This is a genomic window from uncultured Draconibacterium sp. (assembly GCF_913060805.1).
Taxonomy (GTDB): Bacteria; Bacteroidota; Bacteroidia; order Bacteroidales; family Prolixibacteraceae; genus Draconibacterium.
The window spans coordinates 1-88,085 of the sequence record NZ_CAJXTC010000023.1 but is presented as its reverse complement, the minus strand read 5'-3'; the positions used below and the strand labels follow the sequence as shown (position 1 = coordinate 88,085).

The following is an 88,085-nucleotide window of genomic DNA, read 5'->3' as shown; positions in this document are numbered from 1 at the left end:
ATTCCCGATGCCAGTTCAAGGTCGAGTAGTTCGCGCGGAAATTCATTTCCTGCCTCAATGTAAGCGTCAAGCTCGTAGAGCAGACAGCATTTTAGTTTTCCGCAGGCACCGGCCATTTTTTGCGCCGATGGCGACAGGCCTTGCTTTAGCGCCGCTTCCGACGAAATACTTGAAAAATCGGTTCGCCAGCTCGAGCAACACAATTCTCGACCGCATGAGCCAATTCCTCCAATCAAACCGGCTTCCTGGCGGGCACCAATTTGTTTCATTTCCACTTTAATACGGAATTCGCGGGCATATACTTTAATCAGCTCCCTGAAATCAACACGGCCTTCGGCTAAGTAGTAAAAAATTGCTTTTTTGTTGTCGCCTCTGAACTCAACATCGCCAATTTTCATGTCCAGCCCAAGTTCCTGTGCTGCCTGGCGTGCACGTATCATGGTGGCTTTTTCGCGGCTGCGTGCCTCGTTCAGTTTCTGAATATCGGCATCGGAAGCTTTGCGGTAAACCACATTCAGGTCATAACGCGACGGGTTTTTTATCCGCAGCTTAAATTGTTTTTCGGCCAGGTAACCGGTTAGGGTTACTTCGCCAACATCGTGCCCCGGCGAGGAGGCAACAACTATACGGTCTCCACGTTTTAGCGGAAGATTTTCAACATTTTTATAGTATTCTTTGCGGGTTGACTTAAACTTAACTTCAACAATATCTGATTTATCGGTGGTGTCTGGCAAATCACTCAGCCAGTCGTATCCTTGTGTTATGCTACTTGTTGAATTATTGAACGAACATCCATTACAACTCATATAATCCTCTCTGCTTTCTGTCTGATGCGTGGCTTGCGCATTTATTGCACTGAGCTTCACGTGCATCTTGTAAATAATTCAATGCAAAGATTAGAAAAAGAATTGAATTTTCTAATCTGGAACAAGTCTAAATTAAAATATTATATTTTATTTAGGCCGGAAATGAGCTTTTTTGTTCCTTTATTGAAAATTAAATAAGGCAGAAAACTTTCATGAATCTCTTAAAGCGGCTTTTAGTTGTAGTATTTGTGGCCCTCGCATTTAATGGGCTGGCTTTTCAACTTTCAGAAAGGGCAACGGTTAGCATAATTACCTGCAGCCCTGGAAATGAGGCATATTCGGTTTATGGTCATTCGGCCATTCGCGTAAAAGATCCAATGTTGAATTATGACGTGGTTTTTAACTACGGAATTTTTGATTTTAGCAGCCCCAATTTTCTGTATCGTTTTTGTGCCGGGCAAACCGATTACTTGCTTGGCGCTTATCGTTTTGAAAGTTTTTTGAATGAATACCGGCACGATAAACGCAGCGTTTTTGAGCAGGAATTAAATCTTACAGCGCAGGAAAAACAAGCGGTTATTGATTTTCTAGTGTGGAATGCACAGCCCGAAAACAGGGTGTACCGCTATAATTTTTTCTTTGATAACTGTGCCACGCGGGTGCGCGATGTAATTGCCGACAACGTAAATGGCGGCATTACTTACACCGACAGTGCCAGTCATAAAACCTTGCGAACGCTGATAAAAGATTGTCACCACAAAATAAGATGGTTGAATTTTGGTATCGATTTTTTGGTGGCAGCTGAGTCCGATCGTGAGGCAACGCTTGAAGAAGAAATGTTTTTGCCCGATTATGTGATGCAGCATTTTGCAACGGCAAAAAGAAATGATAACGGGCAGAATATTGCGCAACCGGTTCAGGTACTTTACCAGGCGCCGGAACAAACTCAAATTCTGACATGGCTTTGGGGGCCGCTCATGGTTTTTTCATTGTTGTTGCTGGTGGTAGCCTATTTCACATGGAAACAGTTTAAGAACGAAAAAATGAAGCCCGCGCTTGATATTGTGCTTTACGGGATAAACGGACTTGGTGGTTTGTTGCTCACCTGGTTTACCATTTATTCCGAACATCCGGCAATGAGCCCGAATTATAACCTGATGTGGCTGGTTCCGCTGAGTCTGCCATTTGCAATTCTATGGCTACGAAAAAAATGGCGTTCGGCGATTCGTTATTATCACCCTATTTTTGCGGTTTGGATGATCTTGTTTTTTATTTCGGCACCTTTTCTGCCGCAAAAATTTCATCCGGTGTTTTTCATCATGGCAGCCACATTTTTTATTCGGGCAGTGGCGCATTCGTTATTAATTTTGAAGTCTTTAAAAGCGGCTCGCAGTTAATTTATTTATTGGAATTATCTTTTGCACCGTTCTTTAGAGCGGTGTAAAAAAGAGGATATTTCAGCAGTGATTTTTTAGATTTTTTGTAAACTTCATTCTACAAAAAATCTAAAAAATCAGATTGGTCTGGATGCTTTGGTATCACCGCCTTAAAAGACGGTGCAAAAAATAGTTTTCGGAACTTGAATCAAAGTCATCAGCGATATTTAATTGTAATCCAATTTCTTTTATCGCAGTTACTTTTGCCTTTTTCCTTTCAACTTTTGCCTTGGTGCAACCCGATATTGTTGAAAAGTTTGGATGAACAAATTTGTCATGGATTTCTTCCATGCATTGAAACAATTATCTTTGCTCAACGATGGCAAAAAAGGAAAAGAAATATGTAGAAACTCCGCTGATGAAGCAATATTATACCATCAAGGATAAACATCCTGATGCGGTGTTGCTTTTTCGTGTGGGCGATTTTTATGAAACATTTGGAGAAGATGCCATAAAGGCGGCGGAAATTCTGGGAATTACATTAACGCGCCGGGCAAATGGTTCCGCCAGTTATGTGGAGTTGGCAGGTTTTCCGCATCATGCGCTGGATACTTATTTACCCAAGTTGGTGCGGGCCGGACAGCGGGTTGCGATTTGCGAGCAGCTGGAAGATCCGAAAATGACCAAGAAAATCGTGAAACGTGGGATTACCGAGTTGGTAACTCCGGGGGTTTCCATCAACGATAATATTCTTGAGAACCGCGAAAACAACTTCCTCGCATCGGTCCATTTCGATAAAAAACGGGCAGGTATTGCCTTTCTCGATATCTCAACCGGTGAGTTTTTAGCTGCCGAAGGTAGTTTTGAATACATCGACAAATTATTGAATTCGTTTCAACCCAAAGAAGTGTTGTTTCAACGCGGAAGAGGGAAGGAGTTTAACGATCTGTTCGGGACAAAATTTTACACCTTTAATCTGGAAGACTGGGTGTACACCGACGATGCTGCAAACGACCGCCTGACCCGGCATTTTGAAACCAGTTCGTTAAAAGGTTTTGGTGTGCATAACATGCAGTTGGGTATTATTGCTGCCGGAGCGATTTTGCATTATCTCGATATTACGCAACACCAGAAGTTAAGTCATATCTCGGGATTAAGCCGGATTGAGGAAGAACACTATGTTTGGCTCGACCGGTTTACCATTCGTAACCTCGAGTTGTTTGCACCGCTTCACGAAAGTGGTAAAGCACTCATCAACGTGATCGATAAAACCATCACACCAATGGGATCGCGCTTGCTGAAACGTTGGATGGCGCTGCCTTTAAAAGATATCGATCCGATAAACGAGCGGCTGGAAGTTGTCGAGCTTTTTCTGAAAGATCCGGAAACCAAAGAAAACCTGGAAGAACACCTCCGTCAGATGGGCGATTTGGAACGACTGATTTCAAAAGTTGCAGTCGGTCGCATCAATCCACGCGAAGTAGTGCAGGTAAAAAATGCATTGGCGGCAATTGTGCCTATAAAGGCTGCCTGCGCCAGTGTTGACAATCCGGCTTTAAATCGTTTTGCCGAGCAGTTAAATCCTTGTGATCTGATTCGGGAGCGTATCGAAAAGCAAATTGTTGCCGATCCGCCAACAGCAGTGAATAAAGGAAAAGTAATTGCCGAAGGTGTTTCTGAGGAACTGGATGACCTGCGAAAAATCGCTTACTCAGGAAAAGATTACCTGGCGCAAATTCAGAAACGTGAAAGTGAAAAACATGGAATTCCATCGCTGAAGATCAGTTTCAACAATGTTTTTGGTTACTACATTGAAGTGAGGAATACGCACAAAGATAAGGTGCCGGCTGATTGGATTCGCAAACAAACGCTGGTAAGTGCCGAGCGATATATTACCGAGGAATTAAAAGAATACGAGCAGAAAATTCTTGGTGCTGAGGAGAAAATCCAGGTGCTCGAAGGCCGGCTTTTTGGTGAATTGATTTTTGCACTGTCAGAATACATTTCAGCTATTCAGTTGAACTCCCATATTCTGGCACAAATCGATTGTCTCTTGTCGTACGCCACATGCGCAACATCCTATAAATATTTTCGGCCGGAGGTGAACGATGCTACTTCAATCGAGATCAAAGAGGGGCGGCATCCTGTAATAGAGCATCAGTTGCCAATTGGCGATTCGTACATCGCAAACGACGTAAAACTTGATCAGGAAGATCAACAGATCATAATTATTACGGGGCCGAACATGGCCGGTAAATCGGCACTGCTGCGTCAAACAGCGTTAATTGTGCTGATGGCGCAAATGGGATCGTTTGTTCCTGCCGAAGTCGCAAAAATCGGTTTTGTAGATAAAATATTTACCCGTGTTGGAGCTTCGGATAATATTTCGCTGGGCGAATCAACTTTTATGGTGGAGATGAACGAAGCGGCGAGCATTCTGAATAATGTTTCCGATCGCAGCCTGATTCTTTTCGACGAGCTGGGGCGCGGAACATCAACTTACGACGGAATTTCCATCGCCTGGTCGATTGTGGAGCATCTGCACGAACATGCTTTCACCAAAGCAAAAACACTGTTTGCCACCCACTATCACGAGCTGAACGAAATGGAGGGAGCTTTCCCGCGCGTGAAAAACTTTAACGTTTCCATAAAAGAGGTGGGCAACAAAGTTATTTTCTTACGAAAACTGGTTCGTGGAGGAAGTAATCACAGTTTTGGTATCCATGTGGCGGGCATGGCAGGCATGCCAAAATCGGTAATTCAACGTGCCGAGCAGATATTATCGAAGTTGGAAGGCGGAAAAGAGAAGGAAAGTTTAAGTAAACCTTTAGAAGAGATTGGCGAAAATCGCGAAGGCATGCAGTTGAGCTTTTTTCAACTGGATGATCCTGTGCTAAAGCAAATTAGGGATGAGATTGCCGGGCTCGACGTGAATAATCTGACGCCAATTGAAGCCCTGAACAAGCTAAATGAAATAAAGAAATTGACAGGAATTTCTTAATGGACTTCAATAATTTTTGCCAGATAAAAAAATAGCAATATATTTGCATCGCTTTTGAAAAAGCAAGTTCATTAAAATATGCGAGAATAGCTCAGTTGGTAGAGCACGACCTTGCCAAGGTCGGGGTCGCGGGTTCGAGTCCCGTTTCTCGCTCATTCACGATAATCCAAAGGATGCCCGGGTGGTGGAATTGGTAGACACGTTGGACTTAAAATCCAATGATCATTATGATCGTGCGGGTTCAAGTCCCGCCTCGGGTACCATTTTTTGCGAGAATAGCTCAGTTGGTAGAGCACGACCTTGCCAAGGTCGGGGTCGCGGGTTCGAGTCCCGTTTCTCGCTCAAAACTAAGACTGCATATTAATTTATGTGGTCTTTTTTTATGCCTTAAATTTAGCAGAATAGCTCGGTTGGTAGAGCACGATCCGTCAACTGACGGATCGGGGGCGCGGGCCCTGACGATTCCCGAGGAATGTCAGGATGCTGACCAAAAGCGTCAGCATTCGAGTCCCGCCTGTCCTGACATAATCGTCAGGATTTCTCGCTCTTAAAAGGCTTCACATTTTTGTGAGGCCTTTTTTTGCCTAATATTTTCTTTTGGTTGGCTGCCGGGCTTATCGCTTTACCGGTTTTGTCAAGCTTGGTTTTTGTAATTGCTACGCGGGCTCCCATTGTCGCCTTCGTCCAATAACAAAAACTGGTCGCTTGTCTGCAACAGGGTGTCGCTGCAATCCCTGCCAAAGGGGCCTGTGGTTATAAGTTTTTGCACCATGCTTTAGCTTGGTGGCACTTTAATAAGGAAAAGGAATGGCTTTAGCCTTTAAAGGCTAAAGCCACGGAGCAAAATACTGTATTTCGAATTTTAAGGACTAAAGTCCGGAGTTGGGAATTATGCTTAACCCCGGCAGTAATGCCGGGGTTTGTGAACTGTAACAGACACCGGACTTTAGTCCTTAACTAATAACTTCCCTTTCTTTGTCACTTCCGAATTTGCAATACTTTTTCTTTCCCAACATTATTGCTATTTTCACATGCAACCAATTAAACTAAATCATGCAAAAACAAATTCATCTATCGGTTTGGGTACTGTTTTTAAGTGCCGTATTATTTTCATGTCAACCCGCGCAGCAAAAAGCAGAACCACAGGCTGACGCATCACAATTCATAACTATCAGTGGACCGGACCTGATCGCACCCAATGGTGAGAAATTCTTTATCCAGGGAATCAACCTGGGTAACTGGCTAAATCCGGAAGGTTATATGTTCAAATTCCAAAAAACCAGTTCCGCACGGCTTATCGACAATATGTTTCGCGAAGCGGTGGGGCCTGATTTTACCAACGAATTTTGGAAAGAATTCAAGGATAATTACATCACCCGCGAAGATATTCGTTATTTAAAAAGCACAGGCGTGAATTCTATTCGCCTGCCGTTTCATTATAAACTGTTTACCGATGAGGATTACATGGGGCTTTATTCCAACCAGGATGGTTTCGCGCGCATCGATAGTTTGGTGGAGTGGTGCCGCGAATCGGACTTGTACATTATTTTGGATATGCACGATGCCCCCGGTGGACAAACCGGAGCCAATATCGACGATAGCTACGGTTACCCGTGGTTGATGGTTAGCCAAGAAAGTCAGGAGTTGTTTGTGGAGATCTGGCGAAAAATTGCCGACCGTTATAAAAACGAACCAATAATTTTAGGCTACGATTTGCTGAACGAACCAATTGCCACCTATTTCCCGGAAGATGAAGAAATGTTGAACAAACAACTGGAACCACTTTATATGAAAGCAGTAAAAGCCATTCGCGAAGTGGATAACAACCACATTGTTTTGTTGGGGGGAGCGCAGTGGAACGGCAATTTCAAAGTGTTTACCGATTCCAAGTTCAACGACAAAATGATGTACACTTGTCACCGCTACTGGTGCGATACCATGCAAGCAAATATTCAGGATTTTGTTGACTTCCGCGACTCCGTGAATTTGCCAATCTACATGGGAGAAACCGGCGAGAATACGGATGAGTGGATCGCTGCCTGGACGCGCCTGATGATAAAAAACAATATCGGTTACCACTACTGGCCGTATAAAAAAATGGGAAGTCCGCGTTGTATGGTTACCATTCCAACACCTGAAAACTGGGATATAATTGTAGACTTTGCTGAAGGACCGCGTGATACGTACGAGGCAGTGCAGGCAAATCGTCCCGATCAGGAGCTGGTTAAAAAAGTGATGATGGAATACATTGCTAACCTGAAACTGGCAAAATGCGAGATAAATGAAGGGTATATTCGGGCGATGGCAATGGAGCCGTAATTAGCTTGCTTTTCCATTAAAAAATACTTTGTAAAAAAATCAAAAAGTCCGGTTTTTGTTTGAACTTCCCAAATTGAATGACGATATTGTTCGCCCGTTATTGCTGTGCGCAAAAGGAATCGTAAGTCAAAATTTCAAAACCATTAATCATGAATTTCAAATTTAAACTGTTGATAGTGCTTTGTGGGTTTTTCTCACTTGCAAAAGTTCAGGCTCAGGACACCAAAAAGCCCAATATTATTCATATTCTTGCCGATGATGTGGGCTTCGACGATCTGAGTTGTTTTGGCTCGAAGGACATCAATACGCCTAACCTGGATAAGTTGGCAGCAGAAGGCATGAAGTTCACGAGTTTTTATGCGCCACACGGTACATGTACGCCATCTCGGGCAGCCACTTTAACCGGTCGATATGCGCCAAGGGTAAATAACGGTACGGGCTTGTACGTGCTGTTTCCGCATTCGAAACATGGTTTGGAAGACGAGCTGGAGGTTTCAATCACCGAATTGCTAAAAGAACAAGGCTACACTACCGGATTATACGGTAAATGGCACTTAGGACACTTGCCACAGTATTTGCCATGTGTTCATGGTTTCGACGAGTTTCTGGGAATTCCTTATCCCAACGATCATGGCCCGGAGCGTATCGGGAATTCGGGCTGGCGACCAAATGGTATCAGCGATCCGGAGATTCCGTTAATCGAGCAGGCGCAAATTATAAAACGATGCGACAACAATGACTTGGCCGAGCTTCCGGCATTGTTTACCCGCGAAGCCTGCAAGTTTATATACCGCGCAACACAGGAGGACAAACCGTTCTATCTGCAATATGCAAACATCGAAACGCACACGCCCTGGTTTGTTCCAAAAGGTTTCGAAGGGCAAAGCAAAGCCGCGGCATATGGCGACGCTGTTGAATACCTCGACCGTTCGGTGGGCATCATTCTAAATACCTTAAAGCGACTGAAAATTGAAGACAATACAATCATCGTATTTTCTTCGGATAATGGCCCGTTGGTGCACCGCGACGAGGAGTTGGAAAACTGCTACGGAAAGTTTGGTTTTACCGATCCCGACCGCGAGCACATTTTGCGCGAAGGCAAATACCAGGAACGTTACGAAGGTGGAATCCGGGTATCGTGTATTATGAAATGGCCGGATGTAATTCCTGCAGAGACTGAATGTGATGTACCAGTAACGGGCATGGATCTGTTTACCACATTTGCCAATATTGCTGGTGCCGAAATTCCTACCGACAGGGTAATCGATGGGAAAAATATTTTGCCTCTTATGAAAAATGAAGCAGGAGCTGTTGCACCTCATAAAGCGGTGTATGGTTTTACTGCAACAGGAAGACTAATGAGTGTGAGGTATAAAAACTGGAAACTGATATTGCCCGGAGAACACTGGACCGGAAATTTGGATACAGCACATTTATACGATGTGGAAAACGATCCGGGTGAGAAGGAAAATGTTGCTGATAAAAATCCCGACGTGGTGGACACCATTTTAGCTATGGCCGAACAGGCAGAGGATGCTATAAAAAATAATAAGCCAATACAGGATTAGAAAACTCCCGTTAAAATGGGAAATGACAAAATAAAAAAGCGCGCCAATGGCACGCTTTTCTTTTTATATTTTATGCATGGTTTAATTAAACACATAGCGCACATTAAATCCAAAACCACCCCAGTGGAGGTCGGTATTGTCAATAATCTCCAGCGCCGGGCGGTAATCAAGTCCTAAAACCAGCGGAATTTCCACAAACCGGTATTCAAGGCCAATTTCAAAAGCTGCTCCCAGATTAAAATCTGTTTCTGATTTATGGTCTCCGGCAACAACATAGTCGTGATCGATAATGGCCAGGTATGGTCCAACACCCATATACCAGTTAAAAGCTTCGTCGGCCAGCGGACGGTAAAGGAAATCCCACAATAGGTCGGCAGCTACACCGTCGCCAAACGAAAGGTCGGCATGCAAACGGTTAAATTCTCCTGTCGAGAAAATTCCATCAACTGCAACGCTTCCGGCCGAAACATCGCCAAAACGTATACCAAGTTCCTGTGCGTTTCCAATAAAAATACCTGTAACAGCTAAAATTGCTGTCAATACAATTCTTTGTAGTGTCTTTTTCATTTTGTAAAAATTGTTTTCTGAATTAATAATTATTTCGCTAAAATCTTAATCAAATCTCCACGTCTCAACACATCGCTCAACTCGCGGTTGTTCAGCAAAGCCATTTCTTCAAATCTGTCTTGCGGAACTTTGTAGTAGTCAAAAGCATCTTTCAACGAAACCGATGCACTGTTAATTGAAATGACCTTAATGCGGTCGGGTTGAATATTAAGTTTTGAAGCGTCGGTAAGTCGCGCAAAGTTCTTCATGGTCGACTCAAACGCAGGTTTATACCCATTAAAATTCGCATCTAAACAAAGACCGTGAAAAGTATAAACCATCGCATCTTTTTCGATAAAATACGACAGGATTTTTAGCCCCTGTTCTTGCCCCGCATTGTTTTGCGAAACCTGTTCCGAAAGGGTAACCACCGCATTCAGTCCGTTCACTTTTACATTGTTTTTATCGATGAGTTTAAGTTGTAAATCGGATATTGTTTTTTGCGCAACTGCATCGGCACCTTTTTCCTGCGTCAGCTCAAAAATAATTGCAGCATCCTTGTTCTCAGGAACAATTTGCACCTGAAGCGGCGAATTTATCAGTGTCCAGCTTTTGGGTATCGGGAACTGAAATGCCAGATCGGGATGATAAAACATGCTGTTCTCTTCAAAACCGTGACGTGGGTTTTCACCATACACAATTCCGTCGATCATCTTCAGATATTCGTCGGACTTTACAGCGTAATTTTGTTGGGGCAGTTGAGCTTGCCATTCGGCCGTTTTTTGATTTACGGCAACAGTTCTGTCACCCGGATCGGGGTGTGTCGACATCCAAATCGGAACGCCGGCAGTGCTCCCTTCGCCACCTCCCTGCATTTTATCAAGCACAGTGAAAAAGTCGGCCATTTTGTGGGCATCGTAACCAATTTTGGTCGAATATTCAACACCCAAACGGTCGGCTTCACGTTCGTTGGCGCGGCTAAAACTTAAAAACAACAGTTCCATAGCTGCGGTAGCTTCGCCGGCAAACTGCGCCACTTCGGGCACGGCAATCATTCCGGCGGCCAGTGCAAACTGGCTGAGTTGCTGTCGTGTTTGTTGTTGAGCCGAATGTCGTGCCGTAACGTGACCTATTTCGTGGCCCAATACACCCAGCAGTTCTGCTTCGTTATTAAACTGCGCCAGTATTCCGCGGGTAAAATATACATATCCGCCCGGCACGGCAAAAGCATTTACCACCGGCGAATCCAATACCCTGAAATGAAATTGTAAGTCTGGGCGATGCGAGATTTTCCCTATTTCGGTACCTTTTTCCGTTATAAAATTCAGCAGTTCTTCATCATCATACAATCCAAATGTTGAAATAACCGTTGGGTCGTATTGTGCTCCCATGGCAATTTCCTGTTCTTCCGTCATAAACATCAGCTCCTTTTTCCCGGTAACGGGATTTATGGCGCACGACGGTATCAGTAGCACTAACGAAACGGTTAAAAGAATTACTGAAAATGTTTTGATTGTTTTCATTTTTCTCGAATTTTTGAAGGATGGTTAAGAATTCACATTTATTCGTGTCAAATTGTTATTTATGGCTTGCCTGTATGGGCTTAATTGTTAAATTCGCTCTTACACAAAGATAATATTTACTTCATTTTTTAAAATCACCCGTATGTTAATACGTAAAACTGTACTTATTTATTTTAGCCTTTTGGCGTTTCTGTTTTCGGCTAATGCGCAGAACGAAGCAATGTCGAAAATCGATATTCCTGATTTAACCGAATACCTCACATTTATTGCTTCCGACGAATTGCAGGGCAGAGAACTGGGCACCGAAGTTGACGGACTTGAAATTACGGCAAATTACCTGGCCGATTATGCAAAAGAAATTGGGCTGAAACCCGCAGTGGAAAACTATTTTCAGCCGGTGCCAATTTTGCACACTGCACTTAGTACAGATGATTTTATTGAAGTAAACAATAAAAAGGGCAAATCGGTTTACCGCACCGAAGAACTCGTGAAGCTCAATCAGACTCCCGGCGTTTTTAGTCTTGATGAAGAGCCGGTTGTATTCATCGGTTTTGGCGAAAATTTGGAGTCGCTCGATATAAAAGACAAGCTGGTTGTTGTTGCGCAGGGAAATGCGGAATCGTTTTCGGGCGAAGAGGCATTTGAGTGGCAAAACCGCGTAGAGCGCGCCAAAATGAATGCCATCATGGAAAAGCAGCCAAAGGCTATGCTGATGATTACGAATCCGAAAGACACCGAAAATAAAACCTTTAAACAATTGCAAGGTTGGATGAGCCGTCCGGGGTACAGCGTAAAAACTGACGATGTTTCTGCGCAGCCTGCCGTTTTGCTGGCCACTCCAAAAGTTGCAGATGCTTTGCTGGGTAAAAATGGTCAATACAAAAAGTACCTTGAAGAAGTAGCCGCTGGATCAGAAGCAGTATCTGAAGTTTCAGAAACATTAAGCCTGAAATCGGGATCGGAGCCAGAATTGCTGGAGGGAAAAAATGTAATTGCTTATGTTGAAGGATCGGACCCGGTTTTGAAGAACGAATACATTGTTTTCATGGCGCATTACGATCATCTTGGTGTTGGAAAAGATGGCGATGTGTACAACGGTGCCGACGACAACGGATCGGGAACTGTGGCCATTATGGAAGTGGCAGAAGCTTTTGCATCTCTGGAGCAAAAACCGAAACGTAGTATCGTTTTTCTGTGGGTAACCTGCGAAGAGAAAGGACATTTCGGATCGAGCTATTATTGCGATCACCCTATTTTCCCGTTGGATAAAACAGTTGCTTCTATTAACCTCGATATGGTTGGGCGCGTTTACGATGGCCCGCGCGACGATGTATGGAAAGACTCCCCCAAAAAAGTGAAAGACTTTGATGGGCTCTACACGCTGTCGAACGATGTGTGGCCCGAGTTGGCCGAGATAAATGCGGCGCACTGTGCCGAGTTGGGATTAGTGCCCGACACCAGTTTGCCAAAAGAGCGTTTTTTACGTGCCAGCGATCATTACCATTTCCACAAATACGGTGTGCCAATTTTAAATTACGCCACCGGTTATCATGCCGATTACCACAAAGTTGGCGATGAGGTGGAACGAATAAACTTTGAAAAAATAAAGCGTGTTGCCGATCTTTGCTTTTTAGTAGGTTTTGATTTGGCCAATAAAGAAGACGTAGAATTTTAATCGAATTATATTAAACCTAAAAACATGAACACCAAACTACTTTTTACGCTGTTTTGTGTGGCAGTTTCAATTGTGGCTGTTGCGCAAAAAAAGGAATTGCAAACCATTACCGAGAATGATCTGAAAGCGCATCTGGAATTTATTGCCAGCGACAATATGCGAGGGCGCGATTTTTTTACCGAAACGCCGGGCGTTGATCTTGCTGCCGATTACCTGAAATCTCAATGTGCAAAAATGGGCCTGACTCCCGGAGTTGAAGGCTATTTTCAGAATATTGAGATGGAAGCTGTAACGCCAGATTTGGATCAGACTGTGCTAAGTTTAAAAGACGCCAACGGAAATATAAGCTACCAGACAAAGGATATTTTTTCGTTGGGAGGACCTGCAAAAAATGACACTATTAGGGGCGATGTGGTGTTTGCCGGTTATGGCTGGTACAACGAGGATACCAAATACAACGACACAAAAGACCTGGATTTAAAAGGTAAAATTGTGCTGGTTATGACCCGCACGCTTGAGCAGGCAAAAGAAGGAGCTGAGCCCGACATGGATACCGAAATGAAAAAAATGTCGCGGGCAATGATGGGAGGCGCCAAAGCTTTGGTTTTGGTAAACGATCCGATGAATCCAAATACTGAATACATTGAAAGCATACGCAAATATGCAACCGGCGGAAACCTGAAGTTAAAAGGAGCTAAAGAAGGGATGATTATTCCGATCCGACTGATTTTTGGAACCGATGAGTTAGCCGATAAAATGTTGGAAGGATCGGGGAAAACCTTAGCCGGATTGCAACAGGAAATTAACAAAAGCGAAAGCCCGAAATCTTTTGCCATTAACAACCTGACAACGGAGGTAGACCTCGTGAAATCGACCGACAACATAGTGGGAAAAAATGTAATTGCAATGGTTGAAGGCAGCGATCCGGAATTGAAGAAAGAGTGCATTATTTTTACCGCGCACTACGATCATTTGGGAACCGATGGTGAAGGTGGTATATACAACGGTGCCGATGATAACGGAACAGGAACAGTTGCTTTGCTGGAAATTGCTGAGGCTTTCCAAAGCATGAAAAAGAAACCTAAACGCACTATCGTTTTTGCGTGGGTAACCGGCGAAGAAAAAGGGCTGCTTGGCTCGGATTATTACTCACAGCATCCGGTAATTTCAATGGAAAATACTTTGGCTGATATTAACCTCGATATGATCGGTCGTTCGGCAGAAAAGGAACTGGATTCAGTGGATGTGAATTCAAAAAGTTTAGCAGGACCTAACGGAATGTACATCATTTCAGGCCGACAAAGTACCGAGCTGCTGGACATTAGCGACGAAGTTTGCGAAGATCTTGGTCTTGTGCCGAGCGATGAACTTACAAAAGCCTTTTTAACCCGCAGCGATTATTACCACTTTTATAAAAATGGCGTGCCAATTCTTGGTTTGTCAACCGGTTTGCACGACGATTATCACGAAATTACCGATGAGCTGGACAAGATCGATTTTCATAAAATGAAAAGGGTTACACAGTATGCATTTTCAGTAGCTTACAAGTTGGCCAATCAAAAGAAACGTTTGGTGGTAGATAAGCCGGTCATATAGTTTTGGGAATTCATTTTCCGAGAAACAGCTCTTTCAATCAATTTTGAAAGAGCTGTTTTTTTTTGCCCCAATCCGGACCTGCAAAGTCATGACTTTTGACTGATAAATTTGTGTTAATTATTTACTCCTCATAATCGTGTTTGAAATGAGCAAAAGTTAAAAACATACTTTTGTGCTCTAAAAATATAGATATCTATATATAACAATACGAAAAATGTCAAAATATTTAATCATTGGAGGAGTTGCCGGTGGTGCAACAGTGGCGGCCAGGCTGCGTCGATTAGACGAGCAGGCGGAGATAATAATGTTTGAACGTGGAGCACATATTTCATATGCAAACTGCGGATTGCCCTATTATATCGGAGATGTTATTAAAGATCGGGAGAAATTGCTTTTACAAACACCCGAGAGTTTTAAAGCCCGCTTAAACGTTGAAGTGCGGGTTTTTAACGAAGTTGTGAAAATTGATCGCGAAAAGCAGGCGGTTGTTGTTCGCAATGTGAAAACCGGCGAGGAGTATACCGAATCGTACGATAAGTTGGTATTATCGCCGGGAGCGGAACCGATTAAACCACCGATTTCGGGAATTAAAGATCCATCGATTTTTACGCTACGAAATGTTGCCGATACAGATAAAGTAAAAGCGTACTGCAACGATCATCAACCAAAAAGAGCGGTAGTAGTTGGTGCCGGTTTTATCGGGCTTGAAATGGCCGAAAACCTGCACCATTTAGGAATGAAAGTGTCGATTGTGGAAATGGCCAAACAGGTGATGGCACCGCTTGATTACGAAATGGCGGCAGTCGTTCACCAGCACCTGAAAACAAAACAGGTGGAGTTCTTTTTGAAAGACGGAGTAACTTCATTTAAACGCGAAGATGGCGTGTTGAATGTTACCTTACAATCGGGACGCCAGATTGAAACAGATCTCGTTATCCTGTCGATTGGTGTAAAACCGGAAAATAAACTGGCTCGCGAAGCCGGATTGAATCTGGCTCCAAATGGCGGAATTATTGCCAACGAATATTTGCTGAGCAACGACGAAAATATCTACGTATTGGGAGATGCTATGGCTTTTCCACATCCGATTACCGGAAAACTAAGCAATATCTATTTGGCTGGTCCGGCTAACAAACAAGGCCGTATTGTAGCCGACAATATTGTTAGCGGAAATACACGTAAATACAAAGGAGCCATCGCAACCGCTATCGCTAAAGTGTTCGATATTACTGTGGCATCAACTGGTATTCCTGAAAAAACGCTGAAGAATGAAATGATGCCTTACACGGCAAATATTATTCACGGTGCCTCGCATGCTGGTTATTATCCCGATGCTTTGCCATACACGCTGAAAATTCTTTTCCATCCTGAAAATGGTAAATTGTATGGTGCGCAAATGATCGGTTACGAAGGAGTTGACAAACGTATCGACCTAATCGCAACCGTGCTGAAACAAGGTGGTAGCATTTACGATCTTCAGGATATTGAGCACGCATATGCACCTCCGTTTTCATCGGCAAAAGATCCGGTGAACCAGGCTGGTTTTGCGGCAGAAAATATCGTAAGCGGCAAACTGAAAATCGTAAGCTGGGATGAGATTCATAACTTTCATTCGGAAAACATTGTGTTGCTCGATGTTCGTACAGCTGCAGAAAACGAATTGGGTCACATTGAAGGTTCGGTGAATATTCCGGTTGACGATATACGCGAAAGATTGAACGAACTTCCAAAAGACAAAAAGATAATCGTTTATTGTGGTGTTGGACTTCGTGGTTACATTGCCTGCCGGATTCTTTCACAATCGGGTTTCAGTGAAGTTTATAACCTGAGTGGTGGTTACAAAACTTACGAGCACTCCATCTGTAAACAAAGTAACGAAGATATTTTCGAGGCCAACTATATTACCAAAAACGATCACATTTATCGCGGAAAAGCGAATAACGGACAGGCAGTAATTGAAGGAGCGCCGGTAAAAACCATTCAGGTTGATGCTTGTGGTTTGCAATGCCCGGGGCCAATTTTAAAGCTGAAACAGCAAATTGAAAACATCGAACCCGGCGAGCGTTTGGAGCAAATTGCTACCGACATGGGTTTTATGAAAGATGTGAAATCGTGGTGTAACATGACCGGCAACAAGTTGGTTTCTGTTTCTGCTGATAAGGGCAAAGTAAAAGCGTTGATCGAAAAAGGCAAAAAGCAAGAGGAAAGCAGTGCGAAGACGAGCGTGGCACCGGCAAAAAATAAAACCATGGTGGTTTTTAGCGACGATATGGATCGTGCTCTCGCATCGCTGGTAATTGCCAATGGAGCTGCAGCCATGGGAAGCAAAGTAACCTTGTTCTTCACTTTCTGGGGATTGAATGTGATCAAAAAATCGGACAAGCCGCATGTTGATAAAGACGTGATGAGTAAGATGTTTGGTTCGATGATGGCTAAAGATGCCGGAGATTTGAAACTCTCGAAAATGAATATGATGGGAGTGGGCGCGAAAATGATGAAAAAGCGAATGCTGGCTAAAAAAGTAGATTCGCTGGAAGACATGCTTCAGACAGCCATGGAAAATGGTGTGCAAATGATTGCCTGCCAAATGTCGATGGATGTGATGGGCGTTGACAAAGAAGAACTGATGGAAGGCGTTGAAATTGGCGGTGTGGCTACTTATTTGGAAGAAGCTGACCAGTCGAATTTGAATTTATTCATATAAAAGATTAGAACGCAGATAACGCAGGTTTAGAAGATTTGCGCTGATAATATAATTGAGGGTTTCACTAATAGTGAAACCCTCAATTTTTTGGATATAAAAAAGCTGCCCAAACCGAGCAGCTTTCATTGTAATATTTTTATTTGAACTATTGTCTGGCAGCTTTCAAACCTTCAGTTGTAGTGTAATATTTTACGATCATATTTGGTACTTCCCATTCCGGAAGTTTGCCGTCAATAAGGTATTGCAGGTATTTCTCAGTTACCTGACCGAAATGTGCTTCGTGACCAACTTTATATTTCTCTGGAATATTCATTACCCACTTTTTATCGCCAATCTTTTTCACGGAGATGCCTGGATAAGTTTCTGCCAAACCTGTTACTGCGTTGTTCAGACTTCCGGCAAATTCCATGGGATCAACATCAGTTGCTTCAATGTACAATTGTGGTTTGTAACCTTCCTCTTCGCCCTGAATAATTTCCAGATTACATTTTGTCCCGCGCATAATCGAGTAATGAGTGTCACCGCCTCCTTCAGGAGCTTCGAAATTCCAGATTACCGATGCTTTGGCGTGAATGCCTTTCAGTGTGTAATTGATCTCTCCGTTGCAGTACACTTTCAGAATATCTCCGTCAACATCTTTTTTCAGGAATTCGGGATATTCATCAAGCGAAGTCGATTTTTTAAACATTTCCGGTGTAATATCCGTAGTCCAGTGTTTTGCCGAAACAATTTCAACATCTTCTTTCGAAAGAACGACCTCGGGGAAAGCTTCCCACTGGATCAAATCAACAAGGTGCGTGTTTACATCCACAATTCCTTCGCCCTGTTGTTTGGTGTCGAAATACCACGCCGGACGTTTTAGCGGATTTCCCGAAACATATTTAAAAAAGTGGTGTACACTTTCTTTGGTGATGGCCGGATTTTCCGCAGTTCCTTTTTGCAAGGTTCCAAAAACCTCAGGCAGTTGCGACAATTCACGCTGCAACATGGTAGTAATTTCATGACGCTCGGTCATGATATCATACAGCAAAACGCCGTTTTCTTCAGCTACCTGAAAAGCTTTTTCCAGTTTCGGAAACTCCTCGGGCGAAATTACCATTGGTTTGTCGGCCAGCACATTGATTCCCGCCTCAACCGTTTTTAAGATATAATCGGTTTTTTTTCCGTTGTTTCCGGCAGTTACCATTACGTTGCCGGGTTTTTCTCTCAGCATTTTTTCAAGGTAATCGTTACCTTTATAAACCTTTTCTACCCACGATGTTGGATTTTCTGCGCGCGTATTGTATCCTTCAATTCGTTTCAGATGATCCACTACGTCTACACCGTCAGGCGCATAAACATTTACAAGCGGATCAACCTGGTCGTACATCGATTTTTGCACCAAAGCTGCATGAAAATGTCCCGGGTCGAGGGTCATAATTTTTACTTCTCCTTTTGCTCCGGTAAACATATTCTTTTCTTTCTCAGAGTCAGTTGATTTTTGACTGCCACCCGTGCACGCTGAAAACAGAATTGCAAGTGCCACGGCCGCAGTTGATAGATGTTTCATGAAATAATTTTATTAGTATTTAGATTTCCGTTGGCGTACACGCAAAATTATACTTTTAATTCTGTTTGAAAAGGGAATAGGAAAAAAGATGTTTGCCAAATACTACGGTTCAACATAGTATTTTATGCTGCAATCGTAATCGGTGTAATGGATGTATTTGTTGTTTTCCATCCATAAAACCACCGTTTTCGAATCCTTTGGTTGATAACGAGGAATGAAAGGCCGCACATTATCGAGGGTTGAATTTTGTGTAACCGGCTCAATTTCCCATGAATTTCCACCATCGTTTGTGGTACGTTTTTCAATTTCGAAAACACCATTTATTTCTCGCGACAAGTATATTTCGTTGGGTTTATTCGGATTGAAAGTCATGTTGCCCATGTAGTGCGGTTCGCGCTCCGTTTCGCCTTCGGGTGTTTGCGGAAACCATTTTCCGGCTTTGCAAATTTCGTGGTCTTCCCATGTTTTTGTGTCGGCATTGTACCAGGCGTAGAAATAACGATGATCGGTTTCTTGTGGGTGACGGGTATACAAAATATAAGGAGTTCCGTCTTTTTCAACAACATCACAAATCCATGCCCGACCGTGTTCTTCATCAGCTTTGTAAACCACCGTTGCGTCCTTAACCTGAAATGGCAGCCCGTCGAGATCGCATATTTTTGTGCCGTCAGCTTTCCAGAATGCACCATTTTCGTAGTAGCAATAGTAAACCGAGTTGGTTGGTTCAACACGCGGATGCCCGTCGGTAAATATCATGTGGATTTTTGATTTTCCATCGGAATAATATTTTACGTAAGGCCGGTTGTTGGGCGTAAACGGATCGTCGCTCATTATCACGTACTGTTCGTTCCATGTTTCGCCGTTGTCTTCCGAAATAATCATGTTGGGTTTAAAACCTATCCAGCGCCCAAAAACAAACAGTTTATTATCCTCTTCGCTTAATACAAATGGATTGGCATAAGTAAAAGTTTCCCTCGGAAATTTTTTCAGCAGCTCTTCTGTTGTTGGTTTGAAAACTACGTTCTCGCCAAAACTTTCAATATCAGTGCCGTTTGTTGTTGTGTTACTCAAAACGCCTTTACCTGTCGAGTGCCAGGCGTACATGGTAAATAGATTTCCATTTGGAAGTATCGTAAACGCAGGATTATCGTGATCGTCGAATTCAAACTGCGGATAAATGTTATTGAATTTTGCTTCATCGGTTTCCGGATTTAAGGAGGCCACTTCTATCGATCCATCTTTTTTCACCCAGCCGGTAACAATTTGCCCGTCGGCGGTGTAAATGGCGCGCGGATCAGAAAACCAGCACCATGCACCGTCTTCATTTAAGGTTTTCACGACAGGTGTTTTGTCGGCCGTTTTTTGCTGGGAAGAGGTGCAGCCAAATAGAATAACGATAAATAGAATAGGTAGCAGATAATTCAGTTTCATGATAAATATTTTGGGAGTCAAAGTTACGAAATCGAACTTTTTAGCTTCGATTCAGGATTATCAAATTTTCTATTTTTTCTGTTAAAGATTTGATGTTTCTGGTATTTTTCGCGAAGTAGAAGTATTTTTAACGGTAACAATCGGACAAACAACAATTATGATGAAACGAGCGACCATCTTGTTCTTTATTCTCACATTTTATTTAGCTTCTTTTTCGCAGCAGGTTGAATTCCTTCCAAACGACTGGCGAAATCCGGCCGTTTTTGAAAAGGGACAAAATGCGCCGCATGCTTTTCATATTCCGTACGCATCAGCTGATGATGCCATTCAGGATATGCCGCGGAAATGCGAGAACTACCAATTGCTAAACGGGCAATGGAAGTTTAAGTGGGTGGAAACGCCGAAACAGGTACCTGTAGATTTTTGGCAGCCCGATTTTGACGCGACAGCTTGGGATGAAATAAAAGTTCCTTCGAACTGGCAAATGGAAGGATACGGGCATCCAAAATTCCGGAATGTGGCCATATCGTTTGAGAATGATCCGCCGAATATTCCTGATTATTACAACCCGACCGGATGCTACAAAACAAAATTTACTGTCCCCGAAAGCTGGGAAAACAAAGAGGTGATGTTGCGCTTCGAAGGCATAAAATCGGCCTCCTACATATGGGTGAACGGACAGCAGGTTGGTTACAATCAGGGCGGATTTGAGCCGGCTGAATTTAATCTCACGCCTTTTATCGAAAAGGGCGAAAACGACCTGTCGGTTCAGGTAATTCGTTTTTCCGATGGTTCGTATCTCGAGAATCAGGATATGTGGCGCTTGTCGGGCATCTTTCGCGATGTAAAATTATATGCCCAGCCTAAAACATTTATCCACGACCATTATGTGGTGACCGATTTTGATGAAAACTATGAGGATGCAACCTTGACGGTAGAAACCCATATTCAGAATCAATTGCCGGAAGCAGAATCGGGTGAGATCACCGTTGATGTTTATGATCTTGAAGGCCGTTCAATTTTAAAAGACGGATCGCTTAAGCAGAATTTTGAGGTTGATTCAATGGGAAATGTAAAGGTACAATTGTCAACTTTAGTGGTTGATCCGCCGCAGTGGTCGGCCGAGTTTCCCAATCTTTTTATTCTTTTGGTGCAACTAAAAAATGCCAACGGAAAAGTTACTGAAGCTTTCACTCAGAAAATCGGTTTCCGCGAGGTGGAATACAATGATTATATTTTAACGGTGAACGGCGTTCCGGTAAAACTGAATGGCGTGAACAGCCACATGCACCACCCGGAAAACGGACAGGCGGTACCTCTTGAAACTTTGAAACAGGATTTGCTGCTGATGAAACAGTACAACATTAATTGTGTGCGTACCAGTCATTATCCGCCAACGCCCGAGTATATTGAGATGGCCGATGAACTGGGGATTTACATTTTTGATGAAGTGGGTGATGAGGCGCACAACAATATTTGGTTGTCGGAAAAGCCGGAGTGGACAGAGATGTACCGCGACCGTTCGCGCAAACTGGTGTATCGCGACCGAAATCATCCGGCGGTGATTGTTTGGAGTGCCGGAAACGAATCGGGCAGCGGAAAAAATATCAACGAAGTGATAAAAACCGGTAAGGCGATCGATCCAAGTCGCCCCGCTTGGATGTACGGTGGGAACACCTTTTATATTCCTTTCGAGGATTTGGTGGGGCCGCGTTATTGGGTGCCGGTGGATTATAAAAATCTGGCACAGGGAAAAGTGTTGCCTCCTAACGATATGCGTGCTTCGTTTATGGATGAGTATCTGGCTGCAACCGGAAATGGCCTTGGCGGAATGGACGAATACTGGGAATACATTTGGAAATATCCGCGTTTGACGGGCGGTGCTATTTGGGACTGGATTAGTCCGGGAATAAAAACACCACGCTGGATTTTGCCTGATCTTTCACCACAAAAAAATGACGGGCAAATAATGGGACGGCCCATGTTTCAGCAAGGTGTTTATGGATGGGGACTGGAATTCTCCGGGCACGATGATTGGGTGGAGTTTTACCGCGATCCGAGTCTAGACATTACCGGAAATCAGCTGACACTTGATTTTTGGGTAAAACCATCAGATATTCCGCAGCCCAATGTTTTTATCGCCAAAGGATCATGCGGTTATGGCATTCAAATGGCGGATTCGGAAACGCTGGAATTTTATGTATTTGGAAAAGAACGTATTTCGGCCAATGCAAAAGTGGACAAAAATTTTTATGAAAACTGGCATCGCATTTCCGGAATTTACAATGGTAGCCAACTGCAACTTTATATCGATAATAAACGGGTAGCCACTACTTCATTCTCCGGAAATATTAGTACTACACCTTTTCCGCTTTGTATCGGTCGCGAAGCAGAAAATCAGGATCAAGGCGAGCATTCCGGACGCCTGTCAAAAATGGTGATCGATGATGTGCGGGTGTTTAACAGGGCTGTAAATGTCAATAATATTGAGAAGGAAAAAGACGGGATGGTATTGCATCTGAATTTTGAAGAGGACAAAAAGGACGGTGATTTTTATGCTGTTGGTTTGGGCGGAAGAACTTACGGAATTATCTGGCCTGACAGAACCGTTCAGCCGGAAATCAATCAAATAAAACGATCGGGGCAGCCAATAAAAATTGAAGCTGTAGATGTTGAAAATGGTGTGCTGAAAGTAACCAACCGTCATCATTTTAAGAATTTAAATGAGCTGGAAGGATTTTGGCAAATAACGGTGGATGGAGAAACCAGTCAGCGTGGTTTTTTCAATTGTGATATTCCTGCAGGCGAAACCGGGGAAGTTACCATTGATTACCGCAGGCCTCGAATTGAGTCGACAACAGAGTGCCTGCTTGAAGTTTCTTTCCTGTTAAAAGAAGACCTGAACTGGGCGCCAAAAGGTCACGAAATTGCGTGGGAGCAGTTTGACGTGCCAACCGATTTTTATTTTGTTGATGAGGAGGCGAACGACCCAAAAGTGACTGCCACCGAGGATGAAAATTATATCCGGATTAGGGGCAACGATTTTAATTATACGATCGATAAAAAAACAGGAAGTTTTGTATCGTTAAAATACAAGGGAATTGAGTATTTGGAAGGTGGCCCTGAATTTATGGTTTGGCGCGCACCAACGGCCAACGATATCGATCCGTGGGGAAGTAACATGGTTGGTTGGGATCGACTTACCACGGGGTTCGGCCGAAGTATTGATAACCAGTTGCGCACCCTTGGAATGCGCGATTTGAAGTCAGAATTAGACGACTATGAGTTGCTGCAGGTAAAAAATAACGAGGTGATCTTGAAGATGGATGTATTTGCGAACTCCAGTCTCGATCCGGCAAGGCGAAAAGACCAGTGGTTTTATTATTCGGCATTCGAGCAAAAACAAACCTGGACATTTTCCGCTGACGGAAGCATTCAGTTGGAGCAGGAAGTTATTCCGCACGGACCAATGCCTGATATGCTACAAAAAGTGGGGCTGCAGTTTCAGTTGCCAAAAAGTTTTAGCAACGTTCAGTGGTATGGTCGCGGACCGTTTGAAAACTACCCAGACCGTAAAACCGGGGCAAAAGTGGGACTGTATCATTCAACCGCCGATTCAATGTACGTGCCATACATTATTCCACAGGAATACGGTAACTGCAGCGATGTGCGCTGGCTAAAAGTGCATAACAACGACGAGCATGGTTTATTAATTGAAGGGAATGAGCTGCTGAATTTCAGCCTGCATAAATACACCACTGATAATTTATCGCGTGCTATGTACACTTATCAGCTGGAGGAGGCGCCAAATACCATTCTGAATGTGGATTACGAAGTGACAGGTGTCGGTGGTACGGCAATCCGTCAGTTAAGAAAATACCGCGTGCTCCCCGATGTGAAAAAGTATACGATAACGATTAAGCCGTTTTAGTTAGGTATCCGATGCGTTTCCTTCATCATTAAGAAACCGCAGATTGCGTTGCAATCCATTATAACCGGTTCGTTTAACTGCCGAGTTTTTAAAAAGCTCGTTAAACAGCGGGCGCTCCATATTTTCCCAATCCTGTTTTTGCAGTGATAAAAGTTTGGGATGAGGCTTGAAACTGGCTTCGTTGTGTGGTTCCGATTTTAAATTCCATGGGCACACATCCTGGCAGATGTCGCAGCCAAATACCCGGTTTTCAAACTGGCCTTTTAAATTGGCATCCATTTCACCACGCACCTCAATGGTTTGGTACGAGATGCACTTCCGGGCATCAACCACGCGGTCGGCAACAATGGCTTTTGTCGGGCAGGCATCAATACATTTTGTGCATCGCCCGCAATGGTCGCGCACCAGTTTGGGCTCATCATAAGGTAGTTCAATGTCGATGATCAGTTCTCCGATAAAAAAGAAACTGCCGTGTTCCGGGGATATTACGTTGCTGTTTTTTCCTATCCAGCCAAGACCTGCTTTTCGGGCCCAGGTACGCTCTAAAACTGGTGCCGAATCAACAAATGGTCGTCCCGAGCAAGGCGCTATTTCTTCCTGAATAAATTGAAGCAACTCCTTCAATTTGTCTTTCATTACAAAGTGGTAGTCGGTACCGTAAGCATATTTCGAGAGTACTGGCGCCGTTTGATCTACTTGTGTTGTTTCGGGGAAATAATTCAGCAGCACAACAATAATTGTTTTGGCATTTTCAACCAGCAACGACGGATTTAAACGCTTGTCGATATTACGGTTCATGTAGCCCATTTCACCGTGCATATCGTTTGCCAGCCACTCTTTTAGGTGCGGTTCTTCTTCTTCCAGAAATGAAACAGGAAGAATGGCATGATCGAGAAATCCGAGCGATTGTATTTTTTGTTTAAACTGCTGTTGCATTTAGGTTGCAAAATAGCACAATCGGCATAATTTCTAAAATTAATTGCTCGCTGATAACGCTGATTTACGCAGAGGGCAATCTGTAAATGGTCTAAATCTGCGATTTTCTGCGCCATCTGCGAGAAACTTAAAATTGTGGAATATGTTTTCAACTGAAAACCTTTGGATATTATAGCAAAGGTGTCTTAATTTGTCGCCATTCAACATCTCAAAATTATTTTATGCGCATTGCTGTTATCGATTTAGGAACCAACACCTGCAACCTGCTTATTGCCGAAATGCTTAATGCCGATTTTAAAATCCTGCACCAAAGCAAGGAAATGGTGAAACTGGGCGACGGAAAAATCAGGGATAACCAGATAAGTGATAAAGCGACTTTTCGGACGAAAGCTGCATTTGTTTCGCATAAAAAGGTGATGGACACTTTTGGTGTTGATGAAATAAAAGTTTTTGCGACGTCGGCGGTGCGCACTGCCGATAATAAGGCCGAATTTGTAGCGGCAATTGAAAAGATTTGCAATTGTACAATTGAAGTTATTTCGGGAGAGCGCGAAGCTGAACTCATCTTTAAAGGAGTGTTGCTGGCTTTTCAAAAAATTGAATTCCCTTCTGTAATTCTTGATATTGGCGGTGGCAGCAATGAGTTGATATTAACCCAAAAAGACGAAATTCTTTGGAAAGAAAGCCGGCCAACAGGAATGTCGCGGATCATTAATTCGTTTGATCTTTCCGATCCGGTAACGGATGAGCAGGTTCGCGAACTTCAGAAGTTTTTTGCAACAGAACATCACACTGCCATTCAGAATTGTAAAGAAAAGAAAGTTGCAACTTTAATTGGTTGCTCCGGTGCTTTTGATACGATTGCCGATATGATCGATGAGGTAAATCCGGGCGTGAAACAACGGGTGACACAGGTCGTTACGCTGGAAGAGTTTTATGAGGTTTACGAAAAATTGCTGCAATCTACCCGCGACGAACGTTTGCAAATGAAAGGAATGGACTATGTGCGCGTAGATTTGATTGTGCCGGCAGTAATCCTGATTGAAACGCTGATTTCTAAAATTGGAATAAAACAGATCGTTCAAACCGATTTTGCGCTGCGTGAAGGTGTGCTTTACGAAATGCTGGCTACATAATTACAGAGGCAAAAGTTCCGCATTTTTTGCATTTTCCTTCGGTATCAAGTGCTGAAATTTCAGTGTTGTAGTGGTTTCTGGAAATTAGCTCAGCATTGCAGTTGGCACAATAGGTGGCTGACCGTTGCGCATCACTTACATTTCCCAGGTAAACATGTTGTAATTGAGTTTTTGCCAGGTTGTACAACTCAATTAGTGTGTCTATTGGCGTGGCGGGGGCATTTAGTTTGTATTGAGGGTAGTAGCGAGAAAGATGAAGCGGAACTGATTCACCCAATTCGCTTGCAATCCAGTTTACCATACTTTTAAATTCGGAGGTATCATCATTTAATCCGGGAATAACCAACGTTGTAATTTCAAGATGAGCCGGACTTTTTGCAATTTGCTGGAGTGTATCTAAAACCGGTTGCAGTTTCCCTTTGGTGTATTTTTTATAAAAGTCGTTCGAGAAAGCTTTCAAATCGATGTTAAAAGCATCAATAACAGGAAGAAGTTTTTGTAAGGGTTTTTCGTTGATATAACCGTTGGAAACCACTACATTTTTTAATCCTTTTGAATGAGCCAGTTGTGCAGTCTCCAATAAAAACTCGTAAAAAGTAAAAGGTTCGTTGTAGGTGTAGGCGATGCCAATGTTGTTCCAGGTTTTCAGTGCTTCTTTTACAATTTTTTTAGCGCTGATGTTATGGAATCCGATAAATTCAGAGGCTTTGCATTGTGAAATCCTGTGGTTCTGGCAAAAGCTGCAATGCAGGTTACAACCCACTTCGCCGACCGATAAAATGTTTTTGCCGGGATAAAAATGATAGAGTGGTTTCTTTTCAATGGGATCTGAACCAAGCGCAGCTACTTTGTTATAAACTTCGGTGAGCAAAACGCCATTTTGGTTTGACCTTACTTTGCAATTGCCCGTTTGTCCATCGGATAAAATACAGTTCCACGGGCAAAGTTCACACTGAACTTGTCCGTTTGTGGTTTTGCTATAGAATAGAGCTTCTTGCATTTCCTGTTGTCAAACTTTTTTAAAGTTACGAAAGGAATACGAGAGTGGTTTCTTTAGAATTAGCTTTAGGTCAATTTTTTAAATTAGAAGCACGTCATTCCGAACTTGTTTCGGAATCTTTCCTATTTAAAAGATGCTGAAATAAATTCAGCATGACGTATAGAGGAGATATGTTTAACTTAGCCTTATCCAATTTTCGATCCGAGCTTTTTAATGGCCTGTTGCATGTCGTCCATTTGTTTCATCAATACACTCATGTCCGACTCCGGTTCGGGGATGCTGGTGTTCAGGTAACACACAAATTTCCAAACTTCAGTAACCTCGGCAATTGGCAAATCATACGGTTCAAATGCTTTGTTCAGCGAAACCAGGTGCAGCGAGCGGGTGGTTTCAATATTATTATGCGCCACTTTAAAAACAATACCTTCGTCGCGCGTAACAATAATGTAGGCATCGTTGCTTTTTATGTTGAAGAAATCCTGAATGAATTCGCCAATTACGATCGATCCGGCGGGGATGGGCAACATCGAGTCGCCTTCGATGGTAAAAGCTCTGTATTTCTTTTCTTTCGACAAAAACGGCAACTGAAAAACCGGCAGTTTCCCGATGTACTCCGGATCAGCAAAACAATTTACATAGCCGGCTTTGGCTTTTTCGTTTACAAACTCAATATTGTCGTTGTTGTCCGAATCAACCGTTGTGGCAATTACCCGCAATTTCGAGCCGCGTATAAACACATCAAAACCATTTTGCAGATCGGCAAACTGACTCTCTGATAATTGTTGCAAATCCACATTTATCAGCGTGTCTATAGCGATGCCAAAATATTTTGAAAAAGCCTGAAGGTGCGAAACCGTAGGTTGGCTGATCTCATTTTCGAGTGCATTTACAGAAGTTCGTTTTAACTCCAGCGCAACAGCCACCTCGTTTTGTGTGCGTTTTTTTCTTTTTCGTAACAGCTTGATATTCTTGCCAAAATAGTTCATGTGGGAAAATTTATTTCTTCAAAAGTAAAAAATATTCTTGCAGTTTAAAAAGAAATGATTAATTTATTATCGTCAGAAATGATAATATAATTATCAAAAAGAGTATTTGTTTTACATCAACATATTTCCTTAATGTTCCTAAATGTTTAAACCCAAAATGAACTGAGGTTCGTAATCCCTGGCATAATCGCCGGGGATTTTTTTGACTACAAACTGCAATATGAGATGAGTGCCATGAATGACTCCGTACATGAAAAATTGAAAATATTATCCGACGCTGCAAAATACGATGTGTCGTGTGCATCGAGCGGAAGCAACCGGGCAAACACCAGCAAAGGAATTGGCAGTGGTGTGGCGTGCGGCATTTGCCACAGTTTTACCGAAGACGGGCGCTGTGTGAGCCTGTTTAAAATACTGATGACCAACAATTGTATTTACGATTGTGCTTACTGTATAAATCGGCGCACGAACGACCGCCCGCGGGCAACTTTTACGGCACAGGAAATTGTCGACCTGACCATTGGTTTTTACCGCCGAAACTACATTGAAGGATTGTTTTTGAGTTCGGGTGTGATTAAAAATCCTGATTACACTATGGAGCGAATGGTGTTGGTGGCTAAAAAGCTTCGGCAAGAAGAAAACTACAACGGTTATATTCATCTGAAAGCGATTCCCGGAGCAAGCAGTGAGCTGATCCACGAGGCCGGAATTTGGGCCGACCGACTAAGTGTGAACATGGAAATTCCGACGGAACCGAACCTGAAAAAGCTGGCGCCGGAAAAGAACTACCCCGATATTGTTACGCCTATGGGGCAAATCCGCGATTCGATTTTGGTGGCAAAGGAAGAACGAAAAAAGTACCGAAAAGCACCGCGTTTTGCTCCGGCCGGACAAAGTACACAATTGATTGTTGGTGCCACTCCCGAAACCGACCGGCAGATTATTTTGCTGTCGTCGGGTTTGTACAAAAAGCAAAACCTTAAACGCGTTTATTTTTCGGGTTACCTGCCGGTGAACAGTTACGATGCTCGACTGCCCGCGGTGAACCGGCCGCCGCTGGTTCGCGAAAACCGCCTGTATCAAAGCGATTGGTTAATGCGTTTTTATCACTTTAAAGCCGAAGAGATTTTAAGCGATGATCAGCCTTTTCTTGATCTTGATGTCGATCCGAAACTAGGTTTTGCCTTGCGAAATATGCACTTGTTTCCGGTGGATATTAACCGTGCGGATTACGAAATGATACTTCGGATTCCCGGAGTTGGAGTGCAGTCGGCACAAAAGATTATTCTGGCGCGAAAGCACCGCCGGCTAAATTCATTGCACCTTAAAAAACTGGGAATAGTGATGAAACGAGCCAAATATTTTATCACTTGTAACGAACTTCCGGCTCCCGGGATGGGGTGGGAGCCCAAACGCCTAAGACATAAATTGCTATGTGAGATGAATTCGAAGTACAAAAATTCGCTTAATACGCAGTTGTCGTTGTTTGCCGATTATAAGCCGGTGCTGCCAACGTTGCATTAGTCTCAGTTTGCAGTCACAGTATCCAGAATCCAGAATCCAGAATCCAAAGATCCAGAATCCAGTCATGAAAATATATACCTACGATAATACATTTGAGGGTTTTTTAACCTGCGTTTTCGATTGTTACAGCCGGAAAGATTTTCCGGTTGATATTTGTTCGCGTTATGGCGAGCAGCGCTACCTTTTTGTAGAAAGCATTGATGTTCCCACCAATCCGAAAAAGGCCGAACGGGTTTGGAAAGGTATTCAGAAACATTTGTCGGGAAAAAATAAGCAGCTGCTTTTTTACGCTTACCTGTCGGAAGAGCTGGGCATTGAAATGAAAATTTACCGTTTTTTACGGCGAATGTTCAGCGGGCATTTAAATTTGGAAACCGATTACGGCGATCCTGATGTGTTGCACCTTACGCAAGCCTCGCAAAAGGTGAAAAAGGAAGCCATGCGAATGATGCAGTTTGTTCGGTTTCAGCGCACCAAAGACCGGATGTATTTTTGCGGTATCGAACCCAGATACGATGTCATTCCACTGATCATTAATCATTACCAAAAACGATTTACCGATCAGCGCTGGCTGATCTACGATTTGAAGCGCAACTATGGCATTCTGTACGGCAACGAAAAGGTGGAGGAAGTGGTGCTCACAAAAAAGCAGTTTAATGCCTACAACGGACAGGTGAAAGAGGAGTTGCTGCATGAGGGCGAAGATTTTTATCAAAAGTTGTGGCGCTCGTATTTTAAACACATCAATATTGAAGAACGCAAAAATCTAAAACTGCAACGCCAGCATATGCCGAGGCGATTTTGGCGTTATCTACCTGAAAAGCAAGAGGCGAATTGAAAGGAGTGGCATTGTAGATTTATTTTCGGAACCCTTTTCTGATGAAGTGATTAAGAACGCGTTAACATGGTCTGTCGTGATTTTTATTTATATTCGCATGAGTCAGCACTCTGTCAACAAACCGAAAAATTAAATAACCGAAAATGAAAAAAATCAATTCTTTATTCTGTCTGATTGCCTTATTGTTTGTCAGTCAAATTGCAATTTCACAAACCGTTTATCAGTGGCGCGGCATTGATCGCGATGGAAAGTACAACGAATCCGGACTGCTGTCGGAATGGCCTGAAGATGGTCCTCAACTCTTGTGGTCGACCGAAACTATTGGCCCCGGCTACGCCGCTCCGGTAATAACTTCAGATAAATTACTTATCATCGGGGTAGAAGACGGTATCAGCACGTTATTTGCTTACGACCTGGAGGGTAACTTATTATGGAAATCGACAAACGGAAAATCGTTTGTGGGAGATGGATTCTCTGCCCGTTTTCCGGGATCAAGATCAACGCCAACCGTTGTGGGCGATATGGTTTATGCAACCTCGGGACTTGGACGACTGGCCTGTTTTGACCTGAATACCGGGAAAGAACTGTGGGCGGTTGATATGCTGAACGACCTGAATGGTTATATGAATGAGTTTAGTTACGCGGAATCGGTGGTTACCGATGAGAATGCAGTTTATTGTTTCCCCGGAGGAAAAGAAATCAGTGTGGCTAAACTCGATCGATTAACCGGAAAAACCATCTGGACATCGGAAGCAACTGGAGATACCACTCATTTTGTTTCGCCAATTCTTGTAAACCTGCCTTCGCGAAAGGTTTTTGTTTCCACATCGAGGCACCATGTTTTTGGTGTTGATTGCGAAACCGGAGAGTTACTTTGGAAATACGACATTGCTATCCGCCACGACGGAGACCATGCAAACACCCCCGTTTATCAGGCCCCGTATTTGTATGTTATTACCAACGACGATAACGGAAAAGGTGCCATAAAACTGGAACTTGCAGCTGATGGAAGCAGTGTGAAAGAAGTATGGACCAACGAAAATGTGAAGAATGATATGGGCGGTTATATTCTAAACGATAACAAGTTGTTTGTTACCACCGAGAATAAATACCTGAATGTCCTTGATCCGGAAACAGGAAGCGTTTTGGATAAAGTCAGATCATCGTTTGGAGGCACTATTTTCGCCGACAATAAGTTTATTGTGTATGGCACAAATGGTGATGTTCGCCTTTTCAATTACGAAAACGGAAAGCTGGCGCAGGGTGGTTTGTTTAAAGTTACCATGGGAAGCCAGGAACATTTTTCGCATCCGGTGGTTGCCGATGGAGTACTTTATATCCGCCACGGAGAAGCCTTGATGGCATACAAGGTTAAGTGAATGTCACAACGTTCTGGTGAAGGCCAGTGACAAATGATCCAAAAAAAGAAGGATGGCATCGGTTTATGATTCTACTCATACAGATGCCATCCTTTTTTTATCTCGAAGCGAGCAACTCGATACTCGAAGCTTTTATAAATCTTCTTTTTTAGTTGCGGGGAGAAGCAAATTCAAAATAATACCAACTGCTGCAGCCAAACCAATTCCTGCCAGCGAGAAAGTTCCGTATTGAATTACAGCACCACCAATTCCAACGGTAAGTACCAGCGAAACGATTACCTGGTTACGGGTTTCGCCCATGTTGGTTTTCGAGTCAACCAGTGTTTTGATACCAATAGATGCGATCATTCCGAAAAGTAACAACATTATACCACCGAGCACTGCTTGCGGGATGGTTTCCAGGAAGCCACTAATTTTGCCCACAAACGCAAACACCAATGCAGTAATAGCAGAAATGCGCAGGATAAACGGATTAGTAACTTTGGTAAGCGTAATCGCTCCGGTTACTTCCGAATAGGTAGTGTTAGGTACTCCGCCAAAAAAACCGGCCAAAGCAGTGGCAATACCGTCCCCAAGTAAGGTGCGGTGCAATCCCGGTTTCTCAATAAAGTTTTTATTACAAACACCGCCAATGGTGTACATGTCGCCAACGTGCTCGATAATTGGAGCAATTGCCACCGGAACCATGTATAAAATGGCTTGCCAGCTAAATTTTGGAGCGGTAAATTCCGGAATGCTTATCCAGCTCGCTTCCTGTACTATTGAGTAATCAACTTTTCCCCAGATAAGCGCTGCAATATAACCCACTGCAATGGCGATGAAAATCGGGATCAGTTTCAGCATTTTTTTACCAAAAATTACCACTGAAACTGCTGTTGCCAATGTGATTATTGCAAGTGCCCAGTCTGTTTTTGCCATATCAACAGCAGTTGATGCCAGCGATAAACCGATCAGCAAAATAATTGGGCCAACTACTACCGATGGAAACAGGCGTTCAACAAAGGTGATTCCACGTAATTTTACCAGTGCTGAAACAACGCCGTAAACGATACCTACGGCAATAATTCCTGAAAGTGTACCGGGCCAGCCATAAAGTCGGGTGGCTTCGATAATAGGAGCAACAAAAGCAAAGCTACTTCCGAGAAACACCGGAACTTTTCCTTTTGTAATGAGGTGAAAAAGCAGCGTGCCAATTCCGGCGGTAAAAAGTGCAACGGCCGGATCGATGCCAACAAGCAGCGGCACCAAAACGGTAGCACCAAAAGCCACAAATAAGAACTGTACACCCAGAACGGTGTTTTTAAAGGTTAACTGTTCACGTAAAGATTTACCACTCATATTTTTTGTATTCGTTTAAAATTTGCGCAAAAATATACCCGTTTGCGAAAGAAACGGGTAAAATGTATTTTTTTATTGAAGGATTTCGGCAGGAATTTCCTTAATCGGTTTTACCCGAATTGATTTAATAAATAAATCGCCGCCTTCCGACTGGATTTGGATTTTCCCAGAGCTCAGCGGACGGATGCCATCTTCTTCGTCAACTCCCGTGTTTGTATTTACCATGGTAACTTGTCCGTTAACCAGATGAACGGTAGTACGTCCGTAGGAGTACAGTTCAACAGTGTTCCATTCGCCTGTTGGATTTTCGGCATCAACAGCCTTTTTTATGCCCGGGCCGTTAAAGTCTTTTCCAAACTGGGTAAGTTCTCCTCCTTTAGTGAAAACAAAACCATCGTCGGTTTGCGTGGTTTCGGTTTCGCAGCACGTATTGTTCATCAGGTAAGTATCGCCCATGTTTCCGTGCATCAGCTGGCACTCGATGTTAGTCATCCAGGTGCCCAATGCTTCGCCAAAATCTCCAAAACTATGATACAGCAATCCGCTGTTTCGGGTAGTGTAAACCTGGTCGCCCCACTTAAATACCAATTCAAGGTGGTAGTTGGCAAAAGTGTCGACAGTGGCCAACGAACCGTTTACTTCTCCGGTAATGTGAATGAGCTTTTCGCCATCTACATCAACAACTTTAAAAACGTTCTCGGGTTTGGCCTGTTCGTGAATGTGTTCGAAGCCGGTAAGCGGAGTGCCGATGTAGGTTTCCCAGCCATCGAGGTTTTCGCCGTTAAATAAAGGTTGCCATGGCGCTTCGCACGAGGTAAATAAAATGCTGATAAAAGCAAGGGAAATAAAAAATGTGAATTTCTTCATGAGGTAATGGTTTAGATATAATTGACATAAAAAAACTGCCCCATAAATATAGGACAGTTTCTTAAATATTTTTATTTTTTTCTCTTTTAAACCGCTGCGCCAGCTAATTGCTGCGCTCGTTCCAAAATTGCCGTATCATCTAAGAGAACGATTCCTCCATTTGGTCCCGGCTCCATGTGTATACCCACTGCTCTTCCATCTGTGTAATTAGCGCCTCCGAAATAATTCCTGACGGTTTCTTCTCTTAATTCAAATTCTTGCGCTATTTGTGCAATTGAACCGTCAGGCAAGCTGTCTTTAATTTTTCGCAGCTCGTTAAATGTTATCTTTTTTTCCATATCGCTGTGGTATTAATTAATAATTATTGTATTTATAAAGAACGTGCTTTAAAATTATAATTAATAATTTAATAATGAAAGCATCACGAACAGGTATTGTTAAATGTTATAACACATGAGCAAAATTATGTGTATTACAGGGGGTGTGATAAAATGTAAGTAGCTGAAATATAAGGGTTATGGATTTTGTTGATATGTTGTAAAACAGGTCACTAACAGACAGGTGTTAACATTTTTTAAGGGAAGATGTTGGAGCGTTTTTATTTTTTGATAATGCTGTCGTAAATGGCCTGATGCATGGCCGTACGAATGTTTAATTCGTAGAGTTTGCTGTTGTTGCGGGTTGGGTAAACACGGTTCGACATAAAAATGTATAACACCCCTTTTTCAGGGTCGGCCCATGCAAAAGTTCCGGTGTAGCCGCTGTGCCCAAAACTGCTTTTGCTGCTCGACACGGCGGGGTAGGCATCTTCAAGATCATTTTCATCGTTGTCGATCATGGGTTTGTCGAAACCAAGCCCTCGTCGGTTTTTATTTTCAGGATACTGAATACGCGTAAATTCGTTAAGCGTTAAGTCCGAAATATAACGTCGGCCACCAAAATATCCTTTTTGCAAATACATTTGAAATACCTTGGCGAGGTCGTTTGTTGAACCGAATAAACCAGCATTTCCCGATACGCCGCCCATCATTGCTGCTCCTTCGTCGTGCACGTAACCACGAAGTTTCTCCATTCGGAAAAAGTCATCCGTTTCGGTTGGAATAATCTGGTTAAGCGGAAAGTGTTTGTATGCATTGAACGTTATTGTTTGCGCTCCTAAAGGTCGGTAGAAAGTGTTTTTTACATACGATTCGTACGGAGTGCCGGTCAGGTTTTCAATAATATCCGGATAGAGGTAAAAACTCAGTCCTGAGTACAGGTACTTTTTTCTGGGTAGCAGATCCGAAGTGCGGATGGTATCGAACATTATTTTTCTGAAATTGTGATTCATGCACAACCGTTCCGATACGCGAACATCGTATAGTGTCGAGGGGTGATCTTTAAATACTTTTTTATCGAGTGTTCCGTCTTTTTGCACGGTCATGGTCCAGAAAGCAATCCACGAAGCCAAACGCGACTGGTGCGCCAAAATCTCACGAAAGCTCAGGTTTTCTTTGTTGCTGCCAATAAAATCGGGCCAGTACTTGCTAAACTTATCATCAACGTTCATTTTGCCCTCGTCGACCAATCGCATAATTGCCGGCAGCGGCCCGGTAACTTTGGTAACCGATGCCCAGTCGTAAATATTATTCTGGTTTACGGGGTAAATGCTGTCGTAGGTTTGAAAACCGTAACACTTGTGAAAAACCACTTGCCCATCTTTGGCCACCAAAACCTGGCAGCCGGGAAATGCACCTTCCGAAATTCCAAGATTTGCCAGCGAGTCGATTTTCCGGTTCAGAATAACTGAACTCATCCCGGCCTCCTCAGGAATGGTATACGAAAAAGTTTTGTTGGGTTCAACAACCAAATCATCGCCGGCTTTAAATCGTCTGTCGGAAGTAACCGGAAGTTTGCCATTAGCTTTAAATGCACCAAAAATAAGCTGCGCTGCTAATTCCTGAGTCAGTTCATTATCCTGATGAGCCACAATCAAGGCATCGGCATGATGAATATTGGCAAAGTATTTTAGTGAATAAGCGTTTCCGAAAAGCGTAAACACCACATTTTGTTCGTTTACCAAATCCGTAACCGCTTGTTTTTGTATTTCGGAAATACCGTATTCGTTTGATGAGTATTTGTTAATTCCGGTAATTCCGGCAATAACAAAGTTGTAATTACTTAGCTCCTGGCGAAGATTTGCCCATGTTTTTTCAGAGGCATCTTTTGGTAACCAAAAATGATCCATGCCGGTATATTTTGCCAGCGTATTCTGATAATCTGATTTTTGGTCGCCACCAATCATTATCGTTGCAATGTTGCGTTTCTCCAAATCCTGCACCGGAAGAGTACTGTCGTTGTTAACAACAACTGTCATCGATTTTTTAATCAGTTTTCGGTTGGTAACCTGGTATTCGGGAGCGTTAAGATCGGCGGTAATATTTTTTAAATCCACCGGTTGGTAGTTGTTTAAACCAACCCAGCGTTTAAGTGCCAAAACAGTTCTGCACTTTTCGTTGATTTCATCTTCGGTAATTTCGCCGTAGATAATTGCTTCTTTTATAGTTGCAACAGCTTTGCTAACATCGTCAACAAATTCGATCATATCGTTTCCGGCAATCAGGGCTTCCAGTTCGGCTCTTCCTGCAGTGGTTTGCACGCCTTTCATGGTAATGGCATCGGTAACCACAAAACCTTTGTAGCCAATTTCGTCCTTCAGGTAATCGGTAATTACTTTTTTCGAAAGCGAAGAGGTGATTCCGGAATCATCGAGCGACGGAACATTTAAATGCCCCGACATAATTCCAGCAATTCCTTTATCGGATAAATACCTGAACGGGTAGCTTTCAATACTGTCGATGCGGCTTTTTGAATGTGGAATAAGCGGCAATGTTTTGTGCGAGTCGGTTTTGGTGTCGCCATGACCGGGAAAATGTTTTGCCACCGGAATAACATTGTTGTCCTGCATTCCTTTTGCCACCATCCACGACTTTTCAGCCACATTATGCTTTTCTTCTCCATACGAGCGATAACCGATAACCGGATTAAACGGATTGGTGTTAATGTCGGCAACCGGCGCAAAATTCATCTGAATTCCCATGCGTTTTAACTGGCTGGCAAAATCCTGTCCCATTTGGTAGAGAAGGGAAGTGTCTTGCACGGCGCCCAACGATTGCGCATACGGATAAACAATGGTACTGTCGGTACGCATGGCCGGTCCCCATTCGCCGTCGATAGCGACCAAAAGCGGCGTCTCGGAAGCTTCCTGAAATTGATTGATCCAATCGGCATTTTTTGCAGGTGAACCTTGCATTACCAGAATTCCACCGGGTTTCCACTCCTGTATTCTCCGCTTAAAAATGGCTTTGGCGGCTTCGTTCTGTTTCGGGTAAACGGTAATCATCATCAACTGGGCAATTCGCTCATCCAGACTCATTTTTTCGAGTTGCTGGTTTACCCACTCATCGTTTTTGTATTGCTGAAAAGGTGGTTCCTGTGCCGAAGAACAGTTGGCCAGTGACAGTACTAATAGGGTAAAAAGTAGAAATATTATAGGTGTTGGTTTCATCGTTGTAAATTCGCTAAAAATTAATGCTACACGTTAAACGTTCATCGAAATAAAATAGTACAAAAATCGGATCCTAATTATATTTCGTTTTCGTTTCACTTTTTTAACTAAATGATTGCTTTTTAAAAAATTTAAAAACTATCTTCGCTTGCGCAAATGTAATATTTAAAAGCCTATGTTCAGGATTTTTTTAGTGTTAGTTTTATGGATCTCGGCCAGCGGTTGCATGGCACTGCAAGATAATGAAATTATTGTAGGAGCGGAACGTACTTCGCTATATTTGGATGCGCTGAAAGGCAAAAATGTGGGGTTAGTTGTAAACAACACTTCCATTGCAGAAGACGAGCATCTGGTCGATTTTTTACTGAACCAAAACGTTGATGTAAAAAAGATATTTGCACCTGAACACGGCTTTAGAGGCGATGTTTCGGCCGGAGGAGAAGTGGAAGACGGGCTGGACAAAAGCACGGGTTTGCCGGTATTTTCGCTCTACGGAAAAAACAAAAAGCCAACTGAAGAACATTTTTCCGGACTCGATGCCGTAATCTTCGATATTCAGGATGTAGGATGCCGGTTTTACACCTACATTTCAACCATGCATTACGTTATTGAAGCGTGTGCTGAATATGATATTCCGCTAATTGTTTTCGACCGACCAAATCCGAATGGCGATTATGTTGCCGGCCCAATTCGTAAAGAAGGTTTTGAATCGTTTGTAAGTCTCGATCCCATTCCAATCGTTCACGGATGTACAGTTGGCGAACTTGCAAATATGATCAATGAAGAAGGCTGGCACACTGCTGGTAAAAAATGTGATATTACAGTTATTCCTGTAAAAAATTACGATCATAAAATGGCGTATTCTTTGCCGGTGCGTCCGTCGCCAAATTTACCCAACGATCTTTCAGTGCGCTTATATCCATCGTTGTGCTTTTTTGAAGCAACCAGCGTAAGTGTTGGGCGCGGAACCGATTTCCCGTTCCAGGTTTTAGGTGGTTTAAACGAAAATATCGGCACTTTCGAATTTACTCCCCGCAGTATTCCCGGAGTGGCGATAAACCCGCTGAACAAAGACAAAAAATGTTATGGCGTTGATTTACGAACACTGGATGAATCGCCAAAATTTACTTTGAAATACTTCCTCGACTTTTATAACAAATACGAGAATGAAGCTGATTTCCTTACACGCGAGCGCTGGCTGAATCTGCTTGCCGGAACCGACTCGATGCTGAAACAAATCAGAGAAGGGAAAAGCGAGGCTGAAATTATTGAAAGCTGGCAGCCCGAGCTGGAGGAATTCAAACAAATGAGAAAAAAATATCTACTTTACCCCGACTTCGAATAAACTTAAATTATGAGCCCATATCTTGTTCTAGGAATTGTACTTGGTTACTTTTTAGTACTGATTTTTATTTCGTGGTTAACCTCGCGAAAAGCCGACACGCAGGCATTTTTTACTGCTAACCGAAAATCGCCATGGTATTTAGTGGCCTTTGGAATGGTTGGAGCCACCCTCTCGGGAGTTACTTTTATTTCGGTGCCGGGAGAAGTTGGTAATTCTGCCTTTTCGTACCTGCAGTTTGTTCTCGGAAACCTTGTTGGATACTGGCTGGTAGCGGGTATTTTATTGCCTTTGTATTATCGCCTTAACCTGGTTTCCATCTATTCGTTTCTTGACGATCGTTTTGGACCACGATCCTATAAAACCGGCTCGTTTTTCTTTTTGATCTCGAAACTGATCGGGGCGGCATTCCGCTTGTTTTTGGTTGCCGGAGTTTTGCAAATCGCCTTTTTCGATGCGTTTAATATACCGTTTTCGCTAACCGTAATTGTTACCATCGCGCTTATTTGGGTGTACACTTTTAAGGGCGGAATAAAGACCATTGTTTGGACCGATACGCTGCAAACACTCTTTTTGGTAAGTGCGGTTATTTTTACCATCGTAGCCATCTCGCGAAGCCTTGATTTGAATTTGTCGGGGCTGGTGAAAACCATTGCTGATGACAGTAACTCGCAACTTTTCTTTTGGGACTGGCGCTCAGGAAATAACTTCTTCAAGCAGTTTATTTCCGGAATGTTTATCACCGTTGTTATGGTTGGTATGGATCAGGATATGATGCAAAAAAACCTGACCTGTAAAAACAAATGGGAGGCACAGAAAAACATGCTGGTGTTTAGTATGTCGTTTCTTTTTACGGTGGTGTTGTTTCTGAGCCTGGGTGTAATGTTATACATTTTTGCCCGCGAGCATGGAATTAGCTTACCTGAAAATACCGATGATCTTTACCCGATGTTGGCTTTAAAATATTTCGGTTTGCCTGTGGGAATTGCCTTCTTACTGGGGATCACAGCCGCCGCCTATTCAAGTGCCGATTCGGCATTAACCGCATTAACAACATCATTTACTGTCGATTTTCTGAAAATCCATAAATACCCGGAAGAGAAAAAACGCCGTATGAAAATGTTGTCGCATTTAATGTTTTCAGTGCTGTTAATTGCGGTAATTCTAGTTTTCGATGCCATTAATAATCAGAGTATTGTGGTGGCAGTATTTACGGTTGCAGGGTATACTTACGGTCCTATTTTAGGGTTATTCCTTTTTGGCATGTATTCTAAACGAAAAGTGAACGATAAGTGGGTTCCGTATATCGGAATTTTTGCACCCGTTTTGTGCTATTTTATTTCGAGCTATTCCGAGGTGTTATTTAATGGCTATCAGTTTGGATTCGAATTGCTTATCCTCAACGGGGTGATTACAATGCTTGGTTTGTTTCTCATTTCTGAAAAAAGTGCTGTTAATAGCTAAGGATTGTAAAGAAATGTTAAAAATTGTGAATTGATTTTTTATATTTGTAAAATAACGGCGAAAAGTGGACGTTATAAGGATATAAATTAATTCGAATTGGTTAAAAATTTACTTCAAATACTGGCTGCAGCTCTTGTGCTTGTTATGCTCTTCTCTTGTGAGGACGAGGGGTATATGACGTCTACTGATGCACAGTTACAGTTTTCCGCTGATACAGTAACTTTCGATACCATTTTTACTACCATTGGCTCAACAACCCGACGATTTACGGTGAGTAATCCTTACAACGAGGATGTTTTGATTTCACGCATTCGTTTGGCAGGAGGCGATGCCTCTAATTTCAGATTGAATATCAACGGTTACGAGAGTAGTGAATTGTACGAAATTACATTGCCTGCAAAAGACAGTATCTATATTTTTGTTGAGGTTACTATCGATCCGAACGGACAGAATTTGCCTATGGTTGTGCAGGATTCTATTGAGTTTACAACCAACACAAATTTTCAGAGCATAATGTTGGAAGCCTACGGGCAGGATTTTAAGCTGATAAAAAGCGAGCGGATCAAAACTACAACATGGACTGCTGAGAAACCATATCTCGTGTACGATTATGCTTATGTTGACAGTACGTCGACATTGACAATTGAGCCGGGAACAAAAGTGTACTTCCACAAAGGTGCCGGAATGTATGTTCGTGGAAACGTGGTTGCTGATGGTACTTTCGAATCGCCGATCATATTCCGGGCCGACCGTTTGGAACCGTCATACGAAAATATTCCCGATCAGTGGAATGGTATTGTTTTGTATTCCGGAAGTCATAATAACATATTCAATTTTACCACCATAAAAAATGCAAATATTGGTTTGCAGGTTGGTACCATTGAAAACGAAGGTTATGCTTCGGTGGCACTTACCAACTCCAAAATTGAAAATATGGCTTACGCCGGAGTGTTTGCCATGAAATCGAAGATTTATGCTTACAATGCGCTGATCAGCAACTGTGGGTATTATGCTGCCGCTTTACTTGTTGGTGGCGAATACGAGTTTTACCACTCAACCATTGCCAATTATTGGGGCAACTACGGACAGGCTGTGAGAACTACACCGTCGTTGGTTGTTTCGAATGTGCTGGTTGTTGAAAACTCGAATGGCGAACAAATTTCGTACAACGGCGATTTGACCAAGGCAACTTTCGGAAACAGTATTATTTACGGTAATATCGGAAACGAACTGGAATTGGGAGACAACGAAGAGAACACCTTTAATTACCTGTTCGATCACTGTATAATTCAGGCGCCCGATACCTTAAATACGAGCAATACAGATCACTTCATTAATGCGATGGTTGGAATGGAATTTGACCCGCGTTTTGTTGATCCGTACGATGATTATAACTTCGAGTTAGATACTTTATCGGCTGCAAAAGATGTGGGAACAACGAGGTATTCTGAGCAGTTTCCGCTTGATTTGCTGAACAGAAGCCGAACCGGCGAAGATGGCCCCGACCTGGGAGCGTACGAACGCATTGAAAAGTAAAATGAAACACTTTCTTTTTTGTTTATCCCTAATTCTGCTCATTGCAAAAGGCAATGCTCAAAATGCTGATGCCGAATTTTCAATACTCTTTTATAATGTTGAAAACTTGTTTGATGTACGAAACGATTCGTTAACTGCCGATGACGAGTTTACGCCTGCAGGAGAACGCCACTGGACAAGGAAACGTTTCGATAACAAAATCAACAATATCTCGAAAGTAATACTGAGTGCCGGCGGTTGGCAAATGCCTGATTTAATTGCGTTGGCAGAAATCGAGAATCGTTATGTGTTGGAACAACTTACCGACGATACACCACTAAAATCTACGCCATACAAAATAATTCATAAAGAGTCGCCGGATCCCCGTGGAATCGATGTGGCGCTGATTTATAATTCAGAAACCTTTTATCCGCTTGATTACGCATATTACCCGCTGGAAGATAAAAATGGAGGCGTTCGTAAAAGTCGCGAAATACTTTATGTTCTGGGAACGGTAACTGGTGGAGATTCTATTCACGTGTTTGTAAATCACTGGCCGTCGCGGTATTCGGGTTTGCTGGAAACACGCCCTGCAAGGCAGCAGGCTGCGCGTTTGCTTTTGTCGAAATACGAAGAGATCATTCAAGAGAATGAAAAGGCGAAAGTGGTTATCGTAGGTGATTTTAACGATCAGCCAACAGATGAAAGTATATCGCAAGATCTTGGTGCTGCTGATCCTCTAAATAACGAATCTGCCGATTTGTACAACTTATCTTTGCCCTGGATGGATCAGGAGGAGGGGACTTTAAAATACCAGGGACAGTGGTTTGTTTTCGATCAGATAATTGTATCACCAAACTTATTGGCCGCAGGAAGTGGATTGGGTACAAAACCAGAAAATGCAACAATCTGTAAATTGCCCTTTTTATTCGAGCCTGACGAAACGCGCGGAGGCCGAAAACTACATCGCACTTACACGGGCTACCGTTACAATGGTGGTTTTAGCGACCATTTGCCGGTTTTGTTAAAGTTACAGGTTGATTAACCTTTTGCTTTTAATCCCATTTCTTCTGCCTTTTTCATCATAAAAGCAAAAGCTTCCTCGTAATTGTTATGAATTTCGCCATCCAGAATGGCTTCTTTTATGGCATCTTTTAGCAGACCAACTTCACGGCATGGCGACAAGTTAAAAGTCTCCATAATAAGGTCGCCATCAACCGGAGGTTGGAAATTACGAATCGCATCTTTCTCTTCAATCTCTTTCAGTTTTTGCCGAACCACCTTGAAGTTTTTCATGTAACGTTTCACCTTCTCCGGATTCTTCGATGTAATGTCGGCCTCGCAAAGTGTCATTAAATCATCAATATCATCTCCGGCCTCGAAAAGCAAGCGACGCACTGCCGAGTCGGTAACAATATCTTCCGAAAGCACAATTGGGCGCATGTGCAAGCCTACCATCTTCTGAACGTATTTCATCTTTTCATTCAGCGGCAGTTTCATGCGTTTAAAAATCTTGGGAATCATTTTAACTCCAACGAAATTATGCGCGTGAAAAGTCCAGCCCAGGTCTTCTACAAAACGTTTTGTTTTGGGTTTGGCAATGTCGTGCAACAAGGCCGACCAACGTAACCACAAATTATCGGAGTTGGGTACCAGGCGATCGAGCACTTCAATAGTGTGATAAAAATTGTCTTTATGACCGATGCCGTTTACTTTGTCAACTCCTTTCATTCTTTGCAGTTCGGGGAATATTATCGCCAGCAAACCTGTTTCTTCCAGTAGCCTAAAACCTTTCGAGGGTTTCGGTGCCATAATAATTTTATTCAGCTCTTCGATAATTCGCTCGGCAGAAACAATTTTAATGCGGTCCTTATTTCTGGCAATCGCCTTTAAAGTTTTATCCTCAATTTCAAAATCAAGCTGAGTTGCAAAACGAATGGCACGCATAATTCGCAAGGGATCATCAGAGAACGTAACATCCGGATCGAGTGGCGTGCGGATGATCTTGTTATTCAAGTCATCCATCCCGTTAAACGGATCGACAAGCTCGCCAAAACGATCGCCGTTTAAACTGAAAGCCATTGCGTTGATGGTAAAATCGCGACGGTTTTGATCGTCTTCCAGCGTTCCGTCTTCCACAATCGGTTTTCTCGAATTGCGTTGGTACGATTCTTTGCGGGCACCTACAAATTCAATTTCAAGATCCTTGTATTTTAACATGGCGGTGCCAAAGTTTTTAAATACATTAACTCTTGGGCGCGGCTTAAGACTCTTGGCAACTTCTGTTGCGAAATCAATACCACTGCCAATGGTTACAATGTCGATATCTTTTGAGGGGCGGTCGAGGTACAGATCGCGAACATATCCTCCAATCACATAAGTTTCTGTTTCAACGCGGTCGGCAACTGCCTGTATATCTTTGAAAATCTTCTCTTTTAGCTTGCTGTTCATCTGACAAAAATCGTATTTCAAAATGGACTGTTCTGCCACTTTGATAAAAATCGTGACAAAATTACAATTATTTAGTTGAAATTAAGTAGTAACTTGGGAATTCAAAATTTGGTATTATCTTTGATATATAAATATCGAAATAAATAGATATATAAATATTGAAAAAATAAAAATCATGCTGGAACATTTAACGAAAGAAACATTTAAAGAGAAAGTTTTCAATTTTGAAACAAATAAAGAGTGGAAATACGAAGGTGAGAAGCCATGTTTGATCGACTTTTACGCCGATTGGTGTGGACCATGTAAAATGGTAGCCCCGGTGTTGGAAGAGTTGCAATCGGAGTACGGCGACAGTATCGTAATCTACAAAGTAAACACTGAAGAACAACAGGAATTAGCCGGAATGTTTGGTGTGCAAAGCATCCCTTCATTATTGTTTGTACCGCAAGATGGACAACCACAAATGGCAATGGGAGCACTTCCGAAACAAACTTTCGAGAAAGCAATTTCAGACGTGCTGAAAGTTGAAAAACCTCAGGCTAATTAAGAAGATCGAGTACTTTTTCAAGCTGAATACCGCGGGAACCTTTTATTAAAATGTTCCCGTTTTTTATGGGCTCATTTTTAAGGTAAGCACATAATTCGTCAACATGAAGAAAGGATTTTATGCTTTCCTGATTGTTGGCTTTCGAGAATTCTTTACCTACCAGAAAGGTGCTGCTTTTTAATTCATCCGGAATCAGATCAACGATCTTTGTATGTTCGTCTTCCGAATATTCTCCCAGCTCAAGCATATCTCCAAGAATAAGGTATTTATCACCTTTCAGGTTCTCCAGAAAACTTTCGATTGACGCCGCCATACTTGTTGGGTTCGCATTATAGGCGTCCATTATAATCTTTATTTCGCCTTTGTTTATTAGTTGCGAGCGATTGTTGGTTGGCTGATATTCTTTAATAGCTTGCTGGATTTTTAGCGGATCAACATCAAAATGATTTCCGATGCAGGCTGCAGCGAGGATATTTTCAAAATTGAAATCGCCAATCAGGTTGCTGTTCAAGTACAGTACGCCCTTTTTAAAATTGGCTTTTACATGAATAAACGGAGGACTTTGAATGGTTTCGCCGGTGAACGATGCATTCTTTTTTCCGTAAGAAATACGTTTTGGAAGTGCTTCGCCAATTTCTTCAAGTAGCCTATTGTCGGCGTTGTAAAAAATTACTCCATTCTTTTTTCCGATGTAATCGTATAATTCTCCCTTGGTTTTTATTACGCCTTCAAACGATCCAAAACCTTCGAGGTGGGCGCGGCCAATGTTGGTGATTATTCCAAAATCAGGATCGGCAATTTCGCACAGATCGGCAATTTCACCGGGATGATTGGCACCCATTTCTACTACGCCAAATTCAGTGTTTTTATCCATTGCAAGTAGCGTTAACGGAACTCCGATATGGTTGTTCAAATTCCCCTGAGTGAAACTTACTTTGAATTTCTTTGCAAGTACAGTTGAGATCAACTCTTTTGTGGTTGTTTTACCGTTGGTGCCGGTAATGGAAAGTATAGGTAGTCCCAGTTGTTTTCGGTGATAATGGGCCAGTTGCTGTAACGAAGCGAGAACATCGTCAACCGGTAATATTTTATCTTCGGTGGCATATTCTTCTTCGTCAACAATGGCATAAGCAGCTCCTTTTTTCAGGGCATCGTGAGCATATTTATTGCCATTAAAGTTGGCACCTTTAAGAGCGAAGAAAATGCAGCCAGTGTCAATTTTGCGGCTATCGGTAGATACTTTTGTTGATTTTAGAAAACAACCGTAGATAGTTTCAATACTTGTCATAAAGCAAAAATACGATTCAATTTGGCATAAAAAAAGCTCCGCAGATTACGAAGCTTTTCTGAAAATATTTTTCTGATCTAGAAACCTTCAGGGCTTCCAACTCTAGTCATTGCACAACGGAAACCAAGGTCGTTCTGTCCTTTTGTTTGCTCCAGGTAACGACGTGTTCCGGGTACCAACCAATAAGGGCGATCTTGCCATGAACCACCTTTGTATACACGTACTTCATCATCAATCAATGATGAGAATGCGCCAGGTCTGTCATCCTGAATGTACATGCCATCGGTTTCTTTTTCGTTACCAATCCATGTATCACCTTCAACAACCTGTGAGTTCGGATCACCGTCTAAAGTATTACGGTAGTCCATTCCGGCAATTGTATCTTTAACAAGCTCACCATACTGGTTTCTCATTAATTGTCCGTTTTGGTCGCGACGATATTCGGTAATAACATTACCACGGAAAGGGTTGAATTCTTCAACATCGTTTAGCGACATTGGACGATAAACATCGGCCACCCATTCGTTAACGTTACCCGACATACAATATAAATTGTAATCGTTAGGTTCGTACGAGAAAACAGGTGCAGCAATGTCTGCATTATCATTCAATGCTCCGGCCATACCCATCATATCACCACGTCCACGAACAAAGTTGGCTTTCATTTGGCCTTTGTCTTTTTTCTTATCGTCACGCAGGTAGGCACCGTTCCATGGATACAATTTACGGTCGGTTAGTAATTCACCATCGGTGTTACCAATTAAACCGTAAGCGGCATATTCCCACTCTGCTTCAGTTGGCAGGCGGTAATTTGGTAGCATAATTCCATCTTCCCATTTTGGGCGACGAGTTGTTCCATCAGGATTTTCAACAGGATCGTCACCTTCAGTTCCCTGGTATATACCAGCTAAGTAGGTGTCTGTTGTATAAACGTTTTCTCCCGCCTGAGTATTATCATGCGTAATAATTCCTTTGTCAACTAATATCTGCTCGTTTACCCTGTCGGTACGCCATGCACAATAAGCCTCGGCTTGTTCCCATGTTACACCAACCACCGGATATTCAGAATATGCCGGGTGACGGAAATAGTTATTTACGTAAGGTTCGTTGTAAGCCAGTTTTTTGCGCCAAACTGTTGAGTCGGGCGTAATAGCTTTAATTTTCGCAACATCGCCGGGGTATACGCGACTGGTCCAGTGGGTAAATTCGCGATAGTCCTGGTTTGAAACTTCTGTTTCGTCCATGTAGAATGAAGCTACAGTAACTCTTCGAGGATAATTGTCGTTGCGGTACATTACGTCCTGTTCTACACGACCCATGGTGAACGTACCACCCTGAACAAAAACTAAACCCGGTCCGGCTTCCTGCTCGTAACCCGAAACATTCGGAATATTTCCGGTCTCTTCAGCATTGTATTCCCAACCAGTGGTTCGTGATGATTCTCCTCTACCACCTTTTCCGAATAATCCACATCCGGATACGAATGCGGCCAAGGCAATAAAAACGAATGGTTTTAATCTTTTAAAATTCATTGTTTGTATAAATTTTCTCATCGACACAAATATAACTAATTTGTTCAATTCTTATTGTTCAGTCTTTTCAATTATTTTATTCTTGATTTAATAAGGATGTTAATATCTTTGCCAGCATTCGGCGAAAAACCGTGGTTCGTTTGCCGCTTAGTTAGCAATATTTGAACCCGATAGCCGTTTACAAGCATATATTATTGACTGTATTTATGAATAAATATATACTCCTGTTATTTGTTGTTTTGGTAGGCTTTGCTGTTAGCGATGTGCACAACGAGATAATTGTGCTTAACTGGCAGGAAAATTCGGGTAGCCGCGATGGAGACGTGTTGGAATTCTTCGAAAACGTCGATATATTGGGCGATATGGAGCATTTGGCTTTACCTGTTTATACCCGTTTATACGAACTCGACAATCCAAAAAAAATACTTCGTTTTAGTATCGAGAATCCCGTTTTTGAAGAAGTGAGCGACAGTATTAAGAAAATATTAGCTGTTGAAATTCCTTCGGAAATAGAAGTAAAAACTACCGTTTTGCAGTCGGGGAACGATAAAAAGATCGAACTTCAGATCATTCCGTTGAAGCAAGAAAATGGTAAGATTTACTGGTTAAAAAGTTTTGGTTTGCGGTCTGCTCCCGATGTTTATAAAAAATCGGCAGAAGCCATAAATTGGAAATCTGAATCGGTTCTGGCATCGGGAGACTGGGTGAAAATCCGTACTTCAGGAAAAGGAATTTACAAAATACCATTTTCGAGTTTGAATGGTTGGGGATTTTCAGACCCCACTCAAGTTGGGGTGTTTGGAAGCGGTGGAAAAATACAATCGGAAGATCCCGGAAAGATTGATTACGATGATCTTGAAGAATGTGCCGTGTGGACAGCGACCAATAACGGCGAAGAGTGTTTATTCTTTTATGCGCCGGGAGTTAATGAATGGGATGTAAACGATTCGGGAGTTTTTACACATCGTTTGAATGAATATACTGCCCAAGGGTATTTTTTCGTGGGAAACACATCAACGCCTAAACAGCTTGAGATGCTGGAGAATGTTTCCGATGAAACTACTCATTCAGTCTCAACGTTTGATTGTTTTGATCTGATAGAAAACGAAAGATATAATTTGTTAGAATTAGGTTCGGGAAAAAGCTGGTATAGCGACCGATATACCAATGGTGGGGCAAAAACATACACATTTAATATTGTTGATCCGGCAGATGAAACTGAAGCAAAAGTAACGGTAAGCGGCGCTGCGCGGTCGTTTCGCTCATCAAATTTTGGAGTTGCCGCCGAAGGAACCGAAGCAGGAACAGTACCGTTCAAAAGTGTTGATACCGATGAAACCTATGGTATTTTTGCCGACCCTGAAACAACAACAATGGATGTTAATCTGGCTGAAGGCGAGCAGGGAATTCGCGTTACCTACAATGCATCGAACAGCAGTGCCGAAGCGTGGCTCGATTACATTGAGCTGAATTACAGAAGAAATATCGTAGTCGGAGATGCTCCCTTGTTTTTCCGCGATTCAAAATCGGTGGGTGACGGTAATATAGTCGAGTTTCAGGTTGCCAATGCAGGAGGCGAAACAAAAGTTCTTGATGTTTCGGATATTAACAATGCAAAAGAAATTAATGCCGTTCTGAGTGGCTCGGATATGGTTTTCGCACAAGATGCCTCGGAGTTGAGAGAATACGTCGTTTTTAATACTACGGGAACTTTTCCGGAACCGGCATTTGTTGAGGATGTTGAGAACCAAAATTTACACGCCATGAATACACCGGAATTTCTGGTCATTTCACACAGTAATTTTATGAGTGCTGCCGAAGAGTTGGCCGATTTTCACCGCACGCAGGATGGAATGAGTGTGGAAGTGGTGGATGTAAATAATGTTTATAACGAATTCAGCTCGGGAAGTAAAAGCGCCACTGGAATCCGGAACTTCATAAAAATGATTTACGACCGGGGGAATACATTAAAATATGTATTGCTTTTTGGCGATGGTAGTTACGATAACCGAAACATAAACGGCAGTGGACTGAATTTTATTCCAACTTATCAATCTTCAAATTCTCTCGATCCGTTAAGATCATTTGTAAGCGACGACTATTTTGTAATGCTCGATTCTGCAGAAACGTTATCGAATGGCTCTATTGATTTGGGGATTGGACGAATTCCGGCATCAACAGCTTACCAGGCACAGTTGGTGGTTGACAAAGTAAAACGTTACTACGAACCGGAAGCTTTGGGCGCTTGGCGAAATGTAGTTTGTATGATCGGCGACGATGGCGATACCGGAGTTCACATGCGGCAGTCGGAGGAAATTGCCGATACGCTCAATAATAATTACGGAGAATTTATTACCGACAAAATATATTTTGATGCTTACGCCGAAGATGTTACGCCGGCGGGCGAGCGATACCCCGATGTAAATGCGGCAATTAACGAAAGGGTAGAAGATGGGGTGCTGATATTGAATTATATCGGGCATGCCAATAACAGTTTCCTGGCGCATGAGCATGTGTTGGAGAAAGGTGATATTAATTCGTGGTCGAACCGTAATCAGCTGCCTATTTTTGTGACGGCAACCTGCGAGTTCAGTCGCTTTGATGCAGATGAGACTTCGGCAGGCGAGGAGGTACTCATGAATCCAAACGGTGGAAGTATCGGGTTGTTTTCAACCACACGAGTAGTTTTCTCGGGAGAGAATTTTAAGCTAAGCAAAAGTTTTTACCGCTATATTTTTGCCAAAGACGAAAACGGTGAGCACTACCGAATGGGAGATGTAATGCGTCTTGCCAAAAACAACGTCTCTAGCGGGATCAATAAGCGAAACTTTTCGTTACTGGCCGATCCGGCGTTAAAACTTTCTTACCCGAAATATCAAGTGGTAACCACGTCGATAAATGGTGCGGATGCAACAAGCAGCCCCGATACAATTGGTACACTCGAAAAAATTACAATCGAAGGTTATGTGGCCGATTATTTCGATAACAGGATCGACGATTTTAACGGCGAGATAACGCACACGGTTTACGACAAAGAAATGGATATGCAAACACTTGGAAATGGCGACGACAACAGACCGCAGACTTTCCAGGTGCAGAATAATATTATTTACTCGGGAACAACAAGCGTTACCAACGGAAATTTCAGCTTTAGTTTTGTTGTGCCAAAAGATATTTCGTATAAAATTGGCTCCGGTAAAATAATGTACTATGCCCAAAATGGCGAAGAAGATGCGCACGGTGCGTTCACTAATTTTAGTATTGGTGGCGAAGGATCGAGCATTGCCGATAACAACGGACCTGAAATTCAGCTTTTCCTTGATTCAGAAGATTTCCAATCGGGCGACGAAACCGGAAAGAACCCGACTTTACTGGCGTATTTGTCGGACGAAAACGGTATTAACACCGTTGGAACCGGAATCGGGCACGATATTACTGCGGTGATCGACAACGATTATTCGAAAGTTTACGTGCTAAATAATTATTACCAGGCCGAAAAGGATGATTACACAAGCGGTTCGTTGCAATATCCGTTAAGTAATCTTTCGGTTGGAAAGCACACGCTGTCGTTAAAAGCATGGGACGTGGCCAATAACTCATCGGAAGTGGAAATTGAGTTTGAAGTTACCGGCGATTTTATCATCAACGGAATAAGCAATTATCCGAATCCGATTACGGATTACACCTATTTTGTAATCGAGCACAATCAGGCCGGCGAAAGTTTTTCGGCAGTTTTCGATATATATAATATCAACGGCAAATTGGTCGATCAGTTTGAAACCGAGATCAGCTCAAGCGGAAGTACCAGTAACCCGGTGCGCTGGGATCTATCAGAATCAAAAATTCCGCTTACTCAGGGAGTTTATGTTTACCAGGTTTTCCTTAAAAATAATAATGGAGTAATTGCTTCTAAATCAGGGAAATTGTTGGTGGCCCAATAATTTTTCCCATTCTGTAAAATTTTTCAGAAAAAGCTGCGTTTTCATTCTTGTATGCCTACGGGCTACACGGAAGAAAAAGAAACACTCGGAATGAAAAAAATATTCAGGGTACAGATTTAACCTATTGTTGCAAAGACAAATGTTATATCTTTGCAGGCTCAATTTTTAGATAGTATGATCAAATTAATACGAATTTTATTTGTGGTGGCTCTTGCAGCCATGATAACTGAGAATGTAATGGCACAGGGAACCTTGTCGGGTGCCAATACAATTACAACTGCTGTTCCGTTTTTGGCAATTACGCCCGATTCGCGCGCAGGAGGTATGGGTGATGCCGGTGTAGGTACCACAGCCGATGTGAACTCGCAGCACTGGAACCCTGCAAAATATGTTTTTATGGAGAGTGAGATGGGAGTTGGTTTATCGTACTCGCCATGGTTGCGTAACCTGGTTGACGATATTAACCTGGCTTACCTGTCGGGATACAAAAAATTAGACGATGTGCAGGCACTTAGTGCTTCGTTGCGCTATTTTGCATTGGGCGATATCGTTTTTACTTCCGATCAGGGTGAGTTTATGGGGCAACAAAGCCCGAACGAATTTGCCATCGATTTTGGATACTCTCGTCTGTTAAGTGAACAGTTCTCAGGAGCAGTTGCCGTACGTTACATTCGTTCCGACCTTACTGGTGGACAGCTGGTAAACGGTGTTGAAACCAATGCCGGTACTTCGTTTGCTGCGGATGTGGCTTTCTATTATTACAACGAATTCAGAGCAGGAAGACAAGACAATATCTTCGCAGCCGGTATTAATATTCAGAATATTGGTTCGAAAATTTCGTATACCGATGGCGATGTAAAAGACTTCATACCAACTACTTTGAAATTAGGTGCTTCGTACACCATGGAACTCGATGATTACAACTCATTCAGTTTTGCCGCTGAGGCGAACAAACTGTTGGTGCCAACACCTCCTGCCGATTCAACCGGTTACGGCGATGGCGATGTAATTTGGTCGGGTGGTATTAACTCGAACATTGGTGTTATCGAAGGTATTTTTAAATCGTTTGGCGATGCGCCGGGCGGATTTAAAGAAGAGATGCAGGAGATTACCTGGTCAGTAGGTGTTGAGTACTGGTACAACAAGCAGTTTGCTTTGCGCGCCGGTTATTTCTACGAGAACGAAAACAAAGGTAACCGCCAGTTTATTACTGCAGGTGCCGGTTTAAAAATGAATGTATTTGCACTCGACTTCTCATACCTGTTGCCAACACAACGTAACCACCCACTTGAAAATACGCTGCGTTTCTCGCTGGCGTTTGATATTGACGCATTTAGTAACCAACGCTGATGGATTTCAGAATTGGACAAGGATATGATGTACACCGCTTAGCCGAAGGAGAAACCTTGTGGTTAGGCGGTGTTCTTATTCCCCACAGTAAGGGAACCGTGGCACATTCTGATGGCGATGTGCTGATACATGCCATTTGCGATGCCATGCTGGGCGCACTGAAACTGCGCGACATTGGTACACATTTTCCGGATACGGCTGCCGAATTCAAAAATATCGACAGTAAAATTTTGCTGAAAAAGTCGTACGAGCTGGTAAAAGAAAAAGGCTACGAAATTGTAAATATCGACTCAACCGTGCAGGCGCAACAGCCAAAATTAAAACCACATATTCCTGCAATGGAACAATGTATGGCCGATGTTTTGGAAATTGATGTCGATCGTGTTTCGGTAAAGGCAACAACTACCGAAACGCTTGGTTTCGAAGGCCGCGAAGAAGGTATGTCGGTAAATGCGGTGGTACTTTTAAAACACGTGTAATGAGCAAACGCACTCTTGTTATTGGTGCCAGCGAAAACCCGGCCCGATACTCCAACAAAGCAATTCTTGCACTTCGACGAAATGAACACGAAGTGGTAGCACTGGCCAAACGTAAAGGTTTGGTTGACGATGTTGCCATTGAAACAGATTTCCCGGGAAACGACGATATTCATACCGTAACACTTTATGTGGGGCCACAACATCAGCCTGAGTATTATGAGGATATTATCGGCATGAAACCACAACGTGTTATTTTTAATCCGGGTACCGAAAATCCGGAATTTGCCGAAAAACTGGAGGCCAATGGTATTCAGGCTGAAGAAGCTTGTACTTTGGTATTGTTAAGTATCGGAAATTACTAGGTTACGACTGCGCCCAGCCTGAAGTCATAGTGAGCGGAGTCGAACTATGATAATTGTAAAATACATATTTTGATCATGTTCAAAGAAATAAAATCACTCGACGAATTTTTAATACTAAAAGAAGAACAGGCAGCAATGCTGGCCTATTTTTCTACCGATGCATGTTCGGTTTGTAAAGTGTTAAAGCCTAAGGTGGATGAAATGGCGACAGCCAAATTTCCTAAAATGCAATTGGTTTACGTTAAATCGGATGTGTTGCCCGATGTGGCTGCACAAAACAGTGTATTTACAGCACCCACTGTTGTGGTATTTTTCGATGGCCGCGAAACCATTCGTAAAAGCCGTGCTTTTGGCGTAGAAGAATTGGAGCACGAGATTGAGCGGTATTATTCTATGTTGTTTGATTAGTTTTCGCTTGACGAATAAATGTTCTGTTGAATTGGCTTGAAACTTTAAAGGCCTCTCACAAAGGCCATTTGGTGATCAGGACTATAATCGTAAGGATTATCGAAACCAATAGGACGAAAGAGATAATTCCGCCGATATAAACCGCAAGCGTTCCAGCTACGGCACTAAAAATTGAGCGCTTAAAATAAGAGTGAAAAGCGTAGGTGAAATAAAAGAGTGTAATACAAAAACTTACCGACGTAAAACTGGGAAGCAGCGCGGGAATAATAAAAATAAAAGGGGCTAAAATTACCGTAATCAGAATGCTCTGTGCAAAAATGTAGGTATTCAAAATCAAATGTTCGCCATAATACAGCTTCTTTCTTCTGAAGCACCATTTAGAAATTAAACTGGCAAATGGGAGCATTAAAACGGGTAAAAGATTCATATAGCCTTTGATGATTCCCGTCAATTTTTCTTGAAATTCCATTGCTTCAGGACTGGATGTCTGTTGATCAGTGCCAATAAAGTGGCTTGTCGTTTCAACTCCCGTATCGTAGATGTTTAATGAAAGCATTAAAAACGCATAAGCTCCGCAAATAACAAGGATATAATTCAGAGGATTAATATATGGTTTTGTTTTTCCCCGCAAGTAGTCGTCGACAACTTTTCCCGGGTTTCGGAATAGCCAAACCAGCGTGTAAATAAATCCACGCTCCATGTTGAGCGCATTGCCAACCACTGCTAAAAAGCCTTTTAACGTAAAATGTTTTTGATAGATTTTTTGCCCGCAATTGCTGCAGTAATTATCAATTGCAGCAGAACTACAGTTTGGACATTGTATGAGTTTTGGCAGATCAGACATTTATAACTTTTACTATTAAATGTTCCTCTAATTTAGGAAAATGCTTAAAAGTAAACATTACAATGAGTTATAAATATTCGATGTAATCTTTAGATCCTTTGATTATCGAAACTGAGCTTATTTGTTCTTCTTCAATAAATCGCTTTTTGCAACCCAGCGGGCCTGGTTCATCAGCGGGTGTCGCAGCGTAATGGCTCCTTCAACCGGACAAACAACCACGCAGTTTCCGCAATACCAGCATTCGCCGGGGTATAAAACCAATGGTGATTCTCCTTTTTCAGCGCCGGGAACAAACAGATCGACCTGGCATATTTCTACACATTTATTGCAGGCAATACATTTTTCGTCATCGATAATGATCGGATTGGCTGCCGGCATTTCAGCTTTTAAGGCTCGTAATTTATTCGACATGGCTGTTTGTTTTTAGGTAATCAGTGTTGTGCTTTTCATAGTTTTCCTGCAGATCTCCAAAGAAATCGACAGGCAATTCGCGTTGTTTGATCTCGCCCTCTTCATTTTTCAGAATGATCAGTTTTTTCTCTGAGGTCTTTTCATCAGCACTTCCGGCTTTCGTAAAACAAAGCGATTTGGAATTGTTTTTACGGGCCTTGCTGGCAAGAAGGATAATTTGTGCATTCGTAAGAATATCGAAAACCTCAAGCAGTCGTGTTAGTTCGTGCGGATTGTAGGCGAAGGTTTGCGAAAGAATGTCTTCTTCGTACTCTTTCAGAACCGTGAGGCCGATGTCGAGCAACTCGTCGTGTTTTACATCGCCACAATAGTTTTGCATGGTTTTGGCAATTCCCATGTTCAGCTCTTTCCAGCCAATACTTTTTGCCGGATTATTTTTTAGCGGAGCAAAAATCCGTTTTTTCTCGTTTTCGATTTGTGAGATTGACGGTTCCTTCATTTCTGCATCGGCTGCATATTTTGCTGCATGACGACCGGCGTAGTATCCGGTTGCAGCGGCGTGTCCGTAGCAATTTGATGCGTACAATGCGTCGCCGGCCACAAACAATCCTTTGATGTTCGATTGTAATTGCCAGTCGTTCATAAAACCACCCGGCAAACCGAAGAGTTGCCTTTCCTGTGGCAGAAACTGCCCCGATCGCCAGCCGGTGCCATAACATTGCAACACATGTTTTTCCGGATCAAAACCGGCGCGGGTGTAATTCTGGTAAATCGGTACTTTGGTTTTCCCTTCTTCACCGATCATCATTCCCCAGATCACTTTTCGCTCAGCTTCTGGCAAAGTGGAAAGATCAGCATAGAGAGGTATTTTATAAGTTCCATGTTCAAATTTATCCAGCGACAAGGTTTCCGGGCCGTCGATTTCGTAGTTGGCATCGTCGATGTTGCCGCCCTTCATAAAATATTTTTGTCCTTTAGCGGGTTTAAATCGTTCCGAAACAGTCTTCAGAATATTCCCGTCGCGGTCGGCATAAGGAATTTCTTTTCCAGTAGCATCGATCATCGATGCCGCATACCAGGTGTTGTGGTTGTTGCCGGCTCCGTAAGGCGGATAACTTCTTCCGGCAGCGGAGAATTCGGCACCCACCGATTTTTCCATCATGGTAAATTCGGCTCCGGCGCGCCAACCCATGGCATGACCGTCGCCAATACACTGTGTTGGACGGAATTCTGCCAGGCCGGGAAGTTCTGCAGAAAACAGCCAAATCCTTGCAGGTCGCGACATGCACATAATGCTCGACTTGCTTTTAAAAACGAAAAATTTCCCGGTGCGGGTGTGCATCCCGGTAGCACCGATGCACTGAATCTCGTCGCCGTTTTTTGCGGTCAGCAAGGAAGTGACCATTATGCGATCGTATATTTTTACACCTAAACGTTTCAATTCTTTGTACATGGCCGGTTTGAAAGTGCTTCCCCAGATACGCAGCGTAAATCGGTTTTCGTAGTCGTAGGCAAACATCAGTTTCGAGTCGTCGTCGCGAAATTCAGCACCTTTAAATTCATCGCCGGTGTCGCGTATTTTACCGCCCATCTTTTCAATGTCGAGCATGCAATCCCAGCCTTCGCGGCATTCGATATAATGCGAAATGCCGTTGTTGTAACCGTCGTTGTCATCCATCATGGACTGGGTCAGTTCTTCGGGCGTAACTTTCGAACATGGATTGGTAGCAGCCGATTCCCAATGGTCGCAGCCTGAACCTCCGGCACCACTCATTTTGGTGGCTCCTTTTTCAACCAAAACCACTTCTTTGCCGTCGCGGGCTGCAGCTATGGCCGCCATGCATCCGGCAATTCCTCCTCCCAAAACCAAAACCTCGCAAGAGATGGTTTCTTCCTTATCGTATTCCAACGGGTAAGGCCAGCTATTTTCGTTCATAATTTTTTTGTTTCAAGTTTACTAACAATAATCAATACGCCCAGCGAAACCGAATAGGCGATAAATAGCCCCAGTTCGGAACTGATAATTTTACTGAATGGGGGATAGACTCCCGAAAGAAATGCGCCAACTCCGATAATTCCGCCGGTAAAAATTGCGGCAACGGCACCTCTTTTTGTGGCTCCTTTCCACAGAACGCCCGCCAGCAGGGGAATGAGCAGACTACCCATGTAAGGATAGTTGAAAATTATAATTGCGTCGAGTATGTTACTTACTTTAAATGACAATAAAACGCCTGCAATAACAGACAAACCTACTGCCAATCTTGAGATCAGTTTCGAATGTGGCATCTCGTCAAGTTGATATTCGCGATAAAAGAAACAGTTCAGTAAATCTCGCGAAAAGGTTGCTCCCAGTGCCATCAATAATCCTGCACCACTCGACATGGCAGCTCCCAAAACTGCGGCAATGGTTATTCCGGCTAAAACAGGAGGTAACGATGTAATTACCATGTGCGAAAAAACTCCTTCTTTAATTTCCGGAAAAAGAAGATGACTGGCCACGCCAACTGTTGAACTCAATATGCCGATAAAAATGACGAGAACTCCGGCAATGACTGCACCATTTCTGGCGGTTTTTGCATCTTTTGCCGATTGAAAACGCAGGTAAGCATCGTAAGAAACCGAAATGGCAATCAGGAACGGAACCACCAGGTAAATGAATTTGGTGAAAGTGCCTTTTGGAATAAACGGTTGATGGTAAACTTCGGCCATACTGATGCCCTGTTTATTAAGGAGCAAAAGTGACGCAATGGCAACTACCGGAATTCCGATTAGAATTACTGACGACTGAATTGCATCGGTGAGAACAACTCCCCACATTCCACTAAGTGTACTATAAATTAAAATGATGGCAGCGCAAATAATTACTCCCTGGTAAAACGGAATTCCAAATCCCGAGAGGAGGCTTCCGCAGGCCAGAAGTTGTGCAATAAAAATACCCAGTAAACTTGGCACATTGCTCATCCACGCCCAAATACGCACCCATTTGTTTTTGCCGTAACGGGCTTCGTAAAAATCGAGCGGAACAAAACTGTCTTTCTTTTTGAGTTTGGCAGCAACCAGTAAACCGGCTACAATCAAACCGCCACCACAACCAAGCGCGTACCACATGCCCGGCCATATGCCCATTTGGTTTCCGGTTTCAGAACCGCCAAGAATTATGCCCGCTCCAATTTGTACAGCTGTAAGTGTTCCGATGGTTAATGGAAGGCTCAGTTTGCGTCCGGCCACCAGAAAATCGGAGGCCTTTTTATTGCGCGACATCATGATGATACCTGCAATAATGATGATGGAAAAATAGGCAAAACAAACCAGTAAAACGGTGGTTTTGTCGCTCATGTTGATTGACTTTTAGAATTTTTGGTCGATAAATGTCTGAAAAATATCTTACCAATTACCCTCTAGAAAGTCATAAAGATCAAATTTAGACAGATTATGCATAATAATGACATTACGAAAAAGGACGTGCTCTCATTTTTTATGGCCAGGCTTCATACAGCCTTTTTATGGTTTAAATAATGTTTCCAGGAAATTGTCATCCGCCTCATTTGGCAACGTAACTTTAAGCTCCGGATTTTCTTTCATAGCCTGCTCGATGGCAAAACGTGCCGGTTTGTTGCGTGCCCAGCTTCGGCGCGAAATACCGTTGTTTACATCCCAGTGCAACATCATTTTCAGGCGTTCTTCGGCTTCGGGCGATCCGTCGATGGTCATTCCAAAACCACCGTTAATTACTTCGCCCCAACCAACGCCGCCACCGTTATGCAAGGAAATCCAGGTGGCGCCACGGAAACCGTCGCCGACAAAATTCTGCACGGCCATATCGGCTGTAAACGATGAGCCATCGTAAATATTTGAAGTCTCGCGGTAAGGCGAGTCAGTTCCTGAAACGTCGTGATGATCGCGGCCTAAAACAATAGGAGCCGAGATTCTTCCGTCGGCAATGGCGTCGTTAAATGCTTTGGCAATTTTTGTGCGACCGGTGCAGTCGGCATATAAAATACGCGCCTGTGAACCTACCACCAGTTTGTTTTTTCCGGCTTCTTTTATCCAGTGGATATTGTCTTCCATCTGACCGGTAATTTCTTCCGGAGCAGAAGCGGCTATTTCAGACAATACATCGGCAGCAATTTTATCAGTAGTTTCCAAATCTTCGGCTTTTCCCGAGGTACACACCCAACGGAAAGGACCAAAACCATAATCGAAAAACAACGGTCCCATAATATCCTGAACGTACGAAGGATATTTAAATTCACCGTCAGCTTTGGTTATGTCGGCACCGGCTCTGCTCGCTTCCAGCAAAAAGGCATTTCCATAATCCCAGAAATACATGCCGTTTTGAGTCATTTTATTTACTGCCGCTACATGTCGGCGTAATGTTTTATATACGTCTTCCTTAAACTGTTCCGGATTTTCGGCCATCATTTTATTCGACTCCTCAAAACTCAATCCGGCCGGGTAGTAACCTCCCGCAAACGGATTGTGCAATGATGTTTGATCTGATCCAAGTTCAACCGGAATATTTTCCTCAGCCAGTTTTTCCCACAAATCAACAATGTTACCCTGATAGGCCAGCGAAACAGCTTCTTTGTTTTCGCGGGCTTTTAATGCGCGGGTCATCAATTCATCGAGGTCAGTATAAACTTCATCCACCCAACCCTGATTGTGGCGAACTTCCACGGCTTTAGGATTTACTTCGGCAACAATACAAACCATTCCGGCAATTACCGTTGCTTTTGGTTGAGCTCCCGACATTCCACCGAGGCCACTTGTAACAAATATCTTTCCTCCAAAATCGCCGGGCGAGTGCAGGCGGGCAGCATTCATAACTGTAATTGTAGTGCCGTGTACAATTCCCTGTGGGCCAATGTACATGTACGATCCGGCAGTCATTTGTCCGTATTGCGAAACGCCCAATGCGTTCATGCGTTCGTAATCGTCGCGGCCCGAATAATTCGGAATTACCATACCGTTGGTAACTACCACGCGCGGTGCATTTTTATGCGAAGGGAATAAGCCCATCGGGTGCCCGGAATACATCACGAGCGTTTGTTCGTCGGTCATTTCGGCCAGGTATTTCATAGTAAGCAGGTATTGTGCCCAGTTTTGAAAAACCGCGCCATTTCCGCCGTATGTGATCAGTTCGTGCGGGTGTTGTGCCACAGCGTAATCCAGGTTGTTCTGTATCATCAGCATAATAGATGCTGCCTGTTTCGATTTTGCAGGGTATTCATCAATAGGGCGCGCATACATTTTGTAATCCGGACGGAAACGGTACATATAAATACGCCCAAAAGTTTCCAGTTCGTTTAAAAATTCAGGAGCGAGTACTTCATGAAATTTAGCAGGGAAATAGCGTAAGGCATTTTTTAAAGCCAGTTTTTTTTCTTTCGCCGATAATATGTCCTTTCTTTTGGGGGCGTGGTTAATGTTGGTTTCGTATGGTTTCGGCAATGGAAGTTCTTCCGGAATACCTTGTAATAGGGCTGTTTTGAATGCTGCTAAATTCATGGTTCCTCTGCTTTAATCTTAAATATTTCGAAATACAGCGGCAAATTATCGCCTTTCCCCGAATTTACTTCTGATATTTCACACCTTTTAAAAATATTTGTAAGAATAGAAGTAAAGTTTTGTATATAGTGCACAAAAAATATAAATAACGCCGTCCTTTAGGGCGGCGACTTAGAAAGTGAGATATCGAAGGTTTTTGAGAAATTTTGTAAACTAATATCTTACAAAATTTCTCAAAAAACGGTTAGTGTTACGATATTTGAAATCACCGCCCTAAAGGACGGTGTTATTGAAGAAAACGAAACAAGAAATAGTTAAATAAATAGAAGATGAAAAGATTAAGAATTGTATTAATAGCATTAGTAAGTGTAGTTTTATTTTCGAGTTGTGGTTACAACAAAATGGTGGAAATGGATGAGCAGGTAACTGCATCATGGGCACAAGTTGAAAACGTTTATCAGCGTCGTGCTGATTTGATTCCAAATCTGGTGAATACCGTAAAAGGTTATGCCGAGCACGAGCAGGAAACGCTAACCGGCGTTATTGAAGCGCGCTCGAAAGCTACTTCGGTAAATATCGATCCTGCAAACCTGAATCCTCAGACTATTCAGCAATTTAACCAGGCCCAGGAAGGACTTTCTTCAGCGTTAAGTAAATTGATGGTGGTTGTTGAACGTTATCCCGATTTAAAAGCCAACCAGAATTTTATGGAATTGCAGGCGCAGCTTGAAGGTACTGAAAACCGAATTGCTGTGGAACGACGTAAATTCAATCAGACCACACAATCGTACAATGCCTATATCCGAAAATTTCCGCGGGTAATTTATGCCGGTTGGTTTGGTTTCGAAAAGAAAACATATTTCGAAGCTCAACAAGGTGCAGAACAAGCTCCTGAAGTACAGTTTTAATCGTTTTGCGAAGGAGGTGATGCTGTCCGTCAACTGACGGATTCAGCATCTGAAAATGAAGGGGAGAAGCATCCAAATGGATTGCAGTAATAACAAATTAAAGGAGATTATGGGAGTTCAAAAATATTTTAGCGAAGCAGGGAAACTGCAAATTACCAACGCCATTCGTGTGGCCGAAACTAATACCTCGGGAGAGATTCGGGTGCACATTGAAAAACATTGCGCCGGCGATGTGTTAGATCGTGCAGCGTATATTTTCGAGAAACTGGAAATGCACAAAACGGAATTGCGCAACGGTGTGCTTTTTTACCTGGCAGTTGAGGATAAAAAGTTTGCCATTTTGGGCGATGGAGGAATTAACCAAAAGGTGGCTGACGATTTCTGGGAAAGTACCAAAGAAGTGGTGATTGCCAAATTAAAAGAGAGTAAGTACGCCGAAGCTTTGGCCGATGGAATTATAATGGCCGGCGAACAGTTAAAAACGCATTTCCCATACCAGAGTGATGATGTGAATGAATTATCGGACGAAATTTCGTTTGGAAAATAAAAATCACTGTTCCGCTTGTTCTCCCCTTATAAGGGGAGATGCCCGCGTAAGGAAAGCGGGTGGATGGCAGAGGGGTTAAATAAAAAAAATATGAAACGAACAATAATAGTACTATTTGCACTGATCGTAACCGCCACAAGCGTTTTGGCACAAATCCCCGAACGTCCTCAACCGGCACGTTTGGTAAACGATCTCGCCAATATTTTAAGCGATGGCGAAAAGCAAAATATGGAGAGTGCCCTGGTGCAGTTTGCACGAAAAACATCAACACAAATTGTGGTGGTAACGGTTCCTGATCTTGAAGGATACGACCGTGCTGACTATGCACAGCGACTGGGCGAAAACTGGGGAGTTGGCCAAAAGGGCAACGATAATGGTTTGGTGGTTTTGGTAAAACCAAAAGTTGGTAACAGTCGCGGGCAAGTGTTTATTGCCACGGGTTACGGACTGGAAGGTGTTTTACCCGATGCCATTGTAAATACTACAATCGTTAACGAGGAGATGATTCCGCGCTTTAAGCAAAACGATTATTACGGCGGTCTGGCGGCAGGCTTAAACGTAATTATGGATATCACCCGCGGCGAATATACCGCGGCGAATTACCAGGAAAAGGTTAACGCCGGCGGCAGTGCCGGAATTCCTTTTGGTATTATCTTTTTTGTTTTAATTATAACCTTATTCGGAAGACGCCGACGTGGCCGTTTTTACTCACCGGGCAGAAGTTTGCCATTCTGGATGGCTATGGGAATGATGTCGGGAAGTCATCGTTCATCAGGCTCGTTCGGAAACTTTTCGTCGGGAAGCGGAAGTTTCGGTGGCGGAGGCTTCGGTGGATTTGGTGGCGGAAGCTTTGGCGGTGGAGGCGCCGGTGGAAGCTGGTAAAAAGAAGTTCATTATTCGTTACATAAAAACAATGTTCAAATTTGAGGAAGTCGTTTCTGGAGGAGCGGCTTTTTTCTTTTTAAGGATTTTGGTGATCGACGCTAAGGTTTTATAACCTTGGTTTTAAGCACGATTGTGTCGCCAATGTCGAAAACTAACATCGATAAATACTGCTTTTGTCTAGCCCGATTAGGCAAAAAATAAGGTTTTATTTGCTACTGGGAATCTATATTTGCAGTGTACAAACCCAGTACAAACTCTTTACAACAGAGTCAATCAAAAGAAGCATAGATGCAATGAAGAAAAAATCCCGGAGTGGACGCCGGGATTTTTTTATGCACGAAATTTTTAAGTATTACCTTTTAAAACATCCGTCAACAAAAAAGCCGGTTCAAAATTTTTTGAACCGGCTTTTGTTTGATCAATATCTTAATGCTTATTCAGCAATATCTTCAACTACGTTAATATTCTGGTCAACCAAAATACGACCGCAATATTCGCAAACAATAATTTTTTTGCGGCTGGCAATATCCAACTGGCGCTGAGGTGGGATTTTGTTAAAACAACCACCGCAAGCATCACGCTGAATAGTAACTACGGCCAAACCGTTGCGTGCATTTTTGCGAATACGCTTAAAAGCTCCCAACAGACGAGGTTCGATAAACGACTCGATCTTTTCTGATTTAGCTCTCAGCTTTTCTTCTTCGATCTTGGTTTCTTCAGTAATTTCCGAAAGTTCGTTTTTCTTTCTGTCAAGATCTTCTTCACGCTCTTTCAACTGTTCTTTCGATGCAGTAATGGTTTCTTTTTTCTGAGCCATTTCTGCAGTGAACTCTTTAATTCGTTTTTCCGAGAGTTCGATTTCCAGGTTTTGGAACTCAATTTCTTTCGAAAGCGAGTCGAATTCGCGGTTGTTACGAACGTTGTTTTGCTGCTCGGTATATTTTACAATCAACGCTTGCGAATCTTTAATCGCAATTTTTTTGTTGTTGATTGAAGTATCCAGATTTTTAACCTCGTCATCAAGGTTTACCAACCTGGTTTTCAAACCGGCAATTTCGTCTTCCAAGTCTTGAACTTCTAAAGGAAGCTCACCCCTTAGGGTTTTTATTTTATCAACTTCAGATACAACACTCTGCAACTCATGCAATGCGCGTAATTTCTCTTCTACTGAAATGTCTTTGTCTTCTTGCCTTGAATATGGTGCATTCATGCTCGTAATATTTTTTTATACATAAAAATCAGAAGTAAAAAACCGGGTTGGTATTCACCTCTGATAAATGGACTGCAAATTTAGGGAATTTTTTTGTAAGTATCTCATAAAAAAGTTCTTTAGTGAACTGTTCACTCTCAAAATGTCCGATATCGGCGATAACTATTTTATTTTCGGCATCAAAAAATTGATGATATTTAAAATCGCCGGTCACAAAAACGTCGGCTCCGGCTGCAATTGCCTGGTTTAAAAGGAACGAACCCGATCCTCCGCAAACCGCAATTTTCTTCACTTTTTTATCTTGTAAAGCGGTGTGCCTGATCATTTTTACATTAAACGTTTTCTTTAACTGGCGAAGAAAAGTTGTTTCGTTTTTTTCTTTGGGTAACGAACCGATCATTCCAGCTCCAATCTGATCAAATTTATTATCGAGCAAATATATATCGTAGGCAACTTCTTCGTACGGATGAGCCTGAACGAGGGCATTTATAACTTTTCCCTGAAGATAATCGGGGAAAATGGTTTCAATACGGATCTCGTTTTCGTAATGTTGCTCGCCTTTTTTTCCCACAAAAGGGTTGGTGGTGTCACTTCCACGGAATGTACCTTGCCCGTGGGCATTAAAACTGCACGAGTCGTAATTCCCGATTTGCCCGGCACCGGCAGCAAAAACAGCTTCGCGAACCTGGTTGGCCTGATCGACCGGAACATAAGTTACCAGCTTTTTCAGCATCCCGCCGGCAGGTTGAAGAATTTTGCAGTTCTCCAATCCGAGCTTTTCGCAGATTTTTCCATTTACTCCGCCTGTAACACTGTCGAGATTGGTGTGTGCTGCATAAATAGCCACATCGTGTTTTATGGCTTTTATCAGTGTGCGCTCTACGTAATTTTTGCCCGTAATTTTTTTCAATCCCGAAAAAAGGATGGGGTGATGGGCAATTATTAATCCGGCTTTTCTTTTTATGGCTTCATCAACAATGGCTTCGGTAACATCGAGCGTAATCAAAGCTGCCGAAACCTTAGCATTTTTATCGCCAAGAATTAGCCCGGCATTGTCGTACGATTCCTGCAATTTTAACGGTGCAAGATCTTCTAAAAAATTGGTAATATCTTTAATTTTCATTTTCCCCAAGTCCGTGTTTTATCGCGATTAGTTCTTGTTTAATATCTTGTAAACGTTTAACCACCTCGAAATTGTTTAATGTGTCTTCCGGATTTTCTTTCAGTTTCTTCCGGGCGCCGTCAATGGTTAGTCCGCGTTCTTTTACCAAATGGTTTATCATCCGGATCGTATCCAAATCCTTTGGCGTAAATTGCCGGTTGCCCTTTTTGTTTTTCACCGGTTTTAGCGCCTCAAACTGGTTTTCCCAATAACGAATATGCGACACGTTTACGCCAAACATATCGGCAACTTCGCCAATGGAATACAGCATCTTTTCTATTTTGGGCTTTTTGTATGGCACGCGCTAATAATTTAGATGCAAGATAAAAGAATTTGAAGCTGTTACAAAAGAGTGATTGATTTTTTGATGTGCAGACGTTTTGCCAAATAAAAACTTCCACCGGAATAAACCGATGGAAGCCTCAATATTTTTAGAAATCGCGAAATCGTTAATCCAATGATTGGCCGATATTCGACGAAATTGCAATCATTTTGTCGTATTCCTGTGGAGTAAGATCTTTAAACATGTAGTAGGCCGGATTCACTTTGCGCCCGTCTTTGTGCACTTCGTAGTGCAGGTGCGGTGCAGTTGAGCCTCCGGTGTTTCCAACATAACCGATAATGTCTCCACGTTTTACCTGCTGGCCGCGTTTTACATTAAATTCGTTCATGTGGCCATAAACAGTTTCGTAACCAAATCCGTGATCGAGTTTAATGTGCAAGCCGAGTCCCACTTTACTTCTTTTCGAACCTGATACGTCGGTAACTTTACCGTCGCCGGTGGCATAAATAGGAGTTCCTACAGGAGCTGTAAAGTCTTGTCCCCAGTGCATTTTTCGCACTTTGTAAATCGGGTGTACACGGTATCCCCAACCACTCGAAGTTCGTTTCAGATCGGTGTTGGTAATAGGCATAATTGCCGGCAACGAAGCCAGCATTTTTTCTTTGTTCAGCGCCAGTTCTAATACTTCGTCGTACGATTTCGACTGAATATACGCCTGTTTCGAAATTACATCCAGCTTATGCGCTGTTGCAATTACCAATTCGGCATTGTCCATATCTTCCAACTCCGAATATTTATTCGCACCACCAAAACCTGCATTCCTAACTGTCGAAGGAATTGGCTCGGCTTCAAAAATTACACGATAAATATTATCGTCGCGCTGCTGCAGTTCCGACAATACATTTTCTACTTTATCCAGATCCTTCGAAAGCAATTCGTACTGGGAAATCAAACGCTTGTTTTCACGCATCAATCGTTTTGATCGTGGCGTGTCGTAAAAGTTTACGAAAATCAGCGAAATGAGAATTGCCAATGCTAAACTACTAGCAAAATAGGTAAGTAATTTTGTTGCTTTGGCTTTCCAACTTAATCCTACGCTCTCGTAACTGAGGGTATCCGGGTTAAATTTATATTTCTTTTTTGCCATATAAAAGGCCGGTTTTATCTCTTTTTTAATGTCTATTCATTAAATCCTATAACTTTGCATGGATTTAATAAAACGTGATTTTTCACGCGGCAAAGGTAAGTAAATAACTCATAATTAATGAATTTGTTTTCTTTGCATTAAATATTTTTAACGAATTCATAAATCATACAGACGGAAAATGAAGACTTCTAAAGAGATACGTAAGGCTTTTCTCGACTTTTTTACCGAGAAAGAACATCAGATTGTAAACTCAGCACCGATGGTTGTGAAAGGCGACCCCACGCTGATGTTTACCAATGCGGGGATGAACCAGTTTAAAGACCAGTTTTTAGGTAACGAACCGGTAAAATATCCGCGGGTGGCCGATACGCAAAAGTGTCTGCGTGTTTCAGGAAAACACAACGATTTGGAAGAAGTTGGTTTGGATACATACCACCATACCATGTTCGAAATGCTGGGAAACTGGTCGTTTGGCGACTACTTTAAGAAGGAAGCCATCGATTGGGCGTGGGAGTTTTTGGTAGATCGTATGGGAATTGACGCCGGCCGTTTGTATGCCACCGTTTTTGAAGGAAGTGCCGATGATAACCAGGAGCGCGACAACGAAGCTGCCGGATACTGGGAACAGTACCTGCCAAAAGACCGCATCCTGAACGGTAACAAAAAAGATAACTTTTGGGAAATGGGCGAAACCGGACCTTGCGGACCTTGCTCGGAGGTGCACGTTGATATTCGTTCGGAAGAAGAACGTGCAAAAGTTCCCGGACGCGACTTGGTGAATATGGATCACCCGCAGGTTATCGAAATCTGGAACCTGGTATTTATCCAGTTTAACCGAAAAGCAAATGGAGCTTTGGAAAGTTTGCCGGCCAAACACGTTGACACCGGAATGGGTTTCGAGCGTTTGTGTATGGTTTTACAAGGCGTTCAATCGAATTACGATACTGATGTTTTCCAGAATACAATTGCCGAAATAGGAAAGCTGTGTAACAAAAAATATGGCGAAAACGAAAAGGTGGATATCGCCATGCGCGTTATTGCCGACCACCTTCGTGCCGTGGCTTTTGCCATTGCCGATGGTCAGTTGCCATCGAATAATAAAGCCGGTTATGTAATCCGCCGTATTTTGCGCCGTGCTGTTCGTTACGGTTATACTTTCCTCGATTTAAAAGATGCCTTTATTTACCGTTTAATTGCCGTATTAAAAGATACAATGGGCGAAGCTTTCCCTGAGTTGGTAAGCCAACAAACGCTTATCGAAAAGGTTATTAAGGAGGAGGAAGAGTCGTTCCTGCGCACACTTTCAACCGGTATAAAATTGCTCGACGATATTATTTCGAAAGCGAAAAACGACGGTGCCAAAGAAATTGCAGGGAAGGATGCTTTTGTATTGTACGATACTTTTGGTTTCCCGCTTGACCTGACCGAGTTGATCACCCGCGAAAATGGTTTGGGAGTTGACGAAAAAGGTTTTGCTGTGGAAATGCAGGCACAAAAAGATCGCTCGAGAAATGCCGCAGCACAGGAAACCGATGATTGGGTGGAACTGCGCAAAATTGAAAAGACAGAATTTTTAGGCTACGACAAACTGGAAGCCGAAATTAAAATAGCCCGTTACCGCAAAGTAACGCAGAAGAAAAAATCATTTTACCAGCTGGTATTCGATCAAACACCATTTTATGGCGAATCGGGTGGTCAGGTTGGCGACGCCGGTTACATTGAGTTCGATGGTGTAAAAACATCGATTGTTGATACGCAAAAAGAAAATAACCTTATCGTTCATTTGGTAAATCAGCTTCCACAAAATCCGGAAGAAACATTTAATGCGGTGGTGAATGCCAAACGCAGAACAAACATTGCCAATAACCACACTGCAACTCACTTGTTGCATGCCGCGCTTCGTGAAGTTTTGGGATCGCACGTTGAGCAAAAAGGATCATTGGTAAATGCCGATCATTTGCGTTTCGACTTTTCGCACTTCCAGAAAATGAGCGATGAGGAAATTGCCGAGGTTGAAAAACGGGTGAACGAAAAGATCCGCGCCAATTCAGTTAAAGAAGAAAACCGAGAAATGCCGATTGAAGAAGCCAAAGCAACAGGTGCAATGATGTTGTTTGGTGAGAAATACGGCGAGGCAGTTCGTGTAATTAAGTTTGGAGAATCGGTTGAATTGTGTGGAGGAACGCACGTTGCTGCAACCGGCCAGATCGGTATGTTGAAAATTGTATCGGAAAGTGCAATCGCTGCAGGTGTGCGCCGAATTGAAGCAATTACTGCTGATCGTGCCGAGAAATACATTAACGATCAATTGGCGCTGATCAACAACATCAAAGAAACGCTGAAAGGTTCGAAAGATGTTCTGGGTAGTGTAACAACGCTGCTTCAGCAAAATTCGGAGTTGAGCAAACAAATCGATGCTTTCCAGCAAGAGAGTTTGAAAATGACCAAAGCCAATCTGAAGAGTAAAGTATTAAACGAAAACGGTGTAAATATCATCGCCGATAAAATTATAATCGACAATGCCGGATTAGTAAAAGATTTGGCTTTCCAGCTAAAAGGCGAGATTGAAGATTTGTTTTTGGTAATTGGTGCCGAAGTAAACGGCAAACCAAACCTGACAGTAATGATCTCGGATAATATTGTTGCCGATAAAGGTTTAAACGCCGGACAGATTGTTCGCGAAGCCGGAAAAGAAATTAAAGGTGGTGGCGGTGGCCAGCCATTTTATGCTACTGCCGGTGGTAAAGATGTTGACGGCCTGCAGGCGGCTATCGAAAAAGCACTGTCGTTTTTGCAGTAAGATGAAATCAGAACGCTGATAACGCGGGTTTCGCAGATTCCCACAGAAGGGATTAGCGGTTTTTAACCGCTGCTTAATAGACCTTCAAGGTTTCCAAAACCTTGAAGGTCTTTTTGTTTTAAAGTGCCCCTTTGCTTGTCCGTAATGCAAAAAAAAGTCGTCCTACATTGATGAAATGGTCTCCTACGTTGAAAAGTAGTCGTCCTACACAGAAAAGAAGCGCTCCTACATCAAAAAAAGTCTCCCTACACTGAAAGAACAGCATCCTAGATTGGTAAAACTATCTCTTATGTTACATTTGTCTTGCCCTACATGTGTAGGACGAGACATTTGTAACCAAGGGAGTCTAAAATTGTTAAAAAATTGACAATTTGCTAATTGATTCTCAATTTCTCAGCAAAAGAAATGAGATAAAAAGTTGCTGCCTCGTTCGCACCTTATGTTTCGTTTAAAAAAATACCAAAGAGGTTTTTGTTTTATCTCTTTTTTTGATTTGTTCTAAATAAGGATTATTTTCAGCAACTATTTTGAGAGAAAATGGTTATACAAAAGACTTGGAATTAAATTGATAAAACAGAGATGAAGAAATTCTATTCCTTTATAACATCCATGCCGTTCGCGGCATTTATTTTTCTTGGGCTTGCTTTTTCAATGGCTGTGGCCACATTTATCGAAAGCAGTTATGGCACGCCAACCGCCCGCGCATTGGTGTATAACACGCATTGGTTCGAGGTACTTTGGGGGCTGTTTGCGCTAAACCTTATTAATAACATGTTTCGCTACCGTTTTTTCACCAACAGGCGATACACACTCGGCATTTTTCACGTGTCTTTTTTGGTGATGATACTGGGAGGTGCCGTTACGCGCTTTATCAGTTTCGAGGGAGTAATGCACATTCGCGAAGGTGAGAGAGCCAATTCGATTCTCTCTACCAACGATTATTTTTATGCCGGATTTGACGGTCAGGAAAAGGTGAAGCAGGTGCGGTTTTCGGAGATTACACCGAAGCAGTATTCTGCAAAATTTGATGTTAACGGAAAAGCGGTAAAAGTAAAAGCCGTTGGTTTTATCGAAAATGCGGAACAAAAAGCCATCGCTTCCGATTCGGGAGAGCCGGTTATCGATTTTGTTTTTTCGGCACCCGGAGCACAGGGAATGCAGTCGTTTTCTTTTAAAGAAGGAGATGTGCTCGATTACCCCGGTTTTACTGCCGGTTTTGAGGTGGATGAAGAAAAGGTGATCAACTTTTTTACGCAGGACGGCACACTTTATATGACCTCTTTTGCACAACTTGAAGAAACGACCATGGCCACTCAGGAAACGGTCGATATTCATCCCGGTGACACAATTGCGGTAAAACCGATGTTCTTATACGGTTATGACAATTTTCGCTTTTTAGTTCGAAAATTCTTGCCAAGTGCCACATTTACAGCAGTAAAAAGTCAGACCGAAACACGAGAAGATGCTGTAATGATTCAGGTTTCGGATGGTATACGCCAGCAAAATGTACCGGTGTTTGGTCATTCCGGGCAACGCCCCGATACTGTGCGTGTTCCGCTTGGCAACGGTACGCTAAAACTGGCTTATGGCGCATTGCCGCTGCAGGTTCCGTTTAGTATTCATTTAAAAGATTTTCAGTTGGAACATTATCCGGGCTCCAACTCGCCGTCGTCGTTTGCTTCGGAAGTTGTTTTGGTAGACCAGGAAAAAGGCATTAACGAAGATATTCGCATTTTCATGAATAACACACTGAATCACCGGGGATACAAGTTCTTCCAATCGTCGTACGATGTGGACGAACAAGGCACGATTCTTTCGGTTAATTACGACTTTTGGGGAACGTGGATTTCGTACCTCGGTTATTTCCTGCTTATTGTTGGTTGTATCATGTCGCTGATAAATCCAAATTCCTATTTCCAGTATTTGGCGAAGAAGTTAAAAGCCAGTTCGGTAAAAGTAATTGCGCTTATTGCGGTGTTGGGAAGTGTAGCTTTTTCAGCATCGGCACAAAGTGGCGTTGGAGCAGGAATCCCGTCGATTGACAAGGAAGTGGTAAAAGAATTCAGCGAATTATGGGTGCAGGGTGTCGACGGACGAATTGAACCGGTGTCAACGTTGTCGGGAGAGATTGTTCGAAAGATAAGCCGTAAATCAGGTTTGTATGGATTGTCAGCCGATGGAGTAGTGCTGAGTATGATGGCATATCCCGAAATCTGGCAATCGATGCCTATTATAAAGGTTGCCGATAAATCGCTGGAAGGGGCGCTCGGCGCACAAAATAAATTTATTACGGTTGAATCGCTTTTTGATGCCAACGGCAATTATAAAATTGCGGATGCGGTGCGGGCGGCTTACGCTAAAGCTCCCGGAATGCGCAACCGCATGGATAAGGAATACATTAACGTTGACGAGCGCGTAAATATCTGTTTTATGGTATTTCAGGGTTCAATTTTCCATTTGTTCCCGCGCGAACGAGTGGAGGATACCTGGTATGCTCCCGGAAGTACTCCAACTGAATACACCGACGGCGATTCTATTTTTATACAAAGTGGTTTTCAGCTGTTGCTACAGTCGATTACCGAAAACCAAAGTGCAAATGCTGTGCAGGTGTTGCAGGCAGTCGATAATTTCCAGGTGAAATACGGAGCCGATCTTTTGCCCGGCGAGAAAAAGAAAAACGTTGAAATTCTATTCAATAAAGTAAATCCGTTTAAACGCATCTTTCCGTTTTACCTCTTGTTTGGTTTCTTGCTGTTAACGGTACTTTTTATAAATATTTTCAGACAAAAACAATTGCCATCATTTCTACGGATTTCTTTCTTCGGATTCATTTTAATACTGTTTTTGGTGCACACGGTTGGTTTGATTGTGCGCTGGTACATTTCAGGCCACGCACCGTGGAGTAACGGATACGAATCGGTGGTTTATGTTGCGTGGGCAACCATGTTGGCCGGAATTATATTTGGCCGAAAATACCCGATGGTAGTGGGTACTGCTGCATTCTTAACCGGAATTGCACTGTTTGTGGCTCATCTGAGTTGGATGAATCCGGAAGTAACCAATCTGGTTCCGGTACTAAAATCATACTGGTTGGCTATTCACGTGGCCATTATTACGGCAAGCTATGGATTTCTTGGTTTGAGTATGTTCCTGGGAGTTTTGGTTATGATTCTGATCGTTCTGCGAAGAGGTGTGAACGAATCAAAAGTAAATGGATTTATCGAACAACTGACAACCATCAACGAAATGTCGGCAACGGTTGGTCTGTATTTTCTTACCATCGGAACATTTCTTGGCGGCATTTGGGCCAACGAAAGCTGGGGCCGATACTGGGGCTGGGATCCGAAAGAAACCTGGGCATTGATTACCGTAGTGATCTACTCGTTTATTGTACACATGCGGCTGATTCCTTCGTTGAAAGGAATTTTCAATTATAATTTTGCGTCGATACTTGGTTTTGCCTCGGTACTGATGACCTACTTCGGCGTGAACTATTACCTGTCAGGGTTACATTCGTACGGAAAAGGTGTTGCCGATGGGGTAGATCCGGCAGTTCCGGCATCGATTTTAGTGTTGGCCGGATTAATAATTTGGGCGTACATAAAAGACAATAAATATCAGCAGCAACTCGCTGAAGCTGAGGCTGAGGATTAATCGTTTTCTAAGTAAAATTTTAGAACAATAGGCTCTGAAAGTCGACAGTGTCTGTTTTAACTTTTTGTAATACAGATAATTAAAATTATTTAGAATGCATATAAATAATAAAAGCTGAAAAATAGCATAAACGCTTTGTAAATCAACCAACAACAAAAGCCTTATATTTCGAAGTTTTTAAAATTGAAATATGGGACAGACAGTTACACGTACTTTTGATGTTCTCGAACGCGCATTAAACGAATTCCCCCGTACAGATGCCATTGCCGGAAAAAAAGATGGAAAATGGTATACTTATTCAACCAAAGAATATTACGAAAAATCGCACCAGTTTGCCATGGGACTTATGGCTTTGGGGTTAAAACGTGGCGATAAAGTTGCTACGGTTACCACCAATCGTCCCGAGTGGAATATTGCCGATATGGGATTGGCAATGGGCGGTTTTGTTCACGTGCCAATTTACCCCACCTTGGGCGACGATGAATATAAATATATTCTGAAGCATGCCGAAGTGAAAATTATTCTGGCAGGCGATAAAAAGCTTTTCCAAAGCATGTGCCCGCTGGCCAATATGATTGACGGTGTTGATGCTGTTTACACTTTTGAGGAGGTAGAAGGAGCCAAAAACTATGAGCAAATTCTTGATTTGGGTGAAGAGAAAAAAGAAGAATTTGCAGAAGTGCTGGAAGCCACTAAAAAGGATATTAAGCCTGAGGACCTGGCAACGATTATTTATACCTCGGGAACAACAGGTGTGCCAAAAGGAGTGATGTTGAGTCACAACAATTTGGTATCGAATTTTACAGAACACGCAAAACTTCACGATCTGGGAATAGAGCACAGGGCCTTGAGTTTTCTGCCGCTTTGCCATGTTTACGAGCGAAGTGTAAATTATCACTTTCAGTACCGTGGAATGGGTGTTTATTATGTTGGAAACCTGGCGCAGATTGTTTCGTCGATTAAAGAAGTGAAACCGCACATGTTTAACTCGGTGCCACGTTTGCTCGAAAAAGTTTACGACGGATTTGTAGCGAAAGGAAAAGAACTTTCAGGAATTAAGCGGAAATTATATTTCTGGGCACTGAATCTGACTCGTCATTTTGAATACAATAAAAAGTTTGGCCCGTTAATGCAACTGAAAATTTCGGTGGCAGACAAGTTGATTTATTCCAAATGGAGAGAAGCTCTTGGTGGAAATATCACATACATTGTTTCGGGTGGCGCTGCCCTTCAGCCGCGAATTGCCCGCCTGTTTGGTATGGCAAAACTTACTACGCTCGAAGGGTATGGCTTAACAGAAACTTCGCCGGTAATTGGGGTAAATAATCCAACTACAATGGAAATGATGGTTGGAACAGTTGGCCCTATTCTGAAAGGTTACGATGTGAAATTTGCACCCGACGGCGAGATTTTGTGCAAAGGCCCCGGAATAATGATGGGCTATTACAAAGCGCCGGAATTAACCGAAGAAGTGATCGATGAGAACGGATGGTTTCATACCGGTGATATTGGTGTTTTGGTAGATGATAAATACCTGAAAATTACCGACCGTAAGAAAGAGATATTTAAACTGTCGGGCGGAAAATATATTGCTCCGCAAATGATTGAGAACAAGTTGAAAACATCGGAGCTGATTGAGCAGGTAATGGTAATTGGTGCCAACGAAAAATTTGCAAGTGCCATTATTTCACCGTGTTTCCCAATACTGCATGACTGGGCCGGCGAACACAAAGTGCATTACGAGAATAATGAGGAGCTGATTCAACTTCCGGAAGTCATTCAGAAATTACAAAAAGAAGTTGCTAAGATTAATAAGACTTTGGGATCGCACGAACAGATTAGTCGTATTCGGTTGGTACACGAAGAGTGGACTCCAACATCGGGCGAACTGTCGCCAACATTAAAACTGAGACGAAATGCGGTAGCAGTAAAATACCAGCACTTAATTGATGATATATATGCCGTAGGGGCAAAGAAGTAAAACCAGTTGTATTTCAACGTGAGCTTTAAGCGATACGTTGAGATTACAATGGTTAATGCCGATAATAAACGAAAAAGACTTTAGGAGCTCGCGAACTAAAGGCTCATTTCGATATTAAATCGGTATAGCATTTAAGAAACAGGTGCGAAAGCACAAGCTGAACCAAGCTTAAAAGGTTGCAGGAGTTTATCTCTTGCAGCCTTTTTTATTCGCGAAACATTTCAAAATTTGGAAATGTCAATTGAACAGGGAGTCTTTTATATTAACACACTTTATTCTACGTATCGTTAATCTTCCTCAAACGTACTCAGTACGATGCTTCCCCAACGCAGTTTTTTTCAAACGTACTCAGTACGATGCTTTCCCAACACAGTTTTCTTCAATCGTATTCAGTACGATACTTCACCCACGCGGTTTTCGTCAAACGTAGTCAGTACGATACACCAATCACGCGTTTTTCTTTAATCGTACTCAGTACGATACTCCTTTTTTTAATCGACTATGGCTAAAACAAAGCTCTGTCCCACGGAATGGCTGCCAAAACTAGTATTAAAGCAACTCCGTAAAATATTGCCGATGCCTTGTATTTCTTTAACGGTGCCACATCTTTTTTCGATTTTGCCCGTCCAATGTGCACCAATGCAAGTGCAATAATCATTAACAGAATATGTTCTACGGCGTAGAAACGCAGATCGCTGTTTTTCATAGCTGCTCCAAAATCGTTAAATGCAGCTTTGGTAATCGGGCTAACAAAGGCGTATAATACAATTCCCAGCAGAAACTGAATATCCATTATCATTACCAAAATTAGTCCGGAAAGGTTATCGGCCCGTCCCCATTTTCGTTTACTTGCCCAGCCGCTTACTGCAAGCAAAACTGCAAATAAAAGTGCGATTAAAACCAACCAGCGAAATCCGTTATGTGCGTGTAATAGTCCTTGATACATAAATTATGATTTTATTGAAATGTAACACCAGATTTTGTTTTTGGTTGAAAATTTATACAAAAACATTGATTGTTTTTATGATAATCCGATCAGTTTTTTCAATGCCGTATTTTCTTATCTTTAGTTGTTCCAATAACAAACTCTTGAGAATGAGGACTCAAAACACAAATTAGCGAAAATGCAGGAAGTAAAGAAACAGCTGGAAGTTTTACTGGTGAACTATTTTAGAGATTGCTACCCCGGTTTTCCGAATGGGAAAGTTGTGGCATCGGAGTCGCCCGATTTTGTGGTGAAAATGAAAAACGCACACAAACTGGGAATTGAACTTACACGGCTAAACCCCGCCAACGCTGTAACAAAAACAGAAGAGGTACAAGCCCAAATTAACTTTAGAGATGAATTGGTTGAGGATATGAAGGAGCTTTTTGAAGACGGATCAGATGCAAAACTTTTTGTGAAATTTATGTTTTTCGAGAAACACCTGATCTCGCCTGAACGCGAATTAATGGTACGATCGAAAACAGTGGCAACAATAAAATCTGCTATCGAAGGCAAAACCGATGGAGCCTTTTTTCATAAAATCCTCACGAATTCCGATCTGCCTGACGGGCTGGAGCAAGTATTGATCGCTCATCATCCCGAGTTAAAAGAGTCGGTTTGGGAGCGTTCGAATAATCTCGGCATTTCGAATAATGTGGTTGAAGATATTCGTTTAGCGATTGCCAAAAAGGATGAGAAACTGCGGATCTATCAAAAACAACAATTGCAACAATACTGGCTTTTAATTACTACTGATTGTTTGCGGGCGGATAAGAATATCAATCTGTTGAATAAGATCAGTCATGAAGAATTTCAGTCGCGGTTTCAACAGGTATTTGTGCTCGACTTGATGCGTGCACGCGTTTTTCCACTTGTTGAAAATTAAAATGATGAGGTTTTCTTGCTGGCTGCTTACTCCGTCATTCTGAACTTGATTCAGAATCTTGTTTGGCGGGAAACAGACCCTGAAACGAGTTCAGGGTGACGTCCTTTTAAAACATCTTTTCCTTTAAGAAATCCTCACCAAATCAATTAGTTTACAATGGCTGCAATAGCTGCACCTAGTAAGCTTGAGTTTTCCACTTCCACAATTTCGTAATACCGTTGATTATCTCCCGAAAGGAAATCCTGCAGGTATTTTTCAAATAGTTGCCGGAAATTATGAAGTTTATAAAACGTTGTTCCTTCAATGGTCATTAAAACCGGTTTTTCGTGGTGTTTACCTTTTCCGGTTTGCAGAATTACAGCCGCCAGGTTAGCAGCTACCAGTTTTGCTGCGCGCTCAATTAGTTTGTCGATAATTTCGGCAACCAACATTTTATCTGAATCGCTGGTGAATACTCCGGGTAATACATTGTGGGCACTTTCAATGCCGTGCACATAATTATTTACTTCTTCCGATGTTAATTCCTGCAGATTCTCAAAAACTTCAGGGTTGGTAAAAACGCCTTCCGCCGCTGCAGTTTTTAACGCCTTTGTACACAATCCGCCAAAGTACCCACCCGAGAACATTTTTTCAAAAGCATAACGGCCCGGATTCTCGGTAGTGTTATCAAAAGCAATATCAATATCAGTGCGTGGAGCCAGTGTAAATGCGCCCGATTCGATATTGATGATCTGGCTGCCTTCCATGTTTAGCCCGTCGGTTTTGGTAATGTTTTTATTGGCTTCGATGTAGCTGGTGTTGGTTCCTGTGCCCAAAATAAAACCAATGTAAGTGTCGTAGGCTTTTACGGCGCGTGCTGCCTTCCCGGCAAGTAGGGTCGACACGGTGTCGTTCATCAGCACCAGTTGTTTGTCGGGTGTTTGCATGGCGTTCAGAAGTCCTTCGCCGATCATTTCTCCAATTACATCGGGCGCTTTCACTTCTTTGCTCCATTCGATCAGTTTACCGTCTTTGTTCGGGAAAATCTCTGCAGCATACGAAAAGCAAAATCCCAGTTTGTCTGATGTGGTTTTGTAATCTGCCAGGTACGATGCAAAAGTATCGAAGAACTCAGCTTTTGTCAGTTCTTTTTCAACACCCGGCATTTTAGCTTTTTTAATATTTTCTGTTACCAATTTCAGGTTGTCGTCGAAATAAACTTTGGCAGCTCTAAAATTGGTTCCGCCGGCATCGATGGCAACAACAGGTTCGTTGGCTTTCACTTCTCCATCGGCTTCAATATACGTTGGTAACATCAGTAGAGAACTTTCCTGCCCGGCCAATCCTTTTGCCATTTCGTCTAAAAAGGCGTTCACCACCTCCTTCATTTTAATGTCTTCAGCCGTCATTATGTGGCTTTTCAGAAATTCAGTTGCTTTGGTCATAATGCTATTAAATTTATGGTTTAGATTATTTTTTACGGATGCACAAGATAAAGAAATTGGGCGTTTTTTGTATGATTTTTTTGTGCGTAAAGTGTCAATTTGAGGTGCGGGACAAAAGTTATTTCTATTTTTAATGCCATGAGAAAAATCAAAAGAATACGATCGGGATTATTGTTTTTTATCGGCTGCATTATGATTGTGGCGTGTGCTAATCAGAAAAAGACGGTAGAGGGAGTTGTTTTTACAGAACTTAATACTTCTACTGACGCCAGTTTTCGCGGACTGCATGTAGTTGATGAAAACGTTGTTTGGGCGAGTGGATCGGGAGGAACAGTGTTGGTATCGACCAACAGCGGTAACAGTTGGAAAGATGTTACGGTTCCGGACACTGAGCAAAACGACTTCCGCAGTATTCATGCCTGGGACGAAAATACGGCCCTCGTTTTTGGTGTGGCCGGTCCTGAGTTTGGCTACAAAACCGTTGATGGCGGAGCAACCTGGAATGTCGTTTTCAGTGACACTACAAGCGGCTTGTTTTTTAACTCGGTAAAATTCGCGGATGCAAAGAATGGTTTGGCCGTGAGTGATCCGATTGACGGAAAGTTTTTTGTGTTGCGTACAAAAGATGCCGGAAACACATGGACTCAGGTTACAGATCTTCCTCCGGTAGAAGAAGGGGAGGCCAACTTTGCAGCCTCGAATACTTGTATCGAATATTTGCCGTCAGGGAAAGCATGGATCGCCAGTGGCGGGAAAGCGGCTCGTGTGTTTTATTCTGAAGATTTTGGAAAATCGTGGCAAGTTTCGAAAACACCAATGATTCGCGGATTGGCATCATCAGGAATATTTTCTGTGGCTTTTAAAAATGACAAAGAAGGAATAATTGTAGGTGGAATATACGATCAGCCGGAACTGAATACCAATATTGCTTCGTATACTTTTGATGGCGGAGATACCTGGCAGCCGGCTGTAACAATGCCAAAAGAATACCGTTCGTGTGTTCAGGAGGTAAAAGCAGGCAACGATTCATTTGTATTTGCGATCGGAAAAACCGGTTGCGATATTTCAACAGACGGCGGAATCAATTGGAATTTTCTTTCAGATGAAGGTTATTTCACGTTTAGAGCAATTCCGAATCGGTTGGCAGGCTTTGCTGCCGGAAGCGGTGGCCGTATTGCAAAAGTAGAATTTGAATAATAAAAAAAACGGGCTGCAATTTTGCAACCCGTCTTCAATATTTTAATACTATCAATTTTTTCTATTCTTCCCACGGAACGAGGGCCGATTTGTAATAATCGATACCCAGTGCTTCGAAACGTTTGCCATGTTTTGCTAAACGTGTTTTGTATTCGTCCCAGCTTCTTTCGCCTGGTGCTGTCCAGCCAATTTCTGCATATCCCGGCAGACGAGGGAAAACCATATATTCCACTTCGTCGATATTGGTAACAGTTTCCGACCAAAGTGGCGCTTCAATTCCCAAAATATTCTCTTTTGTAATTCCTTCAACCAATGTCGCAGGATCCCAGTCGTAACCGTGATCCACTTCAATATAACCGGCCCAGTGCAAACCAAGGTGAGTTGTTGAATCGTACTGCATATCAAGATAAGCGCGCGCTGCAGGCGACATTAATACCTGTGCACCTTTTTCAACGCCCATTGTTGTGTTTTCAACATCGGCCCAGAATTGTACAGTTACATCATCGATCAATTTGGCATTGGCAATTTCATCCCAGCCAATAATTTTCTTATCGTATTTTTTTACGATATCCTGAACTTTATTTACAAAATACACATAATCGTCGTGCGCTGTAACATGCGATTCGTCGCCACCAATGTGGATGTACGGACCAGGAGTTATCTCTGCCAACTCGCGGATTACATCGTCGATAAACTGGTAAGTTATTTCTTTGTCGGTGCACAGTGTGCTGAATCCAACTTCGGTGCCGGTGTATAGTTCGCGGGCTTTACCGTCGCAATTCAGCTCGGCGTACGATGCAAGCGCTGCGTTGGTGTGTCCCGGCATATCAATTTCAGGAACGATCATAATCTGGCGATCAGCTGCGTATTGAACCAATTCTTTGTATTGCTCTTGTGTGTAAAAACCACCTTCGCCGCCACCAACTTCAGTCTGGCCACCAATTTCAGTAAGTTTTGGCCACGACTTGATTTCAATTCTCCAGCCCTGGTCATCCGACAAGTGCAGGTGAAGTACATTCATTTTGTACATGGCCAGAAAATCGATGTATTGTTTTACTTCCTCAACATTGAAAAAGTGGCGCGAAACATCAAGCATAGCACCACGGTAGGTGTATTCCGGTGAATCAGTAATTATTCCGGTTGGCACATATAAAGTTTGCGAATTATCTGCTAAAACAGGCAGTGTTTGCAACAGCGTTTGAACGCCAAAGAAACATCCGGCTGCATCTGCACCTTTAATTGTGATCAGGTGTTTTTCAATTTCCAACTCGTAACCTTGTTCATTTAGCTCTTCATTGTCGAAATCAGAAATATAAATTTCCCTCGACGGGGGAGTAGCGGTTGGTTTAACCGTAACAGAACCACCGGTAAGCTGATTGATTTTTTCAGCAAGCATTTCAGCAGAGCGGAGCACGCCTTCGCTACCTTCTTGTACATAAATTACACTGGCTTTATTCAGGTTGAAACCATCGCCTGTAGCTGTTACGCTGGTTGGTTTCGGTATAAAAGCCGTTTTAGTGAGGTCGGTTTCAACTTTTTCGGAGCAGGACTGAAACATAGACATGAGGATTACTAAAATTGACAAAACTGATATCTTTCTCATTTAGTTAGTTTTTAAAAAATTTAAATAGATGCTAAAAATATGGAAAAAATTTAATTTTCAAGCTAACTCGTTGCGTTTTTGCACGATTAAAAGAATTGGTTTCTGCCCAATATATTTTTTAGTGAAATTCTGCCTTAATAGCGTTCAAATGATTTGAGTTTATCGCTCAGCGGCTCAGGGTGAATGGTGGTGAAAAAACCAAATTCCTCTTTAATAGCCTTCTCAATTTTGGTGCAGATTTCGTGCGTTTCGTAGAGTGTCATTTCCGGAGGAAGTTTGATGTGGCAGCTCATTTCGGTATGGTGGCCGTAATTGTGCAAATGAATATGATGCAGGTTCACCCGGATTGTGCAATTAAGGCTAACTGTTTTATGAATCTTTTCCAATAACTCATCAGAAGGACTTTCGCCAAGCAGCGATTTGATCTCTTTTGACAAAATCTCGAAACTGGCGTAGCCAATTAAAATAGCAACAATAATGCTTAACACGGCATCAGTCCACCAAAATGATCGTCCCAGCGCTATACCAATCAGCACAATTACCGATGAAAGTGCATCGGTTCGGTGGTGCCACCCATCGGCGATAAGCATGCTGGAATTGATCTTTTTTCCTGCCCAAAAGGAATATTGGGTCATCAATTCATTCACGATAACGGATATTATAATCGCAATCCATGCAAAGGTACTGTAATAAGTATGTTCCCGGTTTCCAAACTTTTCAATGCCATTCAGAATAAAATCGAATGCCACGATTGCCAAAACAACACCTATAATAATGGCTGCAATATGTTCGGCTCTTCCATGTCCAAACGGGTGATCGTCATCAGCCGGTTTTCGCGAAATCTTTCCTCCGATTAATACAATTGCAGAGGTAACAACATCTGAAATCGAATGCCAGGCATCAGCAACCAAAGCTAAAGAGCCGGTTGAAACTCCTGCCCAGTATTTTAAAGACGAAAGCAAAATATTCCCAATAATGGAGAACCATCCGGTACGTACAGTATATTTCCTGCTATCTTCCATTTGCAATTTTATGGGTTTAAAAGTAGGTAAAACAGATTAAAAACGGAAAGGTTTATTACGACAACAGTTTCTGAAGATCAGGTTTGTAATTTCTGCCAACAGGTAATTTCTTGCCCTTAATTTCGACAAAACCTGCACCAATCGATTCGATTTTATCAATAGAAACAATATAGCCGCGATGAATTTGCAGAAAGCGTTTGGGCGGAAGTAAATCCGAAAGATGACTGATACGTTCCTTGGTTACAATTTTCTGGTCGGAGGTATAAGCAATAACGTAATCGCCGAGACTCTCGAAATACAGGATATCGGAAAGATTTATTTTATGATGCTTTTTATCGGCCTTAAGAAAGATAAAATCACGGGTTTCTTGCGTTTCAGATATCGACGGGGGAGTAGCTGTTTGTAATTCGAGAAAATGGTTAATCGCCTTTGTAAAACGCTCGAACGAAATGGGTTTTAACAGGTAATCTACCACGTTTAGCTCAAATGCATCGATGGCATAATCGCGATAGGCCGTTGTAAAAATTACTTTGGGTGGATGCAGCATCGAACGAATAAAATCAACTCCCGTAATTTGTGGCATCTGAATATCGCAAAACAGCAGATCAATATTTTCTTTTTGCAGAATTGGCATCGCTTCCAACGCATTGCTGCATTCGGCAACAACTTCGAAATCGGTAAAAACCGACAGGTGATTCCGGATAACCCGAATGGCAATCGGTTCGTCGTCTATGATGATACAGCGGTACATTATTCAGCTAATTCTAAGGATAAAGTTACTGAAAAAGTCGCTTCTTTATCGTCGATCTCCAACTTGTATTTTTGCGGATAAAGTAACTCGAGCCGTTTTTTTACATTACTCAAGCCAATTCCTTTCGAGAGACTTTCTATTTGCGGTTTTACCGGATTCTTTGAGTTTTCGATTTTAAACTCCAAGGTGGTGTGCCGTGTTTTTAAACTTGTTGTAATCTGCGCCCGGCCGGGATTGTGGCTCACACCGTGTTTAAATGCATTCTCGACAAAAGGCAGCAAAAGCAGCGGCGCAATTTGCAGGTTATTGGTTTCTTCCGGGAAATCAGTTGTTATGCTCAGTTTCTCTGAGTAGCGCAGCTTTTCAATCTCGATATAGTTTTGCAGATTCATGATCTCGTCGATAAGCAACACCTTTTTTTCATTGCAGCGGTAAAGAATATAATCCAGAATATCGGAAAGGCGCAGCACCAGACTGGGCGCTTCGTCCGATTTTTCCATTGTAAGCCCGTAAAGGTTATTCAGCGTGTTAAACAGAAAGTGCGGATGAATTTGGGCTTTTAGCAGTTTTAATTCGGCTTCTTTCAGCTTCAGTTCGGTATTCAGTTTTTTGCGCTCCAATTCATTCTTTTCCTGCTGAATAAAAAAGGCACGTTTTATCTGCTTTACGGCTATGGCAAAAAACACGATAAAATTCAGCGAAATCACTTGTAACTCGGGATGAAGCACCGACGGATCGATGGCTGCTTTGTCTTTAAGAATATAAATTAGCGCATAAAATACGATTAGTAACGAAAGCCAAACACCGGCGAGCAAGGTGTAAAAACTGTACAAAAGGAATAGGCCATAACGTTTTTTCCATAGGTAGCGCGGCACTAAAAAATGGTTGAAAAAGTAGGTAAGCAAAATGGCCACCGGCAATAACCCGGCCGAGAAAATAATTGTAGCCTCGCGAAAAGCACTGTTCCAGCTAAACATGAAAAAGTAGAAGCAGGCAACCATTATCCAAAATGCTGCGTGGTAGACAGGTCGGATGTATTTCGAGCTCTCAATCCGGGTAATTATATGTTGGATCTTATCGGTCATAACACAATTAAAACAGGAAATTATCGAGGATTTTTGGATTAACCTATTTTTATCGTCTAAATTCATCGAAACAAGGATGAATGACTCAAAACTCGCTCGGTATGTATTTCTTCCTGTAAAATGTTACTGAGCGTTGATTTCTGGTTGTTAAACGATTAAATTCGCACTAATCGAACAATCAGCAGTAGCTTGCGGTGTAAACTTTAAAAATAACGATCATGAACTTTTTTGATTTTCATAGAGCAGGTGGCCCGTTTATGGGAGTAATTACTGTAATGGGCTTGTTAATGCTGGTAGTGGCCGGAATTAAAATTTATAAAATGGCTGTGCTAAAGCATTATGATTTGAAACTTATGGGCTTGATTCGGATGGCCGGACTATTTGCCGCTGCACTGGGTGTACTTTCGCAAATTATTGGTATTGTTCAGGCTTTGGAAGCCATTCGGGCAGCTGCCGACATTTCGCCCGAAATTGTTATGGGCGGGGCAATTGTTAGCTTTTACAGTACTATTTGGGGGCTTACAGTATTACTCGTATCATTACTAATCTACTTTGTACTAAAAGAAGTTATTAAGCAGAAAATGCATGGAAACAATTAAACAAAGTAATCCTTTTATGTGTCAAAGCGGGTTTTCTTCGGGAGGCCTGCTTTTTTATTCTGGAAGAGCAGCCTGAAACTGTTTACTTAATCTTTTCCGAAACTTTACCAATTACTTTATTCAGTACCGGAATTTTGCTGAGCCTTTCGAATAAGCTGCTTTTTCCATAATGTAGCGCAATATTTCGCATGTAGGTAAAGAGCCCCAAACTATGCGCTGCAAAAAGCACCGGATCGAGACGAATGATCGAATAGGTAAAAATCATCAACGAACCACAAGTACTGATAATCCAGAATCCCAATGGGAAGTATGATTCCTTTTTATTTTCGGAATGTATCCACTGGTAAAAAAAGCGCGAGATAAATACCACTTGCGCGGTGGTTCCCCAAATCATCCAGAAAAGTGACACATCTTCATTGTGCAGTATGTTGGCAAAACTGCCTGATGTAAGCAGCCAAACCCAGTAAGCAACCGGAATGGCCAATGCCAGAAATTTTAAGGCCCAGTGCATTTTGGTCCATACATTTTTTAGCTGCAGGTTACGGATGTAAATTCCGTAAACCAGCGATTGCCCCATAACAATGGCAAAATCGTGGCGCAGGATTCCGTAGGTCAGCATCATAATCGACGCTACCAGGCTAATCTGCCAGTAAATTACCGGCGAAATTACTTCTCCTTCCTTCTCCGATTTAAACCATTGCGCAATGGTGCGGATAAAGAATAATCCCTGGGCAAAAAAACCAAGTCCTATAATTAAAATACCTTCCATGTATTGTTATTGCGGGGCAAATTTAATAAACGTAACGAATAAGCTGTGTGAGCATCGGAAATATTAAAGCTGGTCGAGCTTTTTTAATGTTTCGTGAGCTGCTTTTTGGTGGGCTTCTTTTTTAGAAGTTCCAACACCCTCGCCGGCCTTTTTATTGTCGATTTTAACAACCGCTTTAAATCGGGGCTGCTTAATTTTTTCGTCGGTCTCTTCAGTGGTTTCAAACTCTATTTCGCGTTTGTTTTTCTGGCTCCACTCAATCAACTGGCTTTTAAAATTCGAGTCTTCCTGTTCAATTTCGTTCAGATCAACAAATTGAGGAAGAATCTTTTTTGTAACGAAAAATTTTGCCGCCTTATAGTCTTTATCGAGATAAATGGCACCGATAAGTGCTTCGAGCGCATCGCCGTAAATGTGGCTTTTATCGATGTTTTTTGTCGTATTCGAATCGATAAAAACATGCAATCCCATTTCGTGCGTTAACTGCGTAAGAATGGCACGGTTTACCAGTTTCGATCGGGTTTTGGTTAAAAAACCTTCGTCTTCCTGCGGGAAACGGTTGTACAGAAAATCGGCAATAATAGCACCAAGAATGGCGTCGCCGAGATACTCTAAACGTTCGTTGTTTACAAAATTGCCCTGCGAATCGACCATCGAGGCCGACTTATGAATAAAGGCAAGATCGTACAAACGTAAATTCTGGGGGTAAAATCCTAAAAGATCTTTTAAAAACAAATAAAACTCTTTTCGATCAGACGAAAAGAGTTTTACTCGTTGTACTATTTTTCTAACCACAGTTTACTATAGTTTTTTGAAAACTACTGTTGCATTATGTCCACCAAAACCAAATGTATTGCTAATCGCAACATTGATTTCCTTCTCTTTGGCTTTGTTGAATGTGAAATCCAACTTTTCGTCAATTTCAGGATCTGGTGTAACGTGGTTGATTGTTGGCGGAACAATACCATTGATAATGGCAAGAACGCTGGCAAGGCCTTCAATGGCTCCGGCAGCACCAAGAAGGTGACCGGTCATTGATTTGGTTGAACTGATGCTTAAGTTGTAAGCATGTTCGCCAAATGTTTTTAGAATAGCCTTTGGTTCTGCAATGTCGCCGAGCGGAGTTGAAGTTCCGTGAACGTTAATATAATCAACGTCTTCAGGTTTTAACCCAGCATCTTCCAATGCCCATTTCATCACAAGATTAGCACCTCTTCCTTCCGGATCGGGAGCAGTCATGTGATAAGCATCGGCCGACATGCCACCACCTACAATTTCTGCATAAATTTTTGCTCCACGAGCTAAGGCATGTTCATAATCTTCGAATATGAACGCTGCAGAACCTTCTCCCATAACAAAACCATCACGGTCTTTGTCGAATGGGCGCGAAGCAGTTTTTGGATCATCATTGCGAGTTGAAAGTGCGCGCATAGAGTTGAATCCGGCAACACCGCATTCATTAACTCCGGCCTCTGAACCTCCTGTCAAGATCATGTCGGCTTTTCCCATACGAATGGTATTCATCGCATCGATCATGGCATGAGAAGCTGAAGCACATGCACTCACTGTTGTATAGTTTGGTCCTCTGAAACCATATTTCATCGATACCAAACCACCCGCAATGTTTGCAATCATTTTAGGGATAAAAAACGGAGAAAAACGAGGACGCTCCTCTTTGTAAGCTCTAACTTCCTGGTGGAAAGTTTCCAAGCCTCCAATTCCTGCACCCCAAATAACGCCTACTCGGTCACCGTCAACTTTTTCCAGATCAATGCCACTGTCAACAACGGCTTGTTCTGACGATGCAAATGCATACTGCGTATACATGTCGTATTTGCGGAGTTCCTTTTTCTCCATGTACTTAAGAGGATCAAAATCTTTTACCTCGCAAGCGAACTTGGTGGTATGCAACGATGCATCGAAGTGAGTTATAGGCCCAGCTCCGCTTACACCGTTTTTAAGATTCTCCCAGTACTCTTCAACGGAATTCCCTAAAGGATTAACGGTTCCAACACCGGTTATTACTACCCGTTTAAATTCCATAAATGAATTCTATGAATATAACTTCTTTTGGTAAAATTAGAGAGCAGCCTCGATGTGAGCTACTGCTTCACCTACTGTAGAAATTTTTTCTGCCTCGTCGTCTGGAATAGCAAGATCAAATTCTTT

General features: G+C 42.6%; 64 protein-coding genes and 3 tRNA genes. 34 read left to right on the top strand and 33 right to left on the bottom strand.

From position 1 onward, the window contains the following. Nucleotides 1-872 (bottom strand): regulatory iron-sulfur-containing complex subunit RicT (locus tag QZ576_RS14645; protein ID WP_297098456.1); only part of this gene is annotated, 872 nt, incomplete at its 3' end. A gap of 146 nt (nt 873-1,018) precedes the next feature. Here QZ576_RS14645 and QZ576_RS14640 point away from each other — a divergent pair. The 7 genes from QZ576_RS14640 (at nt 1,019) to QZ576_RS14610 (ending at nt 9,070) form a co-directional block, all read left to right on the top strand. Further along, nucleotides 1,019-2,203 (top strand): DUF4105 domain-containing protein, encoded by a 1,185-nt coding sequence (locus QZ576_RS14640; protein ID WP_297098453.1) that lies wholly within the window; start codon nt 1,019-1,021, stop codon nt 2,201-2,203. Between the two features lie 358 nt (nt 2,204-2,561). Next, complete coding sequence (mutS, locus tag QZ576_RS14635) at nt 2,562-5,183, top strand: DNA mismatch repair protein MutS (RefSeq protein WP_297098451.1); 2,622 nt, start codon at nt 2,562-2,564, stop codon at nt 5,181-5,183. An 80-nt stretch (nt 5,184-5,263) separates the two neighbouring features. Next, nucleotides 5,264-5,336, top strand: a tRNA-Gly gene (locus QZ576_RS14630). A gap of 22 nt (nt 5,337-5,358) precedes the next feature. After that, a tRNA-Leu gene (locus QZ576_RS14625) sits at nt 5,359-5,446 on the top strand. Between the two features lie 6 nt (nt 5,447-5,452). Continuing rightward, nucleotides 5,453-5,525: transfer RNA gene (locus QZ576_RS14620), tRNA-Gly, on the top strand. A gap of 711 nt (nt 5,526-6,236) precedes the next feature. Continuing rightward, complete coding sequence (locus tag QZ576_RS14615) at nt 6,237-7,502, top strand: glycoside hydrolase family 5 protein (protein WP_297098449.1); 1,266 nt, start codon at nt 6,237-6,239, stop codon at nt 7,500-7,502. A 149-nt stretch (nt 7,503-7,651) separates the two neighbouring features. Next, entirely contained in the window at nt 7,652-9,070 is a 1,419-nt protein-coding gene (locus QZ576_RS14610; protein WP_297098447.1) for a sulfatase, read from the top strand. Nucleotides 9,071-9,151: 81 nt separating this feature from the next. On the opposite strand, the gene QZ576_RS14605 is transcribed toward QZ576_RS14610, so the two are convergent. After that, entirely contained in the window at nt 9,152-9,637 is a 486-nt protein-coding gene (locus tag QZ576_RS14605) for a hypothetical protein (protein WP_297098445.1), read from the bottom strand. A 29-nt stretch (nt 9,638-9,666) separates the two neighbouring features. Next, nucleotides 9,667-11,139, bottom strand: coding sequence for a M48 family metalloprotease (locus QZ576_RS14600; RefSeq protein WP_297098443.1), 1,473 nt, complete (start codon nt 11,137-11,139; stop codon nt 9,667-9,669). A gap of 142 nt (nt 11,140-11,281) precedes the next feature. Between QZ576_RS14600 and QZ576_RS14595 the strand changes: the two genes are divergently transcribed. The 3 genes from QZ576_RS14595 to QZ576_RS14585 all read left to right on the top strand — a co-directional run bounded on the left by QZ576_RS14595 (nt 11,282) and on the right by QZ576_RS14585 (nt 17,114). Then, complete coding sequence (locus QZ576_RS14595; RefSeq protein ID WP_297098442.1) at nt 11,282-12,814, top strand: M20/M25/M40 family metallo-hydrolase; 1,533 nt, start codon at nt 11,282-11,284, stop codon at nt 12,812-12,814. A gap of 24 nt (nt 12,815-12,838) precedes the next feature. Beyond that, nucleotides 12,839-14,410 (top strand): M20/M25/M40 family metallo-hydrolase, encoded by a 1,572-nt coding sequence (locus QZ576_RS14590; RefSeq protein WP_297098440.1) that lies wholly within the window; start codon nt 12,839-12,841, stop codon nt 14,408-14,410. 214 nt (nt 14,411-14,624) lie between these two features. Continuing rightward, nucleotides 14,625-17,114 carry an FAD-dependent oxidoreductase gene (locus QZ576_RS14585; protein WP_297098438.1) on the top strand — a complete coding sequence of 830 codons (2,490 nt, stop codon included), beginning with the start codon at nt 14,625-14,627 and terminating at the stop codon, nt 17,112-17,114. A 145-nt stretch (nt 17,115-17,259) separates the two neighbouring features. Here the strand turns inward: QZ576_RS14585 and QZ576_RS14580 are convergent, their stop codons facing one another. Then, nucleotides 17,260-18,663: a putative oxidoreductase C-terminal domain-containing protein gene (locus QZ576_RS14580; RefSeq protein ID WP_297098436.1), complete on the bottom strand. Its 1,404-nt coding sequence runs from the start codon at nt 18,661-18,663 to the stop codon at nt 17,260-17,262. A 102-nt stretch (nt 18,664-18,765) separates the two neighbouring features. Then, nucleotides 18,766-20,094, bottom strand: coding sequence for a BNR-4 repeat-containing protein (locus QZ576_RS14575; RefSeq protein ID WP_297098434.1), 1,329 nt, complete (start codon nt 20,092-20,094; stop codon nt 18,766-18,768). Nucleotides 20,095-20,251: 157 nt separating this feature from the next. On the opposite strand from QZ576_RS14575, the gene QZ576_RS14570 reads away from it, so the two are divergent. Further along, nucleotides 20,252-24,025, top strand: a complete 3,774-nt coding sequence (locus QZ576_RS14570) for a glycoside hydrolase family 2 TIM barrel-domain containing protein (RefSeq protein WP_297098432.1) — start codon at nt 20,252-20,254, stop codon at nt 24,023-24,025. On the opposite strand, the gene queG is transcribed toward QZ576_RS14570, so the two are convergent. Then, nucleotides 24,026-24,961, bottom strand: a complete 936-nt coding sequence (gene queG / locus QZ576_RS14565) for a tRNA epoxyqueuosine(34) reductase QueG (RefSeq protein WP_297098429.1) — start codon at nt 24,959-24,961, stop codon at nt 24,026-24,028. A 221-nt stretch (nt 24,962-25,182) separates the two neighbouring features. Here queG and QZ576_RS14560 point away from each other — a divergent pair, with 221 nt between their 5' ends. After that, nucleotides 25,183-26,097 (top strand): hypothetical protein, encoded by a 915-nt coding sequence (locus QZ576_RS14560; RefSeq protein ID WP_297098427.1) that lies wholly within the window; start codon nt 25,183-25,185, stop codon nt 26,095-26,097. On the opposite strand, the gene amrS is transcribed toward QZ576_RS14560, so the two are convergent. Together amrS and QZ576_RS14550 are read right to left on the bottom strand one after the other, a co-directional pair. Then, nucleotides 26,090-27,097 carry an AmmeMemoRadiSam system radical SAM enzyme gene (amrS, locus tag QZ576_RS14555; RefSeq protein WP_297098425.1) on the bottom strand — a complete coding sequence of 336 codons (1,008 nt, stop codon included), beginning with the start codon at nt 27,095-27,097 and terminating at the stop codon, nt 26,090-26,092. The genes QZ576_RS14560 and amrS overlap by 8 nt on opposite strands. 185 nt (nt 27,098-27,282) lie before the next feature. Further along, on the bottom strand, nt 27,283-28,083 hold the full coding sequence (locus tag QZ576_RS14550) for a LexA family transcriptional regulator (RefSeq protein ID WP_297098423.1): 801 nt from the start codon (nt 28,081-28,083) through the stop codon (nt 27,283-27,285). Nucleotides 28,084-28,317: 234 nt separating this feature from the next. On the opposite strand from QZ576_RS14550, the gene QZ576_RS14545 reads away from it, so the two are divergent. From QZ576_RS14545 to QZ576_RS14535, 3 genes are all read left to right on the top strand, one after another. Next, nucleotides 28,318-29,607 (top strand): putative DNA modification/repair radical SAM protein, encoded by a 1,290-nt coding sequence (locus QZ576_RS14545; protein WP_297098421.1) that lies wholly within the window; start codon nt 28,318-28,320, stop codon nt 29,605-29,607. A gap of 64 nt (nt 29,608-29,671) precedes the next feature. After that, nucleotides 29,672-30,445 (top strand): TIGR03915 family putative DNA repair protein, encoded by a 774-nt coding sequence (locus QZ576_RS14540; protein WP_297098420.1) that lies wholly within the window; start codon nt 29,672-29,674, stop codon nt 30,443-30,445. Nucleotides 30,446-30,588: 143 nt separating this feature from the next. Beyond that, a complete protein-coding gene (locus QZ576_RS14535; protein WP_297098419.1) occupies nt 30,589-31,824 on the top strand; it encodes a PQQ-binding-like beta-propeller repeat protein in 1,236 nt (411 codons plus the stop codon). A 132-nt stretch (nt 31,825-31,956) separates the two neighbouring features. Here the strand turns inward: QZ576_RS14535 and QZ576_RS14530 are convergent, their stop codons facing one another. The 4 genes from QZ576_RS14530 to QZ576_RS14515 form a co-directional block, all read right to left on the bottom strand. After that, nucleotides 31,957-33,162, bottom strand: coding sequence for a uracil-xanthine permease family protein (locus QZ576_RS14530; protein ID WP_297098418.1), 1,206 nt, complete (start codon nt 33,160-33,162; stop codon nt 31,957-31,959). A gap of 72 nt (nt 33,163-33,234) precedes the next feature. After that, nucleotides 33,235-34,029 (bottom strand): DUF1080 domain-containing protein, encoded by a 795-nt coding sequence (locus QZ576_RS14525; RefSeq protein WP_297098417.1) that lies wholly within the window; start codon nt 34,027-34,029, stop codon nt 33,235-33,237. Nucleotides 34,030-34,115: 86 nt separating this feature from the next. Next, complete coding sequence (locus QZ576_RS14520) at nt 34,116-34,367, bottom strand: DNA-binding protein (protein WP_297098416.1); 252 nt, start codon at nt 34,365-34,367, stop codon at nt 34,116-34,118. Between the two features lie 260 nt (nt 34,368-34,627). After that, the gene (locus tag QZ576_RS14515; RefSeq protein ID WP_297098415.1) at nt 34,628-37,576 is read right to left on the bottom strand and encodes a glycoside hydrolase family 3 N-terminal domain-containing protein; all 2,949 of its coding nucleotides are present in this window, start codon (nt 37,574-37,576) and stop codon (nt 34,628-34,630) included. A 175-nt stretch (nt 37,577-37,751) separates the two neighbouring features. On the opposite strand from QZ576_RS14515, the gene QZ576_RS14510 reads away from it, so the two are divergent. The 4 genes from QZ576_RS14510 (at nt 37,752) to QZ576_RS14495 (ending at nt 42,942) form a co-directional block, all read left to right on the top strand. Beyond that, nucleotides 37,752-38,921 carry a DUF1343 domain-containing protein gene (locus tag QZ576_RS14510; RefSeq protein WP_297098414.1) on the top strand — a complete coding sequence of 390 codons (1,170 nt, stop codon included), beginning with the start codon at nt 37,752-37,754 and terminating at the stop codon, nt 38,919-38,921. Nucleotides 38,922-38,930: 9 nt separating this feature from the next. Then, the gene (locus QZ576_RS14505; protein WP_297098413.1) at nt 38,931-40,382 is read left to right on the top strand and encodes a sodium:solute symporter; all 1,452 of its coding nucleotides are present in this window, start codon (nt 38,931-38,933) and stop codon (nt 40,380-40,382) included. Nucleotides 40,383-40,478: 96 nt separating this feature from the next. After that, complete coding sequence (locus tag QZ576_RS14500; RefSeq protein WP_297098411.1) at nt 40,479-41,918, top strand: hypothetical protein; 1,440 nt, start codon at nt 40,479-40,481, stop codon at nt 41,916-41,918. A gap of 1 nt (nt 41,919) precedes the next feature. Further along, entirely contained in the window at nt 41,920-42,942 is a 1,023-nt protein-coding gene (locus QZ576_RS14495; RefSeq protein WP_297098409.1) for an endonuclease/exonuclease/phosphatase family protein, read from the top strand. Here the strand turns inward: QZ576_RS14495 and QZ576_RS14490 are convergent. Continuing rightward, nucleotides 42,939-44,348, bottom strand: a complete 1,410-nt coding sequence (locus QZ576_RS14490) for an HD domain-containing protein (protein ID WP_297098406.1) — start codon at nt 44,346-44,348, stop codon at nt 42,939-42,941. The genes QZ576_RS14495 and QZ576_RS14490 overlap by 4 nt on opposite strands. Before the next feature lie 175 nt (nt 44,349-44,523). Here QZ576_RS14490 and trxA point away from each other — a divergent pair, with 175 nt between their 5' ends. Beyond that, nucleotides 44,524-44,895, top strand: a complete 372-nt coding sequence (gene trxA, locus QZ576_RS14485) for a thioredoxin (RefSeq protein WP_038556556.1) — start codon at nt 44,524-44,526, stop codon at nt 44,893-44,895. Here trxA and murF read toward each other — a convergent pair. After that, a complete protein-coding gene (murF, locus tag QZ576_RS14480; RefSeq protein WP_297098403.1) occupies nt 44,888-46,183 on the bottom strand; it encodes a UDP-N-acetylmuramoyl-tripeptide--D-alanyl-D-alanine ligase in 1,296 nt (431 codons plus the stop codon). The two genes, trxA and murF, sit on opposite strands and share 8 nt — an antisense overlap. Before the next feature lie 77 nt (nt 46,184-46,260). After that, entirely contained in the window at nt 46,261-47,715 is a 1,455-nt protein-coding gene (locus QZ576_RS14475; RefSeq protein ID WP_297098401.1) for an SUMF1/EgtB/PvdO family nonheme iron enzyme, read from the bottom strand. 206 nt (nt 47,716-47,921) lie between these two features. Between QZ576_RS14475 and porU the strand changes: the two genes are divergently transcribed. From porU to QZ576_RS14450, 5 genes are all read left to right on the top strand, one after another. After that, nucleotides 47,922-51,656, top strand: coding sequence for a type IX secretion system sortase PorU (gene porU, locus QZ576_RS14470; RefSeq protein ID WP_297098399.1), 3,735 nt, complete (start codon nt 47,922-47,924; stop codon nt 51,654-51,656). Nucleotides 51,657-51,830: 174 nt separating this feature from the next. Next, complete coding sequence (gene porV / locus QZ576_RS14465) at nt 51,831-53,006, top strand: type IX secretion system outer membrane channel protein PorV (RefSeq protein WP_297098397.1); 1,176 nt, start codon at nt 51,831-51,833, stop codon at nt 53,004-53,006. Next, nucleotides 53,006-53,485: a 2-C-methyl-D-erythritol 2,4-cyclodiphosphate synthase gene (gene ispF, locus QZ576_RS14460; protein WP_297098395.1), complete on the top strand. Its 480-nt coding sequence runs from the start codon at nt 53,006-53,008 to the stop codon at nt 53,483-53,485. The genes porV and ispF overlap by 1 nt, the downstream gene beginning before the upstream one ends. Further along, the gene (locus QZ576_RS14455; RefSeq protein WP_297098393.1) at nt 53,485-53,847 is read left to right on the top strand and encodes a CoA-binding protein; all 363 of its coding nucleotides are present in this window, start codon (nt 53,485-53,487) and stop codon (nt 53,845-53,847) included. The genes ispF and QZ576_RS14455 overlap by 1 nt, the downstream gene beginning before the upstream one ends. Nucleotides 53,848-53,922: 75 nt before the next feature. Then, nucleotides 53,923-54,255 (top strand): co-chaperone YbbN, encoded by a 333-nt coding sequence (locus QZ576_RS14450; RefSeq protein WP_297098391.1) that lies wholly within the window; start codon nt 53,923-53,925, stop codon nt 54,253-54,255. A 55-nt stretch (nt 54,256-54,310) separates the two neighbouring features. Here the strand turns inward: QZ576_RS14450 and QZ576_RS14445 are convergent, their stop codons facing one another. From QZ576_RS14445 to QZ576_RS14425, 5 genes are all read right to left on the bottom strand, one after another. Continuing rightward, on the bottom strand, nt 54,311-55,099 hold the full coding sequence (locus tag QZ576_RS14445) for a DUF3667 domain-containing protein (RefSeq protein WP_297098388.1): 789 nt from the start codon (nt 55,097-55,099) through the stop codon (nt 54,311-54,313). 117 nt (nt 55,100-55,216) lie between these two features. After that, nucleotides 55,217-55,510, bottom strand: a complete 294-nt coding sequence (locus tag QZ576_RS14440; protein ID WP_297098386.1) for a ferredoxin family protein — start codon at nt 55,508-55,510, stop codon at nt 55,217-55,219. After that, a complete protein-coding gene (locus tag QZ576_RS14435) occupies nt 55,500-57,446 on the bottom strand; it encodes an FAD-dependent oxidoreductase (protein WP_297098385.1) in 1,947 nt (648 codons plus the stop codon). The genes QZ576_RS14440 and QZ576_RS14435 overlap by 11 nt, the downstream gene beginning before the upstream one ends. Next, nucleotides 57,443-58,846, bottom strand: coding sequence for a sodium:solute symporter family protein (locus QZ576_RS14430; RefSeq protein WP_297098384.1), 1,404 nt, complete (start codon nt 58,844-58,846; stop codon nt 57,443-57,445). The genes QZ576_RS14435 and QZ576_RS14430 overlap by 4 nt, the downstream gene beginning before the upstream one ends. A 165-nt stretch (nt 58,847-59,011) precedes the next feature. Continuing rightward, the gene (locus tag QZ576_RS14425) at nt 59,012-61,018 is read right to left on the bottom strand and encodes a urocanate hydratase (RefSeq protein ID WP_297098383.1); all 2,007 of its coding nucleotides are present in this window, start codon (nt 61,016-61,018) and stop codon (nt 59,012-59,014) included. 329 nt (nt 61,019-61,347) lie between these two features. Here QZ576_RS14425 and QZ576_RS14420 point away from each other — a divergent pair, with 329 nt between their 5' ends. From QZ576_RS14420 to QZ576_RS14410, 3 genes are all read left to right on the top strand, one after another. Then, a complete protein-coding gene (locus QZ576_RS14420) occupies nt 61,348-61,926 on the top strand; it encodes a LemA family protein (protein ID WP_297098382.1) in 579 nt (192 codons plus the stop codon). A 109-nt stretch (nt 61,927-62,035) separates the two neighbouring features. Then, nucleotides 62,036-62,473, top strand: coding sequence for a TPM domain-containing protein (locus QZ576_RS14415; protein ID WP_297098381.1), 438 nt, complete (start codon nt 62,036-62,038; stop codon nt 62,471-62,473). 90 nt (nt 62,474-62,563) lie between these two features. Next, entirely contained in the window at nt 62,564-63,355 is a 792-nt protein-coding gene (locus QZ576_RS14410) for a YgcG family protein (protein ID WP_297098380.1), read from the top strand. Between the two features lie 436 nt (nt 63,356-63,791). Here the strand turns inward: QZ576_RS14410 and QZ576_RS14405 are convergent, their stop codons facing one another. The 4 genes from QZ576_RS14405 to QZ576_RS14390 all read right to left on the bottom strand — a co-directional run bounded on the left by QZ576_RS14405 (nt 63,792) and on the right by QZ576_RS14390 (nt 67,160). Beyond that, entirely contained in the window at nt 63,792-64,568 is a 777-nt protein-coding gene (locus QZ576_RS14405) for a C4-type zinc ribbon domain-containing protein (protein ID WP_297098379.1), read from the bottom strand. Nucleotides 64,569-64,596: 28 nt separating this feature from the next. Continuing rightward, complete coding sequence (locus QZ576_RS14400; RefSeq protein ID WP_297098378.1) at nt 64,597-65,691, bottom strand: Nif3-like dinuclear metal center hexameric protein; 1,095 nt, start codon at nt 65,689-65,691, stop codon at nt 64,597-64,599. Beyond that, the gene (locus QZ576_RS14395; RefSeq protein WP_297098377.1) at nt 65,681-66,031 is read right to left on the bottom strand and encodes a MerR family transcriptional regulator; all 351 of its coding nucleotides are present in this window, start codon (nt 66,029-66,031) and stop codon (nt 65,681-65,683) included. Before QZ576_RS14395 ends, QZ576_RS14400 begins: the two co-directional genes overlap by 11 nt. Nucleotides 66,032-66,179: 148 nt before the next feature. Beyond that, complete coding sequence (locus tag QZ576_RS14390) at nt 66,180-67,160, bottom strand: M23 family metallopeptidase (RefSeq protein WP_297098376.1); 981 nt, start codon at nt 67,158-67,160, stop codon at nt 66,180-66,182. 178 nt (nt 67,161-67,338) lie between these two features. Here QZ576_RS14390 and alaS point away from each other — a divergent pair, with 178 nt between their 5' ends. The 3 genes from alaS to QZ576_RS14375 all read left to right on the top strand — a co-directional run bounded on the left by alaS (nt 67,339) and on the right by QZ576_RS14375 (nt 75,595). Then, complete coding sequence (alaS, locus tag QZ576_RS14385; RefSeq protein WP_297098375.1) at nt 67,339-69,960, top strand: alanine--tRNA ligase; 2,622 nt, start codon at nt 67,339-67,341, stop codon at nt 69,958-69,960. 579 nt (nt 69,961-70,539) lie between these two features. After that, complete coding sequence (gene ccsA, locus QZ576_RS14380; protein WP_297098374.1) at nt 70,540-73,614, top strand: cytochrome c biogenesis protein; 3,075 nt, start codon at nt 70,540-70,542, stop codon at nt 73,612-73,614. 190 nt (nt 73,615-73,804) lie between these two features. Continuing rightward, entirely contained in the window at nt 73,805-75,595 is a 1,791-nt protein-coding gene (locus QZ576_RS14375; RefSeq protein WP_297098373.1) for a long-chain fatty acid--CoA ligase, read from the top strand. 505 nt (nt 75,596-76,100) lie between these two features. Here the strand turns inward: QZ576_RS14375 and QZ576_RS14370 are convergent. Next, nucleotides 76,101-76,541 carry a hypothetical protein gene (locus QZ576_RS14370; protein ID WP_297098372.1) on the bottom strand — a complete coding sequence of 147 codons (441 nt, stop codon included), beginning with the start codon at nt 76,539-76,541 and terminating at the stop codon, nt 76,101-76,103. 178 nt (nt 76,542-76,719) lie between these two features. On the opposite strand from QZ576_RS14370, the gene QZ576_RS14365 reads away from it, so the two are divergent. Then, entirely contained in the window at nt 76,720-77,466 is a 747-nt protein-coding gene (locus tag QZ576_RS14365) for a hypothetical protein (RefSeq protein WP_297098371.1), read from the top strand. A gap of 146 nt (nt 77,467-77,612) precedes the next feature. On the opposite strand, the gene QZ576_RS14360 is transcribed toward QZ576_RS14365, so the two are convergent. Then, nucleotides 77,613-78,890, bottom strand: a complete 1,278-nt coding sequence (locus tag QZ576_RS14360; protein WP_297098370.1) for a hypothetical protein — start codon at nt 78,888-78,890, stop codon at nt 77,613-77,615. Between the two features lie 138 nt (nt 78,891-79,028). On the opposite strand from QZ576_RS14360, the gene QZ576_RS14355 reads away from it, so the two are divergent. Then, a complete protein-coding gene (locus QZ576_RS14355; RefSeq protein ID WP_297098368.1) occupies nt 79,029-80,087 on the top strand; it encodes a hypothetical protein in 1,059 nt (352 codons plus the stop codon). Nucleotides 80,088-80,148: 61 nt separating this feature from the next. Here the strand turns inward: QZ576_RS14355 and QZ576_RS14350 are convergent, their stop codons facing one another. From QZ576_RS14350 to QZ576_RS14335, 4 genes are all read right to left on the bottom strand, one after another. Next, the gene (locus QZ576_RS14350) at nt 80,149-81,690 is read right to left on the bottom strand and encodes a family 20 glycosylhydrolase (RefSeq protein ID WP_297098366.1); all 1,542 of its coding nucleotides are present in this window, start codon (nt 81,688-81,690) and stop codon (nt 80,149-80,151) included. A gap of 134 nt (nt 81,691-81,824) precedes the next feature. Beyond that, complete coding sequence (locus QZ576_RS14345; protein WP_297098364.1) at nt 81,825-82,712, bottom strand: cation diffusion facilitator family transporter; 888 nt, start codon at nt 82,710-82,712, stop codon at nt 81,825-81,827. A 55-nt stretch (nt 82,713-82,767) separates the two neighbouring features. Then, nucleotides 82,768-83,463: a LytTR family DNA-binding domain-containing protein gene (locus QZ576_RS14340; RefSeq protein WP_297098363.1), complete on the bottom strand. Its 696-nt coding sequence runs from the start codon at nt 83,461-83,463 to the stop codon at nt 82,768-82,770. Next, entirely contained in the window at nt 83,463-84,548 is a 1,086-nt protein-coding gene (locus tag QZ576_RS14335; protein WP_297098361.1) for a sensor histidine kinase, read from the bottom strand. Before QZ576_RS14335 ends, QZ576_RS14340 begins: the two co-directional genes overlap by 1 nt. Nucleotides 84,549-84,766: 218 nt before the next feature. On the opposite strand from QZ576_RS14335, the gene QZ576_RS14330 reads away from it, so the two are divergent. After that, complete coding sequence (locus QZ576_RS14330; protein ID WP_297098359.1) at nt 84,767-85,147, top strand: MotA/TolQ/ExbB proton channel family protein; 381 nt, start codon at nt 84,767-84,769, stop codon at nt 85,145-85,147. 82 nt (nt 85,148-85,229) lie between these two features. Here QZ576_RS14330 and QZ576_RS14325 read toward each other — a convergent pair whose 3' ends face one another. From QZ576_RS14325 to fabF, 3 genes are all read right to left on the bottom strand, one after another. After that, complete coding sequence (locus QZ576_RS14325; protein WP_297098357.1) at nt 85,230-85,916, bottom strand: lipid-A-disaccharide synthase N-terminal domain-containing protein; 687 nt, start codon at nt 85,914-85,916, stop codon at nt 85,230-85,232. Between the two features lie 63 nt (nt 85,917-85,979). Then, complete coding sequence (gene rnc / locus QZ576_RS14320) at nt 85,980-86,711, bottom strand: ribonuclease III (protein WP_297098354.1); 732 nt, start codon at nt 86,709-86,711, stop codon at nt 85,980-85,982. A 6-nt stretch (nt 86,712-86,717) separates the two neighbouring features. Beyond that, complete coding sequence (gene fabF / locus QZ576_RS14315) at nt 86,718-87,959, bottom strand: beta-ketoacyl-ACP synthase II (RefSeq protein ID WP_297098351.1); 1,242 nt, start codon at nt 87,957-87,959, stop codon at nt 86,718-86,720. Nucleotides 87,960-88,085: the final 126 nt, after the last annotated feature.

Coding starts and splice junctions, on each gene's coding strand:
- queG (WP_297098429.1), bottom strand. CDS start 24,961: ATGCAACAGCAGTTTAAACAAAAAATACAATCGCTCGGATTTCTCGAT.
- QZ576_RS14345 (WP_297098364.1), bottom strand. CDS start 82,712: ATGGAAGATAGCAGGAAATATACTGTACGTACCGGATGGTTCTCCATT.
- QZ576_RS14430 (WP_297098384.1), bottom strand. CDS start 58,846: ATGAGCGACAAAACCACCGTTTTACTGGTTTGTTTTGCCTATTTTTCC.
- QZ576_RS14450 (WP_297098391.1), top strand. CDS start 53,923: ATGTTCAAAGAAATAAAATCACTCGACGAATTTTTAATACTAAAAGAA.
- QZ576_RS14495 (WP_297098409.1), top strand. CDS start 41,920: ATGAAACACTTTCTTTTTTGTTTATCCCTAATTCTGCTCATTGCAAAA.
- QZ576_RS14375 (WP_297098373.1), top strand. CDS start 73,805: ATGGGACAGACAGTTACACGTACTTTTGATGTTCTCGAACGCGCATTA.
- QZ576_RS14350 (WP_297098366.1), bottom strand. CDS start 81,690: ATGAGAAAGATATCAGTTTTGTCAATTTTAGTAATCCTCATGTCTATG.
- QZ576_RS14400 (WP_297098378.1), bottom strand. CDS start 65,691: ATGAAAATTAAAGATATTACCAATTTTTTAGAAGATCTTGCACCGTTA.
- QZ576_RS14340 (WP_297098363.1), bottom strand. CDS start 83,463: ATGTACCGCTGTATCATCATAGACGACGAACCGATTGCCATTCGGGTT.
- QZ576_RS14515 (WP_297098415.1), bottom strand. CDS start 37,576: ATGAAACCAACACCTATAATATTTCTACTTTTTACCCTATTAGTACTG.
- QZ576_RS14585 (WP_297098438.1), top strand. CDS start 14,625: ATGTCAAAATATTTAATCATTGGAGGAGTTGCCGGTGGTGCAACAGTG.
- QZ576_RS14550 (WP_297098423.1), bottom strand. CDS start 28,083: ATGAACTATTTTGGCAAGAATATCAAGCTGTTACGAAAAAGAAAAAAA.
- QZ576_RS14595 (WP_297098442.1), top strand. CDS start 11,282: ATGTTAATACGTAAAACTGTACTTATTTATTTTAGCCTTTTGGCGTTT.
- porU (WP_297098399.1), top strand. CDS start 47,922: ATGAATAAATATATACTCCTGTTATTTGTTGTTTTGGTAGGCTTTGCT.
- porV (WP_297098397.1), top strand. CDS start 51,831: ATGATCAAATTAATACGAATTTTATTTGTGGTGGCTCTTGCAGCCATG.
- QZ576_RS14545 (WP_297098421.1), top strand. CDS start 28,318: ATGAATGACTCCGTACATGAAAAATTGAAAATATTATCCGACGCTGCA.
- murF (WP_297098403.1), bottom strand. CDS start 46,183: ATGACAAGTATTGAAACTATCTACGGTTGTTTTCTAAAATCAACAAAA.
- mutS (WP_297098451.1), top strand. CDS start 2,562: ATGGCAAAAAAGGAAAAGAAATATGTAGAAACTCCGCTGATGAAGCAA.
- QZ576_RS14410 (WP_297098380.1), top strand. CDS start 62,564: ATGAAACGAACAATAATAGTACTATTTGCACTGATCGTAACCGCCACA.
- fabF (WP_297098351.1), bottom strand. CDS start 87,959: ATGGAATTTAAACGGGTAGTAATAACCGGTGTTGGAACCGTTAATCCT.
- QZ576_RS14325 (WP_297098357.1), bottom strand. CDS start 85,916: ATGGAAGGTATTTTAATTATAGGACTTGGTTTTTTTGCCCAGGGATTA.
- QZ576_RS14610 (WP_297098447.1), top strand. CDS start 7,652: ATGAATTTCAAATTTAAACTGTTGATAGTGCTTTGTGGGTTTTTCTCA.
- QZ576_RS14415 (WP_297098381.1), top strand. CDS start 62,036: ATGGGAGTTCAAAAATATTTTAGCGAAGCAGGGAAACTGCAAATTACC.
- QZ576_RS14560 (WP_297098427.1), top strand. CDS start 25,183: ATGCGCATTGCTGTTATCGATTTAGGAACCAACACCTGCAACCTGCTT.
- QZ576_RS14425 (WP_297098383.1), bottom strand. CDS start 61,018: ATGAATTTAGCAGCATTCAAAACAGCCCTATTACAAGGTATTCCGGAA.
- QZ576_RS14520 (WP_297098416.1), bottom strand. CDS start 34,367: ATGGAAAAAAAGATAACATTTAACGAGCTGCGAAAAATTAAAGACAGC.
- QZ576_RS14535 (WP_297098419.1), top strand. CDS start 30,589: ATGAAAAAAATCAATTCTTTATTCTGTCTGATTGCCTTATTGTTTGTC.
- trxA (WP_038556556.1), top strand. CDS start 44,524: ATGCTGGAACATTTAACGAAAGAAACATTTAAAGAGAAAGTTTTCAAT.
- alaS (WP_297098375.1), top strand. CDS start 67,339: ATGAAGACTTCTAAAGAGATACGTAAGGCTTTTCTCGACTTTTTTACC.
- QZ576_RS14510 (WP_297098414.1), top strand. CDS start 37,752: ATGTTCAGGATTTTTTTAGTGTTAGTTTTATGGATCTCGGCCAGCGGT.
- QZ576_RS14365 (WP_297098371.1), top strand. CDS start 76,720: ATGCAGGAAGTAAAGAAACAGCTGGAAGTTTTACTGGTGAACTATTTT.
- QZ576_RS14580 (WP_297098436.1), bottom strand. CDS start 18,663: ATGAAACATCTATCAACTGCGGCCGTGGCACTTGCAATTCTGTTTTCA.
- QZ576_RS14505 (WP_297098413.1), top strand. CDS start 38,931: ATGAGCCCATATCTTGTTCTAGGAATTGTACTTGGTTACTTTTTAGTA.
- QZ576_RS14440 (WP_297098386.1), bottom strand. CDS start 55,510: ATGTCGAATAAATTACGAGCCTTAAAAGCTGAAATGCCGGCAGCCAAT.
- QZ576_RS14540 (WP_297098420.1), top strand. CDS start 29,672: ATGAAAATATATACCTACGATAATACATTTGAGGGTTTTTTAACCTGC.
- QZ576_RS14640 (WP_297098453.1), top strand. CDS start 1,019: ATGAATCTCTTAAAGCGGCTTTTAGTTGTAGTATTTGTGGCCCTCGCA.
- QZ576_RS14435 (WP_297098385.1), bottom strand. CDS start 57,446: ATGAACGAAAATAGCTGGCCTTACCCGTTGGAATACGATAAGGAAGAA.
- QZ576_RS14360 (WP_297098370.1), bottom strand. CDS start 78,890: ATGACCAAAGCAACTGAATTTCTGAAAAGCCACATAATGACGGCTGAA.
- QZ576_RS14455 (WP_297098393.1), top strand. CDS start 53,485: ATGAGCAAACGCACTCTTGTTATTGGTGCCAGCGAAAACCCGGCCCGA.
- QZ576_RS14370 (WP_297098372.1), bottom strand. CDS start 76,541: ATGTATCAAGGACTATTACACGCACATAACGGATTTCGCTGGTTGGTT.
- QZ576_RS14490 (WP_297098406.1), bottom strand. CDS start 44,348: ATGAACAGCAAGCTAAAAGAGAAGATTTTCAAAGATATACAGGCAGTT.
- QZ576_RS14330 (WP_297098359.1), top strand. CDS start 84,767: ATGAACTTTTTTGATTTTCATAGAGCAGGTGGCCCGTTTATGGGAGTA.
- QZ576_RS14605 (WP_297098445.1), bottom strand. CDS start 9,637: ATGAAAAAGACACTACAAAGAATTGTATTGACAGCAATTTTAGCTGTT.
- QZ576_RS14355 (WP_297098368.1), top strand. CDS start 79,029: ATGAGAAAAATCAAAAGAATACGATCGGGATTATTGTTTTTTATCGGC.
- QZ576_RS14445 (WP_297098388.1), bottom strand. CDS start 55,099: ATGTCTGATCTGCCAAAACTCATACAATGTCCAAACTGTAGTTCTGCT.
- QZ576_RS14590 (WP_297098440.1), top strand. CDS start 12,839: ATGAACACCAAACTACTTTTTACGCTGTTTTGTGTGGCAGTTTCAATT.
- QZ576_RS14420 (WP_297098382.1), top strand. CDS start 61,348: ATGAAAAGATTAAGAATTGTATTAATAGCATTAGTAAGTGTAGTTTTA.
- QZ576_RS14615 (WP_297098449.1), top strand. CDS start 6,237: ATGCAAAAACAAATTCATCTATCGGTTTGGGTACTGTTTTTAAGTGCC.
- QZ576_RS14570 (WP_297098432.1), top strand. CDS start 20,252: ATGATGAAACGAGCGACCATCTTGTTCTTTATTCTCACATTTTATTTA.
- QZ576_RS14335 (WP_297098361.1), bottom strand. CDS start 84,548: ATGACCGATAAGATCCAACATATAATTACCCGGATTGAGAGCTCGAAA.
- QZ576_RS14530 (WP_297098418.1), bottom strand. CDS start 33,162: ATGAGTGGTAAATCTTTACGTGAACAGTTAACCTTTAAAAACACCGTT.
- QZ576_RS14600 (WP_297098443.1), bottom strand. CDS start 11,139: ATGAAAACAATCAAAACATTTTCAGTAATTCTTTTAACCGTTTCGTTA.
- amrS (WP_297098425.1), bottom strand. CDS start 27,097: ATGCAAGAAGCTCTATTCTATAGCAAAACCACAAACGGACAAGTTCAG.
- ispF (WP_297098395.1), top strand. CDS start 53,006: ATGGATTTCAGAATTGGACAAGGATATGATGTACACCGCTTAGCCGAA.
- QZ576_RS14390 (WP_297098376.1), bottom strand. CDS start 67,160: ATGGCAAAAAAGAAATATAAATTTAACCCGGATACCCTCAGTTACGAG.
- QZ576_RS14575 (WP_297098434.1), bottom strand. CDS start 20,094: ATGAAACTGAATTATCTGCTACCTATTCTATTTATCGTTATTCTATTT.
- ccsA (WP_297098374.1), top strand. CDS start 70,540: ATGAAGAAATTCTATTCCTTTATAACATCCATGCCGTTCGCGGCATTT.
- QZ576_RS14525 (WP_297098417.1), bottom strand. CDS start 34,029: ATGAAGAAATTCACATTTTTTATTTCCCTTGCTTTTATCAGCATTTTA.
- QZ576_RS14475 (WP_297098401.1), bottom strand. CDS start 47,715: ATGAATTTTAAAAGATTAAAACCATTCGTTTTTATTGCCTTGGCCGCA.
- QZ576_RS14405 (WP_297098379.1), bottom strand. CDS start 64,568: ATGAATGCACCATATTCAAGGCAAGAAGACAAAGACATTTCAGTAGAA.